The 115,343-nt window shown below is 67.5% G+C and carries 103 protein-coding genes, 3 tRNA genes, 1 other RNA gene, 1 pseudogene and 1 riboswitch (1 of these 109 running past the window's edge); of the genes and pseudogenes, 67 read left to right on the top strand and 41 right to left on the bottom strand.

The genetic code is table 11. The features are described from left to right. The first annotated feature begins 3 nt into the window (after window positions 1-3). The 13 genes from PWF70_RS15975 (at window position 4) to PWF70_RS15915 (ending at window position 13,194) form a co-directional block, all read left to right on the top strand. Window positions 4-957 (top strand): acyl-CoA dehydrogenase family protein, encoded by a 954-nt coding sequence (locus PWF70_RS15975; protein WP_006356742.1) that lies wholly within the window; start codon window positions 4-6, stop codon window positions 955-957. A gap of 67 nt (window positions 958-1,024) precedes the next feature. After that, window positions 1,025-2,242 carry an acetyl-CoA C-acetyltransferase gene (locus PWF70_RS15970; protein WP_006356743.1) on the top strand — a complete coding sequence of 406 codons (1,218 nt, stop codon included), beginning with the start codon at window positions 1,025-1,027 and terminating at the stop codon, window positions 2,240-2,242. Window positions 2,243-2,271: 29 nt separating this feature from the next. After that, window positions 2,272-3,060, top strand: a complete 789-nt coding sequence (locus PWF70_RS15965; RefSeq protein ID WP_006356744.1) for an enoyl-CoA hydratase/isomerase family protein — start codon at window positions 2,272-2,274, stop codon at window positions 3,058-3,060. A gap of 104 nt (window positions 3,061-3,164) precedes the next feature. Next, window positions 3,165-4,760 (top strand): class I adenylate-forming enzyme family protein, encoded by a 1,596-nt coding sequence (locus PWF70_RS15960; protein WP_006356745.1) that lies wholly within the window; start codon window positions 3,165-3,167, stop codon window positions 4,758-4,760. A gap of 3 nt (window positions 4,761-4,763) precedes the next feature. Beyond that, a complete protein-coding gene (locus PWF70_RS15955; protein ID WP_042376331.1) occupies window positions 4,764-5,900 on the top strand; it encodes an Rv3169 family protein in 1,137 nt (378 codons plus the stop codon). Beyond that, window positions 5,897-6,907: a phosphotransferase family protein gene (locus PWF70_RS15950; protein ID WP_006356747.1), complete on the top strand. Its 1,011-nt coding sequence runs from the start codon at window positions 5,897-5,899 to the stop codon at window positions 6,905-6,907. Before PWF70_RS15955 ends, PWF70_RS15950 begins: the two co-directional genes overlap by 4 nt. Then, entirely contained in the window at window positions 6,904-7,290 is a 387-nt protein-coding gene (locus tag PWF70_RS15945; RefSeq protein ID WP_279940695.1) for a hypothetical protein, read from the top strand. Before PWF70_RS15950 ends, PWF70_RS15945 begins: the two co-directional genes overlap by 4 nt. A 115-nt stretch (window positions 7,291-7,405) precedes the next feature. Then, window positions 7,406-8,611 (top strand): acyl-CoA dehydrogenase family protein, encoded by a 1,206-nt coding sequence (locus PWF70_RS15940; RefSeq protein WP_042376327.1) that lies wholly within the window; start codon window positions 7,406-7,408, stop codon window positions 8,609-8,611. 61 nt (window positions 8,612-8,672) lie between these two features. After that, window positions 8,673-9,596, top strand: coding sequence for an SDR family oxidoreductase (locus tag PWF70_RS15935; protein WP_006356750.1), 924 nt, complete (start codon window positions 8,673-8,675; stop codon window positions 9,594-9,596). After that, on the top strand, window positions 9,593-10,849 hold the full coding sequence (locus PWF70_RS15930) for an FAS1-like dehydratase domain-containing protein (RefSeq protein WP_006356751.1): 1,257 nt from the start codon (window positions 9,593-9,595) through the stop codon (window positions 10,847-10,849). Before PWF70_RS15935 ends, PWF70_RS15930 begins: the two co-directional genes overlap by 4 nt. A 9-nt stretch (window positions 10,850-10,858) precedes the next feature. After that, on the top strand, window positions 10,859-11,986 hold the full coding sequence (locus PWF70_RS15925) for an acyl-CoA dehydrogenase family protein (RefSeq protein WP_006356752.1): 1,128 nt from the start codon (window positions 10,859-10,861) through the stop codon (window positions 11,984-11,986). Then, complete coding sequence (locus PWF70_RS15920; RefSeq protein ID WP_006356753.1) at window positions 11,983-12,756, top strand: enoyl-CoA hydratase/isomerase family protein; 774 nt, start codon at window positions 11,983-11,985, stop codon at window positions 12,754-12,756. Before PWF70_RS15925 ends, PWF70_RS15920 begins: the two co-directional genes overlap by 4 nt. A gap of 186 nt (window positions 12,757-12,942) precedes the next feature. Then, window positions 12,943-13,194: a hypothetical protein gene (locus PWF70_RS15915; RefSeq protein ID WP_006356754.1), complete on the top strand. Its 252-nt coding sequence runs from the start codon at window positions 12,943-12,945 to the stop codon at window positions 13,192-13,194. A 15-nt stretch (window positions 13,195-13,209) separates the two neighbouring features. Here the strand turns inward: PWF70_RS15915 and PWF70_RS15910 are convergent, their stop codons facing one another. Further along, complete coding sequence (locus tag PWF70_RS15910; RefSeq protein ID WP_006356755.1) at window positions 13,210-15,483, bottom strand: ATP-binding protein; 2,274 nt, start codon at window positions 15,481-15,483, stop codon at window positions 13,210-13,212. A 418-nt stretch (window positions 15,484-15,901) separates the two neighbouring features. Here PWF70_RS15910 and PWF70_RS15905 point away from each other — a divergent pair, with 418 nt between their 5' ends. From PWF70_RS15905 to PWF70_RS15880, 6 genes are all read left to right on the top strand, one after another. Then, window positions 15,902-17,287 carry a glycine--tRNA ligase gene (locus PWF70_RS15905; protein ID WP_006356756.1) on the top strand — a complete coding sequence of 462 codons (1,386 nt, stop codon included), beginning with the start codon at window positions 15,902-15,904 and terminating at the stop codon, window positions 17,285-17,287. Between the two features lie 148 nt (window positions 17,288-17,435). Further along, window positions 17,436-17,921 (top strand): cold-shock protein, encoded by a 486-nt coding sequence (locus tag PWF70_RS15900; RefSeq protein WP_042376324.1) that lies wholly within the window; start codon window positions 17,436-17,438, stop codon window positions 17,919-17,921. Next, the gene (locus tag PWF70_RS15895) at window positions 17,914-19,230 is read left to right on the top strand and encodes a deoxyguanosinetriphosphate triphosphohydrolase (protein ID WP_042376322.1); all 1,317 of its coding nucleotides are present in this window, start codon (window positions 17,914-17,916) and stop codon (window positions 19,228-19,230) included. Before PWF70_RS15900 ends, PWF70_RS15895 begins: the two co-directional genes overlap by 8 nt. A gap of 77 nt (window positions 19,231-19,307) precedes the next feature. Continuing rightward, window positions 19,308-21,233, top strand: a complete 1,926-nt coding sequence (gene dnaG / locus PWF70_RS15890; protein ID WP_075862993.1) for a DNA primase — start codon at window positions 19,308-19,310, stop codon at window positions 21,231-21,233. 76 nt (window positions 21,234-21,309) lie between these two features. Next, complete coding sequence (locus PWF70_RS15885; protein ID WP_035751317.1) at window positions 21,310-21,855, top strand: dihydrofolate reductase family protein; 546 nt, start codon at window positions 21,310-21,312, stop codon at window positions 21,853-21,855. A gap of 38 nt (window positions 21,856-21,893) precedes the next feature. Then, entirely contained in the window at window positions 21,894-22,694 is an 801-nt protein-coding gene (locus tag PWF70_RS15880; protein ID WP_035751318.1) for an alpha/beta fold hydrolase, read from the top strand. Between the two features lie 97 nt (window positions 22,695-22,791). On the opposite strand, the gene PWF70_RS15875 is transcribed toward PWF70_RS15880, so the two are convergent. The 5 genes from PWF70_RS15875 to PWF70_RS15855 all read right to left on the bottom strand — a co-directional run bounded on the left by PWF70_RS15875 (window position 22,792) and on the right by PWF70_RS15855 (window position 29,473). After that, window positions 22,792-23,937, bottom strand: a complete 1,146-nt coding sequence (locus tag PWF70_RS15875) for an acyl-CoA dehydrogenase family protein (RefSeq protein ID WP_035751319.1) — start codon at window positions 23,935-23,937, stop codon at window positions 22,792-22,794. 48 nt (window positions 23,938-23,985) lie between these two features. Beyond that, complete coding sequence (locus PWF70_RS15870) at window positions 23,986-25,383, bottom strand: MFS transporter (RefSeq protein ID WP_051405851.1); 1,398 nt, start codon at window positions 25,381-25,383, stop codon at window positions 23,986-23,988. Window positions 25,384-25,472: 89 nt separating this feature from the next. Then, entirely contained in the window at window positions 25,473-27,047 is a 1,575-nt protein-coding gene (locus PWF70_RS15865; RefSeq protein ID WP_035751320.1) for an AMP-binding protein, read from the bottom strand. Between the two features lie 272 nt (window positions 27,048-27,319). Further along, entirely contained in the window at window positions 27,320-28,627 is a 1,308-nt protein-coding gene (locus PWF70_RS15860) for an ISL3 family transposase (protein WP_006358292.1), read from the bottom strand. 225 nt (window positions 28,628-28,852) lie between these two features. Continuing rightward, window positions 28,853-29,473, bottom strand: a complete 621-nt coding sequence (locus tag PWF70_RS15855; RefSeq protein ID WP_035756149.1) for a TetR/AcrR family transcriptional regulator — start codon at window positions 29,471-29,473, stop codon at window positions 28,853-28,855. 170 nt (window positions 29,474-29,643) lie between these two features. Here PWF70_RS15855 and PWF70_RS15850 point away from each other — a divergent pair, with 170 nt between their 5' ends. The 5 genes from PWF70_RS15850 (at window position 29,644) to PWF70_RS15830 (ending at window position 34,274) form a co-directional block, all read left to right on the top strand. Further along, entirely contained in the window at window positions 29,644-30,447 is an 804-nt protein-coding gene (locus tag PWF70_RS15850; protein WP_042378798.1) for an alpha/beta fold hydrolase, read from the top strand. Between the two features lie 70 nt (window positions 30,448-30,517). Then, window positions 30,518-31,276, top strand: coding sequence for an SDR family NAD(P)-dependent oxidoreductase (locus PWF70_RS15845; RefSeq protein ID WP_035752757.1), 759 nt, complete (start codon window positions 30,518-30,520; stop codon window positions 31,274-31,276). Then, window positions 31,269-32,654, top strand: coding sequence for an amidase (locus tag PWF70_RS15840; protein ID WP_042378795.1), 1,386 nt, complete (start codon window positions 31,269-31,271; stop codon window positions 32,652-32,654). Before PWF70_RS15845 ends, PWF70_RS15840 begins: the two co-directional genes overlap by 8 nt. 10 nt (window positions 32,655-32,664) lie before the next feature. Continuing rightward, window positions 32,665-33,471 (top strand): enoyl-CoA hydratase/isomerase family protein, encoded by an 807-nt coding sequence (locus PWF70_RS15835; RefSeq protein WP_051405891.1) that lies wholly within the window; start codon window positions 32,665-32,667, stop codon window positions 33,469-33,471. Next, on the top strand, window positions 33,468-34,274 hold the full coding sequence (locus tag PWF70_RS15830; protein WP_286352658.1) for a MaoC/PaaZ C-terminal domain-containing protein: 807 nt from the start codon (window positions 33,468-33,470) through the stop codon (window positions 34,272-34,274). Before PWF70_RS15835 ends, PWF70_RS15830 begins: the two co-directional genes overlap by 4 nt. 83 nt (window positions 34,275-34,357) lie before the next feature. Here PWF70_RS15830 and PWF70_RS15825 read toward each other — a convergent pair. After that, window positions 34,358-34,431: transfer RNA gene (locus PWF70_RS15825), tRNA-Ile, on the bottom strand. 137 nt (window positions 34,432-34,568) lie between these two features. On the opposite strand from PWF70_RS15825, the gene PWF70_RS15820 reads away from it, so the two are divergent. From PWF70_RS15820 to PWF70_RS15785, 8 genes are all read left to right on the top strand, one after another. Next, window positions 34,569-35,264 (top strand): GntR family transcriptional regulator, encoded by a 696-nt coding sequence (locus PWF70_RS15820; protein WP_035752752.1) that lies wholly within the window; start codon window positions 34,569-34,571, stop codon window positions 35,262-35,264. A 64-nt stretch (window positions 35,265-35,328) separates the two neighbouring features. After that, entirely contained in the window at window positions 35,329-36,750 is a 1,422-nt protein-coding gene (locus PWF70_RS15815) for an allophanate hydrolase (protein WP_035752750.1), read from the top strand. 33 nt (window positions 36,751-36,783) lie between these two features. After that, window positions 36,784-37,482 carry a cysteine hydrolase family protein gene (locus PWF70_RS15810; RefSeq protein WP_035752748.1) on the top strand — a complete coding sequence of 233 codons (699 nt, stop codon included), beginning with the start codon at window positions 36,784-36,786 and terminating at the stop codon, window positions 37,480-37,482. A 73-nt stretch (window positions 37,483-37,555) separates the two neighbouring features. Next, the gene (locus tag PWF70_RS15805; protein ID WP_155225394.1) at window positions 37,556-39,154 is read left to right on the top strand and encodes a SulP family inorganic anion transporter; all 1,599 of its coding nucleotides are present in this window, start codon (window positions 37,556-37,558) and stop codon (window positions 39,152-39,154) included. A 217-nt stretch (window positions 39,155-39,371) separates the two neighbouring features. Then, window positions 39,372-40,883, top strand: a complete 1,512-nt coding sequence (gene istA, locus PWF70_RS15800; RefSeq protein WP_075863973.1) for an IS21 family transposase — start codon at window positions 39,372-39,374, stop codon at window positions 40,881-40,883. After that, entirely contained in the window at window positions 40,880-41,665 is a 786-nt protein-coding gene (istB, locus tag PWF70_RS15795) for an IS21-like element helper ATPase IstB (protein ID WP_006361228.1), read from the top strand. Before istA ends, istB begins: the two co-directional genes overlap by 4 nt. 176 nt (window positions 41,666-41,841) lie before the next feature. Further along, window positions 41,842-41,914 (top strand) — tRNA-Asn (locus tag PWF70_RS15790). A gap of 167 nt (window positions 41,915-42,081) precedes the next feature. Next, on the top strand, window positions 42,082-42,354 hold the full coding sequence (locus PWF70_RS15785) for a hypothetical protein (protein WP_127962788.1): 273 nt from the start codon (window positions 42,082-42,084) through the stop codon (window positions 42,352-42,354). A 171-nt stretch (window positions 42,355-42,525) separates the two neighbouring features. Here PWF70_RS15785 and PWF70_RS15780 read toward each other — a convergent pair whose 3' ends face one another. Together PWF70_RS15780 and PWF70_RS15775 are read right to left on the bottom strand one after the other, a co-directional pair. After that, window positions 42,526-42,897 (bottom strand): hypothetical protein, encoded by a 372-nt coding sequence (locus PWF70_RS15780; RefSeq protein WP_006356768.1) that lies wholly within the window; start codon window positions 42,895-42,897, stop codon window positions 42,526-42,528. Window positions 42,898-42,994: 97 nt separating this feature from the next. Next, window positions 42,995-43,384: a winged helix-turn-helix transcriptional regulator gene (locus PWF70_RS15775; protein ID WP_006356769.1), complete on the bottom strand. Its 390-nt coding sequence runs from the start codon at window positions 43,382-43,384 to the stop codon at window positions 42,995-42,997. 106 nt (window positions 43,385-43,490) lie between these two features. On the opposite strand from PWF70_RS15775, the gene PWF70_RS15770 reads away from it, so the two are divergent. The 5 genes from PWF70_RS15770 (at window position 43,491) to PWF70_RS15750 (ending at window position 47,258) form a co-directional block, all read left to right on the top strand. Continuing rightward, window positions 43,491-44,351, top strand: coding sequence for an SDR family oxidoreductase (locus tag PWF70_RS15770; protein WP_006356770.1), 861 nt, complete (start codon window positions 43,491-43,493; stop codon window positions 44,349-44,351). Between the two features lie 81 nt (window positions 44,352-44,432). Then, complete coding sequence (locus PWF70_RS15765; RefSeq protein WP_006356771.1) at window positions 44,433-45,080, top strand: dihydrofolate reductase family protein; 648 nt, start codon at window positions 44,433-44,435, stop codon at window positions 45,078-45,080. A 52-nt stretch (window positions 45,081-45,132) separates the two neighbouring features. Further along, the gene (locus tag PWF70_RS15760; RefSeq protein ID WP_006356772.1) at window positions 45,133-45,885 is read left to right on the top strand and encodes an isocitrate lyase/PEP mutase family protein; all 753 of its coding nucleotides are present in this window, start codon (window positions 45,133-45,135) and stop codon (window positions 45,883-45,885) included. A 56-nt stretch (window positions 45,886-45,941) separates the two neighbouring features. Beyond that, window positions 45,942-46,385: a pyridoxamine 5'-phosphate oxidase family protein gene (locus PWF70_RS15755; RefSeq protein WP_006356773.1), complete on the top strand. Its 444-nt coding sequence runs from the start codon at window positions 45,942-45,944 to the stop codon at window positions 46,383-46,385. Between the two features lie 42 nt (window positions 46,386-46,427). Continuing rightward, window positions 46,428-47,258, top strand: coding sequence for a hypothetical protein (locus PWF70_RS15750; protein WP_006356774.1), 831 nt, complete (start codon window positions 46,428-46,430; stop codon window positions 47,256-47,258). Here PWF70_RS15750 and PWF70_RS15745 read toward each other — a convergent pair. Continuing rightward, the gene (locus tag PWF70_RS15745; RefSeq protein WP_042377154.1) at window positions 47,197-48,471 is read right to left on the bottom strand and encodes a TetR/AcrR family transcriptional regulator; all 1,275 of its coding nucleotides are present in this window, start codon (window positions 48,469-48,471) and stop codon (window positions 47,197-47,199) included. The two genes, PWF70_RS15750 and PWF70_RS15745, sit on opposite strands and share 62 nt — an antisense overlap. A 199-nt stretch (window positions 48,472-48,670) precedes the next feature. Between PWF70_RS15745 and PWF70_RS15740 the strand changes: the two genes are divergently transcribed. The 5 genes from PWF70_RS15740 (at window position 48,671) to PWF70_RS15720 (ending at window position 53,984) form a co-directional block, all read left to right on the top strand. Next, window positions 48,671-49,471, top strand: a complete 801-nt coding sequence (locus tag PWF70_RS15740) for an enoyl-CoA hydratase-related protein (protein ID WP_042377153.1) — start codon at window positions 48,671-48,673, stop codon at window positions 49,469-49,471. A gap of 86 nt (window positions 49,472-49,557) precedes the next feature. After that, window positions 49,558-51,162, top strand: a complete 1,605-nt coding sequence (gene fadD5, locus PWF70_RS15735; protein ID WP_006356777.1) for a fatty-acid--CoA ligase FadD5 — start codon at window positions 49,558-49,560, stop codon at window positions 51,160-51,162. A gap of 178 nt (window positions 51,163-51,340) precedes the next feature. Continuing rightward, a complete protein-coding gene (locus PWF70_RS15730) occupies window positions 51,341-52,471 on the top strand; it encodes an NDMA-dependent alcohol dehydrogenase (RefSeq protein ID WP_006356778.1) in 1,131 nt (376 codons plus the stop codon). A 48-nt stretch (window positions 52,472-52,519) separates the two neighbouring features. Next, window positions 52,520-53,338 (top strand): serine hydrolase domain-containing protein, encoded by an 819-nt coding sequence (locus tag PWF70_RS15725; RefSeq protein WP_006356779.1) that lies wholly within the window; start codon window positions 52,520-52,522, stop codon window positions 53,336-53,338. A gap of 127 nt (window positions 53,339-53,465) precedes the next feature. Then, entirely contained in the window at window positions 53,466-53,984 is a 519-nt protein-coding gene (locus PWF70_RS15720; protein WP_006356780.1) for a DUF3145 domain-containing protein, read from the top strand. Window positions 53,985-54,317: 333 nt separating this feature from the next. Here PWF70_RS15720 and PWF70_RS15715 read toward each other — a convergent pair whose 3' ends face one another. The 6 genes from PWF70_RS15715 to aceE form a co-directional block, all read right to left on the bottom strand. Continuing rightward, window positions 54,318-55,769 carry an acyl-CoA carboxylase subunit beta gene (locus tag PWF70_RS15715; protein ID WP_006356781.1) on the bottom strand — a complete coding sequence of 484 codons (1,452 nt, stop codon included), beginning with the start codon at window positions 55,767-55,769 and terminating at the stop codon, window positions 54,318-54,320. A gap of 70 nt (window positions 55,770-55,839) precedes the next feature. Next, window positions 55,840-57,108 (bottom strand): KasA/KasB family beta-ketoacyl-ACP synthase, encoded by a 1,269-nt coding sequence (locus PWF70_RS15710; protein WP_006356782.1) that lies wholly within the window; start codon window positions 57,106-57,108, stop codon window positions 55,840-55,842. After that, window positions 57,108-57,410 (bottom strand): meromycolate extension acyl carrier protein AcpM, encoded by a 303-nt coding sequence (acpM, locus tag PWF70_RS15705; protein WP_005200177.1) that lies wholly within the window; start codon window positions 57,408-57,410, stop codon window positions 57,108-57,110. Before acpM ends, PWF70_RS15710 begins: the two co-directional genes overlap by 1 nt. 124 nt (window positions 57,411-57,534) lie before the next feature. Further along, a complete protein-coding gene (locus PWF70_RS15700; protein ID WP_006356783.1) occupies window positions 57,535-58,443 on the bottom strand; it encodes an ACP S-malonyltransferase in 909 nt (302 codons plus the stop codon). Between the two features lie 195 nt (window positions 58,444-58,638). Beyond that, window positions 58,639-59,913: a PucR family transcriptional regulator gene (locus tag PWF70_RS15695; protein ID WP_006356784.1), complete on the bottom strand. Its 1,275-nt coding sequence runs from the start codon at window positions 59,911-59,913 to the stop codon at window positions 58,639-58,641. A gap of 74 nt (window positions 59,914-59,987) precedes the next feature. Further along, window positions 59,988-62,882: a pyruvate dehydrogenase (acetyl-transferring), homodimeric type gene (gene aceE / locus PWF70_RS15690; protein ID WP_139319590.1), complete on the bottom strand. Its 2,895-nt coding sequence runs from the start codon at window positions 62,880-62,882 to the stop codon at window positions 59,988-59,990. A 141-nt stretch (window positions 62,883-63,023) separates the two neighbouring features. Between aceE and PWF70_RS15685 the strand changes: the two genes are divergently transcribed. The 3 genes from PWF70_RS15685 to PWF70_RS15675 all read left to right on the top strand — a co-directional run bounded on the left by PWF70_RS15685 (window position 63,024) and on the right by PWF70_RS15675 (window position 64,726). Continuing rightward, window positions 63,024-63,644 (top strand): Rv2240c family protein, encoded by a 621-nt coding sequence (locus tag PWF70_RS15685; RefSeq protein WP_035752744.1) that lies wholly within the window; start codon window positions 63,024-63,026, stop codon window positions 63,642-63,644. 174 nt (window positions 63,645-63,818) lie between these two features. Then, window positions 63,819-64,247, top strand: a complete 429-nt coding sequence (locus tag PWF70_RS15680; RefSeq protein ID WP_005200172.1) for a DUF3052 domain-containing protein — start codon at window positions 63,819-63,821, stop codon at window positions 64,245-64,247. Continuing rightward, the gene (locus PWF70_RS15675; protein WP_035752743.1) at window positions 64,244-64,726 is read left to right on the top strand and encodes a peroxiredoxin; all 483 of its coding nucleotides are present in this window, start codon (window positions 64,244-64,246) and stop codon (window positions 64,724-64,726) included. The genes PWF70_RS15680 and PWF70_RS15675 overlap by 4 nt, the downstream gene beginning before the upstream one ends. Window positions 64,727-64,772: 46 nt before the next feature. On the opposite strand, the gene PWF70_RS15670 is transcribed toward PWF70_RS15675, so the two are convergent. The 4 genes from PWF70_RS15670 to PWF70_RS15655 all read right to left on the bottom strand — a co-directional run bounded on the left by PWF70_RS15670 (window position 64,773) and on the right by PWF70_RS15655 (window position 67,860). Further along, window positions 64,773-64,847: transfer RNA gene (locus PWF70_RS15670), tRNA-Val, on the bottom strand. A gap of 150 nt (window positions 64,848-64,997) precedes the next feature. Next, entirely contained in the window at window positions 64,998-65,705 is a 708-nt protein-coding gene (locus PWF70_RS15665) for a CPBP family intramembrane glutamic endopeptidase (RefSeq protein ID WP_035752741.1), read from the bottom strand. A gap of 39 nt (window positions 65,706-65,744) precedes the next feature. Next, entirely contained in the window at window positions 65,745-66,821 is a 1,077-nt protein-coding gene (locus tag PWF70_RS15660) for an NAD(P)H-binding protein (protein WP_035752739.1), read from the bottom strand. 55 nt (window positions 66,822-66,876) lie between these two features. After that, complete coding sequence (locus tag PWF70_RS15655) at window positions 66,877-67,860, bottom strand: helix-turn-helix transcriptional regulator (protein ID WP_006356790.1); 984 nt, start codon at window positions 67,858-67,860, stop codon at window positions 66,877-66,879. A gap of 157 nt (window positions 67,861-68,017) precedes the next feature. Between PWF70_RS15655 and PWF70_RS15650 the strand changes: the two genes are divergently transcribed. Beyond that, on the top strand, window positions 68,018-68,842 hold the full coding sequence (locus tag PWF70_RS15650) for a maleylpyruvate isomerase family mycothiol-dependent enzyme (RefSeq protein ID WP_006356791.1): 825 nt from the start codon (window positions 68,018-68,020) through the stop codon (window positions 68,840-68,842). A gap of 68 nt (window positions 68,843-68,910) precedes the next feature. On the opposite strand, the gene PWF70_RS15645 is transcribed toward PWF70_RS15650, so the two are convergent. Next, a complete protein-coding gene (locus tag PWF70_RS15645) occupies window positions 68,911-70,935 on the bottom strand; it encodes a protein kinase domain-containing protein (protein ID WP_035752737.1) in 2,025 nt (674 codons plus the stop codon). A gap of 104 nt (window positions 70,936-71,039) precedes the next feature. Next, complete coding sequence (locus PWF70_RS15640) at window positions 71,040-71,867, bottom strand: spermidine synthase (protein WP_035752736.1); 828 nt, start codon at window positions 71,865-71,867, stop codon at window positions 71,040-71,042. A 40-nt stretch (window positions 71,868-71,907) separates the two neighbouring features. Here PWF70_RS15640 and PWF70_RS15635 point away from each other — a divergent pair, with 40 nt between their 5' ends. Then, complete coding sequence (locus PWF70_RS15635; RefSeq protein ID WP_035752734.1) at window positions 71,908-72,885, top strand: cobalamin biosynthesis protein; 978 nt, start codon at window positions 71,908-71,910, stop codon at window positions 72,883-72,885. Here the strand turns inward: PWF70_RS15635 and PWF70_RS15630 are convergent. Further along, complete coding sequence (locus tag PWF70_RS15630; protein WP_230461809.1) at window positions 72,863-73,915, bottom strand: SURF1 family cytochrome oxidase biogenesis protein; 1,053 nt, start codon at window positions 73,913-73,915, stop codon at window positions 72,863-72,865. The genes PWF70_RS15635 and PWF70_RS15630 overlap by 23 nt on opposite strands. A 36-nt stretch (window positions 73,916-73,951) precedes the next feature. On the opposite strand from PWF70_RS15630, the gene PWF70_RS15625 reads away from it, so the two are divergent. Beyond that, window positions 73,952-74,956 (top strand): zinc-binding metallopeptidase family protein, encoded by a 1,005-nt coding sequence (locus tag PWF70_RS15625; protein WP_006356796.1) that lies wholly within the window; start codon window positions 73,952-73,954, stop codon window positions 74,954-74,956. Between the two features lie 23 nt (window positions 74,957-74,979). Here PWF70_RS15625 and PWF70_RS15620 read toward each other — a convergent pair whose 3' ends face one another. After that, window positions 74,980-75,459 carry a low molecular weight protein-tyrosine-phosphatase gene (locus PWF70_RS15620; RefSeq protein ID WP_035752730.1) on the bottom strand — a complete coding sequence of 160 codons (480 nt, stop codon included), beginning with the start codon at window positions 75,457-75,459 and terminating at the stop codon, window positions 74,980-74,982. Between the two features lie 52 nt (window positions 75,460-75,511). Then, entirely contained in the window at window positions 75,512-76,198 is a 687-nt protein-coding gene (locus PWF70_RS15615; protein WP_196222009.1) for an HAD-IA family hydrolase, read from the bottom strand. 30 nt (window positions 76,199-76,228) lie between these two features. Here PWF70_RS15615 and cobC point away from each other — a divergent pair, with 30 nt between their 5' ends. The 6 genes from cobC to PWF70_RS15585 all read left to right on the top strand — a co-directional run bounded on the left by cobC (window position 76,229) and on the right by PWF70_RS15585 (window position 81,890). Next, window positions 76,229-77,323, top strand: coding sequence for an Rv2231c family histidinol phosphate aminotransferase CobC (gene cobC, locus PWF70_RS15610; RefSeq protein ID WP_035752728.1), 1,095 nt, complete (start codon window positions 76,229-76,231; stop codon window positions 77,321-77,323). Further along, window positions 77,301-78,440 carry a Nif3-like dinuclear metal center hexameric protein gene (locus PWF70_RS15605; RefSeq protein ID WP_035752725.1) on the top strand — a complete coding sequence of 380 codons (1,140 nt, stop codon included), beginning with the start codon at window positions 77,301-77,303 and terminating at the stop codon, window positions 78,438-78,440. The genes cobC and PWF70_RS15605 overlap by 23 nt, the downstream gene beginning before the upstream one ends. A gap of 102 nt (window positions 78,441-78,542) precedes the next feature. Beyond that, window positions 78,543-79,280, top strand: a complete 738-nt coding sequence (locus tag PWF70_RS15600) for a zinc ribbon domain-containing protein (protein ID WP_035752722.1) — start codon at window positions 78,543-78,545, stop codon at window positions 79,278-79,280. A gap of 5 nt (window positions 79,281-79,285) precedes the next feature. Beyond that, a complete protein-coding gene (locus PWF70_RS15595) occupies window positions 79,286-79,936 on the top strand; it encodes a histidine phosphatase family protein (RefSeq protein WP_006356802.1) in 651 nt (216 codons plus the stop codon). Between the two features lie 63 nt (window positions 79,937-79,999). Next, window positions 80,000-80,415: RNase P RNA component class A (gene rnpB / locus PWF70_RS15590), an RNA gene on the top strand. A gap of 56 nt (window positions 80,416-80,471) precedes the next feature. After that, entirely contained in the window at window positions 80,472-81,890 is a 1,419-nt protein-coding gene (locus PWF70_RS15585) for an RNB domain-containing ribonuclease (protein WP_035752719.1), read from the top strand. 182 nt (window positions 81,891-82,072) lie between these two features. Here the strand turns inward: PWF70_RS15585 and PWF70_RS15580 are convergent, their stop codons facing one another. The 3 genes from PWF70_RS15580 to panB all read right to left on the bottom strand — a co-directional run bounded on the left by PWF70_RS15580 (window position 82,073) and on the right by panB (window position 85,528). Further along, window positions 82,073-83,566 (bottom strand): CYTH and CHAD domain-containing protein, encoded by a 1,494-nt coding sequence (locus tag PWF70_RS15580; RefSeq protein WP_035752717.1) that lies wholly within the window; start codon window positions 83,564-83,566, stop codon window positions 82,073-82,075. A gap of 69 nt (window positions 83,567-83,635) precedes the next feature. Next, window positions 83,636-84,601 (bottom strand): prolyl aminopeptidase, encoded by a 966-nt coding sequence (gene pip / locus PWF70_RS15575; protein ID WP_286352657.1) that lies wholly within the window; start codon window positions 84,599-84,601, stop codon window positions 83,636-83,638. 78 nt (window positions 84,602-84,679) lie between these two features. Continuing rightward, window positions 84,680-85,528 carry a 3-methyl-2-oxobutanoate hydroxymethyltransferase gene (gene panB, locus PWF70_RS15570; RefSeq protein WP_035752713.1) on the bottom strand — a complete coding sequence of 283 codons (849 nt, stop codon included), beginning with the start codon at window positions 85,526-85,528 and terminating at the stop codon, window positions 84,680-84,682. A gap of 327 nt (window positions 85,529-85,855) precedes the next feature. Between panB and glnA (PWF70_RS15565) the strand changes: the two genes are divergently transcribed. The 4 genes from glnA (PWF70_RS15565) (at window position 85,856) to PWF70_RS15550 (ending at window position 91,908) form a co-directional block, all read left to right on the top strand. Then, window positions 85,856-87,196, top strand: coding sequence for a type I glutamate--ammonia ligase (gene glnA, locus PWF70_RS15565; protein WP_035752790.1), 1,341 nt, complete (start codon window positions 85,856-85,858; stop codon window positions 87,194-87,196). A 66-nt stretch (window positions 87,197-87,262) separates the two neighbouring features. Further along, window positions 87,263-90,274, top strand: coding sequence for a bifunctional [glutamine synthetase] adenylyltransferase/[glutamine synthetase]-adenylyl-L-tyrosine phosphorylase (locus PWF70_RS15560; RefSeq protein ID WP_081724809.1), 3,012 nt, complete (start codon window positions 87,263-87,265; stop codon window positions 90,272-90,274). A gap of 27 nt (window positions 90,275-90,301) precedes the next feature. Next, window positions 90,302-91,252, top strand: coding sequence for an endonuclease/exonuclease/phosphatase family protein (locus tag PWF70_RS15555; protein WP_035752711.1), 951 nt, complete (start codon window positions 90,302-90,304; stop codon window positions 91,250-91,252). Beyond that, entirely contained in the window at window positions 91,249-91,908 is a 660-nt protein-coding gene (locus PWF70_RS15550) for a biliverdin-producing heme oxygenase (protein WP_081474291.1), read from the top strand. The genes PWF70_RS15555 and PWF70_RS15550 overlap by 4 nt, the downstream gene beginning before the upstream one ends. Before the next feature lie 22 nt (window positions 91,909-91,930). Here PWF70_RS15550 and PWF70_RS15545 read toward each other — a convergent pair whose 3' ends face one another. Together PWF70_RS15545 and glnA (PWF70_RS15540) are read right to left on the bottom strand one after the other, a co-directional pair. Beyond that, the gene (locus PWF70_RS15545; protein ID WP_006356812.1) at window positions 91,931-92,116 is read right to left on the bottom strand and encodes a hypothetical protein; all 186 of its coding nucleotides are present in this window, start codon (window positions 92,114-92,116) and stop codon (window positions 91,931-91,933) included. Window positions 92,117-92,390: 274 nt separating this feature from the next. Further along, a complete protein-coding gene (glnA, locus tag PWF70_RS15540) occupies window positions 92,391-93,824 on the bottom strand; it encodes a type I glutamate--ammonia ligase (RefSeq protein WP_006867852.1) in 1,434 nt (477 codons plus the stop codon). Between the two features lie 322 nt (window positions 93,825-94,146). On the opposite strand from glnA (PWF70_RS15540), the gene PWF70_RS15535 reads away from it, so the two are divergent. Further along, window positions 94,147-94,650 carry an RDD family protein gene (locus tag PWF70_RS15535; protein WP_006356815.1) on the top strand — a complete coding sequence of 168 codons (504 nt, stop codon included), beginning with the start codon at window positions 94,147-94,149 and terminating at the stop codon, window positions 94,648-94,650. An 82-nt stretch (window positions 94,651-94,732) separates the two neighbouring features. Here PWF70_RS15535 and PWF70_RS15530 read toward each other — a convergent pair whose 3' ends face one another. The 6 genes from PWF70_RS15530 to PWF70_RS15505 all read right to left on the bottom strand — a co-directional run bounded on the left by PWF70_RS15530 (window position 94,733) and on the right by PWF70_RS15505 (window position 101,810). Then, window positions 94,733-95,476, bottom strand: coding sequence for a DUF4191 domain-containing protein (locus PWF70_RS15530; RefSeq protein WP_006356816.1), 744 nt, complete (start codon window positions 95,474-95,476; stop codon window positions 94,733-94,735). Between the two features lie 66 nt (window positions 95,477-95,542). Next, entirely contained in the window at window positions 95,543-96,640 is a 1,098-nt protein-coding gene (lipA, locus tag PWF70_RS15525; protein WP_006356817.1) for a lipoyl synthase, read from the bottom strand. Next, window positions 96,637-97,353, bottom strand: coding sequence for a lipoyl(octanoyl) transferase LipB (lipB, locus tag PWF70_RS15520; protein WP_006356818.1), 717 nt, complete (start codon window positions 97,351-97,353; stop codon window positions 96,637-96,639). Before lipB ends, lipA begins: the two co-directional genes overlap by 4 nt. Beyond that, window positions 97,350-98,246, bottom strand: coding sequence for a TIGR01777 family oxidoreductase (locus PWF70_RS15515; protein WP_006356819.1), 897 nt, complete (start codon window positions 98,244-98,246; stop codon window positions 97,350-97,352). Before PWF70_RS15515 ends, lipB begins: the two co-directional genes overlap by 4 nt. 25 nt (window positions 98,247-98,271) lie before the next feature. Next, on the bottom strand, window positions 98,272-100,038 hold the full coding sequence (gene sucB, locus PWF70_RS15510) for a 2-oxoglutarate dehydrogenase, E2 component, dihydrolipoamide succinyltransferase (RefSeq protein WP_035752709.1): 1,767 nt from the start codon (window positions 100,036-100,038) through the stop codon (window positions 98,272-98,274). Between the two features lie 218 nt (window positions 100,039-100,256). Beyond that, window positions 100,257-101,810 carry a leucyl aminopeptidase gene (locus PWF70_RS15505; RefSeq protein ID WP_035752706.1) on the bottom strand — a complete coding sequence of 518 codons (1,554 nt, stop codon included), beginning with the start codon at window positions 101,808-101,810 and terminating at the stop codon, window positions 100,257-100,259. Between the two features lie 88 nt (window positions 101,811-101,898). Here PWF70_RS15505 and gcvT point away from each other — a divergent pair, with 88 nt between their 5' ends. Beyond that, window positions 101,899-103,002 (top strand): glycine cleavage system aminomethyltransferase GcvT, encoded by a 1,104-nt coding sequence (gcvT, locus tag PWF70_RS15500; protein ID WP_035752705.1) that lies wholly within the window; start codon window positions 101,899-101,901, stop codon window positions 103,000-103,002. Between the two features lie 88 nt (window positions 103,003-103,090). Beyond that, window positions 103,091-104,197, top strand: a complete 1,107-nt coding sequence (locus PWF70_RS15495) for a branched-chain amino acid aminotransferase (RefSeq protein WP_035752784.1) — start codon at window positions 103,091-103,093, stop codon at window positions 104,195-104,197. Window positions 104,198-104,271: 74 nt separating this feature from the next. Here PWF70_RS15495 and PWF70_RS15490 read toward each other — a convergent pair whose 3' ends face one another. The 3 genes from PWF70_RS15490 to PWF70_RS15480 are packed head-to-tail and all read right to left on the bottom strand — an operon-like array spanning window position 104,272 to window position 107,548. After that, window positions 104,272-105,057, bottom strand: coding sequence for an adenosylcobinamide-GDP ribazoletransferase (locus PWF70_RS15490; protein ID WP_035752782.1), 786 nt, complete (start codon window positions 105,055-105,057; stop codon window positions 104,272-104,274). 25 nt (window positions 105,058-105,082) lie between these two features. Further along, window positions 105,083-106,861, bottom strand: coding sequence for a nicotinate-nucleotide--dimethylbenzimidazole phosphoribosyltransferase (gene cobT / locus PWF70_RS15485; RefSeq protein WP_035752704.1), 1,779 nt, complete (start codon window positions 106,859-106,861; stop codon window positions 105,083-105,085). A 3-nt stretch (window positions 106,862-106,864) separates the two neighbouring features. After that, entirely contained in the window at window positions 106,865-107,548 is a 684-nt protein-coding gene (locus tag PWF70_RS15480) for a DUF3043 domain-containing protein (RefSeq protein ID WP_006356826.1), read from the bottom strand. A gap of 149 nt (window positions 107,549-107,697) precedes the next feature. On the opposite strand from PWF70_RS15480, the gene PWF70_RS15475 reads away from it, so the two are divergent. From PWF70_RS15475 to PWF70_RS15460, 4 genes are all read left to right on the top strand, one after another. Beyond that, entirely contained in the window at window positions 107,698-108,768 is a 1,071-nt protein-coding gene (locus tag PWF70_RS15475; protein ID WP_006356827.1) for a glycerate kinase family protein, read from the top strand. A gap of 220 nt (window positions 108,769-108,988) precedes the next feature. Then, a complete protein-coding gene (locus PWF70_RS15470) occupies window positions 108,989-109,342 on the top strand; it encodes a HesB/IscA family protein (RefSeq protein WP_006356828.1) in 354 nt (117 codons plus the stop codon). A 121-nt stretch (window positions 109,343-109,463) separates the two neighbouring features. Beyond that, window positions 109,464-110,435 (top strand): carbohydrate kinase family protein, encoded by a 972-nt coding sequence (locus PWF70_RS15465; protein ID WP_187346541.1) that lies wholly within the window; start codon window positions 109,464-109,466, stop codon window positions 110,433-110,435. A gap of 117 nt (window positions 110,436-110,552) precedes the next feature. Then, a riboswitch (guanidine-III (ykkC-III) riboswitch) is annotated at window positions 110,553-110,620 on the top strand. A gap of 11 nt (window positions 110,621-110,631) precedes the next feature. Then, on the top strand, window positions 110,632-110,946 hold the full coding sequence (locus PWF70_RS15460) for a DMT family transporter (RefSeq protein ID WP_035752779.1): 315 nt from the start codon (window positions 110,632-110,634) through the stop codon (window positions 110,944-110,946). Between the two features lie 36 nt (window positions 110,947-110,982). Here PWF70_RS15460 and asnB read toward each other — a convergent pair whose 3' ends face one another. Beyond that, entirely contained in the window at window positions 110,983-112,908 is a 1,926-nt protein-coding gene (gene asnB / locus PWF70_RS15455; RefSeq protein WP_006356831.1) for an asparagine synthase (glutamine-hydrolyzing), read from the bottom strand. A gap of 332 nt (window positions 112,909-113,240) precedes the next feature. Between asnB and ctaC the strand changes: the two genes are divergently transcribed. Both ctaC and PWF70_RS15445 read left to right on the top strand, forming a co-directional pair. After that, the gene (ctaC, locus tag PWF70_RS15450; protein ID WP_006356832.1) at window positions 113,241-114,329 is read left to right on the top strand and encodes an aa3-type cytochrome oxidase subunit II; all 1,089 of its coding nucleotides are present in this window, start codon (window positions 113,241-113,243) and stop codon (window positions 114,327-114,329) included. 2 nt (window positions 114,330-114,331) lie between these two features. Next, a complete protein-coding gene (locus tag PWF70_RS15445) occupies window positions 114,332-114,748 on the top strand; it encodes a cytochrome c oxidase subunit 4 (protein ID WP_005200127.1) in 417 nt (138 codons plus the stop codon). Window positions 114,749-114,814: 66 nt separating this feature from the next. On the opposite strand, the pseudogene PWF70_RS15440 reads toward PWF70_RS15445, so the two are convergent. Next, window positions 114,815-115,343: pseudogene (locus tag PWF70_RS15440) on the bottom strand (bifunctional phosphatase PAP2/diacylglycerol kinase family protein) (it continues 936 nt past the right edge of the window).

The raw sequence follows: 115,343 nt of genomic DNA, 5'->3' as shown, positions 1-115,343 counted from the left end.
TCCATGGACGACGACGACATCAGCCAGATCCGAGAAGCGCTGCTGCAGACGGTCGATGCCGACCCCGCCGCAGCACGCGAAGCGGTCACCGAGTTCGGCTGGGACGAACTGCTCGCCGATCAGGAGGACATCGCGGTAGCTACCTTGCTACCGATCTGGGGCCGGTCGCTGGCCCACGGAAGTCTGCTGACCCCGGTGATGCTCTGTGCCGGAGGTGTCGACTCCCCGACCACGACCCGGATCGTGCTGCCGCGCATCAGCTCGTCCGTCGTGCCGGGCCGATACGACGGTGAACGTGTCGTGGTGGATGGTGTGCTCTCCGCCGGAGACGGGCCCATCCTGGTGCCTGCGGCGTCCGACGGCGACATCGTGTTCGCGGTGTGCGAGACACCAGAGCTGCCGACGGGCGATCCCCTCGACCCGACCGCCGGCTGGACCCGCCTCACCGGGACATTCACTGTGACCGAGCAACTTTCGCCGAGTGGGCACACCCCATCGCAGGCGTGGCCGCTCATGGTGGCGGCGGGCCGGCGTGCCCTGACCTACGAGCTGCTCGGAGCAAGCCGCGCGATGCTCGACATGACGGTGGAACACGTCACGTCGCGGCAGCAGTTCGGTCAGGCGCTCGGTTCCTTCCAAGCGGTCAAACACCAACTCGCCGACGTGCACCTCTGGATCGAGGTCGCACAACTGGCCGCCGACGCGGCGTGGGAAGACCGCGGCGAGGCGTCGGCGGCACTGGCCAAGGCGGCCGGCACGCGTGCCTCCGCCACCGCACGCAAGGTCTGTCAGCAGCTCCTCGGCGGCATGGGTTTCACATGGGAACACGATTTCCATCGCTACCTGCGTCGAGCTCTCACGCTCGAACCGCTCCTCGGTGGAAGTGTCGATCTGCACCGTGAACTCGGTGCCGCCCTCCGCGTCGGCTCGGTCAGTCCCGCGCTGGCGCCCCTGTGACCCCTGATCCCCGAAAACTGAAAGCTGGCAACACGATTGCCGGCTTCCCCGATTGTGAGGAGAACCCATGACCGAAGCATGGATCATCGATGGCGTCCGCACGCCGCGCGGTAAGGGCAAGCCGTCGGGCGCGTTGCACGGCGTGCACCCCCAGGAGCTCCTCGGCGGGCTGCTCCGCGCACTGACCGACCGAGGACTGAACGCCGATGACGTCGCCGACGTCATCATGGGCAACGGCGAACATGCCGGAGACCACGCCAACGACGTCGCACGCTCGGCGGTCCTCACCGCCGGTTGGCCGGTGAGTGTGCCGGGCGTGACGATCAACCGGTTCTGCGGTGGTGGGCAGCAGGCGGTGATGGCTGCGGCCACCGGTGTGCTCGCCGGGTGGCAGAACGTTGCCGTCGCCGGCGGCGTCGAGTCCATGTCGCGGCACAGCTACGGTCAGCCGCTCGATGCGAACAACCCGGTTCTCCGCGAGCGCTACCCGCTCGTCCCGCAGGGGATCTCGGCGGACCTCATCGCCACGCTCGAGGGATTCAGCCGCGCCGACGTCGACGCTTTCGCGGCGCGCAGCCAGGAACTCGCGGCGACCGCGATCAAGGAGAACCGCTTCGCTCGGAGTCTGGTGCCCGTGACCGATGCCGCCGGCACCGTGCTGCTCGACGCCGATGAGCATGTCCGTCCGGGCACGACCGCGGAGTCGCTGGCGTCGCTGCCGGCCTCGTTCGCGCGTTCGGGTGCGAAACCCCGCGACGACCGCAGCCGCTCCTTCGACGACATGTGCCGCGAGGTGTACCCGGAAGTCGGCGAGATCCAGCACGTCCACCACGCCGGCAACTCCTCCGGAGTCGTCGACGGTGCTGCGGCAGTGGTGGTGGCCTCCGACGACTACGCCAAGGCACACGGCCTGACCCCGCGGGCCCGCATCGTCACCGGTGCTGTCCTCGGAGCCGAGCCCGTCATCATGCTCACTGCTCCAGGACCGGCGTCGAAGCAGTGCCTCCGCCAGGCCGGGATGAGCGTGGGCGACATCGACCTGTGGGAGATCAACGAGGCGTTCGCCGCCGTTCCTCTCAAGGTCATCAGGGATCTGGCGATCGACCCCGACCGGGTCAATGTCAACGGTGGCGCCATCGCGCTGGGGCACCCGATCGGGGCCACCGGGGCGATGCTCCTCCAGACCGTCGTCGACGAGCTCGAACGACGCGACCTCACAACAGGTTTGGTGACGATGTGCACCGGCGGGGGCATGGCGACCGCGACCATCGTCGAACGAATCTGAGACGTGCCATACCACCCGCGAGGAGAGTCATGAGTTACCGGACAGTCACCGTCGAGCGGCACGGACATGTCGCCGAGCTGCGTCTAGACCGACCCGACCGCCTCAACGCCTTCGACGACGAACTGGTCAACGAGTTGCCCGGTGTGCTGACCGACCTCGCCCGTGACACCGAGGTCCGCGCGGTGGCGTGGACCTCGACCGGACGGCATTTCTCCGCCGGCGGCGACATGGAGACGATTCTGGCCGGATACGCCGATCTGAACGTGCTGCTGCGCGGCGTCGACGACGGGCGACGGCTGTTCCGCGCCTTCGCGGACTTCCCGAAGCCGCTGGTGACGGCCGTGCAGGGCAGCAGCTTCGGGGTCGCGACCAGTCTGGTCTTCACCTCGGACGCCGTGGTCGTCGCGCCGAAGACGAAGCTGTCCGACCCACATGTCCACATGGGGCTGGTGGCCGGTGACGGGGGAGCGGTGACATGGCCGCTGAGTGCGGGCCTGGCCCGGGCGAAGCGGAAGCTGCTCTGGGGCGAGCCCCTCACGGGACCGGAGGCGGTCGAGCTGGGCCTCGCCACCGACCTCGTCGAGTCCGACGAGCAGCTGCGTCCCCGGGCGTTGGAACTGGCCGGTCAGGTCGGGAGTCTGCCGCCGATCGCCACCCAGCTGACCAAGCGGGCGTTGAACAGGGTCCTGTCCCAGCAGACCGATCAGGTGCTGGACGCGGGCTTCTATCTCGAGGCGTTGTCGAACCGCAGCGATGACGTCGTCGAAGCGGTGAACTCCTTCAAGGAGAAGCGCCCCGGGAACTGGTCGGGAACCTGACTCCGGGCAGAAACGGGCGCGCCGAGCCCAATAGATCTAGTAATAAATACTCTAGTAATCTACTATTGAGTTAGCGCCGGAATGGTGCGGGAGAGTGAGGGAGCATGAGCGCCGAGACCGTTCGGGACCTGGTGTGGGGCGAGGAGGTCGTCGAGGCTGCCTACGCCGGTCATCCGGGGCGTATCTATGCGAAGGCTCCCGGTTCTCTGGTGGACCTTCTGCGTACCGCCGGCCCGTGGAATGAACGCGACTTCCTGGTGCAGCGTGACATGCGAATCGGTCACACCGCGTTCCACGCGGCGATCCCGGCGGCGGCCGCATACCTTGCCGCCCTGGGTGTCTCGCGGGGCGACCGGGTGATGCTACACAGCTACAACCGTCCGGAGTTCGCGCTGGCCACCTGCGCGGTGTGGTGGCTCGGCGCGGTGCCGGTGTACGCCAACCGCTGGTGGAGTGCCGATGAGTCCCGGCATGCCATCGAGGTGTCCGCACCGGTCCTCGTGCTCACCGACACTCCTGAGCTCTTCGGCGACGTCGGTATCGTCGTGCGATCCATCGCCGACCTCACCGCCTGCTGGACGAACCCGGTGCCGCACGAGCCCACCGACGGTGTCGACCTCGACGACCCCGCCCTGATCCTGTTCACGTCGGGTAGCTCCGGTGCCCCGAAAGCCGTTGCGCTGTCGTCGCGGTCGGTGATCACCAACCAGCAGAACCTGCTGGTGCGTTCCCGTCGCCTGCCGCACAACCTCGCGCCGGACACACCGCAGCAGGTTGCTCTGGTGTGCACCCCGCTGTTCCACATCGGCGGGGTGTCCAACATCCTGACCAACCTCCTCATCGGCGGCCGAATGGTCATGACGGCCGGCAAGTTCGACGCCGGTGAGATCCTCCGACTCATCGAAGCCGAGCGGGTGCAGACCTGGGGCGGCGTCCCGACCATGGCCATCCGGCTTCTCGAGCATCCCGACTTCGACGCCCACGACCTGTCGAGCCTGCGCTCGTTCCCGCTCGGCGGCGCACCGCTGCCCCCGGCTCTGCTGGACCGGATGACCACCAAGCTGCCGCAGCTCAAGCGGCGTGGTCTGGCCAACACCTGGGGCATGACCGAGACCGGCGGCTTCATGACGGTCGCCGGCAACGCCGACCTCACCGAACGGCCCGGTACGGTCGGCCGACCGTACCCCGTCGTCGAGGTCCGCATCGACGCCCCCGACGATCGGGGCATCGGGGAGGTGCTCGTGCGTGCTCCCACGGTGATGCTCGGCTACGTCGGTCTCGACGACGGCACCGTCGACACCGAGGGTTGGCTGCACACCGGCGATCTCGGTCACCTCGATCCCGACGGCTATCTCTACCTCGACGGCCGCAGCAAGGACATCGTCATCCGGGGCGGCGAGAACATCGCCTGCGCCCACATCGAGAAGGCGATCCTCGGACATCCCTCGATCGTCGAGGCCGCCGTCTTCGGTGTGCCGCACGACGATCTCGGCGAGGAACTGGCCGCGGTGGTGACCCACCGGGCCGCAGAGCCGGTCAGCGTCGACGACCTGGTCGCGCACTGTCGTACCACGCTCGCGTACTTCGAGGTCCCCACCCACTGGCGGATCGACGACACGCCGCTCCCCACCCTCGCCGGGGAGAAGCTGAACAAGAAGGCCATCAAGGCAGACTTCATCGCCGCCGGCCTGGAAGGATGACCGATGTTCCTCAGCCCGGCTGACGAGTACTTCACCCACCAAACCGCACTGACCCACGCCATGGTGGCGACCAGTGACCCGTCGTGGCGCGAGCGCTACTGGGTCAGCTTCCAGGACACCGAATCAGGCGACACGGTCCTCACCCTCGGGCTGGGGCGGTACCCGAACCAGGATGTCATGGAGGCGTTCGCCTGCTTCTCCAGCGGCGAGCGGCAGACCAACCTACGGCTGTCCCGGACCCTGCTGCCCGACAGCCACGGCATGACCGTCGGACCCCTGTCCTGCGAGATCGTCGAACCCCTTGCGCAACTTCGGTTCACCCTGGACGACAATGATTCCGGCTTGCGTTTCGACATCACCTTCGAGGCGACCTTCGAGCCCATGCTCGAGGGAAGGTTCTTCCAGATCAGTCGCGCGCGTGCGACCTACGACGCCATCCGCTACGTCCAGCACGGCCGGGCGCGCGGCTGGATCGTCACCCCCGACGGCCGCCGTATCGAGGTGACGCCCGACCGCTGGTGGGCCGAACGCGACCACTCCTGGGGGACCCGACCGCTGCCTCGTGCCGAAGGGCAACCGCCGGGGGAGCGGCCGGAGTGGAAGATGCTGATGTTCGCACCGCTGCAACTGCCGGACCTCGCCGTGCACATGTACCTGCAGGAGTCGCGTCCGGGGGAACCGGTTCATTTGTCGGCGAGTGCGATTCGCCCACCCGGCGACAACCGGGAACTACCGCCGATCGTCGCCGTCGACCACGACCTCAAGTGGGCGGAAGACGCCGCGGCGCCGACCCTGCTCGGCGGACGCGTTGTCCTGACCCTGCTCGGTGGCGAGACCATCGAGCTCGAGATCACCGCGTGCAAGGGGCGGGCTCACCTGCGCGGCGGCGGCTATGAGGGCTGGAACGGCTGGCGGCAGGGTCAGTGGCGCGGAGAACTCACCGCCGAGCACGACGAGTGGGACCTCACCGACCGCGACAACTTCTACCGTTACGCGAAAGCGGGATCGGATCACCTCGTCGAGGTGCGTCACGGCGACGACGTCGGTTACGGCGTCATCGAATACATGGTGCTGCCCGGGTACGGCCGCTACGAGGAGGCACTGCCTCCGCCGCGCGCATCACGGTCGGATTCGCGATGACCGGACTGCGTCCGGGGCTGCTCGAACTCCTCGACGGCACCGGGTTCACCGACGCCGACGACCCGGTCCGCCTCGGCGGTGGCAGTTCTCAGGAGAACTGGGCCTTCGAGGCGATCGCCGCAGATGGTCGCCGTCGCCCGCTGTTGCTGCGACGTGCGCCGCAGAGCGGAGTCGTCGACACCGAACGCGACGTCGAGTACGACCTGCTCCGCCGACTGGCGGGCACCGGGCTGCCCGTCGCCGCCGTCCACGCGCTCGATCCCGACGGCTCACTGATGGGACGTCCGGCGATGGTCGTGGACCGTCTCGTCGGCCGCGCCGACCGCGCGGTGCTGCGCGACCGTGATCCGTTGCGGCTCGGATCTTCCGGACGACTCGCTCTCGCCGAAGCGCTGGCAGATCTGTTGGGTAGGGTGCACCGGCTGGACCCGGTAGCGCTGGGCATACCCGGCATCCTGGAATCGCCCGACGATCCCGGGCGCACTGAACTCGATCGGTGGGAGGCCGAGCTCGACGGCGTCGAACTCGGACCACACCCGGCACTCCGCGAGACGATCGCCTGGCTGCGCGCACACCTGCCGGCTCCGTCGCCGATTCGACTGGTCCACGGCGACTTCCGGCCCGCCAACGTCCTCATCCACGGGTGCGCCATCAGTGGGCTCCTCGACTGGGAACTGGCCCACCTGGGCGACCCGCACGACGACCTCGGCTGGTACACGTGCTCGGTCTACCGGAACGAGCACTTCGTCGACGACCGCTGGGGACTCGACGATTTCCTACAGCGGTGGTCGCAGACCTCCGGGCTGGAGGTGGACCGCGAACGGCTGCACTTCTGGCAGGTCATGACCGCGCTCCGGTTGGCCGTCATCGCACTGACCGGTGTGAAGGCATTCTGCGACGGTGCGACCGACCGTCCGGCCGGACCCACTCGCCGGATCGAGCTGATCGCGCTGCGCGAGACCGGACTGCTCGACGGTTCCGGACATCGGTCAGGAGGACGGTCATGAGACCGCGACCATCAGAGATCATCGCCGGCATCCGTACGGTTCTGAAAGATACGGTCGCCCCCTCGTGCAGCGGCGAACATGCGCGCGCACGTCTCGACGAGATCCGCGCGGTACTGGCGCAGGTCGACTGGGACAACGCAGGATTCGAGCTCGCCCAGCGAACAGATCGACTCGAGGTCGCGTTGCGAGAGGCACGGCGGTGGCTCGACGACGAGCTGCCGCCGAAACCCGAGCAGCGGGAGTACGCCGCGATCGAGCAGCACTACGAGCGGCTCGCGGCGCTCGCGGCGGCGGCCTTGACCACGCTCCGTGAGGCCAGGGATCGCGGCCCGGAAGCCGACGCCGCGACGGAGGCATATCAGGGGTTGTTGCGTTCCCTGTGAGGACTACGGTCCGCCGCCCGAGGGCGTCGGTGTGGTGTCGTCACATCCATATAGTCTAGAACTAAACTATTCGATGATAGTGTAAATCTGAGGTTTCGGTGAAGGTGGTGAGATCATGACTCCGACCATTGATGAGTTCGTCGGTGAGGCAAGGCAATTCCTCGGGGCGGTGACCAGGAAGCAGGGCGGGTCGACACCCGACGCGGCGGCCAAGTCGCGATATGCACTGTTCTCCGGTTCGACCGACGCCGAGTTGACCGCGGCGGTCGACTATCAGCGAGCGGCGTTCGACGCAGGGTTCGGCTGGATCACCGGTCCGTCGGACCTCGGTGGTTCCGGACTGTCGGGTGCCTACGAGAGGGCCTTCGCGGCCGTCGAACGCGAGTTCCCGATCCCTTCGAAGGGGCCGCTGTCGGTGAGCCTGGGCATGGTTGCCCCGACCCTCGCGCAGTTCGGTTCTCCGGAGGCGACGGTTAAGTGGCTCACAGGGTTACGGCGTGCCGACATCATCGGCTGCCAGCTGTTCAGTGAGCCCGCCGCCGGGTCAGATCTGGCTGCGGTGCGCACCAGGGCGGTGCAGGACGAGGGCAGCGGGGAGTGGACGCTCAACGGGCAGAAGGTCTGGACTTCGGGGGCGCACTACTCCGACATCGGGATCGCGCTCACCTGCACGAGCGACGGTCCACGGCACAAGAACATGACCGCCTTCGTCGTGGACATGCGGACCCCCGGCGTCGACGTGCGACCGCTGCGTCAGATCACCGGTGCGGCCGACTTCAACGAGGTGTTCCTGACCGACGTGACGCTGCCCGACTGGTGCCGTCTCGGCGAGGTCGGACAGGGCTGGTCGGTCGCCATCGCGATGCTCATGCACGAACGGAACGCCATCGGGGGATCGTCGAGCGGCGGCAGCGGCTTGTTCCGGATGGACGACCTCGCGGCCTGGATTCGGGATCTCGGTCGCCACAAGGACCCCGCGGTGATCGAGGCCTTCGCCAGGGTCTACTCGGGCGTCACCTCCGCCAAGGCGATGCGCCGCCGAGCCGACGCCAATCTCAAGGCCAACGGCGTTCCGGGTCCGGAGATGTCGCTCGGCAAGCTCGCGCTGACGGCAAATCTGCAGGCGCTCAGCGACCTCGTGACAACCGTGCTGGGTCCGCGCCTGATCGCGGACATCGGCGTACCGCGCACCTATGCCTGGTCGGAGTTCGTGCTCAGCGTGCCGGGGATGCGCATCGGCGGCGGTACCGATGAGATCCACCGCAATACGGTGGCCGAACGCTTTCTCGGTCTTCCCAAGGACAAACCGGCTCGAACCTAGTTGCCGGCAACCGATTTCGTCGCCCCGCATACGGGCGACGACTCACAAGTAAGGAAATTCGATGGGACACCTCGACGGAAAGACAGTCATCGTCACCGGCGCCGGCCGCGGCATCGGACGTGAGCATGCTCTGCTGTTCGCGGCGGAGGGCGCCAACGTGGTCGTCAACGACCTCGGTGGTTCGCAGGACGGCAGCGGCGCCGCAACCGGTCCGGCCCAGGACGTGGTCGACGAGATCGCCGCGGCGGGCGGTCGCGCCGTCGCCAACGGTGACGACGTCGCCGACTCGGCGGGCGCCAACCGGATCGTGGCCACCGCGATCGACACCTTCGGCGGCGTCGACGGACTGGTGAACAACGCGGGAATCCTGCGGGACCGCGTGCTGGTGAACATCGACGACGATGACTGGGATCTCGTACTGCGGGTGAACCTCCGCGGTACCTTCCTCATGACCCGCGAGGTCTCACGCTTCTGGCGCGAGCGGAGCAAAGCCGGCGAGCAGGTTGCCGGATCGGTGGTCAACACCAGCAGCGAATCGGGCGTCTTCGGCAACCCGGGGCAGACCAACTACTCCGCTGCCAAGGCCGCGGTCGCGAGTCTCACCCAGGTCGCCAGCAAGGAACTGGCACGCTACGGCGTGCGGGTGAATGCGATTCTGCCGCAGGCACGGACGCGGCTCACCGAGGGTGCATTCGGCGACGCTCTGGCCGGCAAGGAAGGCGAGTTCGATCGCTTCGACCCGGCCAACGTGTCACCCTTCGTCGGGTACCTGCTCGCGGCGGAGTGCCCGCTCACCGGCGAGGTCTTCCTGGTCGGCGGTTCGCGCGTGCAGCGGATCAAGCCGTGGGCCAAGGATTCGGAGTGGAAGCTCATGACCGACGGTCGGTGGACTCTCGACGCGCTGGCCAAAGCCGTCGCCGACGCCGGCATCCCCAGCGGCGGCAGCACCTGGACCGCCAACCCGGAAAAGGCGGCTGCGAAATGACCACCACCGAAACAACTCCGGCGACAACTGCGGTGTCGACGACGTCTGATGCGGTGGACAAGACCACCGAGGCCAAGATGCCCGAGGCGGTCATCACCGACGAGATGATCGCGTCGATGGAAGCCCGTGCGGGTGTCGACCTCCGGATCGACCACTCGATCAACAACGAAGAAGCCACCCGCATCGCGGTGATCAAGTTCGCCGGCGGGATCGGTGACATCAACCCGTTGTGGACCGACGCCGAGCACGCCGAACGATCCGATTACGGTGCGCCGGTGGCGCCTCCGTCCTTCGTCATCGGGTGCTTCTCCGGCATCCAGTTCGGCTGGCCCGGACTCGGCGCTTTCCACAACGCCACCCAGGCACGTTTCCACCAGCCGGTCTACTGGGGCGACACGATCACCGCGACCTGCCGATACGATGGCTTCACCGGCCCGCGTCCGAGCAAGTTCGCCGGCCGGATGGTGACCGATCACTTCGTCAACACCTACCGCAACCAGCACGGTGAGCTCGTCGCCGAGATCGACTGGCAGGTGGTTAATTTCGAGCGCGGTTCGGCGAAGTCGCGCTCGAAGTCGGCAGTGAAGGACTCGGGCAGGCCGGAACTGGTCCTACCGCATCCGTGGCAGGAGGAGGAGATCCGCGAGGTCGAGGAGCGGGTTCTCGACGAGCAGCCGCGCGGCGCTGAACCGCGCTACTGGGAGGACGTGCAGGTCGGCGACGCGATCCAGACCCTCACCAAGGGACCGATCGGCCTGACCGACGAGGTCGCCTTCATCGCCGGCGGCGGCACCCCGATCCCGCGACTCAAGGCGCACGCCGCCGCACTGGTCGACTACCAGGCGCACCCGGCGTGGTCGTTCCGCGACCAGGTCATGGGATCCAGCGAGCCGATCTACGCGGTCCACTACAACAAGGCGGCCGCCAATGCGATGGGCGTGGCCTTCCAGTACGACGTCGGCTTCCAGCGGCAGTGCTGGCAGACGCAACTGCTCACCAACTGGTGCGGTGACGACGGCTGGGTGCGCGATTGCAGTTCCGAGTACCGGGGCTTCGTTTACCTGTCCGACGTGGTCACCCTCGGCGGCGAGGTCACCGGCAAGTCGGTGGGCCAGGACGGCGAACATCTGGTGGAACTGCGCACCTTCGCACGCAACCAGCGCGGCGCCGATGTCATGCCCGGAACGGCGACGATCGCGCTGCCGACCCGCGACGCGACGTCGCCGGTCGCGCGTCGAGCCCGAACGGACTAGGGGATCGCGATGGCAATCGATGCACAGGAACGTGCGGCTCTGGCCGAGGCGGTGCGCGACGCCTCCTCGGCCGGGCCGCGCGAGTTCCTCGACGATCACGGCCGACCCCAACGGGACGGGCAACTGTGGAAGGTCCTGACCGAGCAGATGGGACTCGGCGGACTGCTCGTCCCCGAGGCTGACGGGGGCGCGGGTGCAGGGGTCGCGGAGCTGGCAGTCGTTCTCGAAAATCTCGGCGCCACACTGGCCGTGGTGCCGGCGCTGTCATCCATCGGCATCGCCGGAACGCTGCTCCGCGTCGCCGGGACCACGCAGGCCCGCGCGATGTCCGTCCGGCTCTCCGAAGACGGGCTGGCCGCGACCGTCTGCTGGCCGGACCCGGCGTCGATGCCACCCGCCGGTGTCTCGGCGACTGCTTGTCGCGCCACCGACAGTGAATCTGTCATCGTCAGCGGACGCGCCGAGTTCGTCCTCGACGGTGCGGACGCAGACGTTGTGCTGGTGCCGGTCACCATCGACGGAACCGACGCGATCGTGGCCGTCGACACGGCGGCGCCCGGCCTCACCCGAACCGCGATGACAGGTCTCGACCTCACCCGGGGAATGGCTGTCGTGGAATTCCTCGATGCACCGGGAACCCTTGTCGCCGACAATGTCTCCCTGGAGACAGCGGCGGATCTGGCGCTTGTGCTCATCGCCGCCGAACAGGTGGGCATCGCCCAGCAATGTCTCCAGGTGGCGGTCGCGTGGGCCAAGGACCGCGTGCAGTTCGACCGTCCCATCGGTCAGTTCCAGGCGATCAAACATCAGCTCGTGGATCTGCTCATGGCCACCGAACTCGCGCGTTCGGCCCTCGATGTGGCGGTCGCGGCTGCCGACGCCTATCTCGCCGCACCATCGGATGCAGTCGCGCGAGAGCTGTCGGTCGCCGCGAGCGCGGCCAAAGCCCGATGTGGTGACGCGGCGATGGTCGTCGCCGACGAGTGCCTGCACATCCTCGGCGGCATCGGGTTCACCTGGGAACACGACGCACATCTGTACCTACGGCGGGCCAAGGCGCTGGAAGTCCTGATGGGCACGCCCGCCGATCACCGGTCGCGATATGCCGTTCTACTGCTGGAGGATTCCGCCCGATGACTGATCCCACTGTCCTGCTCGAGGTCGATGACGCCGGGGTGGCCACCTTGACCTGGAACCGTCCGGACCGCAAGAACGGTCTCAACAAGGACATGGTTGACGAGGCGATCGTCGCCCTGGAACAGGTGTGGGCCGATGACCGCTGCCGCGTGCTGGTGATCACGGGCGCCGGTTCGGCGTTCTGCTCCGGTATGGATCTCGCCGAGAAGATCCTTCCCGACGAGATGACGTTCATGCGTCGGGTCGGTCACCTGTGCACGCTGATCCACGACCTACCGATCCCGGTGATCGCGAAGGTGCGTGGTGGTGCAGTCGGGTACGGCGCGAACCTCGCTCTGTGCGCGGATCTGGTGGTGGCCGGTGAGGACGCGGTCTTCGGCGAGATCTTCGCCGAGCGCGGCCTGTCGATCGACGGCGGGGGCTCGTGGTCGGTTCCCCGGCTCGTCGGGCTCGGCCGCGCAAAGGAGATCATGTTCCTCGCCTCTCGTGTGACCGGGCCCGAAGCGAGGGAGATGGGGCTGGTGAACCGCTGCGTTCCCAATGCCGACGTCGACGCCGTGGTCGGCGACTGGGCGAGGCGACTGGCCGACGGTCCCCGCCGGGCGCTGTCGGTGATCAAGCAGCAACTCAACGCGTCGTTCGAACGGTCCTTCGCCGACGCGATCGAGTCCGAGGCGGTGGGGCAGGCGTACTCGTTCCGCTCGAAGGAATCACGCGAGGGAGCTCGGGCCTTCTTCGAGAAGCGCATCCCGGACTTCCGTTCTTGCTGACGCACGGGCGACGATCCACCGCTGTGGCCGGCTCCGCAATGGAACGATGTGGGACCGATGTGTCGTGATTCACGTGCGCGCAGCGCGTGTGACCCAGCTCATAGGTAGTGACTTAGGTACTTCTGCGAATGGAAACGAGCGTCTCCCGCGACCAAGCTTGTAGGTGGCAACAAGGAGGCCTCAGGAATGAACGCAACGCAGCTAGACGTACTGGAGCGGGTCGCCATCGACGAGTTGGCGGATCGGGTGTGTGGCTCGAACGGCGCGGTGGCCCCGCCCGCCCGGCGGGAATCCATTGGCACCGACATCGGCACGATGCGCCGGCTCGTCGAACTGGGACTGGTCACCGACACTGCGGACGCTGCCTGCGGACGCCGGCACCGGATGACGCCGGCCGGGGTCGAGGCCCTGGCCTATCTTTCCTCGGTGGCCGAGTGATAAACGGCCCAGCAGTCAACCGTCGACGCCGGCGCTGACCCACCGGGCAATCTGGGTTCGGGACCGAAAACCCAGCTTGGTCAGGATGTGGTCGACGTGGGCATCGACGGTACGGGGCGAGATCGTGAGCTTGGTGGCGATCTCCCTGTTCGTCAAACCCTCCGCCACCAATGCGGCGACCTGGTTCTCGCGGCGGGTCAAGACCGACCGAGACGACGCCGTCGAGCGGGTCACGGGAGCGGCACCGGCTCTGCGGGCCAGTCGCACCGCGTCATCGAGCGGCAGGGCCCGGCCTCGGGCGACGGCAGACTCGAAAGTCTCGTCACCGAGGACCCCGCGTAACCGGTTCTCGATGGTGCTCGTGACCGTGCTGAGCGCTGCCTGCGCCAGCTTCATCTGGCTGTGACGGTGCCACACCGTGCGAGCCGCCCCAAGCAGCGTGGCCGCACGTTCGGGCTCGTCCTCGGCCGCGCAGCAACCGATCACCTCGATGCAGACCGCGACCATGCCGGGATAATCGAATGCCTCGTACAACTCGATCGCCGTGAGCATGAACGATTCTGCGGCGACGATGTCGCCCTGATGCCAGCGGAGAATTCCCAGCGGCCCCAGTGCGAGTGCTTTGACCAGATGCGCACCGTGGCGATCGGCGAACTCCAGGCCCCGGATGGCGTACTGCTCGGCCTCGTCGTCCTCGAGGATGAGCGCGTAAAGCGCCGACAGCGGCATGCAGTCGGCGACCACGCCGTCATCCGCCCGGCCCCCACCCGGTTCGACCGCCCGCTCGGCGAGCTCGAAAGCCCGGACATTGTCGTGACGCAGCGACGCCCCCAGAGCGGCCGCGAAACACGCGATGCCGGCGAACCGGCCTATCCCGAGACTTTCAGTCAGGTCGTGATGCTCGTGAAGGTAGGACTCCGCCAGCTCGACTTCGCCGACCAGGAAGCCCAGGACGCTCCCTACGACGAGCGCCTCGGCCCGCGGCTCGGCGGGCTCCACGACCTCCTCGATCGTCCGGCAGGTCCACTGGAAGCCCTCGAGTAGCGTGCCCGACTGCGACCAGTAGGGACGAAGTGCGCGCACCATCGCGGCGGCCGTCGCGGCTTCGGCTGTCTCGCTGAGGCTGAAGCTCAGGGCCTCCCGGAGATTCGCGTGTTCGGCGCGGGTGCTGCGGAACCACTCGATGTCGTCCGGGCTGCAGTAATCGGTGTACGACCGCTCGGCCAGGCGCAGGAAGTAGTCGCGATGCCGGACCCTGATCGCGGGCGCATCGCCGGAGGACTCCAGCTTGTCGAGCGCGTACTGGCGCATCGGCCCGAGCAGCCGGTAGCGTTCTCGTGTGGCATGGTCGTCGACTCGAACGATCATGGATTTGTCGAGCAACCCGATCAACTCGCGAAGCACCCCGGAGCCGGAGCCGGACGGCAGGCAGACTCCGTCGGCGGTTTCCGCGGTGAAGCCGCCGACGAAAACGGAAAGCTGTTCCCACACCTGGCGTTCTCGCTCGGAGCACAGCTGATAGCTCCAGTCGGCAATGGATTCCACGGTGCGGTGCCGCGGCGTGCGACCCGGTTCGGCCGACGTCAGCAGCGTGCTGTCGCCGAGTCGCGCGGCGATCTCGGCGGGACCGAAGATCCTGATGTTCGCCGCCGCGAGTTCGATGGCCAGCGGCAGTCCCTCGAGCTGGCGGCAGATGTCCTCGATGGCGGCACGGTTGTCGTTCGTGATCCGGAAATCGGGCTGGGCGGCGGAGGCGCGTTCCTCGAAGAGCAACATGGCCTCGCCCAGCCCGCCGGACGATTCGACGGTCAGCGGACTCACCGGAAAGAGTTGTGCGCCTTCGACTCCCAACACGTGCCGACTCGTCGCCAGAATCTTGACGGACGGTGCGGCAGACAGAATCCGACGAACCAGGCCGGAGCAGGCGTCGATGAGGTGCTCACAGTTGTCGAGGACCAGCAGGAGTCTCTTCGTCCGCAGGTGCTCGGCGAGGAGCCCGAAGGCGTCGGCGGAATCGGTGCGAAGCCCGAACATTCCGCAGATGGTCTGGGTCAGCAGGCCGCTGTGGCGGAGGTCGGCCAGCTCGACGACCCAGACGCCGTCCGGGAAATCGCGGCGCACGCTCGCTGCGACTGCCACTCCAAGACGCGACTTGCCGACTCCGCCGACGCCGGTGAGCGTCAACAGGCGTGTGGTTCCGAGGAGCTTCCTCGCTCGGGTCAGATCGTCACGCCGACCGACAAAGCTGGTCAGTTCCACCGGCAGGTTGCCGGTCGGCCGCGAAGTCATCGGCCCAGTATCTCACTTCGCCCGATCGTCCGAGTGGAGCGTCGCGCGCCGAAAACCGGTCCGAGATCCGCGCGCAGCACGGATCGTCCGGGTCGTGGACCCGGTGGGCAGCATGCAGACTTTGTTCGCACGGTGAATAGTTTACAAATCAGATAAATGCGGCCGCGGCGCCGTCGGTCGTCCGGCTGCTGAGCCGACCCGATTCCGGCGGTTGATCGACGCCGTCGACATCGACGTCTACGACCACGGATCGAAGTGTTCTCCGAGGAGGCGTAAACACCACTGCATTCGGGAACAGAGCATGTGCTCGGTAGTCTGTAAGGGTTGCCGTGCGCGCGCCTGACCCCACCCGGTCGCACCGCGCACGAGCAGGACAGTACAAAAGTCGAATACCTCAACCCGTGGAGAGCAGTTAACCGTGGCCGCCCAGTCCAAAGTGGAATCCGTCGTCAACCTCGCCAAGCGCAGGGGTCTGGTCTACCAGTGCGGTGAGATCTACGGCGGCACCAAGTCGGCCTGGGATTACGGCCCGCTCGGCGTCGAACTCAAGGACAACATCAAGCGGCAGTGGTGGCGGAACATGGTCATCAGCCGTGAGGACGTCGTCGGTCTCGACTCGTCGGTCATCCTGCCGCGCCAGGTCTGGGAGGCGTCGGGCCACGTCGAGGTGTTCACCGATCCGCTCGTCGAGTCGCTGCACACCCACAAGCGCTACCGCGCCGATCACCTGATCGAGGCCTACGAGGCCAAGCACGGCCACCCGCCGGAGAACGGCCTGGCCGACATCAACGACCCGGAGACCGGCCAGCCCGGCAACTGGACCGAGCCCAAGGCGTTCAGCGGTCTGATGAAGACCTTCCTCGGCCCCGTCGACGACGAAGAGGGGCTGCATTACCTCCGTCCGGAGACCGCGCAGGGCATCTTCGTGAACTTCAAGAACGTGATGACCACCGCGCGCAAGAAGCCGCCGTTCGGCATCGCGCAGATCGGCAAGAGTTTCCGCAACGAGATCACGCCGGGCAACTTCATCTTCCGCACGCGCGAGTTCGAGCAGATGGAGATGGAGTTCTTCGTCAAGCCGGGCGAAGACGAAGAGTGGCACCAGTACTGGATCGATCAGCGCTTCAACTGGTACACGAACCTGGGTATCGATCCGGAGAACCTGCGACTCTACGACCACCCCAAGGAGAAGCTGTCGCACTACTCCAAGCGGACCGTCGACGTCGAGTACAAGTTCGGTTTCGCCGGCAACCCGTGGGGCGAGCTCGAAGGCGTCGCGAATCGCACCGACTACGACCTCTCGACCCACAGCAAGCACTCCGGTGAGGACCTGTCGTTCTTCGACCAGGCCACCGGCGAGCGCTACACGCCGTACGTCATCGAGCCGGCAGCCGGTCTGACCCGTTCGCTGATGGCGTTCCTGTGCGACGCCTACACCGAGGAGGAGGTGCCGAACGCCAAGGGCGGCACCGACACCCGAACGGTGCTGCGCCTCGACCGTCGCCTCGCCCCGATCAAGGTCGCGGTCCTGCCGCTGTCGCGCAACGAGAAGCTGTCGCCGAAGGCGCGCGATCTCGCCGCCGAACTGCGCAAGCACTGGAACGTCGAGTTCGACGACGCGCAGGGAATCGGCAAGCGTTACCGCCGTCAGGACGAGATCGGCACGCCGTTCTGCGTGACCGTCGACTTCGACACCCTCGACGACCAGGCCGTGACCGTGCGTGAGCGCGACACCATGAGCCAGGAGCGCGTGGCCCTCGACAAGGTCGCCGAATATCTCGGCGGCAAGCTGCTCGGCGCCTGATCGCCCGCCGCCACACCCGGGTACCGGGGTGTGGCGGAACGGTCACGATTCCGCCTGACCTGCTGATGTCTGTCACACTTGATGGCGAGTTGTCGCGCGGAGGAGGGCATGGGGCCGTCATGTGCGCGACGAGAGAGTGAGTGGAGTCGTGTCTGTCAGCGGGAAAGTCGTTCATTACGACGCAAATCGGGGATTCGGGTTCTTGGCGCCGGAGTCGGGCGGTGCCGATGTGTTCCTCCACATCAACGACATCGACATCGACGAGAGCTCGCTGAAGCCGGGTGCCAAGGTGTCGTTCGACATCGAGGAGACCGATCGCGGTTCCAAGGCGATCAACGTCGCCGTGACCGAGGCGGCTCCGGCCGACGATTCGGCAGGTGCGCGTGCGCATCGTCGCGACGAGCACCACGGTCGTGGGGATCGCGGCGATCGGGGCCACCGTCGTGACGATCGTGACGACCGCGGCAGCCGACGCCCGCGCGGCGGCAGCGGTTCGCTCGATGCAGGCGCCTTCACCGAGGAGCTGACCGAGTTGCTCCTCGACGCCGACGACGACCTCACCGCACGCCAGATCGTGGCCATCCGCCAGCGGGTCACCGATTTCGCGGTCGGCCGGGGCTGGGTGCTTGACTAGCACCCAATCCGGTTCCGGCGCCGCCGGCCATGTCCTCCCGGCCGTGGCCGCCTACGGCGACGAGGCCGTCGAACGTTATGTCCCCGAGGGTGCCAAGGTCGCGAGTCTTCCGGGCACCCGAACGGATCATCGCAGCGATTTCGCGCGCGACCGTGCGCGCGTGCTGCACTCTGCCGCGTTGCGTCGGCTGGCCGACAAGACACAGGTCGTCGGACCACGCGAAGGCGACACCCCGCGTACCCGGCTGACCCATTCTCTCGAGGTGGGTCAGATCGGGCGGGGCATCGCCATCGGCCTGGGTGCCGAACCCGACCTCGTCGAACTCGCCGGCCTCGCCCACGACATCGGGCATCCGCCGTACGGGCACAACGGGGAACGGGCGCTCGACGAGGTGGCCGTCGACTGTGGCGGCTTCGAAGGCAACGCGCAGAACCTCCGCATCCTCACGCGGCTGGAACCGAAGCTGCTCGACGCCGACGGCGTCAGTGCGGGCCTCAATCTGACGCGCGCGTCGCTCGACGCGACGCTGAAGTACCCGTGGACGCGGCGTAGTCCCGGCGGAAAGTTCGGCGCCTACGACGACGATGCCGCGACGCTGGACTGGGTTCGCCGGGACGCCCCGGGGGCCCGGAAGTGCATCGAGGCGCAGATCATGGACTGGTCCGACGACGTCGCGTACTCCGTGCACGACCTCGAGGACGGCGTCATCGGCGGTCGTATCGACCTCCGCAGCCTCGGCGACCCGCAGGACCGTCGGGAGATGGCCGAGATCGGCGCCAAGGAATTCCCGGGCCTCGACCCGGAGGCACTCGTCGACGCGGCCCAGCGACTCTACGAGATGGACATCGTGCGGGCGGTCGGCGTCTTCGACGGCACGCTCGACTCCTACGTCGCCCTCAAGCGACTGACCAGTGAGCTCATCGGGCGGTTCGCGTCGGCGGCCATCACCGGCACCCGTGCGGTGGTCGGGGACCGGCCGGTGTCGCGCTACGACGCCGACCTCGAGGTGCCGCCGCTCATCGCCGCCGAGGTCCCGATGCTCAAGACCATGGCGCTGCGGTTCATCTTCTCCAACGAACGCCACAAGTCGACCCAGCAGCGTCAGCGGGAACGCATCCACCGCGTCGCGAACTGGTTCGCCGAAGCCGCTCCCGGCGGACTCGACCCGATCTTCGTGCCCTGGTGGAACGCCGCAACCGACGACGCCGCCCGGATGCGGGTGATCGTCGACCAGATCGCGTCGATGACCGAGGGCCGCCTGGAACGCACCGACAAGCAGAACTCCGGGGCTCAGGCGCACCTGGGGTGAGGTCGGTCGGCCGGGTGCTGTCGGCGTGTGTGAAGCGCCCGGTCATCCCCGCGTCGGGAGGTCACTACACTGGACCCGTGGCAGGCCGAATCCCCGATCGTGACATCACGGCGATCCGTGAGCAGACGAGGATCGAGGACATCGTCGGCGACTACGTCGCACTGCGCCGCGCCGGCGCCGACAGCCTCAAGGGACTGTGCCCGTTCCACGACGAGAAGTCGCCGTCGTTCCACGTCCGTCCCAACCACGGTCACTTCCACTGCTTCGGCTGCGGTGAGGGCGGCGACGTCTACAGCTTCCTGCAGAAGCAGGAGCACGTCAGCTTCGTCGAGGCCGTGGAGCAGCTCGCCGACCGGCTCGGCTACCAGATCAACTACGAGGGTGGCGGCACCGCGATCAAGCGGGACCGTGGCACGCGCGCCCGACTCGTCGCCGCCAACGCCGCTGCTGCGAAGTTCTACCAGGCCGCCTTGCAGACCCCGGAGGCGCAGGCGGCGCGGGACTACCTGTCCGAGCGCGACTTCGACGCCGCGGCCGCCGTCCAGTTCGGCTGCGGATACGCGCCCGCCGGCTGGGACACGATGACCAAGGCCCTGCTGTCGCAGGGTTTCGAGTTCAGTGAGCTCGAGGCGGCCGGCCTGTCCAAGCAGGGCCGCAAGGGCCCCATCGACCGATTCCACCGTCGACTCCTCTGGCCCATCCGCAATCTCGGCGGCGACATCATCGGCTTCGGTGCCCGCAAGCTCTACGACGACGACAACCTCGGAAAGTACATGAACACGCCGGAGACCATGCTGTACAAGAAGTCTCAGGTGTTGTTCGGGCTCGACCACGCGAAGAAGAGTATCGCCAAGGGGCATCAGGTCGTCGTGGTCGAGGGTTACACCGACGTCATGGCCATGCATCTCGCCGGCGTCACCACCGCCGTCGCCTCGTGTGGCACGGCCTTCGGTGAAGACCATCTCGCGCTGATCCGTCGCCTGATGATGGACGACTCGTACTTCCGCGGTGAGGTGATCTACACCTTCGACGGCGACGACGCCGGAAAGGCCGCGGCCCTCAAGGCTTTCGAGGGGGAGCAGTCCATCTCCGGCCAGACGTTCGTGGCCATCGCGCCCGACGGCATGGACCCGTGTGAACTCCGTCAGGCCCGGGGCGACACCGCGGTCCGCGACCTCATCGCTCGCCGGGTGCCGATGTTCGAGTTCGCGATCAAGACACTGCTCACCGAACACGACCTGGACACCGCCGAGGGTCGCGTGCATGCCCTGCGTGACACGGTCCCCGTCGTTGCCCGCATCAAGGACATCGCGCTGCGCGACGAGTACGCCCGACAGCTCGCCGGCTGGGTCGGCTGGGAGGAAGTCAGCCAGGTTCTCGGTCGCGTGCGCGAAGAGGGCGCGAAGATCCGGAAGGCAAAAGGCGGCGGGGATTCCGGGCGCAGTGGCCGGCGCGGTGCTCCGGCACGCAACCGGCCGGAGGCGGAGGCGGCGCCGACGTCCGCACGCCCCCAGCCGAACGACCCGCGGCTGTGGCCGCAGCGTGAAGCCCTCAAGGCTGCGCTGCAGTACCCGGCGATCGCCGGCACCGTCTTCGACTCGCTGCCCGTCGAATGCTTCGACGAACCCGCGTATGCCATTGTGCGGCAAGCGATGATCAGTATCGGCGGCACGTCGTCGGGTCTGGGTGGGGCCGCCTGGGTCGACTCCGTCCGCAACGCCGTCGACGATCCGGTCATCGACCCGCTGGTCACCGAGCTCGCCGTCGAGTCGATGCCCGTCGATGAGGAGAACATCGCGCGCTACATCACCAGCGTCCTCGCCCGGTTGCAGGAGGTGTGGGTCGGTTCGCAGATCGCCGACATCAAGTCCCGTCTACGCCGGATGGCCCCGAGCGACGACCCGGACGGCTACAACGCCGTCTTCGGCGATCTCGTGGCGCTGGAGGCGTATCGCCGCAGCCTGCTGGAGCAGGCACTGGACCCGACGGTCGGCGCCGGCTGAGTCCGACCCTCGACGCGATGAGTTCTCGTCGTTCGCCCGGTCTGTCCATCGACCACGTCTGAACGGAGAACATCACATGGCGACGACGATCTACTCGGCATCAGCATCGCTCGACGGCTTCATCGCCGGTCCCGGCGGCGACATGTCCTGGCTGACCCGATTCTTCGGCGAGGACGCAGCCGAGGGCGGCGACAGCACAGCAGCTCTGCGCCTCCGGGAGGGGACCGGCTCGCTGCTGGTGGGTAATCGGAGCTTCCGGGGCGACGACCCCAACAAGGGCACCGATCGCGAAGGCGCCTTCGAGGGTGAATTCCTGGGGCCGACAGTGGTTCTCACGCACAACCCGCCCGCCGAGCCGGTGGAGGGCGTCACCTTCGTCACCGACCTGGACCGCGCCGTGGAGGAAGCACGGCGCCTGGCGGGCGACGCGTACGTCACCGTCATCGGCGCCGACGTCGCACGCCAGATGATCGACGCCGGACTGCTCGACGAGGTCCTCATCTTCCACGTCCCGGTCTTCCTGGGCGACGGGGTCCGGGTCTTCGATCGACCCGGCGGCGGGGAGGTGCGGCTGACGCGTATCCCCGGCGAGGCCGAGTTCTGGTGCCGCGTCGAGAGGTGAGCGGGGTCGGGTGTCGCGCGGTGTGAGAGGCTGGATTCATGACGACGGTGTCGATCGGCGATCTCACGGTGAGCTACTCGGAACAGGGGGGCGGCGAATCCTCCTCAGCGCCAATTGTTCTGGTGCACGGACTGGGCGAGGACAGCCGTAGCTGGACGCACACGCAGCGCGACCTGGCCGACCTGCACACCTACGCCTACGACCTTCGCGGCTTCGGTTCGACGACGGTCGGGGAGGCCGAGGGGACCCTGGATCAGCTCGGACGGGATCTCGTGGGGTTCCTCGAGACGGTGACCGGTCCCGCGATCGTCGTCGGCTTCTCCGCCGGCGGGACGATCGTGCTCTGGGCCGCTGCCGAACGGCCGGATCTGGTGAGCCGCGCCATCGTCCTCGGTACGTCCTCGGTGGTGGGACGAGCCGCGGCCGAGTTCTACAAGCAGCGCGCCGATCAAGCCGCCGACATCTCGAGCGACGAGTTCCGCACCGCGATGCGCGACGATACCGTCGCCGGTCTGGTGTCCGCTCACGATCGCGTCGACGAGATCACGGCCGGGAGGCTCGAGGCGGTCGGGGACGGTGCCGGCTACGCGAACGCGGCCCGCGCGATGGCGGGAGTGCGCGAGCAGCCCCTGACGCCGAGGCTGTCCGAGATCCGGCAGCATGTCGACGTCATCGCCGCAGACCGAGACGCGCTGTGTCCGGAGAAAGCGGCGAAGATGATCGTCGACGGCCTGTCGGACGTGACCTATCGGGTGATCCCGGATTCCGGGCACCTGATGAACGTCGACAACCCGGACACCGTGACCGCGGCGCTGCGCGAGGCGATCGCCGGCGACTGATCGTCGTCTGGTGGTGGGGAGTGGGGCTCTGACCCGGCAGAGGAGAACGGCGATGCCGTCGAAGCCCGCGACGGATTTCGACGGCATCAGACCGCGGTCACAGACCGAGTGAACGCCCGATGATCTCGCGTTGGATCTCGTTGGTTCCGCCGAAGATGGTGGCACCCAGTGAAACCCGTAGATGCTGGACCATGTCGAACTCGGTCGAGTAGCCGTATCCGCCCATCATCTGCATGCCCTCGATCGACATCGCCTTGGCGACCTCGGTGGCCTTCAGCTTCGCCATCGACGACGCCCGCGACAGGTTGGGGCTACGACCGGGCTCATCGGCTGATTGCGCGACGTCGAACACCATCAGGCGTGCGCACTCGATCTCGGTGGCAAGGTCGGCCAGGCGGTGCTTGATCGTCTGGAACGACCCGACGGCCTGCCCGAACTGACTGCGCTCCCGAACGAAGTTCAGGCAGTCGTCGAACGCGCGCTCGGCGGTTCCGAGAGCCTGCGCGGCGAGGATGAGGCGCTCGGTGTCGAGGCCGGCCATGAGCTGCTTCCAGCCCTGGTCGACCTCGCCGATGACCGCCGAGTCGGGCAGGACGCAGTCGGTGAAGTAGAGGTCGTTGACCTCGGTGCCGTTCATCGTGTCGATCGGCTTGATGTCCAGTCCCTCGGTCCCGGCGGGGACGTGGAACATGGTCAGGCCGTGGTGCTTCTTGTCGCCGCGGGTCGTCCGGGCGACGAGGAGGATGCTGTCGGCGAGGTGGGCGTTGGTGCACCAGGTCTTGGACCCGTTGATGACCCAACCCTGCTCGGTCTTCTCGGCTCGGCAGACGAGTGCCGCCACATCTGATCCCGCACCGGCTTCCGACATCGAGATCGAGAGCGCCACGCCGTCGGCGACCCGACCGAGGACCTGGGTCTTGAGTTCCTCGCTCGCGAACCTGTTGTAGATGCCGGCCGTGATGAGCGTCGTACCGAGCCAGGGGATGGGGGCCATCCCCTTGGCGAGTTCACTCAACAACACGCAGAGATCGACGTGGCTGCCACCAGCGCCGCCGTACTCTTCCGGGACATCGATTGCGGCCCAGCCGAGTTCGGCGACCTTGCGATTCAGTTCCAGGCTGTGGGAGTTCCGGCCGAAGTCGGTGAGCTTGTCGCGCTGCTCCTTCGTTCCGACTTCGCGTCGGCAGAATTCGCGGACCGAGGCTGCCAGGTCTTGCTGCTCGGCGGTGAGAGCGATGGGCATGGGGTCTCCTCGAGATGATCGTGGCGTCGTGGATGATGGCGGGTCGTCTCAGACCCGTTCCGGGGCGGCGGGAGCAGCCGGAACCGTGCGGATCTCGTCCATTTCACCGGAGAGGGGTTCGGGTTCGTTCGCGACCCCGGGCCCGGGCTCCGCGACGGCCTGAGCCCCGCGCCGGGCGGCGGCCGCGGCGACCAGCGAGATCACCGCTGTGACCACCAGGACCGCGGGTAGCGGCCACCAGTGCACCGATCCGTCGGTGGGGACCAGTGCCGCGGCGACGAGCGGTGTCGGAGCGGCCCAAGCGACGCCGGAGAACGCGCTGCACAGTGCGACGCCGCTGTAACGGACCTCGGTGGGGAACAGCTCGGCGGTCATGCTCGAGACGACGGCGTAGGTGGTGGCGTGGCCGAGGACAAGGGCCAGAGTGAAGGCGACCGTCATCAGTGCGACGTTGCCGGTGTCGTAGAGCGCGAAGAGGGGGAAGGCGAACAAGCCGGTGAAGACGACACCTGCGGTGAACATCTTCCAGGCCGAGAACTTGTCGCTGAGCACTCCGACGGCAACCATCGCGAGAAGGTCGACGACCGCGGCGACGAGCAGGATCATCAGTGTGTCGCTACGGGTGAAGCCGTGGGAATCAACCGCCATGGAGAGCATGTAGGTGGTGATCAGGTAGAAGAGCACGATGACACTCGCCTGGAGTCCCACGCCGGCGACAACGCGGCCGGGCATCGTCCGCAACACGTCGAGGACGGGATGTCCCTTGACCTCGCCCTTGTCCTTGACAGCTTCGAACTCCTCCGATTCGGAGACGCCGAGGCGGATGACCATGCCGATCACGACCAGGAGGAATCCGGTGAGGAACGGAATGCGCCAGCCCCAGGACATCAGGTCGTCTTCGGGGAGTTTGGCGACGAAGTACATCACTACGGTCGCGAGGACCAGGGCCAGCGGGCTGGCGATCTGTGGCATGGACCCGTAGAACCGGATTCGCGACTTGGGTGCATTCTCGACGCTCATGAGCACCGCGCCGCCCCACTCGCCGCCGACCGCGACACCTTGCAGGAATCGCAAGGAGGTCAACAGGATCGGGGCCCAGATGCCGATCGCATCCCAGGTGGGCAGCAGGCCGATGAGGCCGGTCGAGCCCCCCATCACGGAGAGCGTGATGATGAGGGTGGTGCGCCGACCGACGCGGTCACCGAGGTGGCCGAAGATGAAGGCGCCGACGGGGCGAGCCAGGAACGCGACGCCGAGGGTGGCGAACGAGGCGAGCAGGCCGACGTTGTCACCCAGGTCGGGGAAGAAGACGGTCGAGAAGACCAGTGACGCCGCGGTTGCGTAGATGAAGAAGTCGAACCATTCGACGGTGGTGCCGACCAGGCTGGCGAGCGCCGCTCGCTTCTGTTGCTTTGTCCCGAAGCTCGGGGAGGTGGTGTCGGTCATCGGTGACCTGCGGTGGACGACGGGGATGAAGGCCGCGCTGCCGGGGGTGCAGCGGTGCCGGGGGTGGGTGGAGCGGGGGTGGAGCGGGGTCAGGAGGTCGGGAAGAGCGACTTCCGAAGGTCGTTCTTCCGGATCTTTCCGGCGGGTGTCTGTGGCATGGCGTCGACGAGGTGGATGGACTCCGGCCAGAGTCGGCGGGGGACTGACTCCGCACGGAGCCAGTCGACGAGGTCGACGAAAGTGAGGTCCGAACCCGGACGGGGCTCGATGACCGCGCAGATGCGCTCGCCGAGTCGATCGTCGGGTCGTCCCACCACCGCGACCTTGGCGATCAGCGGGTGTTGGATGAGGGCGTTCTCGATGTCGACGGGTGAGATGTTCACACCGCCTCGGATGATGAGGTCCTTGAGACGTCCGGTCAGGCGGAGATAGCCGTCGTGATCGACGACGCCCAGATCTCCGGTGCGGAAATAGCCTTCACGCGTGAAGGATTCGCGGTACAGATCCTCCTGGTTGAGGTATCCGAGAAACAGGGACGGCGTGCGCATGACGATCTCGCCCTCGACGCCGCGCGGGTTGACGACGCCCGATTCCGAGATGGTCTCGAGTTCCACGCCGGGCATCACCCGACCGCAGGTCTCGGCGATGAGTTCGGCGGAGTCGCCGGGCAGGCTCGAGGTGGCTCCGCCTTCGCTCATCGCCCAGATCGATGCGATGTGGGTGTCGGGCAACTCGGTGGTCGCCCGCTCGATCAGGCTCGGAGGAATTGGTGCGCCGCCGCAGACAAAGGTCTTGAGTCCGGCGAGTTTTGGTGTGTCGCCGGTCCATTCGGCGTCGGTGAGGTCCTTGAGGAACGGCGTCGCCGCGACGGTGATACTGCAGGGGTGGGCCTCGACGAGACTCAGTGCGGTGTGGACGTCCCAGTGATCCTGGAGTACGAGTGACGCGCCCGTCAGCAACGACATCCGCGCACCGTGCCAGAAGCCTGTGCTGTGGCCGAGTGGGGACGGCATGAAGATGGCCTCCTCACCGGTGATCCCGTAGCGGTCGATGATCCAGTTGTTGTACGCATCCATGCTCGACTCGGAGTGCGCGATGGCCTTCGACTTCCCGGTGGTGCTGGACGAGAAGAGGATGTGGGCGAGGCCGGCCGGGTACGCCGGCGCGGTCTCCGGTGCTCCGTCGGCCAGGGCCCAGGTGGGGGACTCGTCCTGCTCGCAGAACAGGAACCGGATTCGACGTCCGACGGAACGGGAGATGATGTCGGCCTCGGCGGCGAAGTCACGGCCGCGGTGAGCGCGGGGGAGGGCAACGGCCTTGGCTCCCACCATGTTCGCGACATAGGCGATCGATTCCGGATCGGTTGTCACGGGCAGGGTTCCGGGCACGAGTCCGCAACGGAGCGCGGCCACGTAGGTGACCATCCACTCGGTCCAGTTCGGCAGGCAGATGATCATCACGTCGCCGACTCGCAGGCCTTGTTCATGCATCTCGTCGGCGAGTGCCGATGATGCGTCGGCAAGATCCTGTCGGGTCAGCGTCGCGCCGCGGTCGTCGATGACGGCCGTGCGCTGCGGGTCGCTCGCCACGTCTGCGAGGAACGTGGCAAGGGCGGGTGATCCGGTGACGTGGCGGGAAATGAGAGTGGAAGCGTGGGTGTTCACTGTGTCTCCGTACTGATGGGCTGACGGGGTCATCGGCGGATCGAAAGAGGGGGATGTCTCGATCTTCGATTCCCTCCGGCGAAGAATCAAGAGGGTGACGTCGCTTTTTTGTTAAGAAGTCGTTTCGCGACACTCAACTGCGTAAATCGGGGGATGCGAGAGGTTGGCGTCGCGGTTCACCCATCATGTGACGCAAGCCACGGGAAGTCAAGAGAGTGACGTCGCTTTTTTTGAGACAGCTCCCGAAATCGCTCAAACGGGCTCTTCCTGATTCAGAGTGCGTCGAGGTGTTGTGCGAGGCCGCCGGAGTGGATGAGTGACCGCAAGATGTAGTGGTTGAGGTTGCGGAAGCCCAACGCGATCCCGCGGAGGTGTTCCAGGCGGCCGTTGATCGCTTCGACGGGTCCGTTGGAGGCGCCGGTGTCGAAGTAGGCCAAGATCTCGGCACGCCGCGCCCATAATGATCGGCCGAGTTGGGCCAACTCTGCCAGCCCGGACGGAACGCCGGTATGAATCCGTTTGAGCAGCTTGTACATCGCGATCTTGCCGTCACGCTTGTTCTCCTGGCCGTAGGCGTTGATCAGCTCTTGGTAGATCGCGTAGGTGACCGAGACGGCCACGTGCTCCTCGTGAGCCTCCAACCCGCTACGTAGCCGGGCCTTCTGCTTGTCTGTCAGCAACGCGATCCGGGTCAGCAGTGGTCGGCGGATACCGTAGAGCGGATCACCCGTGCGGCCGCGGTGCCCACACGTATCGTGTTGCACGCGTTGACGACACACTGTGAGCTTCTCGGCGGCCAGATGGACCACGTGGAACGGGTCCATCACCGCCCGCGCCTTATCCAATGCCTCGGCGGTCGCGGTGCGATACCCGGTGAATCCGTCCATGGTGACCACCCGGATCCGGTCCCGAAAGGAGTCATCGCGGGCATCGAGCCAGTCCTTCAACGCCGCTTTGGACCGGCCGCCCACCATATCCAGCAAGCGCGCCGACCCGGTCCCATCCACAATCGGTGTGAGGTCGACCAGCACGGTCACGAAACTCGAATCACCATTGCCGCGAACATGTTTCCACTTGTGCTCATCAACACCGAGAACCCTGACACCGTCGAGTCGGCCAGGCGCCGAAGCCACCGTACGCGCCGCCTGCAACGCGAGGGCATTCACGGTGTTCCAGCCCAACCCGACCGACGCGGCGACCGCAGAGACGCTCATCTTGTCCAGAATCATCCGCCGAAGAATCCACGCGATCGTGCGGCGCGTCACCGCCGCGCGCGGCGCGACGATCGCCGAGATGTCGGCGCGAAAGATGCCCTGACCACACGCGCCGTTCTCGCAGGCGTAGCGCGGCACCCTCAGATGCAACCGGGTCGGATGGCCCACGATCGGTAGATCTGCCACCTCACGATCGACATGATCACGCAACCGACCCGCCCGCTCGCACCTCGGGCAGCTACTCTTCGGGGCCAAGACCTCGCAGAACAGGTGTGTGCGATCCTCGCCGTCGAGAGCGGCATCGGTGATCGTCACCCCGAGTTCGATCGTGCGGCAAATCGTGTCGGCAATGGCGCTACGCTGCAACGAGGGTCCTGTCGGTGTGAGTGATGAGGTGTAGGGGCTTTCATCTTCACACCACAGGACCCGCCCGCATCCCCGGCTCGCCGCCGCCGAACCCGACCTACATCTTGTGCCCGGTAGAACCCGTTCTACGCACCGTCAATCAGGAAGAGCCCTCAAACGACGCGCAGAAGCCCCGGCGGCGGGTGTCCAACCCGGCTCCGGGGCTTCGGTGGGTGCGTCGCGCTGTCAGACCTTGGCTTGGTCGAAAATGGTTGCATACCAAGCAGATGCGGTGATCCGCGCGGCGTCGTCGAGGTCCACGGGGCCGCTGTTGAGTGCTTCCTGGGCGAACCAGACATATGCCGATTGTTCGACCATGCATGCCAGGGCCTCGGTGGCGATGCGTGCGGGGGCTCCGTTGATCTCGGTGATGCCGTGATCTCGCTCCAGGCTGGCGACGAACCTGTCGACGTGTCGGGTCCGCATGAGCCACCAGAAGTCCTGGAAGCGCTTCTCGACGTGCGCGGCCTGGATGAACGCGCGCATGACATCCCGGTTCTCGCTGTACAGGCTCAAATACCCGCGATTCGATTCGACGAGCGACTCCAGGGGACTTGTCCGAAAGCTGTGGTTGCGAGACGCGCTGGCCTCGAACAGTTTCTCGTGCAGGTCCTCGATGACCTGGGCGAAGAGATCCTCTTTGTTCTTGAAGTACCGGTAAAGGCCGCCCATGGAGATCTCGGCCTCGTCGGCGACGTCGCTCATCCGGGCTTCGACGTAACCGACGCGCGCAAAGACGTTGCGGCCGGCGTTGACCAGATGGTCGCGCGTCCGGCGCCCCTTGGGTGTCACGGGTTCAGCGGGCACAGGTGATGTCCTTTGCGTTTGTGCAGGCAACTGACTGTTGAGTACGCCCATGATGACCGATTCGCGACCAAATGAGAAGGACTTACTTAAAAAAGCGACGTCACTCTCTTGACTTTGCCGGGGCCCGAGTGGAGACTTCCGATATGACCACGACGCGAGCAGGAGGACTGATGACCACGGTGCAGATCGGTGACATCACGGTGGCTTACGCGGAGGCGGGGTCCGGCGAATCAGACTCCACCCCAATCATTTTGGTACACGGCCTGGCCGAAGACAGCCGGAGCTGGGCGGATACGCAGCAGGAGCTGGCCGAGTTCCATACGTTCGCGTACGACCTCCGCGGCCACGGCTCGACGACGCCGGGCAACGGCGAGGGATCTCTAGAGCAGCTCGGACGGGACCTGATCGGCTTCATCGAGCAGGTCACCGGCCCGGCGATCGTCGTCGGATTCTCTCTCGGCGGCACGATCGCGCTCTGGGCGGCGGCCGAGCGCCCCGACCTGGTGACCCGACCGATCGTCCTCGGGACGTCGTCGGTGGTCGGTCGGAGTGCGACCGAGTTCTACGCGCACCGCATCGGTCAGGCCTCCGACACCTCGACTTCGGAGTTCCGGGAGGCGATCCGGGACGACACTGCGGCCGCGATCGTGGCGGCGCACGACCGGCTCGACGAGATCACCGAGATTCGCCTCGACGCGATCGGTGCCGGCGCGGGCTACATCAACGCGGCACGGGCGATGGCCGCCCTGCGCGAGAATCCCCTGACCCCCCGGCTCGCGGAGGTCCGCCAGCACGTCGAGGTGATCGGTGCCGACGGTGACACCTTCTGTCCCGAGAAGGCGGCCCGAATGATCATCGACGCCCTGGGCGACGTCACCTACCGCGAGGTCCCGAATGCCGGACATCTCATGAACGTCGACAATCCGGCCGCGGTCGCGACCGTACTGCGCGCCGCCATCCGCGGCGACGAGTGACGTCCCCTCAGCTCTCACGCCCGATCGCTTCATCCCTAGACCAAACGCAGACTCTCAGAGGAGACAGGAAATGACCGAATCCAAGGTCGCCATCGTGACCGCAGCCGCCGGAGCCGGAATCGGTGCGGCGATCGCTCAGCGTCTCGCAACCGACGGCTACGACGTCGTGGTCACCGACGCGCATGAGCGTCGCGCCAAGGAGTTCGCCGAGAAGCTCGGTGAGCAGCATGGACGCGAATTCCTCTCGCTCCCCGTCGACGTCACCAGTGAGGAGGCGATCATCGCCGCCGTGGACCGGGTGATGGCCGACCGCGGCCACATCGACGTACTGGTGAACAACGCCGGTTGGTCCAAGATCGAGCCGGTCGCCGAGATGTCACTCGAGACGTGGCAGAAGTGCATCGACGTCGACCTCACCGGCACCTTCCTGACGATGCGGCATGCGTTGCCGCACATGATCGCCGGCGGCGGTGGCTCCATCGTCAACATCAGCTCGATCTCGGCGTACGAGACCTCCACCGAACACGGCGCTGCCTACTCCGCCGCCAAGGCGGGCATCCTGGCCCTGACCCGTGTCGCCGCAGCGGAGAACGGTAAGGCCGGTGTACGCGTCAACGCCGTCACCCCCGGACTGATCTACAACGACTTCCTGCGCAAGATCTACCCCGACGAGTTCTTCGACGGCTACGCCGAGAACCGCTCGCTCGTCGGTCGGGTCGGCCAGCCCGAGGACGTCGCCAACCTGGTGGCCTTCCTGGCCTCCGACCAGGCCGGCTACATCACCGGTGAGGTCTACGGCGTGAGCGGCGGGGTGCATCCGCATGGCTGATCAGATCATCGAACTCGCCGCCGGCGAACTCACCGCCGCCTACCGGGCGCGAACCCTGAGTCCGGTCGAGGTCACCGAGGCATACCTGGACCGCATCGCGGCGGCCGACAGCGACCTGCGTGCCTTCATCACCGTCACCGACGACCTAGCGCGCGAGCAGGCTCGTGCGTCGGAGGCGCGGTACGCGGCGGGTGCACCGATCGGCCCGCTCGACGGTGTCCCCACGTCGGTCAAGGATGCCTTCTATCTGAGCGGCGTGCGAACCACATTGGGCTCCAAGGTGTATGAGGGTCAGGTCGCGAAGGCGGACTCGGGCGTGGTCCGGCGTCTTCGTGCGGCCGGTGCGGTCTTCACCGGTAAGACCAACACGGCCGAGTTCGGGCAATCGGCGACGAGCGAGAACATGCTCGGCCCGGACACCGTCAATCCGTGGGACGTCTCACGTACCCCTGGAGGATCCAGCGGTGGCGCGGCGGCTTCCGTCGCGGCGCGACTGTCGACGGTCGGCGTCGGCTCAGACGGTGGCGGGTCGATTCGAATCCCGGCTGCGTTCTGCGGGGTATACGGACTCAAGCCCTCGCCCGGGCTCTGCCCGGACGAGAAGGGCTTCCGGGGCATGACCGACTTCGTCAGCGCCGGACCGATGACCAACAAGGTCACCGACGCGCGTGTTGTGCTCGGTGTGCTGGCCGATCGAGAGTACACCCGAAACCAGTTGTCGCGCTTGCGCGTCGGGTACTGCCCACGCCCCGAGGGGCGGGCCGTCGATCCCGGTGTGGTTCGCGGCGTCGCTGCCGTTGCCGTTGCGCTCGGCGAGCAGGGGCACGACATCATCGAGACAGACCTCCCGCTCGACGGATGGAATGAGATCTTCGGGCCGCTCGTTCTCGAGGACGAGCACCGGGAACGAGGACATCTGCTGGCGGATCATGCCGATCAGCTGTCGCGGTATGAACGTTCGTCGCTGCGGGCCGCGCTTGCGCTCGACCCCGCAGATGTCGAGCGCGCCAGGGTCCAGCTTCCCGTCTACCGGCGGCGGATCGCCGCGCTCTTCGAGGAGTTCGACGTACTGCTCACCCCCTCGACGGCCATCCCCGCATTCCCGTTGGGGGAGCGGCCGGCGCAGATCGACGGCGCCGATGTCGACGCGCTGTGGGGCGCATTTCCGTTTGCGGTGCCGTTCAACGTCGCCGGCGCGAGCGCGGCGTCGGTGCCCTGCGGTCTCTCCGACGGATTGCCGATCGGGGCGCAGCTCGTCACCCCGGCCGGTGCCGAGGAACTGTTGCTCGATCTCTCCGAGGACGTGGAGATCGCAGTCGGTTTCGACGGTTCCGCGGTCACCCGGCGATGGACGCCGCAGCCCGCGGCGGCCTTGTGAGGAGGCCGGTATGACCAGCGCGGTGTCGGTAGAGCGGGACGGGAACGCCCTGGTGATCACCATCGATGCGATCGAGCGGCGGAACGCCTTGTCGCGTCCCCTCCTCTACGGCTTGGCGGACGCCATCGCGGGCATCGACGATGACATCACCGGGATCGTGATCACCGGCGCGGGAGAAACATTCAGTGCCGGCGCTGATTTCGCGGAACTGACCGGCACCAGCGCGGATGCCGACTACGACGATGTGGTCGGCGCAGTCGCCGCGGCCGTCACCGGGTCCCCGGTGCCGGTCGCGGCGGCCCTCGAGGGGCCCTGTGTAGGGGCTGCGGCGCACCTCGCGCTCGTATGCGATGTGCGAATCGCGGGGAAGGGTAGCTGGATTCAGGTCCCGGCCGTGCGGCTCGGCCTGCTGTACAGCCCGCAGGCGGTGAAGTGGCTCGCGCGACGCTACCCGTCCGACTCGGTCCGCCGCCTACTGCTCCTCGCCGAGCGTTTCGGAGCGGACGAAGCGCGTCGTGCCGGGTTCGTCTCGACGGTGGTTCCCAACGGCACCGCATGCGATCACGCGGTGACGCTCCTCGGCGCCAACGGAATCGAGAGTCGAGGCGCGATCACGCTCACCAGACAACTCCTCAACTCCGTCGAGTTGGGTGACTACGACGACGCGGTGTGGCAGCAGCGTCGGCGTGAACTGCTCGATTCGCCGGAACGACGCCGCGCCGTGGACGACGCGAAGCTTCGCCACGGTGCCACGAGTCCAGACAACAGTTCTTCTGCCCACAGGCAGGTACACCCCGGAAAGGCGGCGCAACGATGACCTCCACTCTGACTCTGGCGGATCTGGCCGGACTCGACCTCGGCGAACACACCGCGACGTACGACGACACCGCGGCGATCCTGTACGCGTTGTCGGTCGGTGCACGATCGTCCCAGCTCGATCTCGTGTATGAGCGTGACCTGCGCGTTCTTCCCACCTACGGCTGTGCGCTCGGGCTCTGGGCCGTGGAGGCCGCCGGGCGTCTCGGTGCGTACGACCCGAAGCGCTCGCTGCATGCGTCGCAACGACTCGTTGTTCACAAGCCGCTGCCTGCGACCGGGTCCATCACCATGACCGGTCGACTCGCCAACGTCTACGACAAGGGCAAGGCGTCCCTCGTCGAGGTCGAGGTGTCTTCGGAGTACTTCGACGCGTTCTATGGGATCTTCCTGCCCGGAACGGGTGGCTGGGGAGGCGATCGAGGACCGTCGTCGGCTGCGGGGGAGACCCCGGAACTGACGACCGTGACCTCGTTCGAGACGTCGCCGGACCATGCCGCGCTGTATCGTCTCACCGGCGATCGCTATCCGATCCACATCGACCCGGAAGTGTCCGGCGCCAACGGTTTCGAGCGTCCGATCCTTCACGGTCTGTGCACGCTGGGGATCGCGACGGTGGAGATCGCCGGGCACGTCGGTGCACATCCCGCGGAGCTGCGCGAGCTGTCGACGCGCCTCGCCGCTCCCGTGCTGCCCGGTGACACCGTCGACGTCGCCTCCGCCGTGAGCGGTCCGACCGTCCATTTCGAGGGACGGGTAGGCGAGACCAAGGTTCTCGCCGGAGGTACCGCGACGTTCGGCTGAGCCGGCTGATCGCCTGGGGATTCTGCGGCGGCCGCGCCGCGTCGACCGATCGAGGTTGATGCGACGCGGCCGTCTCGAGTCTGTGGGGAGTGCGGGACTTGAACCCGCGACCAATCGATTATGAGTCGACGGCTCTAACCAACTGAGCTAACTCCCCGTGCGGGCACCCGGCCCGCGGGAGGAGATTACCGCACCGGGGATGGGGCACTGCAGCCAACTGCGGCGGAAAACGGTCGACAGTCGACGGCGCTACACTGGCCGAAATCGGACACGGCGCGATGGGAGAGTGTGCGGATGACGGTCGGGGAGGGGTCCCACGGTGGCGGCGAGCTGCCGGAGAGCCTTGTCGACGTGGCCGGCCGCCGTATCCGGGACGCCATCCTCAGTGGCGACCTGGCGCCGGGACAGAAGATCGTCGAGGAGACGCTGTGCGCAGACCTCGGGATCAGCCGGGCCCCCGTGCGTGAGGCGTTGCGGCTGCTCGCGCAGCAGGGGCTCGTCGAGCATCAGCCGCGTCGTGGGGTCCGGGTCGCGGAGTGGTCGCGTCGGGACATCCTGCAGCTGTTCGAGCTGCGTCAGGTGCTCGAGCGGTACGCCGTCGAGGCCGCCCTGCCGTTGACCGATCCGGAGTCGCAGCTCGCACCTCTTCGTGCGGCGATCGACGCGATGCGCCGTGCCCCAGACGATCTCGCACGCGACGACGCCCACCGTCGGTTTCACGCAGCGGTCGTCGGACTCGCCGGGAACCGGCAGCTCGACATCACCCTCGAGCCGATCCTGCTGAAGCTCCAGCTGCCGATGGCGGTCAACCTCCGGACCGAGACCGCCGACCACCACGGACCCGACGACGGGTTCAACCGGCACCAGGCAATCCTCGACGCGCTCGAACGCAACGACGCCGCGGCGGCGATCAGCGCCCTCCATGATCACGGCCACCTCCACTATCTGGATTTGGTGTCGGCGACCGCAGAGCACAAGCACCCTCACTGACCTGCTAACACAATCGACACACGCACGTTCCGCAGACGCCATTATTCTGTCGACAATCGACGGTATGACTCTTTCAGGCGGGCCTACCACAGGTCCCACGGTTGCCGAGATCCTCGACTCGCACCTGCACGGCAGCGGGTCTCCGTCCCGCACCGCGCGCGTGGTCCTCGACGCCATCGAGGCGCGGGGTGACGACGGAATCTGGCTGTCGACGGTGCCGCGCGACGAGGTTCTCGCCGCGGCCGCGGAACTCGAGAACCGACCCGGCGCACGCGATCTACCGCTGTACGGAGTCCCGTTCGGCGTCAAGGACTCCATCGACGTGGCCGGCGTCCCGACCACGCTCTCGTGCCCCGGCTACGCGTACACGCCCGACGCCACCGCGCCCGTTGTGCAGCGTCTGCTCGACGCCGGAGCCCTCTACATCGGCAAGACCAACCTCGATCAGTTCGCCACCGGCCTCAACGGCACACGAACCCCGTACACGATGCCGCGCGGGGTCTACGGCCACGAGATGATCTCCGGCGGTTCGAGTTCCGGCTCGGCGCTCGCAGTTGCACTCGGCGACGTGCCCTTCGCGGTCGCCACCGACACCGCCGGCTCGGGACGCGTGCCCGCCGCGCTCAACGGCATCATCGGATACAAACCGTCGCGCGGACTGATCAGCACCGTGGGGCTGGTTCCGGCGTGCAAATCCCTGGACTGCATCACGGCGATGACCGCGACCGTCGACGACATGGACCGCGTCATGAGCGTGATGATGGGCCGCGACGACGCCGATCCGTGGTCGCGCGACCGGGGGCCCGGATTCGACGGGTCGACGATCACGATCGGTCTCCCGCCGGTGGAGGAGTTGGAGTTCTTCGGCGACGACGCCATGCGGGATGCGCATCTGGCGTTCCGAAACCGCCTGAAGCATCTGGGGTTACCGGGCGGGGTCGAGATCGTCGACGTCTCCCTGGCACCGTTCCTGGCAGCAGGGGAGCTCCTGTACTCGGGTCCGTGGGTCGCCGAGCGGCTCGTCGTGTTCGGGGACTTCCTCGCCGCGAAGCCCGACGAGATCCACCCTGTGGTCCGCGACATTCTCCGCAGCGGCGAGAAGTACACGGCCGTTCACGCTTTCGCTGCGCTGCAGAGATTGCGGGAGCTCAAAGCCGAGGTCGGACGCATCTGGTTGGGGACCGACGTCCTCGTGGTGCCGACGATCGGGCGGACCTTCACCGTCGACGAGGTTCTGGCGCAGCCGATCGCGACCAACACCATGCTCGGCCACTACACGCATTTCGGAAACCTCCTCGACCTCACCGGGATCGCGGTTCCCCAGGGCGTGACCTCCGATGGGCGGCCGCACAGCGCGATGCTCCTCGGGGCCGCGCTCACCGACGACACCGTGCTCCACCTGGCGGCCGCACTGCTCGACGAGCCGCGTGACCGGTCCATGTCATCCAGCGCTGCCCGTACCCCGACCACGCTGCCAGCGTCCTGAAACCCGACAACCACCCGCCCGGGAGGCCACCCGATGTCCGAGACCGTCACCCTCGAGGCACTACCCGGTCCGATCGAACTCGATCTGGACCACACCGCACTGATCATCATCGACATGCAGCGAGACTTCCTGTTGCCGGGCGGTTTCGGCGAAGCACTCGGCAACGACGTCGCGCAGTTGCAGCGCGTCGTCGAACCCCTTGCGGCGCTGCTCGATGCGGCGCGGGCAGCCGGGATGCTCGTCATCCACACCAGGGAAGGGCATCTGCCGGACCTGTCGGATTGTCCACCGGCCAAGCTCCACCGCGGTGCGCCGTCGAAGCGGATCGGCGACCCGGGTGCGTTCGGGCGCATCCTGATCCGCGGCGAGTACGGGCACGACATCGTCGACGAACTCGCGCCGCTCGACACCGAGGTTGTCATCGACAAGCCCGGCAAGGGTGCGTTCTATGCGACGGAACTGTCGAAGGTGCTGGCCGACAACCAGATCACCCAGTTGCTCGTGACCGGCGTGACCACCGAGGTGTGCGTCCACACCACCACGCGTGAGGCCAACGACCGCGGCTTCGAATGCGTCGTCGTATCCGATTGCGTCGGTTCGTATTTCCCCGGGTTCCAGCGTGTGGGTCTGGAGATGATCGCCGCGCAGGGCGGCATCTTCGGCTGGACCGCTCCCGGCGCCGCGATCATCCCGCTGCTGAAAGAGCGGGCGCCCGCGGAACCCGCCGTCTGACATCGACCACTCATCCAGTCGAGACATCGGCGTCTCGTTTTCCCCACCAACCCCCAGTAGCCCGGAGGAATTCATGAGCGCCACCACCGATCCAGCTCCGACCACCGACCCGCCGTCACCGACTCCGACGACGAAGGTCGCCTGGTGGACGCGCGGAGACACCAACGCCTTCTTCGGTCTCGGCTTCAACATCCTGGTCAACGTCCTCACGTTGACCGGCTTGATGATCGGCGTGATCGGCCTCAGTCCCGGCAACGTCCTCGGCACGGTTCTGCCCGCGCTGGGCGTCGCCCTGATCCTCGGCAACCTGTACTACACGTTCCTGGCACGAGGCCTCGCCGCGCGGGAGGGACGCGACGATGTGACGGCCCTGCCGTACGGGCCGAGTGTGCCGCACATGTTCATCGTGGTGTTCGTCGTGATGCTGCCCGTGTATCTGAACACCAAGGACGCCATCCAGGCCTGGCAGGCCGGTCTGGCGTGGGCGTTCATGATCGGCGTCATCGTGATGATCGGCGCGTTCGTCGGACCCTATGTCCGCAAGCTGACGCCGCGTGCAGCGATGCTCGGCACCCTGGCCGGTATATCGATCACCTTCATCTCGATGCGTCCGGCAGGGCAGATCTGGGAGGCCGCGTGGATCGGTCTGCCGGTGCTCGCGATCATCCTCATCGGCTTCTTCACCGATGTGAAGCTGCCGGGCAACGTGCCCGTCGGACTTGCCGCGTTGCTCGTCGGTACGGCGATCGGCTGGGCCGGCGGGTTCATGTCGGTGCCGGACCTCACCGCGGCAGTCGAGGACATCGCGGTCGGCATCCCGGATCAGCGCTTCGACCTGCTGTTCAACGGTCTCGGTGATCTCGCGCCACTTCTTGGCACCGCGATACCGCTGGGCGTCTACAACTTCACGGAGGCGATGAGCAACGTGGAGTCCGCTGCGGCGGCGGGGGACAACTACAACCTGCGCAGCGTGCTGCTCGCCGACGGTGCCGGGGCGTGCATCGGTGCGGCGTTCGGTTCGCCGTTCCCGCCGGCCGTGTACATCGGCCATCCCGGCTGGAAGGACGCCGGCGGCCGCGCGAGCTACTCGCTGGCCAGTGGCGTCGCGATCGGTGTGCTGTGTTTCCTCGGTCTGTTCGGGGTGCTGAACTACCTGCTGCCTGTGCCCGCGATCGTGCCGATCCTGCTCTTCATCGGTCTGCTGATAGGCGCGCAGGCCTTTCAGGCCGTGCCGCGTCTGCACGCGGTCGCGGTGGTCGCGGCGCTGCTGCCGAACCTGGCGGAGTGGGGTCGGGGACTCATCGACAACGCGTTGTCGGCAGCGGGTACGACCGTCGACGAGGTGGGCATGGAAGCGATGAACGGCGCCGGCGTGATCTACGAGGGACTCAAGACGCTGGGCGAGGGCGCGGTCCTCGTCGGCCTCATCCTCGGCACGATCGTCACCTTCATCCTGGAGAAGAAGTTCCACTTCGCGGCCATCGCCGCGGCGGTGGGGGCGGTGCTGTCCTTCATCGGGCTCATCCACGCACCCGAGGTGTCGTGGGCGGCCGCGCCGGAGGTGTCGCTCGGCTACCTGTTCTTCGGCGTCGTGTGCCTGGCCTACTGGTTCCTGCCCGGAGCGCGGACGCCGGTGGAGGTCGACGAATCCGACGTCGTGGCCGGTCACTGAGCTCGTAGGATCTGCGGCAGTTGGTTCCGGATATCGGAACCAACTGCCGCAGCTGTCCATGGCCATGAGAAAGTCCCCACTGGTGGCCAGGTCGAGGTCCCCGCTGGTGGCCAGATAAAAGTCCCCACCCTGTGTTCGTCGTGTCGACCCGGAACTGAGGGCCCAGGCGATGACGGTGAAGGTGCCAACCGATCACCATCACCGCCTGGGAGTTCCATTGAAGTCTGCGAAGGACCGTATGGACATCATTTCTGCTTACCGAGAACTCGGAAGCTATCGCGCCGCAGCCGAGGTGTGCGGCACCACCCACAAGACCGTCAAACGTGTGGTCGACCGGTTCGAGGCCGACGATCAACCACCCGATCGCAAGGAACGGGCCCGCAACTACGACACCGTCGCCGAGCTGGTCGCCGAGCGAGTCGAGCGGTCACACGGCCGGATCACCGCCAAACGTCTGCTACCAGTAGCGCGAGCGGCGGGCTATGCAGGCTCGGCCCGCAACTTCCGTCGTCTCGTCGCCCAGGAGAAAACACAGTGGCGCCGTGATCACCATCGTGGGCGTCGCCCGGCAGTGTGGGCTCCGGGTGACTACCTGGTCATCGATTGGGCCGTGATCGGCGGCCTGCACATGTTCTGCGCGGTGTTGGCGTTCTCACGCTGGCGGTTCGTTCGGTTCGCCACCAATGAAACATCCACCACCACACTCGGATTCATCGCTGAAGCCTTTGAGGAGATCGGTGGAGTACCCAACAAGGTACTCGCTGATCGGATGGGCTGCCTCAAAGGTGGAGTCGTCGCCAACGTCGTCGTACCCACCCCCTCGTATGTGCGGTTTGCCACCCACTACGGGTTCGCCCCGGATTTCTGTCACGGCGCCGATCCGGAATCGAAAGGGATCGTGGAGAACCTCTGCGGGTACGCGCAGTCAGATCTGGCGCAACCGTTGTGGACCGAAGCCAAGATCGCCGCTGGTCGTGACGACGTGCAGCTGGATGTGCACGCAGCGAACCGGGCCGCGCGGGACTGGTGTGTCGAGGTCAACACCCGCCGCCACAGCGACACACTGTGCGTGCCTGCTGAGCAACTCGATGTGGAACGAGAAGTGCTGTCGACGTTGCCATCTCTGCGGGCCCAAGTCGGCCCACCGCCGGTCACCCGAAAGGTCGATCGCCTCTCATGTATCCGGTACGCCTCGGCCCGCTACTCGGTACCCAACCGGCTCATCGGCACCACCGTGACCCTCATCCAGGACGGTGAACGGCTCCTGATCGCCGAACCCGCCTCAGGCGAGGTGATCGCCGAACATCTGCTGGCCGCACCCGGAGAGGTCGTCCTCAACGATGACCACTACGGCGGGCCACGCACACCGCCCAGTCGTGCACCACGACCCAAAACCGCAGCAGAGAAGCAGTTCTGCGCTCTCGGTGAGGTTGCTGAGCAGTTCCTGGTCGGTGCCGCCGCGATCGGTAACACCCGCCTAAGCGGTGAACTCGACGACATCCTCGGGCTCGTCACCTCCCACGGCCACGAACAGGTGCTCACCGCCCTGACCAGGGCGGTGGCATTCCGACGGTTCAAGGCCGCCGATGTGCGTTCGATCCTCGATGCCGGAGCCGGCACCCCCAACCCGCGACCGGCCGGCACAGCACTGCTCGGGCACCTGCCTACCGCGCCCACCCGCTCGCTGGATGCCTACAAGCTCGGCGCCGGCGACAAGGAGGTGTCATGACCACCACAACATCGACATCAGTTGCACCAACAGTGCCGCCACTACCGGCCGACCTCGACCAAGCGCTACGCCGATTGAAGCTCGCCTCGATCCGCCGCACCGCACCCGAGGTACTGCTCACCGCGAAAACCCAGCGATGGACACCCGAAGAAGTGCTGCGGACCCTGGTCGAAGCCGAGATCGCCGCTCGTGATGCCTCCAACATCCGCAACCGACTCAAAGCTGCCGGGTTCCCGGTCACCAAAACCCTGGAATCGTTCGACGTGGCCGCATCCTCCATCCCGGCCAACACCTTCGAATACCTATCCTCACTGGAATGGGTTCGAGCCCAACACAATCTGGCCTTGATCGGCCCAGCCGGGACTGGCAAGAGTCACACCCTGATCGGGCTGGGGATCGCCGCAGTACACGCCGGACACAAAGTGCGGTACTTCACCGCCGCCGACCTCGTGGAGACCCTGTATCGCGGACTGGCCGACAACACCGTCGGCAAAACCATCGACACCCTGCTACGCCAAGATCTGCTCATCCTCGACGAGATCGGATTCGCACCACTCGACGACACCGGCACCCAACTACTGTTCCGGCTCGTCGCCGGCGCCTACGAACGCCGCTCTCTCGCGATCGCCAGCCACTGGCCCTTCGAACAATGGGGACGATTCCTGCCCGAACACACCACCGCCGCCAGCATCCTCGACCGGCTCCTACACCACGCCACCATCGTCATCACCGACGGCGACTCCTACCGCATGACACACCGAACGGAGGTACCACCCACCTAGAACATCCCGCACAGGGTGGGGACTTTTACCTGGCCACCAGCGGGGACATCAAACTGGCCGTTGACAGCAGCTGTCTCCTCGTTGACCTGCCGTTTTGTTGTCCGGCGGCGGCATGCGCTAGAGTCTGTCCTCGGTTCAAGTGATGCGCTCACGGCGCTGAACGAGAGCCAGAGCAATCCCCCATAGCTCAATTGGCAGAGCATTCGACTGTTAATCGAACGGTTACTGGTTCGAGTCCAGTTGGGGGAGCAGAACAAGAAGCCCGCCCCTGCGAAAGCAGGCGGCGGGCTTTTTCTGTGGGCTCTCTTGTAGTTTCATGCCGTCGGGTTCCGCACCGCGGTGCAGGTTGCAGGTTGGGTAACTGGTTCGGCTCGCAGTCCAGGTACCCAGTGCGCGATCAGACTAGTCTCAACGGTGTGGCAACGCGTGGGTTCTGGATTGGCGAGATCCGCGCCTCAGATGGTGTCGCTAGAAAGCTACGAACAAAGCACAACCTGTCAGTTGAGGAAGTCCGGGCGGCGTGTGTCCCGAATCAATACGACCGTGCGGGCTGGGAAGTTGACGAGGTGCACGGGGAGAGGCTGCTGGTGGAGACTCATGATGCGGTGGGGTGGATCAGGGTCATACTCCAGCCAATCGATGTCGAAGATGGGATCTGGCAACTACGGACTGCCTGGAGGAGGATGTGAACATGGAGCAGGTAGGCGACGAGTACGACGATGACTTCGAGATGACGGACGAGGAGTTCGACCGTCGGATGGAGGCTGCGGAACCTGTCCGGTTGGTGCCGGGTCCTCGTGAAGTCCGCATCGAGGCTAAATTCCTTGCATCAGGTTGGGGCGGAACGCCGTACCCGCACGCTACCCAAATTGCGGTGCATGAACCTCAATTGGAAGTGACACTGATTCCACAACGATGACGTACTGGCCGGGAACCTTCGCCTCGAAGCCGATCTTGTGAAAGAAGAAACCGGCTCTGGTTCCTGCGGTTGCCACTTCGGGGACGGGGAGCCTGCTAGAGCCGCTCTTTCCGTCAGGTGTGGTGATGGAGACTTCGACGAACTGCGGATTGTGAAGGTCTCCCTCCTCTGCCTGGATAAGCACAATCAGAAGGGTCTCGATTAGATAGCCCCCTGGCGGTTGCCAAAAATCTGTAAGGACGCCCCCGAGTACATATAGCTTGCCGTCAGCGACAGTAGCGGCCTCCGCCAACATCGCACCGGTAACGATCATTCCTCGAGCCTATGGCATATCGGTTGTCCCGGGGTCCATCGCTAGGCATTGTGCCGATAGAACTGCTGCTGCTGCCGGCTCGTTCGCGCTGACCGCCTCAGGCACTCGTCCCGCGCCGCCCGTCGTACTCCGCCTGCGCGTCACGCACCGTCGGCATGTGGCCCTGCAGCAGATCGATCAACCCCTGCAGTTGGTCGGCGACCTGCCTGCCGAGGGGAGTCAGGTCGTATTCGACCTTCGGCGGGATCGCCTCCAGGACCGTCCGCACGATCATGCCGTCGCGTTCGAGGTTCTGAAGCGTCTGCGACAGCATTCGCTCGCTCACACCGTCAACGCGGCGTCGAAGGGCGCTGAATCGATAGTTGCTCTCGCGCAACGCGATCAGGACCAGCGTGCCCCAGCGGCCGGTGACCGTCTGCAGCGTCGACCTCGACGAGCAGTCGCGTGCGAAGACGTCGGCTTCGAGGGTCGGGTCGTGGTCGGACATGACCTCAGGTTAGCGAAGGTCACAGCGATCAGCTAACTGTTCGTATTGCACTTACGAAAAGTAAGTGCGTACAGTCGAGCCCAGTCACGACGAGAGGAAAGACAACATGACCACAGCAGTGACAGGCGCCACCGGACAGCTCGGCGGGCTGGCGATCGGCGAGCTGCTCGCGCGGGGAGTCCCGGCCGCGGACATCGTGGCGATCGTTCGGGACGAGTCGAAGGCTGCCGATCTGGCGTCGAAGGGCCCTCAGATCCGGGTTGCCTCCTATGACGATCCGGAGGCGCTGCGGCGCGCACTCGACGGTGTCGACAAGCTGCTCCTGATCTCGGGTTCGGAGGTCGGACGTCGAGTTCCGCAGCACACCAACGTGATCGAGGCGGCGGAAGCGGCCGGTGTCGGATTGATCGCGTACACGAGCCTCCTCAACGCCGCTACGAGCGGGCTCGGGTTGGCGCCCGAACACGTGGCCACCGAGAAGCGACTCGGCGAGTCGTCGATCCCCGCGGTGTTCCTCCGCAACGGCTGGTACTGGGAGAACTACCTGCAGGCCATCAGCCAGGCGGTCTCGTCCGGCGCATTGTTCGGTGCAGCGGGCGAGGGCAAGGTCGCCGGTGCCGCCCGCGCCGACTACGCGGCTGCGGCTGCCGCAGTCCTCACCTCCGATGCCGATCAGGGTGGCAAGGTCTACGAACTCGGCGGCGATGAGCGACTCACCTACGCCGACCTCGCGAAGGTCATCGGCGAGGTGGCCGGCAAGACCGTTGAGTATCGTGACCTGCCGGAGGCCGACTACGCGAAGGTGCTCGCCGACAACGGCACCCCGGAGCAGTTCGCCGCCGTGCTGGCGGGTTCCGATGCCGGCATCGCCCGCGGCGAACTCGACACCACCTCAGGCGACCTCCAGACGCTGATCGGCCGGTCGTCGACGCCGTTCGCCCAGATCGTGAAGGCCGCCATCGCCTGACGCTGCGCTGCACCGATGAGTTTCGCTGCGGTTTCGAGTCTGTCCTGGTTGGATTGCCCGACGACAACAGGAATGGATGCCATGGCTCAGCTACTCAGGGTGCAGAACTTCGCGGTCTCGCAGGACGGGATCGGTGCCGGTGAAAATCAGACCTTCGAGCGGCCGTTCGGCGACACCGTCGAACCCTGGGAGATGATGTCCTGGGCAGGGGCCACCGCGAGCTGGCCCAACCGCACCGATCCCGGTGGCACCCGCGGACTCGACGACTACTTCACGCGCGACTTCACCCACAACATCGGTGCGGAGATCATGGGCCGCAACAAGTTCGGGCACCAGCGAGGTCCGTGGGTCGACCATGAATGGCAGGGGTGGTGGGGCGACGAGCCGCCGTTCCACACCCCGGTCTTCGTCCTCACCCACCACCTCCGCCCGTCGTTCACGCTGGGTGAGACCACGTTCCACTTCCTCGACGCCACGCCGGCCGAGGCCGCGGCGAAGGCCAAGGCCGCGGCCGACGGCAAGGACGTACGGATCGGCGGGGGAGTCAGCACCGTCCGGGAGTTCCTCGACGCCGATCTCATCGACACGCTGCACGTCGCGGTCGCACCCGTCACCTACGGGAACGGACTGCGACTGTGGGACTCGCCCGCCGAGTTGGAGGACCGGTTCGAGCACGAGGTGATCCCGAGTCCCAGCGGGGTCACCCATCACTTGTTCTGGCGGAAGTAATGTTTCGCCAACCCCCGGAATGTGCGCTTCGACCGGCGTAGTTGTAGAGGTCATGACGGAACTCGCCGACAAGGCCAAGACTCTGCTCGAACTCCACAAGCCCGGAGACCCGGTGATCCTGCCGACGGTGTGGGATGCGTGGTCGGCGAATCTGGCGGTGTCCGCCGGGTTCGCCGCACTCACCGTCGGCAGTCACCCGGTGTCGGACTCGATCGGCAAACCCGACAACGAGGGCATCACCTTTGGAGAGCTCACGACTCGGATCAAACAGATCACCGCCGCGGTCGACGTCCCGATCTCCGTCGACATCGAATCCGGTTACGGCGAGGACCCGAAGACCCTGATCGACGGCCTCATCGACGCCGGCGCCGTCGGTCTCAACATCGAGGACACCGTCCACAGCGAGGGCGGGCGACTCCGCGAGGCGCAGGAGCACGCCGACTTCGTGGGCGGACTGCGTGCGGCGTCGGACGCCACCGATGTCCACGTCGTCGTCAATGCCCGCACCGACCTGTTCCTCAAGCAGGTCGGCGACGAATCCGACCGCGTCGACCGCGCCATCGCGCGGATGAAGCTCTGCGCGGAGGCCGGTGCCGACGTGCTCTATCCCGTCGGTTTCCACGACGACGCCACCCAGAAGCGGCTCGCCGACGAACTTCCGCTGCCGGTCAACGCCATCGGGCACCCGACCAAGAACAACAAGGCGGCACTCGCCGCGCTCGGCGTCGGACGCGTGAGCTTCGGTCCGCTGTTCCAGATGGTGCTCGCCGAACGCGCCGCCGAGGTTCTCGCTCCCTGGAAGTAGGCACGACCGGCGCGAATCGGGCACGAACTGTCGGAGGCCCGGTTTACCGTCGGAATATGGCACTCACCAAGAGCGAACGAGAAGCGTTTCTGGCAGAACCACACGTCGCGGCCCTGTCCGTGGAAGCCGAACCCGAGAGGGCTCCGCTGACGGTGCCGATCTGGTACCACTACGAACCCGGCGGACGACCATGGCTGCTCACCGGCACCGAGTCGCGGAAGCTGAACCTCATCCGGGCGGCGGGGCGGTTCACCCTCATGGTCGACGAGGTGTCGCCGCGCCTCATGTACGTCTCGGTGTCCGGGAATGCCATCGACATGGTCGCCGGAACCCGGGACGACCTGCGCGAGATGGCATCTCGTTACCTTCCGCCGCAGGCCGTCGAACCGTACATCGAGATGGCCGAGAAGGAACACGGTCCGCAGACCAAGGTGTACCTCGACCCTCAGCAGTGGGTGTCGCTGGACCTCGGCAGCCTCGGCGATCTGCCGGCGGTATGACGCCGGACACAGCGCCCACAGCGGCATCGCTACATTGAACCCATGCCGAAGCCCCGTCAGACCTCCGACGCCCCCGACGCCACCACGGTGACGCCCGACGTCGAAGACGGCGTGACCCCGCTCGACGGCGACCACTTCCTGCAGGCCAACCGCACGAACCGGGAGAAGTACCGAGCCGAGGCGGAGGCCAAGGCGGCGAAAGCGGCCCGCAGGGCGGCCCGTCGCGGGGAGGCGGTCGATGCCGACGCCGCGCTCGAGGGCACGATCGACTCCGACGAGACGATCGCGAAGGACCGCTCACCACGCAAGCTCGACCCGGCCGCGGCGTCGGGCAAGAGCGACCGCTGGACCGGTTGGGCGACGAGTCTCGGCAAGAAGACCTGGGCGGTCGTCGCGCTGGTGGCGGTCGCCGTCATCCTCGCGGCGTCGACCGCGGTGTTGGCTGTCGCCTACGTCGATGCCGACCGTCGGGCAGACACTGCGGCCGGGGCGATCGACTCGACGATCCTCGACACCGCACGCAAGTACGCCGCCGAGATCACCACCTACAACTCGGCCGACTACTCCGACCTCGACCGCAGAATCCGCGAGATCTCCACTCCCGCGTTCACCCAGACCTACATCGAGTCCTCGCAGGACGCCCGAAAGGGCTCCACCGAGGCAGCGGCCGTGTCGACCGCGAAGGCCGACAACGCCGGAATCATGTCGCTCGACGACGAGAAAGCCGTCGTGCTCGTGACACTCGACCAGGCCGTCAAGTCGCCGCAGACCGCACAGGAGTTCCCCGACGGGTTCCCGTACCAGACACGCGTCAAGGTGACCCTGGTGCAGCAGGACGGTCGCTGGCTGATGGACGACTTCGCGGTGCTGTAGGGGTTGCGTTCCCGCCCAACAAGATCCGCGCCGACAGCGCCTCGATGCGTTCGGGGGAGGGTTGTGGCCGCAGCCGCGACAGGTCGGTGACGACGTTGAGTGCCGCGTGCACCAGGAATCGCGCGTGGGTGATCGGTAGGTTCGCTCGCTCGCGACTCATCCAGGTCGCCCATTCATCGACGGTGATGCGCTGCTGATGGCGCAGCGCATCCCGGGCCTCGGGGGTGGCGTGTCCGATCTCGGTCTCGTAGACGCTGATCAGATCGGTTGAGCTGCAGGTCAGTCGAACGTATCGGCGCATCATGCCGACGAGTGCCTCGTGCGGCGTCGACGCATCGGCGAGGGCCTCGGCGATGGCGGCCGTGACGCGGTCGGTCGCCCGCCAGAACGCGGCCTCGAGGATCGCGACCTTGCTCGGGAAGTGGCGGTACACGCCGGACGCCGGAAGGCCCGCGGCATGCGCAATGTCCTCGATGGTGACGTCGCGGAAGCCGCGGGCGGCGAACAGGTTGATCGCCTCGGTCAGGATGATCTCGCGCTTCGCCGCCGGTGCGAGGCCGTGAGCGGCGGGAGCCGGCGGTCCCACCGGATCGGGGAGGTCGACGTCGAGCAGGTCGAACGCGGCATCGGAGATGAGGGTGGTGACCTCGCGCGCCGGCAGCGAGGAGTGATGGGTCGTCGGGCTGGCCGCGACGCTGGTCATCGCGGCGACGGTCAGATTGGCGTCGGCATCGCGGAGGTCGGGACGCAGGCGCCGCGCCGCCGCGCGAACACGGCGGTGCTGGTGCACGACGACATCGCGGACGAGGTCCCGGTCGGCCGGTGCGAGGTACCGGGACTCCCACCGGTACAGGCCACCCGTGCGGCGGTTCTCGAAGGAGGCCGCGGTGATCGCCACGAGCAGCTCGCGCAGTTCGTCGTCGCCGCCGGGCTCCACCGCATCGAGCGCCGACCGGAGCGACCGTGCGAGGACAGCGGTGGTCTCGGCGAACAGCGCGTACTTGTTGGGGAAGTGCCGGTAGAGCGCGGGCGCGGAGATCCCGACCGCGTCGGCGATGTCGTCGAGCCGAACCGCGTGATAACCGCCGTCGCTGAAGGCCTTCGCTGCCGCGTCGACGATGAGTCGCCTGCGGTCGGCCGGACGGCGTCGTCGGGCGCCCGGTGCACCTGGCTGGGACGTGTCGGAGGTCGACGTCCCCGGGCGCACGGTCATGGCGTCACACTTTAGCCGGATACGACGTTCACGAGCGATTTTCGAGCCTATAGGTCGAAAAGTCCAGAGAGGGGCGTTGATAGGCGCGTATAAGTTAACCAAGATTCTCGTGATCTGCGTCGCACTGTGGTAGTACTCTAGGCGTTGGCACAGATCCGATGATCTGTGTCTATCTGTCCGGTCACCAGTGGGGAGAACAGTGAGCGACGAGACCAGCCAGGCAATCGTGACCTCGGTCGACGACCGAGGAGTCGCGCGGCTGACGATTTCCCGCCCAGAGAAGATGAATGCTCTCGACACCGAGGCGAATTACGGCATCAAGGCTGCGATGGAGGAGTGGTCGAAGCGCGACGACGTCCGCGTCATCGTCATCGACGGTGCCGGCGGGAGCTTCAGCGCCGGAGCCGACGTGGTCTCCATCAACTCGCAGTCGACCGCGAACGGGTCGTCGGGGCTGGATCCCAACCAGGCCCGCGGGATCATCTCGGCCGGGTCGGAACTTGCACGCGCGGTGCGCTCGGCCCAGGTTCCGGTCATCGCCTCCGTCGACGGACCGGCAGCGGGCATCGGTGCCTCGCTGGCCCTCGCCGCCGACCTCATCTACACGACGAAGCGGTCGTACTTCCTGCTCGCCTTCATCAACATCGGCCTGATGCCCGACGGTGGCGCGTCGATGCTGTTCACCTCCGCGGTGGGTCGGGTTCGGGCCAACGAACTCGCACTCCTCGGCGAGAAGCTCCGCGCCCCTGAGGCTTTCGCGGCGGGACTGGTCAATGGCGTCTACGAAGACCGGCCCGGGCTCGACGAAGCAGTCGACAAGGTCGCCGCGAAACTGGCAGGCAAGAGCCGGTCCGCGCTGCGCCTGACGAAGTCGGCGCTCGACGCCCACACCATGTCCGGCTTCGAAGCCGCCATCGAGCGGGAACTCGAGGGGCAGACCGAACTGCTGCAGTCGCCGGAGTTCCAGGCGGCCATCGCCGCCTTCGCCGGCAAGAAGTGAGCTTCGGCCGACGCCGAACACCCACCACCAGAGACATTTTCACCACCACGTTCGACACGACGACAGACAACAAGGAGACCGATCGTATGACCGCGACCGTCGACACCGTCACCGACCTCGCCACCGAGCCGCTGCGTTCGCGCCGCAACCACTGGAACAACCAGATCAAGCGCCACGCCTTCATGAACCCCGAGGGCCCTGCCCTGAAATTCCAGGGCGAGGTCACCACCTGGAAGGAACTCGACGAGCGGACCCGTGCCTTCGCCGCCGCCCTGACCCGTCGCGGCGTCGAGTTCGGCGACCGCATCCTGGTGGTCCTGCTGAACCGCAGCGAATACGTCGAAGCGGTGTTGGGCGCCAACCTCATCGGCGCCATCCCGGTGCCGGTGAACATCCGCATGAGCCCGGCCGAGATCGCGTTCCTCGTGAACGACAGCGGTGCCAAGGTGATCGTCACCGAGACGATGCTCGCCCCGCTCGCCGACGCCGTCGCCGCGTCGACCAACGCGATCGACCACATCGTCGTCGTCGGCGGATCGGACAACGACAGCCACCTCGACTTCGAGGCGCTGGTCGCCGAGGACTCCTCGGACCTGCCCGAGATCGACGTCCCCGAAGAGACCGTCGCGCTGATCATGTACACCTCGGGTACCACCGGAAAGCCCAAGGGCGCCATGCTCACCCACACCAACATGCAGGCGCAGGCGGTGACCTGTCTGCAGGCACTGCAGACGCGATCCGACGACATCGGATCGTGCGTCGCGCCGATGTTCCACATCGCGGGACTCGGCGCGATGGCGCCGCTGTTCTACATGGGTGCGCTGTCGGTCATCCATCCGCTCGGTGCCTTCGACCCGAACGACATGCTCGACACCATCGAGAAGGAGGGCACCACCTCGATTTTCCTCGTGCCCGCCCAGTGGCAAGCCGTCTGTGCCGCCCAGCAGGCCAAGCCGCGAGACCTGAAGCTGCGCGTCACCAGCTGGGGCGCCGCCCCTGCCTCGGACACCGTGCTGCGGGCGATGAACGAGACCTTCCCCGACGCGCTCAACGTCGCCGTCTTCGGTCAGACCGAGATGTCGCCGATCACCTGCGTGCTCGAGGGAAAGGATGCGATGAACAAGATCGGTTCCATCGGCAAGGTCGTGCCCGCGGTGACCGCGCGCATCATCGACCCCGAGGGCAACGACGTCAAGCAGGGCGAGGTCGGCGAGATCGTCTACCACGGGCCCAACATGATGAAGGGCTACTGGCAGAACGAGCAGGGCACCGCCGACGCGTTCGCCTGCGGCTGGTTCCACTCGGGCGACCTCGTGCGCGAGGACGAGGACGGCTTCCTCTACGTCGTCGACCGCGCCAAGGACATGATCATCTCGGGCGGCGAGAACATCTACTGCGCCGAGGTCGAGAACGTCCTGTTCGGTCACCCGAGCATCAGCGAGGCCGCCATCATCGGCCGCGCGCACGAGAAGTGGGGCGAGGTGCCGGTGGCGGTCGTCGTCCTGGCCGAAGGCGTCACCGACCTGGCCCTGGCCGACCTCGAGCCCTACCTGAACGAGAACCTGGCCCGCTTCAAGCACCCGAAGGGCCTGGTCATCGTCGACGAGCTGCCGCGCAACGCCGGTGGCAAGGTCGTCAAGCCGACCCTGCGGGCGAGCTACGGCTCCAAGGACGCCGGTCTGGCCGACTGACCGTGTCGAGGTGTCCCGGCGCCGGATTCGGTGATCGGGCGGGTGCCGGTGGCGATGGAACACGGACTAGGACACGTTTCAATTTTGTGATTGAGTGACTACAGTCACAAGCGACGGCAACGTCGCTCGACGGACTTCCCGGGGCGAGTTTGTTGCCGGGTTCGAACGGAGGAGACCAGTGAAGACAAAGGGCGCGCTGCTGCGCGAGCACAACAAGCCGTGGGCGATCGAGGATATCGAGATCGGCGATCCCAAGGCCCACGAGATCAAGATCAAGATGGAAGCGGCGGGCATGTGCCACTCCGACCATCACCTGATGACCGGCGGCATCCCGATGGCCGGGTTCCCGATCCTGGGTGGCCACGAGGGTGCGGGCGTCGTCGCCGAGGTAGGCGAGGGTGTCACCGACTTCGAGGTCGGCGACCACGTTGTGCTGTCGTTCATCCCGTCGTGCGGCAAGTGTCCGTCGTGTCAGTCGGGCATGGCCAACCTGTGCGACTTCGGCGCCATGCTGCTGCAGGGCGAAGCGGTGTCGGACAACACGTTCCGAATCCAGACGGCAGCCGGCGAGAACGTCTACCCGATGACCCTGCTGGGCACCTTCGCGCCCTACATGGTGGTCCACGAGGCGTCGGCAGTGAAGATCGACAAGGACATCCCGTTCGAGGTCGCCGCACTGTGTGGCTGCGGTATCCCCACCGGCTACGGCTCGTCGACCCGCAGCGGTGACGTCCGTCCCGGCGAGGACGTGGCGATCGTCGGTGTCGGCGGCGTCGGTACGGCAGCCCTCCAGGGCGCCGTTATCTCGGGTGCCCGCAACGTGTTCGCCATCGACCCGGTCGAGTGGAAGCGTGAGCAGGCGCTGAAGTTCGGTGCCACCGCGGCATTCGCGTCGGTCGAAGAGGCTGCGATGGCGATCGCGGAGACCACCCACGGCGGCATGTGCCAGAAGGTGATCGTCACCGTCGGCGAGGTCCACGGCAAGGACGTCGATCTGTGGATGGGCATCACCGCCAAAGGTGGCACCTGTGTGCTGACTGGCATGGGCAACATGCTCGAAAGCGACGTGACGCTGAACCTCGCGATGCTGACGCTGCTGCAGAAGAACCTGCAGGGCTCCATCTTCGGTGGCGCCAACCCGAAGCTCGACATCCCGCAGCTGCTGTCGATGTACAAGATCGGCAAGCTCAACATCGCCGACATGATCACCCGCCAGTACCGTCTGGACCAGATCAACGAGGGCTACCAGGACATGCTGGACGGCCGCAACATCCGCGGCGTCATCCGCTACACCGAAGAGGATTGGTGAGCCCTGTGCCCACCGGCCGGTACGCGGGCACGGGTAACGTGACCCGATGTGTCGGTCCTTGAATCTCTGACGGAATGGCCTGTCGACAATGTGTCGGCGGCGATCATCACCCGCGACGGGGTCGCCGAGGAATTCGGCGACCCCGTTCGCGTCTACGAACTCGCCTCGGTCACCAAACTCCTGGTCGCCGAGGCGATTCTGGTGGCCGTCGAAGAGGGAGCGGTCGAACTCGACGATCCGGCCGGTCCTCCCGGGGCGACCATCCGGCACCTCCTGGCACACGCGTCGGGACTCGCCTTCGACTCACGGGACCTCGAGGCCGGGGTGGGGGAGAAGCGCATCTATTCGAGCGCAGGCTTCGAGATCCTGGCCGAGACGGTGGAGCAGGCCGCGGGCATCGGCTTCGCGGAGTACCTGGCCGACGCCGTCTGCGCACCGCTTGGCATGAAGTCCACCGAACTGTACGGGCCCGCCGGGCACGGGGCGCGGTCCACCACCACCGATCTCGCGCATTTCGCGCAGGAACTCCTCGCGCCTCGACTGCTGGCACCGGAGACCCTCGCCGACGCGACATCGGTCCAGTTCCCAGGACTCGACGGCTTTGTTCCCGGCTACGGCAGGCACCGCCCGAACGACTGGGGCCTCGGGTTCGAGATCCGATCGGCGAAGTCCCCGCACTGGACCGGGACGGGCAACTCGCCCCGGACCTTCGGGCACTTCGGTCAGGCCGGCACCTACCTCTGGGTCGACCCCGAGTTGCAGGCGGCATGCGTCGTCCTCACCGACCGGGCCTTCGGGCCGTGGGCGAAACCGTTGTGGAGCGAGTTCAACGACCGGGTCGTCAGTGAACTTTCGTCACAGAAATGAACCTTTCTCGCACGAGAAACTAGCGCAACACGCGCATCATGGGGCACAATGAATCCCACGAGTGTGATATCCGAAGTCGCGAGGTGTGTTGGGGAAGACGTTCCTCGTCGACAACGGAGGTGAAAAGGTGCGCAATCTGAACCAGTTTGCGGACATGACAACAGGAGTGGTCTACATCCACTCGGCGCCGGTGGCGCTGTGCCCACACGTGGAGTGGGCTCTGTCGTCGACCCTGAACGCGCGCGCGAACCTTAAATGGTCGGCCCAGGACGCCGAACCGGGTATGCAGCGTGCAACAGTCGACTGGGCAGGGCCGGTCGGGACAGCGGCACGTCTGGTGACCGCTCTGCGCGAATGGTCGGCGCTGCGGTTCGAGGTCACCGAGAACCCGAGCGAGGGTGTCGACGGCGAGCGCTACAGCTACGTGCCGGGTCTGGGGCTCTGGCGCGGATCGACCAGTGCCAACGGCGATGTCATCATCGGCGAGAACCAGCTGCGCTCGATGATCGAATCGCAGCCCGACAGTGCCGGTCTCGCCGGCGAACTCGAAGCCGCTCTCGGTTCGGCCTGGGACGACGCGCTCGAGCAGTACCGCATGGGCGGTGCCGGGGCCGAGGTCACCTGGTTGCAGCAGCGGGTCGGCTGACCCTTCGAGACGCGCCCTCCGCAAGCTCCGGGCGCTCCTCAGGGAGCGAGGGAGACGCTCCGCAAGCTCCGGGCGCTCCTCAGGGAGCGAGGGAGACGCTCCGCAAGCTCCGGGCGCTCCTCAGGGAGCGAGGCGGCGTCCTCGGTTGTGAGGAACGACACGCCCGGCAGGCACGAGACGAGGTTTCGTCGGCGCAAGAAGTGGGAAACTTCCTGACGCTGCGGAGAATACAGACTTCCCAGGGAGCGCGGTGATTCGTCCCGCGAGCTCAGGGACACACGAGAAACGCCACCGGTGAGAACCGGTGGCGTTCTTCGTGTGTCCGTCCGCTGATCAGAGCGGGATGTTCTTGTGACGTCCGCGTCGAGCGGGGGCGGCCGCGAGTGCCTCGGCGATGATGCTGCGTGTGCGGGCCGGGTCGATGATCTCGTCGACGACGCCGATCGACTGTGCGCGTCCCACACCGCCGGCGATGGCCTCGTGTTCGGCGGCCAGTCGGTCGTGGAGGGCTTCACGCTCGTCGTCGGGTGCGGCGGCGAGGGCCTTCTTGTGCAGGATGCCGACGGCGGCCTTGGCTCCCATGACGGCGACTTCGGAACCGGGCCAGGCGAATACGGCCGTGGCACCGAGCGCCCGCGAGTTCATGGCGATGTAGGCGCCGCCGTAGATCTTTCGCGTCACGAGGGTGACGCGGGGGACCGAGCACTCGGCGAAGGCGTGGAGGAGTTTGGCGCCGCGTCGGACGACGCCGTTCCATTCCTGTCCGACGCCCGGCAGGTAGCCGGGGACGTCGGTGAGGACGATGAGCGGGATGCCGAAGGCATCGCAGAGGCGGACGAACCGGGAGGCCTTCTCGGCGCTCTCCGAATTCAGGCAGCCGCCCATGCGCAGCGGGTTGTTGGCGATCACGCCAACGCTGCGGCCGGACAACCGGCCGAACCCGATCACGATGTTCGGCGCCCACTTCGCCTGCAGCTCTTCGAAACTGGAGATCTCGGTCTCGCCGTCGGCGGCGAGTGCCGTGTCCAGCAGCTTCTCGACGACCGGGTGGACGTCGTAAGCGCGGCGGGCGGATTCGGGCAGCAGGGCCTTCAGGTCGGTGTCACCGGCCGCGGCCAGTTCACGGTTGAAGTGGCCCTGCTGACTGAATGTCGAGACGAGACGTCGCGCGCGCCACAGGGCGTCGGACTCGGAGTCGGCCACGATGTGGCAGACGCCGGACTTCTTGCCGTGAGTGGTGGGGCCGCCGAGCGACTCCATGTCGACGTCCTCGCCGGTGACGCTGCGGACCACATCCGGCCCGGTGACGAAGACGCGACCGGCCGGGGCCATGATCACGATGTCGGTGAGGGCGGGTCCGTAGGCCGCGCCGCCGGCCGCGAAGCCGACGACCACGGAGATCTGCGGGATGTATCCGGAGGCCCGGACCATCGCCTCGAAGACCTGACCCACGGCGTGCAACGCCTCGACACCCTCGGCGAGGCGGGCGCCACCCGAGTGCCAGATGCCGATGACCGGCGCCTGCTCGGAGATGGCGGTGTCGATGGCGTTGACGATGTGAGCACACCCGACGACACCCATGGCACCACCCATGACGGTGCCATCGGTGCAGTAGGAGACCGTGCGAACGCCGTTGACCAGGCCGACCGCGGCCTGGACCCCGGACTTGTCGCGAGGATGCAGCAACGACATGGTGCCTTCGTCGAAGAAGTTCGTCAGCCGCAACAGCGGGTCGCGGGGATCGGCGGCTTCTTCGCGGCCGGCCATGGGAGCCAAGGTCGTCATCGCAGTCTCCTCCAAGGGTGTCGGGCGTGGTTCGTCTCAGGCACTACCGAGATCGGCGGGGAGCCGACGTTCAGTAGCGACCGAAGGCGAGCGCCACGTTGTGCCCACCGAAACCGAACGAGTTGTTGATCGCGTAGTCGATCTGTCCGTAACGGGGTTCACCGTGGACGACGTCGATGTCGCATTCCGGGTCCTGGTTCTCGAGGTTGAGGGTCGGCGGGATGACGCCTTCCTCGACACTCTTGATGGTCAGGACCGACTCGAGCGCACCCACCGCACCGATCGAGTGTCCCAGAGCGGACTTCGGCGCGTAGATCGCAGCATGCTGACCGATGGCAGCGGTGATACCGGCGGCCTCGGCGGTGTCGCCGATCGGGGTCGACGTCGCATGCGCGTTGATGTGGGTGATGTCGGACTTCTGGAGACCGGCGGTCTGCAGTGCCCGCGTCATCGCGCGGGCGTTGCCCTGACCACTGGGGTCCGGGGCAACCAGGTGGAAGCCGTCGGAGGTGATGCCGGAACCGAGCAGGCGTGCGTGGATGCGCGCACCGCGGGCCCGAGCGTGCTCCTCGCGTTCGAGGATGAGCATCGCGGCACCTTCGCCGAAGACGAAGCCGTCGCGGTCCTTGTCGAACGGACGAGAGGCGGCAGCGGGGTCCTCGTTGCGGGTGCTCATCGCACGCATCATCGAGAACGCGGCGATCGGCACCGCGTCGATCTGTCCCTCGACGCCACCGGTGACGACCATGTCGGCGTCACCCATGACGATGTGGCGCCATGCGTGTGCGATCGCCTCGGCACCCGACGAGCACGCCGAGACCGGGGTGATCACGCCCGCGCGGGCGCCGATGTTCAGGCCGACGACGGCGGCCGGGCCGTTGGGCATGGCCATCGAGACGGCCAGCGGGGACACCTTGCGGTAGTTGCCGGTGCCTTCCATGGCCTTGACGGCGTCGATCATCGCGTCGCCGCCACCCTGGCCGGTGCCGATGACCACGGCGAGACGGTCGGGATCGACCTCGGGCTCGCCGGCCTGCGTCCAGAGACGCTTGCTCAGCACGTGGGCGATGCGCTCGACGTAGGCCATCCGACGAGATTCGACTCGCGTGACCTCTTCGGACGGATCCTTCAGCAGCCGACCGCCGATGCGCACCGGCAGGTTGTACTTGGTGATGAAGTCGTCGGTCAGCTCGCGGATGCCCGACTCACCCGCCAGCAGGTTTTTCCACGTCGAGTCGAGATCCTCGCCGAGCGAGGTGGTCGCCACCATGGAGGTGACGACCACGCTCGGGAAGTTCCCACCCAGCGTCGAGTAGTCGCGGAGGGAGGGGGAGCTCATCAGTTCTGGTCTGCCTCGACCTGGGCTTTGATGGCAGCCGCAGCCTCGGGGTTCTCGCTCTCGAGCTTCTGGATGTACGAGACGGCGTCGCCGACGGTGCGCAGACCGGCGAGGTCCTCATCGGGGATCTTCACGCCGTACTTGTCCTCGGTCTGCACCGCGATCTCGACCATGGACAGCGAGTCGATGTCCAGATCGTCGACGAACGACTTCTCCATCGTCACCTCGGACGGCTCGATGCCGGTGACTTCCTCGATGATCTCGGCGATGCCGGCAATGAGTTGTTCCTGGGTGGCAGCCACTGTATGGTTCCCTTTCGTGTTCGGGTTGATGATTCCGGAGCGTCTGACGGACGTGTAGTCCGCGCGCTTGGACAGATCGGCGCCGGGCGCCGATCTTCCGGGGGTCGCGGACTAACCGCGACCGCTATCCAAGTTCTGCGATCTTCGCGATGTCGCGGGGCTCCTTGAGAGCCAGCGATGGGGTGCCTTTCAGCTCACGCTTGGCGATCCCCACGAGCGTGCCCGCCGGTGGCAGTTCCACGACGGCGGTGGCCGAGTTGTCCCGCAGGTACGCCGAGCAGAGATCCCAGCGGACCGGCCTGGTGACCTGGCCTACCAGTTTTGTCAGTGCGTCGACGCCATTCGTTACAGGCTGACCGTCCGAGTTGGACAGCAGCGTGCGATTCGGGTCGGCCGGGGTGATCTTCGCCGCCGCGGCGGCGACCGCGTCCTGCGCCGGGGCCATGAAGTGGGTGTGGAACGCGCCGGCGACCGCGAGCTTGCGGATGCGGGCTTTCTCCGGCGGCGAGGCGATGAGCTCGTCGATCTTCTCGACGGCGCCGGCCGCGACGATCTGACCGACCGCGTTGCGGTTGGCCGGGACGAGCTCGAGCTCCTCGAGGCGGGCGAGTACCGCGGCCTCGTCGCCACCGAGAACGGCGGCCATGGTGGTGGGCACCAGGGCACAGGCCTTGGCCATCTCGGCGCCGCGGATCGCGGCGAGGGTGACGGCCTCGTCGGCGGAGATGACGCCGGTGATGGCAGCGGCGGCGAGCTCACCGACCGAGTGGCCGGCGACGGCCGCGTCCGCGGGCAGTTCACCGTTCTTGCGGACCTCGTCGAAGGCGAGGAGGGCGGCGACGACGACCAGCGGCTGGGTCACCGCGGTGTCGGTGATCTCCTCCGCGGTGGCGGTGGTACCGAGTCTTTCCAAGTCCAGTTGAGTGAGCTTGGACCACGTGGCGATCTGATCACGGGTGCCGGGCAGGTCGAGCCACGGCGTGAGCATGCCGGGTGTCTGGGAACCCTGGCCGGGAGCAAGCAACGAAAGCACGTGACCAGAGAACACCCTTTGCCCGCCCCATGTGGGTGTGGAGAAGCATGAACCTTGATGCCGGGTTTTGTGGGGTTCCCACAAACTTGACCTCAGTGTCACCTGCTTCGTCATCAGGCTGAGATTCGTTACCGAAACGTGCTCTTAAGGCTCCTATCAGCATAAATTGTGAATCGGACATGTTGCCAGTGTGACTCATGGTGCAGGAGGGTCCGATTTGTGCCTTAAGTGTGTCAGACGACCGACAGTCGTCGCGATCCGTAGTACATACGCATCTCGTGGGTTTGTCGGATCGCGGCGTGTGATTTCCGCAATTTTTTTCAGTCTGTACCGGACCGTATTTGGATGTATGTACAGAACGCGCGCGCAGGATTCGACCGATCCGCCAGAGTCGAGGTAGGCCTCGAGCGTCGTGGTCAGTGTGGTGCCTCCCGTGGAGAGCGGACTGACCACCGATTCGACCAGGGCGGCGACCGCCGATTCGTCACCGTTGAGAGCTCGCTCGGGGAGCAGTTCGAGACTGTGGACCGGGCGGGGTGCACTCGGCCAGCCCACCACCGCTTCGATCGCCGCCATCGCCTCGGCGGCGCTGGCATGGGCGCTCCCCAGGTTCGGCATGGTCGGTCCGATGACCACCGGGCCGTCGGCGAAGTGGGAGAGAAGAGCCGAGACGAACTTCTCCGTGGGGCGTGCGGGACCGCTGACGATGGCGACGAGCACCGAACCCTGGACCACCGACAGTGCCGACCGGTCGAAGTGTCTTGCAGTGTTGTGGATGGCCAGCGGCACCGACACGTTCTGTTCGGGTGGCGGGGTCCCGACGATGACCGTCGCCGGGGCGTCGGAGTCCCAGTTCAGGGCTGCCGCGCGGGAGAGGAGCTGGGGGCCGGTGTCGCCGCGGACCACGGCGTCGACGACCAGGGCCTCGAGCCGGGAGTCCCACGCGCCGCGCGATTCCGCGGCTGATGCGTAGATCGCGGCGGCGGCGAAGCCGATCTCGCGCCCGTATCTCAGGACCGACTCGGTGAGTGCGCGGAGCTGGGCGTCGTTGCGAGCAAGCAGCGGCAGCCACTTCTCGAAGAACTCCATGGCCACGCGGACCATCTCGACGGTCTGTAGCAGCGTGATACGTCTGGCAAGGTCCTGCGGCACCACCTGGAACGCCTGGACCGTGAACTTGACGTTGCCCTCGGGGTCCTGGATCCACTCGACGAAGTTCACGACCGCCGTCTGCACGACGAGCTGGACACTCGCGCGCTGCGCGGCGTCGAGGTCGCCGAAGTACGGCAGTTGGTCCTGCATGGAGTGGACCGCCTCGGTGGCGAGGCGTCCGCTGTACTGCTTGACCCGCCGAAGAAGCGTGTCCGGCAGCGCGTCGTGCACGGTGGCAGGGGCCGGTACATGGGCACCCCGCTCACCGAACACGTCAGCCGGCGGTGTTGTGGGCTGATTCACTCGCGCGTCGGACACGTTCTCAATCTAGTCCCCGGAAACCGCCGCGCCGGGATCGCTGGTCTGTCCGGGTGCGGCGGTCCGGTGCCGAACTAGGCCACGCCGGGATCGCTGGTCTGCTCCGGAGCGGCCGCGACGTCGTCGATCTGGTACTTGTCCGCGGCCTGCTTGGCCACCGACATGGCGATGTGACCGTCGCGGGCGAGGGCGACCAGTACCGCGACCACGATCGACTCGGCGTCGACGTTGAAGAAGCGTCGTGCCGCCGGCCGGGTGTCGGAGAAACCGAATCCGTCGGTGCCCAGCGTCAGGTACGTGCCGGGCAGGTAGGCGCGGATCTGCTCCTGGACGCCGCGCATGTAGTCGCTGACGCCGACGAACGGGCCGGCCGCGTCGGCCATCAGCTCGGTCAGGTAGGCGGGTGCGGGCTCGCTGCCCGGATCGCGCAGCGCCTGCCGGTCGGCGCGGATACCGTCTCGGGCCAGTTCGCTCCACGACGTCACCGAGTACACGTCGGCGCCGACGTTCCACTCCTCGGCGAGCAGCTCGGAGGCACGCAGCGCGTCGGGCATGGTGATCCCGGAAACCAGGATGTTGGCCGGGTACTCCTTGTTCTCCGGGGCCTTCTGGAACAGGTAGCCGCCCTTGACGATGCCCTCGTGGTCGACGTGCTCGGGCTTCGCCGGCTGGCTGATCGGCTCGTTGTAGACGGTGATGTAGTAGAAGACGTTCTCCGGGTCCTCGCCGTACATGCGCTTGAGACCGTCGTCGACGATGTGGCCGAGTTCGTAGGCGAACGCCGGGTCGTAGGCGACGACGGCCGGGTTGGTCGCGGCGAGCAGCGGCGAGTGGCCGTCGGCATGCTGCAGACCTTCACCGGTGAGCGTCGTACGGCCGGCGGTCGCGCCGATGACGAAGCCGCGCGCCATCTGGTCGGCGGCCGCCCAGAAGCTGTCGCCGGTGCGCTGGAAGCCGAACATCGAATAGAAGATGTACAGCGGGATCATCGGCTCGTCGTGCGTCGCATACGACGTGCCGACGGCGGCGAAGCTGGCCGCCGAACCGGCCTCGTTGATGCCCTCGTGCAGGATCTGGCCCTCGGAGCTCTCCTTGTAGGCGAGCATCAGCTCGGCGTCGACCGAGGTGTAGAGCTGTCCGTTGCGGTTGTAGATCTTCAGGGTCGGGAACCACGAGTCCATACCGAAGGTGCGGGCCTCGTCGGGGATGATCGGCACGATGCGCTTGCCGATCTCCTTGTCGCGCAACAGATCCTTGAAAACGCGGACCAGTGCCATGGTGGTCGCGACCTGCTGCTTGCCCGAGCCCTTCTCGGTGGTCTTGAGCGCCGACGACGTGTCGGCCTCGAGGACCTTGGCCTTGGTGCGGCGGCTCGGCAGGAAGCCGCCGAGGGTCTTGCGGCGATCCAGCATGTACTGGAGTTCCGGCGAATCCTTGCCGGGGTGGTAGTACGGCGGCAGGTACGGATCCTTTTCGAGCTGCTCGTCGCTGATCGGGATGCGCGTGCTGTCGCGGAAGGCCTTGAGGTCGTCGAGCGTCAGCTTCTTCATCTGGTGGGTCGCGTTGCGTCCCTCGAAGTGCTTGCCGAGCGTGTAGCCCTTGATCGTGTGCGCCAGGATCACCGTCGGCTGGCCCTTGTGGGTCATGGCGGCGGCGTAGGCGGCGTGGATCTTGCGGTAATCGTGGCCGCCGCGCTTGAGGTTCCAGATCTCCGCGTCGGAGAGATCCTTGACGAGCTCCTTGGTCCGGGGGTCGCGATTGAAGAAGTGCTCGCGGACGAAGGCGCCGTCGTTGGCCTTGTAGGTCTGGAAATCGCCGTCGGGCGTGGTGTTCATCAGGTTGACCAGGGCACCGTCGCGGTCGGCGTGCAGCAGCGCATCCCACTCGCGGCCCCAGATGACCTTGATGACGTTCCAGCCGGCGCCGCGGAAGAACGACTCCAGCTCCTGGATGATCTTGCCGTTGCCGCGCACCGGGCCGTCGAGCCGCTGCAGGTTGCAGTTGACGACGAAGGTGAGGTTGTCGAGACCCTCGGTGGCCGCGAAACTCGCGAACCCGCGCGACTCCGGCTCGTCCATCTCACCGTCGCCGAGGAACGCCCAGACGTGCTGGTCGGAGGTGTCCTTGATGCCGCGGTCGTGCAGGTAGTGGTTGAAGCGCGCCTGGTAGATCGCGTTCATCGGGCCGAGGCCCATGGAGACGGTCGGGAACTCCCAGAAGTCGGGCATCAGCCGCGGGTGCGGATACGACGGCAGGCCGCCGCCCTCACCGGCGTGGCTGTGTTCCTGCCGGAAGCCGTCCATGCGGGCCTCGCCGATGCGGCCCTCGAGGTAGGCGCGGGCGTAGATGCCGGGCGAGGCGTGGCCCTGGATGAAGATGTGGTCGCCGCCGCCGGAGTGGTTCTTGCCGCGGAAGAAGTGGTTGAAGCCGACCTCGTAGAGCGACGCCGACGACGCGTATGTCGAGATGTGGCCGCCCACACCGACTCCCGGGCGCTGGGCGCGATGCACCATGATCGCGGCGTTCCAGCGGATCATCTGACGGAAACGGCGTTCGACCTCCTCGTCACCGGGGAACCAGGGTTCCGCCTCGGTGGGGATGGTGTTCACGTAGTCGGTGGAGGTGAGTGCGGGGATCGACACCCGCTTCTCGCCGGCACGTTCGAGGAGCCGCAGCATCAGGTAGCGCGCCCGCCCGGGGCCGGCGGCGTCGAGCAGTGCGTCGAACGAATCGAGCCACTCGGTGGTCTCGTCGGGGTCGATGTCGGGCAGATAGGACGCGACTCCCTCGCGGATGACGCGGACTCGTTGTCCGCTTCGTCCGGCAGCACGTCCGTTGGAGCCCGGGCCGGCGTGCTCGCTCGGAATCGTGTCCTGCGTCGCCTGGTCCATCTGGTCGGTCACGGTGATGCCTACTCCCTCTGACAGGCCGGACTCGGGGTGGTGGTCCGGCTGCATGGCGTATGACACCGCAGCTCTTTGTTGTGCGGTGTCACCCCTCATCGTGCCCCATGTGAGTTGGCTTGGCACTGGGTGGATCTGTGTAGGCTGTCGCGATCGCGGGGGTGCTGTAGCGTCCTTGCAGCGTTACTGATGAGTAGGGGGAAAGCGATGCTGGGCACAGGGGAGGCCAGGCCCGGCCGCAGCGGACATCGGGGTGTCCGGGCGAGCATGACGGTCGGCATGGCATTAGGGGGAATCATGTTGTCGGCGTGTACGTCCACGGTCGGAGGTACGGGTGTTGCGGCACCCGGTGAGGTGGCGATCTACCGGTCGGAGGTGTCGGCGTCGGCGGCCGCGCAGGTGCGGACCGAGGGCGTCGAGCTCTGCCGGGAGTCGATGTCGTCGATGGTCGTGATGGTGCGCGGCTACAACACCTTCATCAAGCGGCTCAACACGACGCACTCGTATCCGGAGGTCGGGGACCTCGCCGACAAGGCGCGGGCGAGCCTGATCGCCGGTGCCGATCAGATCCGGCCGAAGATCACCGACACGTCGCCGCCGGAGATCGCGACCCCGGCGCGAACGTTCCTCGACACGACGGCGCGTCTCGAGAACGCGATCCGCAAGGAGCAGCGCACCGAACTCAACCCGGTGTCGGGACAATGGACACGCGACAAGGCGCGCCTCCTCGAGGTGTGCGGCCAGTACACGCCGGTGCCGGCGGCCTCGTCGGCGACGCCCCGTTCATCGGTCACCACCACTCCGGCGCCGACGAGCCCCGGTCGCTGAGCGGGCACGGGTGGTGTGGCCGGCGAAAAAGAAACGCCCGAAATCGAGTGACGTCGGTCGGCTTGCAATGTGAGGCTCTAGGCTGTTGCCTATGCTGACAAGCGAGTTGGCGTACACAGATGTCCATACCGGCGACGGAAAGAACGTCCCATCACCCTCAGGAGGTCACGCGCGGTGGTAGCCGCCACAGACGGTACGGGCAGCAACGCCCAAAAACTGGGCTTGAAGGCCGGCTTGGTCGTGCAGGAAGTCGGCTGGGACGAGGACACGGACGACGAGCTCCGAGCCGACATCGAGGACGCGATCGATGCCGAGATGGTCGATGAGGACGCCGACGACGTCGTCGACGTCGTCGTCCTCTGGTGGCGCGAAGGCGACGGAGACCTCGTCGACGCGCTGATGGACGCCATCGGACCGCTTGCCGAAGACGGATACGTGTGGGTGTTCTCGCCCAAGACCGGTAAACCGGGATACGTGGATCCGAGCGAGATCGCCGAGGCGGCCCCCACCGCGGGCCTGACCCAGACATCGGCGATCAGCCTGGGGGATTGGTCGGCAGCCCGACTCGTTCAGCCCAAGGCCCGCTCGGGCAAGAAAGCATGAGCGATGCTCTGCCCACCGAGCCGCTGAGCGTCGGTGACCAGGCACCTGATTTCGAACTCCGGGATCAGAACAACCAGCTCGTGTCCCTGAGCACGTTGCGCGCCGAGCGCAACGTGCTCGTGGTCTTCTTCCCGCTCGCGTTCACCGGCACCTGCCAGGGCGAACTGGGTTACATCCGCGACCAGCAGCCGCGCTTCGAGAACGACGACGTGACCACCGTGACGATCTCGGTGGGTCCGTCCCCGACGCACAAGGTCTGGTCGGCGGCGCAGGGCTTCCTGTTCCCGCTGCTGTCGGATTTCTGGCCGCACGGTGACGTGGCGAAGGCCTACGGCGTGTTCAACTCCGACCGTGGCTACGCGAACCGCGGCACGTTCCTCGTCAACCGCGAGGGTGTCATCGTCTACGCCGACATGGTCGGGCCGGGCGAGGTGCGGGAGAACAACGTGTGGGACAAAGCCCTGGGCGCTGTTGGCTGATCCATAGCTCCAAGCCGCGCTGGGCGCGGGTTGGAGCTATGAATCGTGGTGCGCGCAAAGGGATTCGAACCCCTGACCGCTGGTGTGTAAGACCAGAGCTCTACCGCTGAGCTATACGCGCGCGGAGTGCCGAGAGTGTCACTCGCGAGAATGAATCTAGCCGGTCGGGACCGATCGCCCAAACCGCGGGGCCGCGACCGGCGAACCTCACTTCGACCTGCAGACTTCGATCGACGTCTGCAGGTCGAGATGAGGTTCGCCGGTCGGCGGCTCAGGCGAAGATCGGCGGAAGGGCAAGTACCATGATCGCGCCCCAGATGACGTGGGTGATCGCGGGCGCGAGGACCCCGGCGGTGCTGCGCCGCAGGATCGCGCAGACGGTACCCAGGACGGCGCCGGCGAAGCCGAGCATCACGTTGCCGCTGGCCATGGTGACGAGCACGTAGATGACCGTCGACACCAGGACCGGGTTGTGGGGGCGCGCCGCCGAGTAGACCGAGCCGCGGAAGAACAGCTCTTCCGCGAGGCCGTTGACCACGGTGATCAAGGTGACGATGGCGAGGCTGCCGTAGTCGGCGAAGGCGAGCACCTTGTTCGCCAGGTCGCTGACCCCGGGGATCATCCGGACGAGCAGGCCGCCGACGACGAAGGCCGCACCGACCGCGAGGCCGACGACGACGCCCAACCCCACCGCCCCGAGACGATCCGGCGGACGGGACGCCGTCGGGCTGTAGGCGCCGAGCCGCAGCGGGCCGGAGACGAATGCGCCGAGGATCCACACGACGGCCAAGCCGACCGTCAGCGGATAGAACGCGGTGTCGCCCGGCTCCACGCGCAACGAGATGCCGAGCATGACCGCCCCGATGACGAGGAAGACACCGACCAGCCAGCGGCGTCGGACGTAGTGGAAACCCGGATCGGGATCACGATCCAGAGCTATCGAGTTGTAGAGGTCGCGAGCCAGTGCAGTCACCAGCAGTCGTCACCACCTTGGTCGGTCGTCAACGGACACACGTCGTCAGGTACGGGCCGGCAGAAGAGCTCCGGCGATCCTCGCCGACACCCTCAGCGTGCCACCGATCGTCCCACCCACGCGGCGTTTGACGCGCAGCCAATCGCCGCCGGCCCACGCGGGGTCGGTGTCGGCGAGGTGGTGCAGGTCGTGCAGATCGCAGACGGAACGTGGATACGGGGACTCGACGGACGCGCGCACGGCGTCGCGCATCGGCGTCAGACCGCCCTCGGGTGGCGGCACCAGCTCGCGGATGCTGTGCTCCGACGCCGTCATCGAATGGTTCAGCGACGTCACGAGTTCCTCGGTGAGCGACGCCGGGACCGGCACGAACATGCCGCCGAGGCGGCCGGCGAGACGGGTGCTCACCCCGAAGACCGGAAGACGCAACCGCGGGAAGCGGACCGCGGAGATGTACTCGTGGAGAATCGAGATGTAGCGCGCGTGGTCGGGCCCGGAGACGTCGTATTCGCCTGGCGGAAGCGATGATTCGCATGCGGCAACGAGGTAGTGGATGGCGTCGCGGATGGAGATCGGGTCCATCTCGTTGGTGATCCAGCCGGGTTCGGGGATGACCGGCAGACGGTCGGCCATGTAGCGGATGATCTCGAACGACGTCGAGCCGGCACCGATGATCACCGCCGCGCGGAGCCAGACGAGTTCCGGACCGTCCTCGACGACGAGCCCCTCGGCGACGTCGGCGCGGCTCTGCAGATGCGACGAGAGCTTGTCGTCGCCGGGCACGAAGCCGCCGAGGTAGATGATCCGGCCGACGCCGGCATCGCGCGCGGCCTCGGCGACGTTGCGTGCCGCATCGCGATCGCCGTTGGCGAAGTCCGCCTGCCCGATCGCGTGGACCAGGTAGTAGATCGCGTCGACCTGCCCGGCGGCGGACATGGCCTTCTTGACCGAGATCGGGTCGTCGGCGTCCATGGCCACCTTGATGACGTCCGACGACCAGCCGAACCGGTCCAGTTTGCGGGTGTCTCTGGACGTGACCACGACCTCGTGACCCTGCCGCAGCAATGCGCATACGAGCCGGGAACCCACGTACCCGGTCGCCCCCGTGATGAGTAGCCTCATGCCTTCGACCGTAGAGAAGAATCCGCGATCCGGTCGGAACAGCAGGTCAACACGGTCAGGGCCGGGCGGACATCGCGCGTCGATAACGTTCGGCGACCTGGTCGTGATACTCCGCGACGGCACCCAGTTCGACGCGCAGCTCGTCGGGTTCGAGGACGGTGAAGTCGGCGTCGAAGGCGTACATCCACCGTGCGATCGCCGTCAGTGAGGTGCTGTAGACGGTCACCTCGCAGCTGTTCTCGTCGCCGGATTCCAGGGCACCCCAGTAGTGGTGGATCATCGGCGCGACCTCGTCGAGCGGAAGGTGGACGCGGATCCGCGCGGTCGCCTGTTGCTGCACGGCACCGAGACCACGGGCGACGAAGGCCGCGGCGCCGCCCTCGGGGGGTTCGCGCGGGGTGAATCGGGGGCCGGTGGGGATCTTCGGGTCCATGCGGTCGACGCGGAACGAACGCCAGTCGTCGCGCGCGAGGTCGAAGCCCACGAGATACCAACGGTTTCCGCTGCGCACCAACCGGAACGGCTCGACCTCGCGTCGACTCTCCTCACCGTCGTTGCGCCGGTAGTCGAAGCGCAGGCGTTCGTGGCGGTGGCAGGCCGTGGCGATGTCGGTGAGGCGCTCGGCGGGGACCACGCTCGACGGCGCTTCCCGCGGGATGGCCTCGATCCGCAGTGCATCGAGGCGGTGCTGGAGCCGTGACGGCATGACCTGGCGCAGTTTCGCGAGCGCCCCGGCCGAGGCCTCGGCCATGTCGGCGACCGCGCCCGTCGTCACCGCGTCGAGTCCCAGCGCGACGGCGAGAACCTCTTGATCGTCGAGGAGCAGGGGCGGCATCTCCGCGCCGGCCCCGAGCCGATACCCGCCGCGCGCACCGACATTCGCGTCGACGGGGTAACCGAGCTCGCGGAGCTTGTCGATGTCGCGTCGCACCGTGCGGGTCGTGATGTCGAGGCGTTCCGCGAGCTCCTTGCCCGACCATTCCCGCCGCGTCTGCAGCAGCGACAGCAGGGCGAGCAACCGGGCCGAGGTTTCCAACATGAAGACATCCTGCCGCACGATGCGGACAGATTCGGTCCTCGTTTGGCAGAACGGGGGCGGCTTGTCGCGGTGCGTCAATGCGGCTGCCCCGCTCACCGACCCCGATAAGGTTGGTGCGGTCCGGGTCCCGCCGGGCGCACGACCGCAAGGAGCATCCATGCCGACGACCATTCTGCCGCTCGCCGAGGTCACCGAAGGCCTGATCGCCCAGTGGGCCGCGATCGCCGACGTCGCCGCCGCACTCACCGACGAGCAGTGGTCGGCGGCATCGGTGCTGCCCGGATGGACCAACGCCGACATCGTCGCGCACATCATCGGCACCGAGAGCATGCTCGACGGCCGCGACGTGGAAGCCACCCGCACGGTGAGTGCACTCGACCACGTGCGCAACCCGATCGGCGAGCTCAACGAGAAGTGGGTCGACCACTACCGGCCGAAGCCGCGCGCCGAGGTGCTCGCCGCGCTCGACGAGATCATCACGGTTCGCACCGCGGCACTGCGGGCGATGACACAGGAGCAGTTCGACGCCCCGTCGATGACGCCGGCCGGCGCCGACACCTACGGACGCTTCATGCGCATCCGCATCTTCGACTGCTGGACGCACGAGATCGACCTGCGTGACGGCACCGACGGTTCCGCCGTCACCGACCCCGTCCCCGCGTCGTTGGCGCTGGACGAGATCGGCGCGTCACTGCCGTTCGTCGTCGGCAAGCGCGCCGACGCGCCCAAGGGCAGCAAGGTGCTCTTCGACATCACCGGGCTGACCGCGCGAACGGTTCGGATCGACGTCGGTGACCGCGCGTCTCTGGTGGAGGAGTTCGACGGCGGCGACGCGTCGGCCGATGTCCGTCTGCGCATCGACGCCGCGAACCTCGCCCGCTGCGCCGGTGGGCGTCGGGACGCCAGCCCGGACGCGGTGGAGATCGATGGCGACGCCGCGCTGGGGAACGCGATCCTGAACCGGATGAACTACGTGATCTGACCCTCAGCAAGGGGAGAGTGCGGGCTGAGTGTCGGGAAACGGTACTCAGGACGCACTCTGCGATTCGGCTACTCGCCGACCGTCGCCTTCTGGATCAGCAGGTTCTGGTTCGGCGGTCCTGACTGGGCGCCGGGTTTGGTCGGTGTGAAGCCGCCCGCGACGATCTTGTCCAGGACCGCCAGCCCGGACGCGTCCATGGTGCCGACGATCGAGTAGGTGAGCGGGAGGTCGGTGTCGTCGGCGAGCATGAAGAACGTCGTCGATCCGGTGGCGCCCTCGTCGTCGGGGAGATCGAGGATGCCGACGGTGCCGCGCGGGTAGGTGACCTGCGGGATGCCGTTGGTGTCCGTGCCGGCCGACGGTAGGCCCTCGGGGAGTTCGTCGGGGCTGGTCCAACCGGGGTTGGTGCCCTCCTTGCCGCCCGAAGACCCGCAGATCAGGTACTTCGCCGATGCGCGATGGCACTTGCTGCCGTCGTAGAACCCGGACTTGATCAGCGCGACCATCGCGCCGACGTTGCACGGTGCCTCGGCCCGGTTGAGGGTCATGGTGATGGTGCCCTGCGCGGCGATCGGGATCTGTGCGTCCACGGTGCCGGTGTTCGGCTGGGTCGACGCCGGTGCAGGTTGGGTGATGCCGCCGACGACCGTGCGCGTCGGGTAGTCGCACGCGACGGTGCCCGCGGGCATCGCCTGCGACGAGGTGCCCGGTTCCGGCGGATCGTCGCCACCGCCCGACAGCGCGACGACGATGCCGGTGACCGCGAGGGCGATCACCACCACGCCGACCCCGATGGCAATGGCGATGTTGCGGCCGGTCTTCGACTTGCGGGGAGGTGGGGTCGGGGTGCCGCCCCACTGGTTGGGTCCGGACAGCGACTGGGGTCCCGAGAACGACTGGGGTCCCGAGAACGACTGGGGACCGGAGTGCGACTGCGGCCCCGAGAACGACTGTGGCCCCGAAGGGGAAGGCTCCGAATGGAATTGGGGACCTGAGAATCCTTGCGGCCCGAAAGGTCCAGGGGGAGGACCATATCCACCGGCCGAACCGGGAGAGTGCTGCGGCCCGTGGACGTTGGGGCCCGAATTCAGACCGCGGACCATCGTCGGGTCGGATGCCATGGAGCCGCCCGGCGTCGGGTGGGCAGCCGGCGGTTGTGACTGCGGCGGACGCGGGGTGTGGGGCCGCGGGGTCGGGCCCGCGGGTGGAATGGGCTGGGGCACGACCGTCGGTGGGGCCTGCTCGGCCGGAGGTGTCTGCGGTCGGGTTGCCGACGCCGACGGACTGCCCGACAGCGCGTCGGAGGCCGCCTGGATGAGTTCGCGCGCGCTCGGAAAACGCTGCGCGGGGTCTTTGGCGAGACCGCGTGCGATCACCGGGTCGAGTGGGCCGCCTGTCTGAGGGGGTGGCTTGGTGATGTGCGCGGTCATGAGTCCCTGGTCGGTTTTCGCCGGGAACGGGGTCTGGCCGGTGACGCACTCGTAGAGCACGCAGGCGAGGGCGTAGTTGTCCGAACCCGGGCCCGCGGGTTCGTCGCCGAACCGCTCCGGCGCCATGTAGGCCAGCGTGCCGAGTGCGGTCCCCACCTGTGTCAGGCGACTGTCGGTGGCGCCCTGCGCGATACCGAAGTCCACGAGGTAGGCGAAGTCGTCGGCGTCGACGAGGATGTTGTCGGGTTTGATGTCGCGGTGGACGAGGCCGTCGCGGTGCGCGGCGTCGAGCGCTGCCGCGACCTGGCCCAGGATGCGAATCGCCCGGTCCGGCGCGAGGGGACCGGAGTCGAGCACCTTGCGGAGATCCTGACCGTCGACGAGGCGCATGTCGATGAACAGGACGCCGTCCTTCTCGCCCCAGTCGTGGATCGGGATGACGTGCGGATCGGACAGTTTCGCCGCGGTCTTCGACTCGCGCTCGAACCGTTCGCGGAAATCGTTGTCGTGGACCAGATGTGGCGGGAGAACCTTCAGGGCGACGCGTCGTTCCTTGCCGGTGTCGTAGGCCTCGTAGACCTCACCCATGCCGCCGCGACCGAGGAGTCTGTCGATGCGGTACGGGCCCAGCGTGGTGCCCGCTCTCGACGATGGATCGGTCACGTCATCCTCGGTTCTGCGATCGTCAGATCTCGGCCGGCGGTCGAAACCACCCTAACGACTGCCGGGCGTGTTCGTACATCGACCGGACGCGGGACCGGCGACGATCACGGCCGGTCCGCCGCGAGGTCGGAGTCGGCCAGGCCCGGGCCGCGCGCGAAGTCGCGGGCCTTGGCGCCGGAGAGGATCTGCGCAGGTAGCGGATCGCTGAGCAGAGTGCGCACCAGCGTCGCCGACGCGTCGAGCGGGGCGTCGCTGCCGACGATCACGATGTTGCCGGTGCGCCGACCATTGAACATCGCGGCGTCGGCGATGAGCAGCAGATGGTCGAAGACCGATACGACGGTGGCGGCCTCGGCGCGCGCGCCCGCCAGATCCCGGCTGTCGCCGCAGTTCGCGAGGTACAGCCCGCCCGGCACGAGCACGTCGTGGACGGCGGAGGTGAACTCACGGGTCGTCAGATGCGCGGGCGTACGGTCGCCGGCGAAGGCGTCGCGCACGATCACCTCGCGCGTGCCCGGCTGCAGTGAGGTGACGACCTCCCGTGCGTCGCCGACCCGGATCCGCAGCTTGGGGGCGCGGGGGAGATCGAACCACTCACGCACCAGGCGGGCCAGCTCGCCGTCGACCTCGACCGCCACCTGTCGGGCATCGGGGTACTGATGGTCGAGGTAACGGGCGAGCGCGCAGGCCGCTCCACCGAGGTGGAGGACGCGCAACCGGTCCGAGGCGGGATGGCGTTCGGCGATGACGGCCGCCATCTGGCGCAGGTACTCGAAGTCGAGCACGGTCGGGTCGTCGGGATCGATGTGCGAACTGTGCGCCCCGTTGACGGTCAGCAGCCAACCGCCGGCGATGGTGTCGCGCGCGAGTTCGGCGACACCGGTGTCGATGACGTGCCGACCCGGGGTCGGTTCCGCGGATGACCTGGCCACGGGTCGAGTCTGGCACGAGCGCAGTCGATACCATCGCGCGGTGCCCCTGACCCGTGAGCAGCGAAACCGACCCGCACGACGAGCCCTGTCGAACACAGCCGGACTCATCGTCGGCTTCCTCCTCGACGAGGCCCTGGGGGACCCGTCGACGGGGCACCCGGTCGCGGGTTTCGGACGGCTCACATCTGTGCTCGAACACCGCATGTACCGCGATTCGCGGGCTGCCGGTGCCGGTCTGGTCGCGGTGGCCGCGGGCGGCGTCGTGGGCGCGGCAGTCGCGGCATCGGCCGGGCGTCGTGCGCCGGCATCGGTGGCGCTGACGGCTGCGTCGACCTGGATCGCGCTGGGCGGGACCTCGTTGTGCCGGGTGGGCGATGCGGTCGCCGACGCCCTCGAGTCCGACGACATCGACGCGGCGCGGGCCCTGATCCCGAGTCTGTGCGGCCGTGATCCGATGTCACTCGACGAGGCCGGGATCTGTCGGGCGGCGCTCGAATCGATCGCGGAGAACACCTCCGACGCGACCGTCGGGCCGTTGTTCTGGGGTGCGGTCGCGGGCGTTCCCGGAATCCTCGGGTACCGCGCGGTCAACACCCTCGACGCGATGGTCGGGTACCGCAACGAGCGCTATCGCGACTTCGGCTGGGCGGCCGCGCGACTCGACGACGTCGCCAACATCCTCCCGGCACGACTCGCAGGCGTATTGATCGTCCTGGTCTCCGGGGCACCCAGGCGTGCCGCCGAAGCGTGGCGTCGTGACAGCCATGCGCATCCCAGTCCGAACGCCGGGGTCGTCGAAGCTGCGTTCGCGGGAGCCCTGGGGGTGCAGCTCGGGGGTCGGACGGTGTACCCGCACGGCGTCGAACAACGGCCGACGCTGGGTTCCGGGCCGGCACCGAAGCCGGCCGATCTACGGGCCGCGGTCACGGTGTCGCGGCGGGTCCAACGGGCGACGGTGGCCGCGTGCGTGGCGGGTTGTCTGCTCCGGGTCGCGGTCAGCCGCCGTAGCGCCGGCTGAGCTTGTCCCGCACGTCGCCGTCCTGACTGCGGGGGTCGGGCGTCGCATCGCGGACGTCGCCGACCGTGTCTTCGGCAACGGGGCCGTGACCGATGCGTCCGACGTTGTGGACCACCGTGGTGCCGCTCGCGGCGCGCAGTTCCTCGCGCATCTGCCGACGACGTTCGGCGCGGGAGGCAGCCGTACTCGGCTGTCCATCGGGTGCGGTGCCCGCGGGACGAGAAGCGGTCTCCGCGTCGGCGACGTCACCGGTCTCGGCGGTGGCCTCCGCCGCGGGAGCTGCCTTCGCGGCGGCGGCGCGTCGGCGTGACCGGATCTCGGCGATCAGGAAGTACAGCACGCCGAGCGGCGCCATGATCCCGAACGCGAGCCACTGCAACCCGTACGAGAGGTAGGGGCCGGTGTCGAGCTGGGGCAGCGGGATCTCACCCAGGGAGCCCGGCTGGTCCGGGGACAGCTGCAGGTAGAAGTCGTCCATCGGAGTGCCGGTCGCGGTCCCGACGAGACCCGGATTGATCGACGGGACCGTCAGCACACCGTTGTCGGCGCGGGAGCCACGGTCGGCGCTGACGCTCTCCGCCGCGCGGATTCTTCCTTCGATGGTCTGTTCACCGGCAGGCGGCGCCGGGATGTCGGGCACACCGCCCTCCACCGGGCGGACGAAACCGCGGTTGATCAGGAGCACGCGATCCGAACCGTCCACCGCGAACGGCGTCAGGACCACCACGGCCGGCCGTTCCTGGATGTTGCGCAGCCGCACCAGGGCCTGCTGGTCCTCCAGGTAGCGTCCGGTCACCTCGACGCCGCGCCACTCGGCCGACGGGTCGAGGGTCGACGAGGGCGCCACCTCGGCCAGCGGCACGGTCTCGAGAGAGGTCGCGGTACGGATCAGATCGTTGCGGCGTTCGGTGTCGGAGTTCTTCCCCAGCTGCCACGGCGCGAGCATGGTGAAGCAGGCCACGGCGAACGCCACGACGACGACGCCGAGGGCAATCCACCCGGGACGCAGGATCGTTCGCAGCACATGCACGATGCCCAGGTTACTCAGCACCTGTAGCGTGATCTAATGCGTGACTTCATCTGTCTGAACTGCGGCCAGCGGCTTTCCTTCGAGAACAGCCTGTGCCTGAACTGCCAGAGCCCACTCGGGTTCTGGCTCGAGTCCCGCTCCATTCAAGTCCTCGACGACAAGGGACGCGCCGAGGTCGACGGCGTCCTCCTCGAGCGATGCGTGAACACCAAGGTCGCGCAATGCAACTGGCTGGTGAAGTGGACCGGCAACCCGGAGCTCTGCCAATCGTGCGAGCTGACGCGCACACGTCCCGGCGACGACGATCCCGAGGCGCTGGTGGTGTTCGGCCAGGCCGAGACCGCGAAGCGGCGTCTCGTCCTCGAACTCACCGAGCTCGGGCTGCCGATCGAGAATCGTGACGAGAATCCCACCACGGGTCTTGCCTTCGACCTGCTCTCCAGCGCGCAACGAAACGTCATCACCGGACACGCCAGCGGCGTCATCACCCTCGACCTCGCCGAGGGCGACGATGTGCACCGCGAGCAGATGCGCGTCGAACTCGACGAGCCGTATCGGACGGTCCTCGGACACTTCCGGCACGAGATCGGTCACTACTACCAGCTGGTCCTGATCACCGACAACCGTCGTCCGCAGTTCGAGGAGCTGTTCGGCAACCCCGACGACGACTATCAGGCCGCGCTCGACCGGCACTACAAGGAGGGTGCGCCCGAGGGGTGGCGGAAGAACTACGTCTCCTCCTATGCCACGATGCACCCCGCCGAGGACTTCGCCGAGACCTTCGCGCACTACCTGCACATCCGGGACACCCTCGACACCGCCGCCGCGTTCGCGATGGCGCCGTCGGGTACGACGCTGGACAGCGTGCCGCCCGGCGACGTGGGATTCGACCGCATCATCGACGAGTGGCTCCCACTGACGTGGGCGCTCAACCAGATCAACCGGTCGATGGGCCACCCGGACCTCTACCCGTTCGTGCTCCCGGCGCCGGTGCTCGAGAAGATCCGCTTCGTGCACAACCTGGTGGCACCGGTCGGCTGAGGCCGGTCCGCAGGGCGTGGTCGTCAGGCCACGCCCAGCTCAATACGCACCCAGTCGATCAGGCCGGGGACGGCGCTCTCGATCTGTTCGCGGGTGGCGACGAAGTCGTCGTTGCCGCCGTAGTAGGGGTCGAGTAGGGCGAGGTCGTCGGCGGGTGCCGACGGATCGAACGACCGCAGCAGTCGTGTCCGGTCGCCGAGCCGCTTGCGCTCGAGTTCCCGCACGTGACCGTCGTCCATCGCCAGGAAGAGATCCGCGTCGAAGTGTTCGGGACCGAGCAGCGCCGCCACGTGGGCGTCGGAGTAACCGTGGGCCAGCAATTCGGTGCGGGCACGGTTGTCGGCCGGTTCGCCGACGTGGAAGCCCGCGATCCCGCAACTGGTGACGCGCACCTTGCCGCCCAGTCCCGCGTCGTCCAGGGCGGTCCGGAAGATGTTCTGCGCCATCGGCGACCGGCAGATGTTGCCCGTGCACACGAAACAGATGTGTAGTTCTTCTGCCACTGGTGTCTACCTCAGCTCGACGTGCCGAACGCTCGGTGGTCCAGGGCGTCGGTCACATACCCAGGACGCCGCGCAATTCGGCTGTGGACTCAACCGCCCAGGCCGCGTCCTGTTCCTCCCCGTGCAGAGAATAACCCCATCTGACCAGGACCGCAGAGATCCCGAAGGCCGCGGCGCCGTGCACATCGTGGCTCCGATCGCCGATCATCACGACCGGCGCGGTGACGTGGCCGGTGTCGGCGTCGACGGGAAGTCCCAGTTCGGCGACCGCATGTGCGACGACGTCGGCCTTGTGGCGACGCGTGCCGTCATCGCTGGCACCGGCGATGTACTCGAAGTGGTCGGCGAGACCGAAGTGTTCGAGGATCCTGCGCGCGGTGGTCTGGTTCTTCGACGTCGCGACCGCCATCGTGCGCCCCGACGCGGAGAGATCGGCCAGGACGTCGGGCATCCCGTCGTAGACCGCGTTCTCCCGCCAGCCGATCTCGGTGTAGCGCTCGCGGTAGGCGCGCATGGCCTCTTCGGCGACCTCGGGAGCGAGTCCCAGTTGGTTGAGGGTGTCGATCATCGGCGGCCCGACGATGCCCGCGACGACCTGCGGATCGGGCTCGGGCGCGTCTACGGCGGCGAGGGCGTGCCGGAAGCTGTTGGCGATACCCGCGAAGCTGTCGGTGATCGTGCCGTCGAGGTCGAAGAGCAGCACGGTGTCGGGATGGCGGGGATCTGGCGGCGTCAACACGCGTCCATCGTGCACGTAAGGTCAACAGACATGACAGCTGGGTATGGCGTCGCATCTTCATCCGACCTGTCCGATCCGGATCGGCACGGCGACCGGGATGCGGCACCCGGGCTCGTGGACTTCGCCGTCAATGTCCGTGGCACGCCACCGCCTTTCGTCCTCGACGCCATCACGCGCGGTCTCGGTGACCTGGCCCGGTATCCCGGCCTCGACGACGAGCGGCGCGCGGTCGACGCCATCGCGGCCACCCACGGTCGCTCGCCCGGCGATGTGCTGCTGCTGTCCGGCGCGGCCGACGGCTTCGAGATGCTGCCGCGACTCGACGTGCGTCATGCCGCGCTCATCCAGCCGTCGTTCACCGAACCGGAGATCGCACTGCGTGCCGCGGGGGTGCCCATCACGCAGGTGACGCTCGACGAGCCGTGGCGGTTGTCCGGGGCGGAGGTGCCCGACACCGCCGACCTGGTGATCCTGGGCAACCCCACCAACCCGACGTCGGTGCTGCACCCGCGGGAGTCGATCGCGGCGTTGCGGCGTCCGGGACGCATCATCGTCGTCGACGAGGCCTTCGCCGATCTCACCCTCGGCGCGGACGGGGAACTCGAACCACAGTCGCTGGCATCGGCCGACTGGCCGGACCTCATCGTGATCCGCAGCGTGACAAAGACTTTCGGCCTGGCAGGGCTGCGCGCCGGATACCTGCTCGCCGCGCCGGAGATCCTCGCGCGGCTGCGGGCGGGGCGGCGGCCCTGGGCGCTGTCCACACCCGCGCTGACCGCGCTGACCGCGTGCCTCGGCGAGGCGGGCTTCCTTCACTGCGCGGAGCAGGCCCGCCGGGTCGCGGCCGAGCGCGCCGAGATGGTCGACGAACTGACCCGGATCGGGCTCGTCGTCGTGGCGGAACCGGCCGCACCATTCGTGCTCGTCGAGGTGCCGCGGGCCACGGAGGTCAAACGGCGTCTCGTCGACCACGGGTTCGCGGTGCGCAGTTGCGCCAACTTCGTCGGACTCGGCGACGACCATCTGCGGCTCGCGGTACGTCCGGTCGAGCAGGTCCGCGCGCTGACCGCGGCGATCGAGCAGGTACGAGAGGAGATGAGGGATGGGAACCGTGTCGACGTCTGAGGGGATCACCGTCGGAGACGTGGTCGACGCCGTCGAACGTGCGTATCCGCCGGCACTCGCCGAGTCCTGGGACGCCGTGGGGCTGGTGTGCGGCGACCGTGCCGAACCGGTGCGTCGGGTCCTGGCGTGCGTCGACGTGACCGACGCCGTCGTCGACGCGGCCGTCGCCGAGAAGGCGGACCTGGTGATCGCCCATCACCCGCTGCTGATGCGCGGGGTCACGTCGGTGGCCGCCGACACCCCCAAGGGCCGCATCGTGCACCGCCTGATCCGCAACGGCATCGCGCTGCTGTCGGCCCACACCAACGCCGACAGTGCACGACCGGGTGTCTCCGACGCACTCGCCGACCTGCTCGGCCTCGTCGACACCGTGCCCATCGAACCGAAATCCGCGGCGCCGCTCGACAAATGGGTGGTGATGGTGCCCGAGGGCAACGTCGAACAGGTCAGTGAGGCGATGTTCGCCGTCGGCGCCGGTGCGATCGGCGACTACCGAGACTGCTCGTGGACGGTCGTGGGCACCGGCCAGTTCGAGGCCCAGGAGGACGCGACGCCGACGATCGGCGAGATCGGCACCCGCACCCACGTCGACGAGGCGCGGGTGGAGATGGTCGCCGACCGGTCCATCCGCGGGTCGGTGCTCCGGGCGCTGCGCAACGCCCACCCGTACGAGGAACCGGCGTTCGACGTCTTCGAGCTCGCCGACCTCGGCAGCGGCCTGGGTCTGGGTCGGGTCGGTTCGCTGCCCGAGCCGATGACGCTGCGTGACTTCACCGCGGTCGTCGCCCGCGCACTGGGTGCGCCGTCGGGAATCCGGGCGGCCGGCGATCCGGATGCACCGGTGCGCACGGTCGCGGTCTGCGGTGGGGCGGGGGATTCGCTGCTCGGGCGCGTGCGCGGGCTCGGCGTCGACGTCTATGTGACCGGCGACCTCCGACACCATCCTGCCGACGAGAGTCTGCGCGACGGTGGGCCGGCCCTCGTCGACGCCGGACACTGGGCCACCGAGTTCCCCTGGTGCGCGCAGGTTGCGGAGCTGGTCCGCAAGGACTGCGACGTGCCCGTGGTGGTGTACGACACGCCGACCGACCCGTTCGGATTGCACAGCTTCGGGTGACGCCCGGAGGGCCGCCTGACCAAAGGCCATCCGCCCGCCGGGACGCCGGGACCAGCCGCGTACGGTAGGGGGACTTCAGAACTTCAGAGAGAGGAGGCCGCAATGAAAGTCGACGCCGGAGTGCAGCGACTGTTGCTCGATCTCGCGGACTCCGATGCCGAGATCAACCGACTCGAGCATCGCCGCAAGAACTTGCCCGAGAACGCCGAGATCGCCGAGCAGGAGAAGGCGATCGACGCTGCCCGTGACGATCTGGTGCGCGCGGAGATCTCCGCCGAGGACCTGAGCCGCGAATACCGCCGCATCGAGTCCGAGGTGACCGGGATGGCCAACCGTGAGGCCAAGGACTCCAAGCAGCTCGCCGCCGGTGGGCTCGCGCCCAAGGCGCTGTCGGAGCTGCAGCACGAACTCGCGGGACTCGGACGCCGTCGTGCGGTCTTCGAGGACGAACTGCTGACGCTCATGGAGCAGCAGGAGGCCGTCGAGGCCGAGCGCGACCGCGCCGCCGCGACGATCTCGCATCTCGAGGAGAAGGTCGCCGACGCTCGGGTTCGCCGCGATGAGTCGCTCGCGACCATCGAAGAGGACATGACGCGCGCCCGCGAGAAGCGGGACACGCTCGCCGGGGAGATCGACGCCGACCTGCTGGCCGTCTACGACAAGCAGCGCGCCAACGGCCGTATCGGCGCGGGACTCCTGCGAGCACGACGCTGCGGTGCCTGCCGGATGGAGCTCGACCGGGGCACGATCGCGTCGATCAGCGCGGCGCTGTCCGACGAGGTCATCCGCTGCGAGGAATGCGGCGCGATCCTCGTGCGGACCGCCGAATCGGGGATCTGACAACTGTGGGCGAGAAGTCGCCGTCCTGGCAGGGGCAGCGGAGTTCGCCGACCCGGTTCATCCTGCTGCGCCACGGCCAGACGGCGTTGTCGGTGGATCGTCGGTACTCCGGACGCGGTAACCCCGAGCTGACCGCGGAAGGTCTGCGCCAGGCCCGCGCGGCAGCCCAGCGGGTCGTCCGCGAGAAGCACATCTCCGCGATCGTGACCTCGCCGCTGAGCCGCGCCCGCGCCACCGCCGACGAGGTCGCCGCGGTGACCGGCGTCGACGTCGTCGAACATCCCGGACTCATCGAGAACGACTTCGGCGAGTGGGAGGGCCTGACGTTCGTCGAAGCGTCGGAACGGCATCCGGAGATCCACCGGGAATGGCTGTCGGACATCACCGTGCCCGCACCCGGTGGCGAGAGCTTCGCGCAGGTCGCCGAGCGGGTCGCGGAGACGAAAGACGATCTGCTGCAGCAGTATCCGGGGCAGACGGTCGTGCTCGTCTCGCACGTCACCCCGATCAAGCTGATGCTGCGTGAAGCGCTGGGCGTCGGGCCGGAGCTGTTGTTCCGCCTCCACCTCGACCTGGCATCGGTCTCGATCGCCGAGTTCTTTCCCGACGGTGGTTCCGTCGTGCGGCTGGTCAACGACGCCGCGCACTGGCACTGACGGCCCTTGACGCCGTGGGATGATCGGCGGTCGCACGGCCTGCCGTACCCTGGGTTCCGCGAACGAGTCGGCCGGGCGGCCGCGGTGAGCGGAACGGGCGGAAGACCGTCACGCCGCGCACCGAGGAAAGTCCGGACTCCACAGAGCAGGGTGGTTGCTAACGGCAACCCGGGGTGACCCGCGGGACAGTGCCACAGAGAACAGACCGCCGGCCGCAAGGTCGGTAAGGGTGAAACGGTGCGGTAAGAGCGCACCAGCGGCGCGGGTGACCGCGTCGGCTCGGTAAACCCCACCCGGAGCAAGGCCGAAGCACGCACCTCACGGTGCGTGTGCGCGGGCGTTACGAGGGCTGCTCGCCCCAGCCCGCGGGTGGGCCGCTCGAGGTACCCGGCGACGGTGTGCCCAGATGGATGGTCGCCGCCCGCGACGGTCGAGAGACCTCGCGGGCACAGGATCCGGCTTACGCGCCGACTCGTTCGCCTTCGGGTATCGCGCTCCCGGATCGGTCGCGTTCACGCGCGCTAGGGTTCGAGACGTGACGCGCTTCCTCTTCGCCCCTGACATCGACTTCGCCGGTATCCGCGATCAGCTCGGGGTGGACGAATCCTACGGCGACGACGCGCTCGCCGAGGCGCGCGACTCCGTCGACCGCTTCGCGGATGCGCGCGAGGACCACACCGGCGTCCCGTTCGTCACCATCGACCCGCCGACGTCGCGCGATCTCGACCAGGCCGTCCATCTCGCCGCCGACGGTGACGGGTTCATCGTCGACTACGCCATCGCCGACGTCGCGGCCCTGGTGATCCCCGAAGGCGCACTCGATCAGGAGAGCCGACGCCGCGGGTCCACCGTGTACTTCCCGGACGGCTCGGTACCGCTGCATCCGCGCGAACTGTCGGAGGGCAGCGGATCACTTCTGCCCGAACGAGTTCGGCCCTGCGTGCTCTGGACGATCCGGGTCTCGGGGGACGGGACGGTCGCCGATGTCCAGGTGCGGCGCTCGCGGATTCGATCCGTCGCCCGCTTCGACTACGCGGGGGTCAGCGCCGACGCCGCGGCCGGCCGACTGCATCCGTCGATCGCGGCGTTGCCGGCGTTCGGTGAGCTGCGGCAGAGCGTCGCGATGGATCGCGGGGCCGTCGAACTCGATCTGCCGGACCAGCAGGTGTCCCGCACCGAGGCGGGCTGGCGGCTGGACCTCGAACCCCATACCCCGGCCGACATGTGGAACTCCCAGCTCTCGCTGCTCGCCGGGATGTGCGCGGGCACGATCATGGCCGAGGCGGGCATCGGACTGCTGCGGACGCTGCCGCCCGCCGATCCCGAAGCGGTCGAGGATCTGCGCGCCGCCGCGAAAGCGCTCGGCGTCGAATGGCCGGACGGCTTGGCGGTGGGTCGATTCCTGGCGGGCCTGCCCGGCGACCGGCCGAGCACGCTCGCCATCCAGTCGGCCGCGAGCGGTCTGATGCGGGGCGCCAACTATCTCGCGCTCGACGGTTCCGACGAGGCGCGTGCCATCCCGGATGACAAGAAGCAGCACGCCGCCATCGCCGGTCTCTACGCCCACGTCACCGCGCCGCTGCGCCGCCTCGGCGACCGGTTCGCGACCGAGGTGTGCCTCGCGGTCACCGCGGGCCGGGAGGTACCCGACTGGGTGATGCGCGCCCTGCCGACCCTGCCCAAGATCCTGCGCTCCGCCGACACCCTCGGCGCGACCGCCGACCGGGCCGGCATCGATCTCGCCGAGGCCGTCATCCTCGCCGACCGCGTCGGCGAACGCTTCGACGCAGTGGTGATGTCGGCGGCCACCGAACGCAAACCCGCACAGGTGTTCATCGCCGACCCGCCGGTCGTCGCGGGCTGCGAGGGTGACCTGCGTCCGGGGACCCGGCTCGAGGTCGAACTGGCGGCCGCGGACGAGGTCACGCGGACGGTGGGGTTCCGACCCGCGTAGCCACACTTCCCGCGGGAGCGTTTACCGCGCGCGTGACCGTTTCCCTCCCGCGGGTGCTAGCCAATAAGCGGGAAGTAATCAGTCCCGCGGGAGAAAAATGCTTGCGCGGGAGGTGATCTCACCAGGCCATCGTGGCTCGTCGCTTGCGCTCCTCGCACCTCAGGCAGCGGGGGCGGGGCGGGTCAGAGGTCCTTGGCGGCCTTGCGGTACTCGGCGACGGCGCGGTAGGCATCGGCTTCGAGGCGGGCGTCGAGCCGACCGACGATGAACATGTCGGCGGCACCGAGCTTCCCGTCGGCGACGATGGTCGCGAGGTGGTCGCGGTTGATGCGGATGTCGTTGAAGTCGCCGAGGGCGGACTGGATCTTCTTGGCGACCGCGCCGACCTCGCGGTACTTCTTCTTGTTGAGCGGCTCCGTCGCATCGATGCTGTAGCGCAACCGCTTTGCGCGTTTGCGGATCTTGTGCAGTTGCTCCTGCCACTCGGCCGAGCCCTCGGTGAGGTCGGCGAGATCGGCCTGTGCCTTGCGGATGTGCTTGCGGCTCTTGGCGACCGCCTTGTCGACGACGACGGTCGCGGGGAGTTCGGCGTCGGGTCCGGGCGGGGGAGAGGCGATGAGGGCGTCGACGGAGTCGAGGAGGGCGAAGTAGCGCTTCGACGACATCGCGGCGTGCGCGGCGCGGATCGCCCGATCATGGATCTGGGTCTCGGCGCCGGCGAGCGCGGCGAGCAGTTCCGCGGAGGCGTTCTCGCCGCGGAGCAGGGACTTGTCGAGTTCGAGCTGCACCTCGGAATCCCGTGCGTCACCGAGAATCCGGGCGAGGAGCTTGAGTTCGGCGCCGACGTGGGCGGTGCGCTCGGCGTCGAGCACCGTGGGGTAGCCGGACAGCACGCTGCGGAGTCGGCGGCAGGACACCCGCATCTGATGCACCGCGTCGTCGGCGTCCTCCCGCACGAGCGGGTCGTAGGCGATCAGGCTGTTGCGGTGCAGGGCGATGTCGGTGATGACGAGCTCGAGCGCGGTGGGGCGCTTCGACAGTCGGGGTTTGTGGACGGTCGGCGTCGAACCGATGGCACGAGCCAACTTCGAAGCACTCGACGCCGGTCGGGCGCCCCCGGCGCGCAGGACCTTGTCGGCGGCCTTGAGCAGCTTGGTGGTGCCGCCGGAGAGGAGTTCGAACTCCCACTCCGCCCACTGCTGGGAATGCCCGCCCGGCAGCAACGACTGCGCGGTCACCAGGTCCTCGGCGAGTTCGGCGAGCGGCTCGTCGTCGACGCCGAGCAGGCGCGTCACCGTGCGCGTGGTGGAGATGACGGCGACGGGGGTGAGCCTGCGGCAGCGGGTCAGTGCGAGGACCGGCGTCACCAGGGCCTCGGGGACGTCACCGTCGGCGGGCGCCTCGTCGAAGCCGATCTGGAGTTCGCGACGCGCGCCGGGGATGTCGGTGGGGCGCTTGAGATGCCAGCCCTGATCGGTGCCGCCGGTGCGGCGTCGCATGGTGATCCTGTTGCCGGCGAGATCGAGGTTCTCGGTGTCGAAATAGGTGGCGTCGAGCGAGAACGTCTCGGGTTCGGTCGCGGACACGACTCCGGGGAGCGCCCGCAGGTCCGGGGCCATGTGGCCGGGGTCCACGTCGAACTTGAGTTCCACCTCGACCTGCTCGGATGCGGCCACCTGATCCTCCTGACGCCGACGACACGGTGCAGCTGACTCGAGTCTAGTGACCCCGGGTCCGGCGACGCCTCATTCGGCGAAGCGGTCGGTCGCCTCCAGCAGGTGGTGCCGGATGCCGGTCTCGAAGGAGGCGTGCCCGGCGTCGTCGACGATGCGCAGATCGGCGGCCGGCCAGGCCCGATGGAGGTCCCAGGCGCTGCGCATCGGGCAGACGACATCGTAGCGTCCCTGGACGATGACGCCGGGGATGTGCGCGATGGCGTCGATGTTGTCGAGCAGCTGGCCGTCGTCGAGGAAGCCGTGGTTGACGAAGTAGTGGTTCTCGATCGACGCGAAGGCGAGATCGAAGCAGTGCGCTTCGTCAGGATTCTGTCCCGACTCCTCCTCGGGACGGGGGAGCAGGTAGCTGGTGGCTTGTTCCCAGCCGGTCCACGCGCGGGCCGCGGCACGGGCGACGTCGCGGTCGTCGGAGGTCAGCAGCCGGTGGTAGGCGGCGACCAGGTCGCCGTCGCGCTCGTTCGCCGGGATCGGCTCGAGGTAGGTCTCCCACACGTCGGGGAAGATGTGCGACGCGCCGCCGTTGTAGTACCAGTCGATCTCGCAGCGACGCAGCAGGAAGATCCCGCGCAGCACCAGTTCGGTGACCCGGTCGGGATGCGCCTGCGCATAGGCGAGACCCAGCGTCGAACCCCAGGAGCCGCCGAAGACCTGCCAGCGGTCGATGCCGAGATGGGTTCGGAGCTTCTCCATGTCGGCGATGAGATGCGGCGTGGTGTTGACACTCAGGTCCGCGCCGTCGGCGATATGCGGCCGGGACTGTCCGCAACCGCGCTGATCGAACAGCACGATCCGGTACTTCGCGGGATCGAAAAAGCGTCGCTGGGCCGGTGACGTGCCACCGCCGGGGCCGCCGTGGACGAAGACCACGGGCTTCCCGTCGGGATTTCCCGACGTCTCCCAGTAGATCTGCTGGCCGTCACCCACATCGAGGTGACCGGAATCGTAGGGCTCGATCTCCGGGTAGAAGTCACGCATGGTCACCGAGCCTAGGCGCAACCGGGATTCCGTAGAAGTTGTGGGGATATGGCGTCCACAACTTCTACGGATCGTCGGTCAGTAGCTGTGCTCGGGGCCGGGGAAGACGCCGCGACGGACCTCGTCGGCGTACTGCTCGGCGGCCGAACGCAATTCGGAGCCCACGTCGGCGAACCGCTTGACGAACTTCGCCGTCTTGCCGTGGGTGAGGCCGGCCATGTCCTGCCAGACGAGCACCTGGGCGTCGGTCTCGTTGCCGGCACCGATGCCGACGGTCGGGATCGTCAGCTTGCGGGTGATCTGACCGGCCAGCTCGGCGGGGACCATCTCCATGACGACCGAGAAGGCGCCGGCCTCCTGGACCGCGATGGCGTCGGCGATGAGCTGGTCGGCGCCGTCTCCACGACCCTGGACGCGGAAGCCGCCGAGGCCGTTGACGCTCTGCGGGGTGAACCCGATGTGCGCCATGACGGGGATACCGGCGGCGGTGAGAGCCGCGATCTGCGGGGCGACGCGCTCGCCACCCTCGAGCTTGACCGCGTGCGCGCCGGTCTCCTTGAAGATCCGGATGGCGTTCTCGAGGGCGTGCTGCGGCCCGATCTCGTAGCTGCCGAAGGGCATGTCGGCGACGACGAGGGCGTGCGGGGCGCCGCGCACGACGGCGCGGATCAGCGGGATCATCTCGTCGACGCTCACCGGGATGGTGGTGTCGTACCCGAGGACGACGTTGGCCGCCGAGTCACCGACGAGCAGCACCGGGATTCCGGCGGCGTCGAAGATGCGTGCGGTCGAGTAGTCGTAGGCGGTGAGCATCGACCACCTTTCGCCCTCGGACTTCATCTGGGCGAGGTGATGGACGCGGGTCACACGGCGCTTGGGAGCGTCGGTGGTGGAGGTGGATGCACCATAGACCGAGGATTCGGACATCGTTGTCTCTTTTCTGCCTCGAGTCCCGGCTGGCCCGGAGGGGCGCGGCGGGTACCCGGGTTGAACACGGACAAGCGCCATTGTGTCACCGCAGATATGTGATGTAACCGTCGCAGGATATGCAATTGATCACATCGAACTGGAGGTGGAGTCTGCCCGATGTGCGGAGGTTGTCGCGGTTCGGAAGCATCCTGGCTGTTCGGAGGCATCCCATCCCGGCTGTCTTGCGTCTCATATGATGGGATGGCCTCGGCAAACGCGCAGGACAGCGAGTTGGTGTTATGCGTGTAACACGGATTTAACAGCCGACTTCTAATGTCGGCGACCATGGATCGCCAAAAGGAATTCGTGCTGCGGACCCTCGAAGAGCGCGACATCCGTTTCGTCCGACTGTGGTTCACCGACGTACTCGGTTATCTGAAGTCCGTGGCGATCGCGCCGGCTGAACTCGAGGGTGCCTTCTCCGAGGGCATCGGCTTCGACGGCTCGGCCATCGAGGGCTTCTCCCGTGTGTCGGAGGCGGACACCGTCGCCAAGCCCGACCCGTCGACCTTCCAGATCCTGCCGTGGACCACCTCGGCCGGCCGTCACCACTCGGCCCGCATGTTCTGCGACATCGCGATGCCCGACGGCACCCCGAGCTGGGCCGACTCGCGCCACGTGCTGCGTCGCCAGCTGAACAAGGCCGCCGATCTCGGCTTCAGCTGCTACGTGCACCCCGAGATCGAGTTCTTCCTCCTCAAGGACTCGCCGCTCGACGGTTCGGTGCCGACCCCGGCCGACACCGGCGGCTACTTCGACCAGGCCGTCCACGACGCCGCACCCAACTTCCGCCGTCACGCCATCGAGGCCCTCGAGTCGATGGGCATCTCGGTCGAGTTCTCCCACCACGAGGGCGCCCCGGGCCAGCAGGAGATCGACCTCCGCTACGCCGACGCGCTGTCGATGGCCGACAACGTGATGACCTTCCGCTACCTCATCAAGGAGGTGGCCATCAACGAGGGCGTGTGGGCCACCTTCATGCCCAAGCCGTTCAGCGAGCATCCCGGTTCGGCGATGCACACGCACATGAGCCTGTTCGAGGGCGACATCAACGCGTTCCACAATCCCGACGACCCGATGCAGTTGTCGGCCACCGGTAAGAAGTTCATCGCCGGCATCCTGCACCACGCGTCGGAGATCAGTGCCGTCACCAACCAGTGGGTCAACAGCTACAAACGCCTCATCCACGGTGGCGAGGCCCCGACCGCCGCGACCTGGGGCGGTGCCAACCGGTCCGCACTCATCCGGTTGCCGCTGTACACGCCGAACAAGGCGTCGTCGCGACGCATCGAGGTGCGCAGCCCGGACTCGGCCTGCAACCCGTACCTGACCTTCGCGGTCCTGCTGGCCGCCGGCCTGAAGGGCATCGAGGAGGGTTACGAACTCCCCGACGAGGCCGAGGACGACGTCTGGGCCCTCACGCCGGCCGAGCGCCGCGCGATGGGGTACCAGGAACTGCCCGGCAGCCTGGCCGAAGCGCTCACCAAGATGGAGAACTCGGAGCTGGTCGCGGAAGCCCTCGGCGAGCACGTCTTCGACTACTTCCTGCGCAACAAGTGGGCCGAGTGGACGGGCTACCGCAGCATGGTCACCCCCTACGAGCTGAAGAACTACCTGCCGCTGTAAGGGCCCGGGCCCTGTCGTTCGGGACCGCGATGTCGTCTTCGGTGGTGAAGCCGCTATTTTTGTGAAGTGACACGACGACCGGGACGCAGCGCGGTACCCAGTGCAGGACGGTTGGGTCTGCTCGACACCACCGCGCCGCAGAATCTCGCCGAACTCGGCTGGAACACGCCCGAGTCCGTCGACGTGCTGTGGGCGTTGTCGCGGGCACCCGACGCCGACCTCGCGCTCCGCACGCTCGTCCGGCTGCGCGGGGTGGTCGAGGACGAGTGGTCGGAGATCGACGCGGCGCTGCGGACCAACCGATCGTTCCGAGGTCGCCTCTTCGGTGTCATCGGGTCTTCCGACGCCCTCGCCGATCATCTCATCGCCGAGCCGTCGACCTGGCGTCTGCTGCTCGCCGACGAACTGCCCGACCGCGACGAGGTCGACCGCCGGATGCTCGACTCCGTCGGCGCCGAGGCCGTGCCGGGTGAGGTCGAGAAGGGCAACCGCGTCTACCGCGCGAAGCTCACCGGACCGAAATCCGTCGTGGCGCTCCGTCTGGCGTACCGCAACCTGATCCTGCAGCTGGCCGCGCACGACGTCGCCTCGACCGTCGAGGACGAACCGGTGATGTGGCTACCGGAGGTCGGCGCCTATCTGTCCGACCTCGCCGACGCGGCGCTGACCGCGGCACTCGCCGTCGCCTTCACCGAGGTGTGCGGCGGCGATCCGATCCCGGTGCGGATCGCCGTCATCGCGATGGGCAAATGCGGTGCGCGCGAGCTGAACTACGTGAGCGACGTGGACGTCATCTTCGTCAGCGACCCGGCCGACGGCGCCTCCTCCCGGATTGCCGGAGAGATGATGCGGATCGGTTCGCTGGCCTTTTTCGAGGTCGACGCCGCATTGCGCCCGGAGGGCAAGTCGGGCACGCTGACCCGCACGCTGGAATCCCATGTCGCGTACTACGAGCGGTGGGCCAAGACCTGGGAGTTCCAGGCGCTGCTGAAGTCTCGCGCGATGACCGGCGACATGGAACTGGCGAACGAGTACATCGCGGCGGTCAAGCCGATGGTGTGGAAGGCCGCCGAGCGTCCCGACTTCGTGCCCGAGGTACAGAAGATGCGACGCCGCGTCGAATCGCTGGTCCCGGAGGGGGAGCGCGAGCGCAATCTCAAACTCGGACAGGGAAGTTTGCGCGACGTCGAGTTCGCGGTGCAGCTGCTGCAGATGGTCCACGGCCGCGTCGACGAGGAACTCCGGGTGATGCCGACGGTCGACGCGCTCGCGGCACTGACCGCGGGCGGTTACGTCGGGCGCGACGACGGCGCCAATCTCAGTGCCTCGTACCAGTTCCTGCGACTGCTCGAACATAGGTTGCAGCTGCAGAAGTTGAAGCGGACCCACCTGCTCCCGAAGCCCGACGACACCGAGGGGCTGCGCTGGCTGGCACGGGCGGCCCACATCCGTCGCGAGGGTGAGCTCGACGCGACCGGCGTGCTGCGCGAACAGATCAAGCACCAGACCCTCCGCGTCCGACGGTTGCACCAGAAGTTGTTCTACCGTCCGCTGCTGGAGGCGGTCACCCGTTTCCGGCCCGACGAGTTGACCCTGAGCGACGAGTCTGCCGAGAGGCGTCTGGCCGCATTGGGTTACGCCATGCCCGACCGCGCGCTCAGTCACATCCGGGCGCTGTCGAACGCACCCGGGCGTCGCGGCCAGATCCAGCTGCTCATCCTGCCGCAGCTGCTCGAACACATCGGTGACACACCGGATCCCGACGCCGGTCTGCTCAACTACCGGCGGCTGTGCGAGGCGCTCGAGGACAAGGACTGGTTCCTGCGTCTGCTCCGCGACGACGGGGTGGTCGCCGAACGGCTGATGAAGGTGCTCGGCACCTCCGAGTTCATCGCGAACATGCTGATGCGCTCGCCCGAGGTGATCCACCAGTATTCCGACGGTCCCGACGGGCCGAAACTGTGCGCCATCCGGCCCGAGGACGTGGCCAAGGGGCTCATCGCCTCGACCGTGCGCCAAGAGGACATGAAACGTGCGGTCGCCGTGGCGCGTTCGCACCGTCGTGCCGAACTCGTCCGGGTCGCGTCGGCCGACGTGCTCGGTCTGATGGACGTGCCGACGGTGTGCAAGGCGCTGTCGAGCGTGTGGTCCGCGGTCCTCAATGCTGCACTCACCGTGGCGATCGACATCTCCGAACGCGATCGCGGGAAGCCCGCACCCGCACGTATCGCCGTGATCGGCATGGGCCGGCTCGGTGGCGGCGAACTCGGGTACGGCTCGGACGCCGACGTGCTGTTCGTGTGCCAGCCCAACCGCGACGCCGACGAATCCGAGGCCGTCCGGTGGTCGCAGACCATTGCCGAAACCGTCCGTTCGGCCCTCGGCAGCCCGAGCGCCGACCCGCCGCTCGAGGTCGACACCGGACTGCGTCCCGAGGGGCGCAACGGCCCGGTCGTGCGAACCCTGGCCGCCTACTCCGCGTACTACGCCCAGTGGGCGCAGCCGTGGGAGGTGCAGGCGCTGCTGCGCGCGCACCAGGTCGCCGGCGACGAGGCGCTGGGCATCGACTTCCTGCACATGATCGATCACGTGCGGTATCCGGCCGGGGGTGTCAGCAACGAGGCCGTCAAGGAGATCCGGCGCATCAAGGCCCGCGTCGACGCCGAACGACTGCCGCGTGGAGCCGATCCGGCGACCCACACGAAGCTGGGCCGTGGCGGTCTCGCCGACATCGAGTGGACCGTGCAGTTGCTGCAGCTGCGCTACGCCCACCGCTACCGCAGTCTCCACAACACCTCGACCCTCGAGTCGCTCGATGCGATCGGTGCCGCGGAGTTGTTGTCGGAGAACGATGTGGCGCTGCTCAAGAATGCGTGGATCACCGCGACCAAGGCGCGCAACGCCCTCGTGCTGGTGCGGGGCAAGCCCGTCGATCAGTTGCCGGGTCCGGGCAAACAGCTGCGTCAGATCGCGTTTGCGGCCGGCTGGCCCCAGGACCAGGCGTCGGAGTTCCTGGAGAATTACCTGCGGGTGACGCGCCGGGCGAAGGCCGTGGTGCTCAAGGTCTTCGGCGCGTAGTCGCGCTTCTGTTGTACGGGGGGACAGGTGAAGAGATTCCTGTGGGTGCCGGCGTACATCGTCGGCTGGGCGATGCTGGCCGGGGTGGTGCTGGCGGTGTGGCTGCACTTCTATCCCTCGCGCGGGAACGTTGCGCTGTATCTGACGAGCGGGGTGGCCTTCGCGCTCGTCCCGGCGCTGGTCGCCATCGCGATCTTCGCGGCGTTGCGCCGCTGGTTCATGCTGGCGATCGCGATCGTCGTATCCGGCGTGCTGGCCTACACCCAGATCCCGCTGGTCGTCCCGGCGAGCGCCCCGCAGGGCGAGGAGTTCACCGTCGTGTCCGCCAATCTGCTCTTCGGCGGCGGTGACATCGGTGCGCTGGAAAAGATCGTGGCCGAGGCCGATCCCGACATGCTTTCGCTGCAGGAGGTGACTCCCGAAGCGCTGCAACGGATTCGCGGCGGCAAGATCGCGCGTCTCCTGCCCAACGAGTTCGCCATCCCGTACTCGTACGCGGCGGGCACCGCGTTGTTCACCAGGGCGACCCTGTCGGATCGGTTCAACATCCCCGACACCATCCTCCACAACCTGCAGGTGCGCACCGACCTGCCCGGCGCACCCGGTACGCACGTGCTGGCCATTCACCCGGCCGCACCGCTGTGGGGGGAGAAGGACGGCTGGTTCCACGACATGGGCATCCTGGCCGACCACTTCGCGAAACTGCCCGCGGGGCGGGTGGTCGCCATCGGCGACTTCAACTCCACCTGGAACCACGCGACCTACCGCAAGCTGCTGACCAACGGGCTCGTCGACGGGACGGACGTGGCAGGCGCGGGCTTCCTGCCGACGTATCCGACGGACACGAGGCTCGGCAACCGTCCGCTCGTCGCCATCGATCGGGTCATCCTGCGCGGATTCGTGGCCACGTCGATGGACAGTCACTACCTGCCAGGTTCCGATCACCGGGCGCTGGTGGTATCACTGATTGCATCATGAGCGCCAGCATCTCCGGTCCCGACACCGCGGGCCCCAGCATTTCCCAACGGCTCCGAGAGGCGACCGCCGTCGCGCACCAGCAGGCCGAGACGGCTCCCTTCATCGACGACCTGATGTCGGGCCGCCTCGACAGCGGCGAGTACCAAAAACTGGCTGTGCAGCTGTACTTCGTCTACGAGGCCCTCGAAGCCGTCGGCGACGACCTGGCCGACGATCCGATCGCCGGAGCCGTGATCGACGACAAGCTGCGTCGGCTCCCGAGGCTCGGTGCCGATCTGGCGTCGTTCGGCGTCGACCCGAGTTCGTTCACCCCGCTGCCGGCCGTCGCCCGGTACGTCGAGGCCATCGAGGCCACGCGAGATGACCCGGCTCGCTATGTGGCACACCACTACACGCGATACCTGGGCGACCTGAGCGGGGGACAGGTCGTGGCCCATCGAATGCGCGAGCACTACGGTGTCGACGCTTCGGCGCTGAGTTTCTACACCTTCGACGAGATCGAGAAACTCAAGCGCTACAAGGATTCCTATCGCGCTCGGCTCGACGCCCTGCCGCTCGACGCCGCTGCCGTGGAACGGCTCGTCGACGAAGCGGTTGCCGCGTTCGGCCACAATCAGGCCGTCTTCGGCGACCTCGACTCGGCCAGCGCCGCCTGACAGCGGAAGTACCTGTTGGGGTTCAGTTCACCTGGAGCTTGACGGTGCGGTCCAGCACGACCTCGTGGAGGTCGTCGTTGCCCTTGACCAATTCGATGCGCAACTGATTGTTGTCGAGTCGGCTGGTGGTGCGAACCACGCGCGGGGTGCCCTCGAGGCTGATGCGATCACCGGGGACAAGGTCTTCGACGTACACGTCTCTGGTCATGCGACCAAACTAAGGCCCTACCTTGTGGTACGGCAGAGCAAGAAGTCACATTTGTGCGGCAGATCACAACACGGTCTGTTCAGGTCCTCGCAATGAGACGTTCGACTCCGTCGAGTATCACCATCATCAGCCCGAGCTCCAGTTCCTCGCCGGAGTCGGAATCCTGCATCGAGGGGTCGGCGAACGCCGCGGCGAGGAAGCGCGCAGGCGCCCCATCGACGACGAACGCCCCGTCCGCGAGAACGCGGACGGGGCGTCGTGACGAGTGCTTGGATCAGCAGTCGTAGTACAGCGAGAACTCGTACGGGTGCGGACGGATCTGCACCGGCTCGATCTCGTTCTCACGCTTCAGCGCGATCCAGGTCTCGATGAGGTCCTCGGTGAACACGCCACCGGCGGTGAGGTACTCGTGATCCTCTTCGAGGCGGTCGATGACAGCGGCGAGCGAGGTCGGCGCCTGCGGGATCGACTTGGCCTCCTCCGGCGGGAGCTCGTAGAGGTCCTTGTCGACCGGCTCGTGCGGCTCGATCTTGTTCTTGATGCCGTCCAGGCCGGCCATCATCATCGCGGCGAACGCCAGGTACGGGTTGCCCGAGCTGTCCGGGCAACGGAACTCGAGGCGCTTGGCCTTCGGGTTGTTGCCGGTGATCGGGATACGCACACAGGCCGAACGGTTGCGCTGGCTGTAGACCAGGTTGATCGGGGCCTCGTAGCCCGGGACCAGACGCTTGTAGGAGTTGACCGTCGGGTTGGTGAACGCCAGCAGCGACGGGGCGTGGTGCAGGATGCCGCCGATGTAGTAGCGAGCCAGATCCGACAGGCCTGCGTAGCCGGCCTCGTCGTGGAACAGGGGCTTGCCGTCCTTCCACAGCGACTGGTGGGCGTGCATGCCCGAGCCGTTGTCACCGAAGAGCGGCTTCGGCATGAAGGTGACCGACTTGCCGTTCTGCCATGCGGTGTTCTTGATGATGTACTTGAACAGCTGCACGTCATCGGCCGCGTGGAGCAGCGTGTTGAACTTGTAGTTGATCTCCGCCTGACCTGCAGTGCCGACCTCGTGGTGGCCGCGCTCGAGCTCGAAGCCCGAGTTCTGCAGGTTGGTCGACATCTCGTCGCGCAGGTCGACGTAGTGGTCGTATGGAGCAACCGGGAAGTAGCCACCCTTGGGGCGGACCTTGTAGCCCAGGTTGGGGCTGCCGTCGGGATCGCTCGGCGAGGCGGTGTTCCACCAGCCCGACTCCGACTCGATCTCGTAGAAGGTGCCGTTCATCTCCGAGCCGAAGGACACCGAGTCGAAGATGTAGAACTCGGCCTCGGCGCCGAAGAAGCAGGTGTCGGCGATGCCGGTCGAGGCCAGGTAGTCCTCGGCCTTGCGCGCGACGTTACGCGGGTCGCGGCTGTAGGCCTCACGGGTGAACGGGTCGTGGACGAAGAAGCTGATGTTCATCGTCTTCGCCTTGCGGAAAGGATCGATCCGCGCGGTGGCCGGGTCGGGCAGCAGCATCATGTCCGACTCGTTGATCGACTGGAAGCCGCGCACCGACGAACCGTCGAATGCCAGACCGTCCTCGAACACGCTCTCGTCGAACGCCGAAGCGGGGATCGAGAAGTGCTGCATGACACCGGGCAGGTCGCAGAATCGGATGTCGACGTACTCGACACCTTCCTTCTTGATGCCCTCGAGTAGTTCTTCTTTACTGCTGTACACCGTGCGGTGACTCCTTCGTGATCGGGTGGTCAGTGGTACTGACACGCCACACACATCCGCCGCCGAGAAACAGCAGCGGATCTCAGCGGCAACCGTATGGAGGCGAAGTTGCCCAGGCGTCAAGTCCGTGTTTCCCCCGTGTTACACACCGGTGTTCTTGGCAACACACGGCTCATACCTCGGTGAACGCACTCGGCGGATCCCACCCTAGCCCGCTGCGGGCACCGGGGCGGGCGGTAGGGGTAACGGCCCCGACTACGATGGACCCAACGAACGCCGTGGTCGTCGACGGCGAGCCACGGTCGCGAGAGGAGTCATCACGATGGGACGAGTAACCGGTTCCTGGCTGTCGGGACCGCAGATCGGTCCCGGCGACGGCGTCGACAACGATTTCCGCGGTCAGGACCTCGGTCTGCCCGCGTCCGGACCCGGCTCGCTGGCCACCGGGTGGCCGCGCGTGGCAGGCCTGCTCGTCGACTGGCTGATCGCCGGTGGGCTCGCGATCCTGTTCGTCGGATTCGAGTCGTCGGTCCTGGGCACCACCCAGCTCGGCATCTGGTTCGTGATGGGAATCTTCGCGGTCTCGCTGTTCGGCTTCACCCCCGGCCAGTTCGTCGTCGGGATGCGCGTGGCCCGTGTCGACTTCGGGCCCGAGCGCAACGCCGCCGAAGCCGCCGGCAAGGAGAGCCCCGCGTCCGTCGGCATCGTGCGGGCCTTCTTCCGCCAGTTGCTGATGGTGTTCCTGGTGCCGGCCCTGATCAACGACTACAACGGCCGCGCCCTGCACGACCGCGCGACGGGCACGGCGATCGTCCGGACGCGCTGAGCGTTCGGTAAACCCACCACGAATCCGTAAAGCCACCGCCCGTGCGGGCGGTGGCTTTACGGAACAAGGGTGGGTTTGCGAATCAGCCGCGACGACGCGCGGTGCGCTGCATGCTCTTCATCTTCGCGTTGCCGGGCAGCGGGCCCTTGGGCATACCGGGACCGGGAGCCTTGCTGCTGAGCGCGGCGAGACGGCCCTCGAGGGTTTCCATGCGCTTGCGGTCGATGTTGCTGGGCAGCTTGTTGATGTGACGCTCGAGCTTGGACAGCGGGACCTGGCCGTCGTCGTTGCCGACCATGATCTCGTAGATCGGGGTGTCGCCGACGACGCGGGCGGCCTTCTTCTTCTCCTGGTTCAGCAGGGACTTCACGCGGGTCGGGGAGCCCTCACCGACGAGGATCACGCCCGGCTTGCCGATGACCCGGTGCACGGCGTCGAGGTGCGAGGTGCCCGAGACGGCCTGCGCGACGCGCCACTGGCCGCGCATGTTGCCCAGCGCCCATCCGGCGGCACCGGGCTGGCCCTCGGCCTTGGTGTAGACGTTCTTCTGCACACGACGGCCGAACAGGATGAACGCACCGAGCACACCCAGCACGAGGCCGAGCGGGATCAGCAGCCATGGCGAGCCCAGCAGGAAGCCGAGCGCGGTGAACACGGCGATGGACAGCACGATCACACCCACCATGTAGGGGATGAGTCGCTTGTCTTCCTTGCGCTGCATCTGGAACGCCTGCCACAACTGCTGGCGCCGTTCCTTCGATGCAGCCTTGCGGGCCTGCTTCTTAGCGGCCTTTGCTTCCTTGCTCACGGACTGCGCCTTTGCCATACGGCCAGTTTACGTCCGGTCGTCAGGTGACCTGCCGCATGGTCGGCAGGCGGGGTGCGGATGCGGTCAGCGCGCGAGGCGAGCCATCAGGCTGGACGCCTCCTGGCTGGCGGAACCCTCGGCAGCGAGGTGTGCCAGGGCGGGCGAGATCTCGCGGCCGTGATGGGCCATGGCCTGCGCGTACAGGCGGCCGGCGCGATAGGACGACCGCACCAGCGGTCCGGCCATGACTCCGGCGAAGCCGATCTCCTGGGCGAACTCGGAGTGGTCGACGAACTCCTCCGGCTTGACCCACCGCTCGACGGGATGGTGCCGCGGCGAGGGACGCAGGTATTGGGTGATCGTCAAGATGTCGCAACCGGCCTCGTGCAGGTCGATGATGGCCGACTGCACCTCTTCGGGGGTCTCGCCCATGCCGAGGATCAGGTTCGACTTCGTCACCAGGCCGAAATCGCGAGCGGCGGTGATGACCTCGAGGGAGCGCTCGTACCGGAACGCCGGACGGATGCGCTTGAAGATGCGGGGCACCGTCTCGAGGTTGTGGGCGAGCACCTCCGGCCGGGCATCGAAGACCTCGGCCAGCAGGTCGGGCTTGGCGTGGAAATCCGGGATCAGGTTCTCGACGCCGGTACCGGGGTTGAGGCGGTGGATGGCGCGGACGGTCTCGGCGTAGAGCCACGCACCCTCGTCGGGCAGGTCGTCGCGGGCGACTCCGGTGATCGTCGAGTAGCGCAGACCCATGGCCTGGACGCTCTCGGCGACGCGCCGCGGCTCGTCACGGTCGAGTGCGGCGGGCTTGCCGGTGTCGATCTGGCAGAAGTCGCAGCGTCGGGTGCACTGCTCGCCGCCGATGAGGAAGGTGGCCTCGCGGTCTTCCCAGCATTCGTAGATGTTGGGGCAGCCCGCCTCCTCGCAGACGGTGTGTAGGCCCTCGCGCTTGACGAGTCCCTTGAGTTCGGTGAACTCCGGGCCCATCGTCGCGCGGGTCTTGATCCAGCTGGGCTTGCGCTCGATCGGGGTCTGCGCGTTACGCACCTCCAGGCGCAGCAGTTTGCGGCCCTCGGGAGCGGGCGAAGCGGGAGCGGTGGTCTTCGGTGCGGTAGCCGAGGCCGGGGGTGTGGCGTCGGGGGCACCGGGTCCGGGGGTGAGGGGGGACGCGGTCACCGAACCGATCCTACGCTCGCCGTCGTGGGCCTCTCGGAGGCCGTCGGAGCGGCCTCCCGCGGGGTGTCCAGGGCGTCGAGCACGGCGGCCGCGACGGTGTCGAGCAGGGAGGCCACCGAGATCGGTTGTGCCAGTTCACGGGACAGCGAGGTGACGCCGGCGTCGGCGATCCCGCACGGCACGATGGCCTCGAAGGCCGACATGTCGGGGTCGATGTTGAGGGCGAACCCGTGCAGCGCGACGCCGCGCGCGACGCGGATGCCGATCTGGCCGAGCTTTCGTTCACCCGCGTCGTCGTCGATCCACACGCCCGAGCGTCCCTCGACGCGACCGGTGGTGACGCCGAGGTCCGCGCACACGGAGATGAGAGCACTTTCGAGGCGTCGCACGTACTCGACGACGTCGAGCGGTTCGGCGAGCTTCACGATCGGGTAGCCGACGAGCTGTCCCGGTCCGTGCCAGGTGATGCGGCCGCCGCGGTCGACGTCGATGACGGGTGCGCCGTTGGTGGGGCGATCGGCGTCCTCGGTGCGTTTGCCCGCGGTGTAGGTCGACGGGTGTTCGAGCAGGAGTAGGACGTCGTGGTCGAGCGTGCCGTCGGCGCGCTCGGTCGCGAGCCGGTGCTGCATGTCGTAGGCGTCGCGGTAGTCGACGGTGCCCAGGCGCCGGACCTCGACAGGTGCCGAGTCGGCGCGGACGGAACGATGGGTCATGATGCCGGCTTCGTCGCGTAGGTCAGGGCCTCGCGGATTTCGGGGTGGTTGAACGTGAATCCGTGGTCGGTGAGCACGCGGGGTTCAACGCGTTGACTGAACAGAATCATTTCCTCGGCCATCTCGCCGCCGACGCGGCGTGCCACGAACTCGGGCACCTGCATCACGGCGGGGCGGTGCACGGCCTTGCCGAGTGCCTTGCAGAACTCGCCGAAGGGCAGCGATCCGGGAGCACTCAGGTTGACCGGGCCGGCGATGTCGGGGGAGTCGAGGAGGAACTCGATCGCCCGCACCTCGTCGATGAGGCTGATCCAGGAGAAGTACTGCTTGCCGTTGCCGATCGGACCGCCGAGCCCGAGCTTGAACAGCGGGCGGAGCTTGCCGAGCAGACCGCCCTGCGAGCTGAGGACCGGCGCGGTCCGGAGCAGGACGACGCGGGTGTCGGGGCCGGCGTTGGTGGTCGCGGCCTTCTCCCAGTCGACGACCAGCTCGGCGAGGAAACCCTTACCGGGACCGTCGGTTTCGACCGCGGCCCGGGTTCCGGTGTCGCCGTAGAAGCCGGTGGCGCTGGCGCTGATGAAGGTCGGGATGCCGAGATCGCGCACGGCCTCGGCGAGCACCTCGGTCGGAGTGATGCGGGAGTCGCGCAGCTCCTGCTTGAATCGGCCGGTCCACCGGCCGTTACCGACGCCGACCCCGCCGAGCGAGACCACCGCATCGACGCCCTCGAGGCTCTCCGGCGGCATCCCGATGGTCTCGGGATCCCAGCTGAACTCGTCGTCGGCGAGCGCCTCGCGGCGGACCAGACGGATGACCGTGTGGCCCGCCGCGCGCAGCGAGTTGACCAGGGCGTTCCCGATGAGGCCCTGTGATCCTGCGACGGCTATACGCATCGAACGCCTCGACGTCGTCGGGTGCCTAGAGGCCCAGGTCCGCGGCGAACGAGGCCTCTTCGAGGCGCTTCTTCACGGTGGTGAGGAAGCGGCCCGCGTCGGCGCCGTCGATGAGGCGGTGATCGTAGGTCAGCGGCAGGTACGACATCGACCGCACCGCGATCGACTCCGAACCGTCCTCGTCGGTGATGACGACCGGACGCTTGACGATCGCACCGGTACCCAGCATCGCCGCCTGCGGCGGGACCAGGATCGGGGTGTCGAACAGGGCGCCCTGGCTACCGATGTTGGTGATGGTGAAGGTGCCGCCGGCGAGCTCGTCGGGCTTGAGGCCGTTGGAGCGTGCACGCGCGGCGATGTCGGCGATGGCGCGGGCGAGGCCGGCCACCGACAGGTCGTCGGCGTTGTGGATGACCGGCGACAGCAGACCCTGTGGGGTGTCGACGGCGATGCCGAGGTGCACCTTGTCGTAGTAGGTGATCTCCTTGGCGTCCTCGTCGATCGACGCGTTGACGTTCGGGTGCGCCTTCAGAGCCTCGACGACCGCCTTGGCGATGAACGGCAGGAAGGTCAGGTTGACACCCTCGGACGCCTTGAAGTTTTCCTTGGCCGCCTTGCGCAGGCTGACGATCTTGCTCATGTCGACCTCGAACACCTGCGTGAGCTGAGCGGACTGCTGCAGCGACTCGCGGGTCTTCTTGGCGGTGATCTGGCGGATCCGGTTGATCTTCTGGGTGGTCCCGCGCAACTCGGCGAGCTCCGGACGGATCTCCGGCGATGCCGACGACGACGAAGAAGATGCGGCGGCGGCCGGCTCTGCCTTCTGCTCCGGGGCGGCGGCCGGCTTCTCGGCGGCCTCGGCCGCGGCCAGCACGTCCTGCTTGCGGATGCGGCCACCGACGCCGGTGCCCTTGATCGAGTTCAGGTCGATGTTGTTCTCCGCGGCCAGCTTGCGCACCAGCGGGGTCACGTACGGCGTCGACTCGACGGTCGGCGGGTTCGACTTCGCCGGGGCCTCGGCCTTCGGCTCTTCCTTGGGCTCGGGCTCCGGTTCCGGCTCGGGCTCTTCCTTCGGTTCTTCCTTGGCCTCCGGCTCGGGCTCGGGCTCCGGCTCGGGCTCGGGCTCCGACTCCTTCTCGGCCGGCGCGGCCGAGGCGTCACCGATGACGGCCAGCTTGCCGCCGACCTCGACGACGTCGTCCTCCTGGGCGAGGATCTCGAGCAGGGTGCCGGCAACCGGCGAGGGGATCTCGGTGTCGACCTTGTCGGTGGAGACCTCGAGCAGCGGTTCGTCCGCGGCGACCTCGTCACCGACGGCCTTGAGCCAGTTGGTCACCGTGCCCTCGGTGACGGACTCGCCGAGCTCCGGCATGAGGACGTCGGTGCCCTCGGCCGAACCGGAACCGGTATCGGCGGTGGGCTTCTCGGCGGGTGCCTCTTCTTCGGTGGACGGCTCCTCGGCCGCCTCCTCGGGCTCGGGCTCCGGAGCGGCCTCGGTGGGCTCGTCGCCCCCGGCCGAATCGTCCGAGCCGGAATCGTCGGAACCGGAATCGTCGGCGTCGCCGATCAGTGCGAGTTCGCCACCGACCTCGACGACGTCGTCCTCCTGGGCGATGATCTTCGTCAGCACGCCCGACGTCGGGGCCGGGATCTCCGTGTCGACCTTGTCGGTCGACACCTCGAGCAAGGGCTCGTCGGCCTCAACGGTGTCGCCCTCCTCCTTCAGCCACCGGGTGACTGTCCCCTCGGTGACACTTTCACCAAGGGCGGGCATCTGGACGGAGAAGGCCATCGTTGTGAACTCCTGAACTCGACGTGGTGGTCTGTAGGGGGTGGCCCGTCGGTGTGTGCTCCGTGGGCACGGGGGTGGGAAGCGGTCAGGGGACCGCCGAGATGGGTGGCGGGTCAGCCACTCATCCCCGCGGATCACCCTACCCGTACGCCGCTCCGCCGACCGGATTCGGCTCGTACTCGCGGGTAACGATTCTCAACCGGCGACGGCATGACATCTCAGCCGTTGGTTGCGATGTCCTCGAGGACTGCCGCGATGGTGCGGACGGGTACGCCCGTGCCGCCCTTGGTGGTGTAGCCCCACGGTCCGCCGGTGTTGAACGCCGGTCCGGCGATGTCGATGTGGGCCCACTGCACGTCCTCCGGGACGAACTCCTTGAGGAAGATGCCCGCGGCGAGCATGCCGCCCCAGCGGTGCGGGGTGACGTTGGCGAGATCTGCGACCCGGGACTTGAGGTCCGCGCGCAGCTCGGCGGGCAGCGGCATCGCCCATGCGTTCTCGCCGACGTCGGCCGACCGGGCGGCGACGCGGTCGCGGAACTCGTCGGTGCCCATGACACCCGGGGTGCGGGTGCCGAGCGCGACCATCTGCGCGCCGGTCAGGGTCGCGGTGTCGATGAGGTAGTCGGGGTCGTCCTCGGCCGCGCGCACGATCGCGTCGGCGAGGATCAGCCGGCCCTCGGCGTCGGTGTTGAGGACCTCGACCGTCCGTCCGCCGTACTGGGTCAGCACGTCGCCGGGACGCTGGGCCGTCGACGACGGCATGTTCTCGGCCATCGGCACGGTCGCGGTGACCGAGACGTCGAGGTCGAGCCGGGCGGCCAGGATGGTCGCGGCGATGACCGCGGCTGCACCGCCCATGTCCGAGGTCATCTGGTCCATGTTCGCGGCCGGCTTGATCGAGATGCCGCCGGTGTCGAAGGTGATGCCCTTGCCGACGAGGGCGACCTTCTTGGTCGCCTTCTTGCCCGTGTGGGTCAGGCGCACCAGGCGGGGGAGACGTGAGGAGCCCTTGCCGACGCCGATGATGCCGCCGTAACCCTGGGCCTCGAGTTCCTTGTCGTCGAGGATCTCGACCTTCAGGCCGGCCTTCGAGCCGAGCGTGCGGGCGCGGGCCGCGAACTCCTCGGGGAACAGGTGGCTCGGCGGGGTGTTGACGAAGTCGCGGGCGATGGCGACGGAGTCCGCGACCGCGATCGCGCGGTCGAGGTCAGCCTTGGCCTCCTTGGACTTCGACTCCACCAGCAGTGTGATGTGTTGCGGCGGTGTCTTCTTCGGCTTCGACGACTCGGAGCGGAACTCGTCGAACCGGTACGCGCCGAGGAACAGGCCCTCGGCGGCGGCGGCGAGGTCGACCGACGAGAGGGTGGTCGCCACCGACTCGAGGCCGTCGAGTTCGCGGGCGACGATGCCGGCAGCCTGACGAACCTGGTCGGCGTCGTCGAGGTTGTCGGCGTCGCCGAGACCGACCGCGACGACGAGGTCGACGGGCAGCGACTCGGGTGCCGCGAGGCGGGTGACCTCGCCGTGCTTACCAGTGGCGCCGAGGGCCGTCAGTGCGGCGGTGATCGCCGCGGCCTGGGCGTCGTCGAGCACGCCGTCGCCGATGGCGAGCGTCGGTTCGGCGGTGGATTCACCCTTGCCGTCGGCCTTCTCGTCGCCGTCCGGCGCACTGATCAGGCCGATGACCAGGGCGGTGTCGCCCTTGCCGATCGAGGTGGACAGGTCGAATTCGGGGCCGCGTACGCGGTCGACGGTGTCGTTCTTGCTCATCCGCTCAACTCTGCCACAGCGCGCCGGATGTCGACGGTGACCGCGGGACCGGCCCGCCCGGCGGGTGCGGCCCGATACCGTATGGGCCATGAGTGAACTCCTCGCGGGACCCATCGCCGACCGTCACGCAGCACTCGGTGCGAGTTTCGCCGAGTTCGGCGGCTGGAACATGCCGGTTGCTTATGCGGGCACCGTCGCCGAGCACACCGCGGTCCGTGAGTCGGTGGCGATCTTCGACGTCAGCCACCTCGGCAAGGCGCTGGTGTCGGGTCCCGGCGCCGCCGCGTTCGTGAACTCGACCCTCACCAACGATCTCGGCAAGATCGGTCCCGGGAAGGCGCAGTACACGCTGTGCTGCAACGAATCCGGTGGTGTCGTCGACGACCTCATCACCTATCTGGTGAGCGATGACGAGGTGTTCCTGGTCCCCAACGCGGCGAACACCGCGGCCGTCGTCGCGCAGATGACGGCCGTGGCGCCGGAGGGGATCTCGATCACCGACCAGCACCGCGACTTCGCGGTCCTCGCCGTGCAGGGGCCGCGCTCGCCGGAGGTCCTCACCGGACTCGGCCTGCCCGCCGACATGGAGTACATGGCATTCGCCGATGCCGAGCTGTCCACCGCCGACGGCGACAAGCCGGTCCGCGTGTGCCGCACCGGATACACCGGCGAACGCGGTTACGAGATCCTGCCCCGCTGGGACGACGCCGGCGCCGTCTTCGACGTGCTGCTCGAGGCGATCACCGCGGCGGGTGGGCAGGCCGCCGGCCTGGGTGCCCGCGACACCCTGCGCACCGAGATGGGTTACGCCCTGCACGGTCACGAACTCAACTCGGAGATCACCCCGGTGCAGGCGCGGTCGAGCTGGGCGGTCGGCTGGGACAAGCCGTCGTTCTTCGGCCGCGACGCCCTGCTCGCCGAGAAGGAGGCGGGCCCGGCGCGTCGTCTCTACGGACTGAAGGCGACCGGCCGTGGTGTGCCGCGCGCCGACTGCGCGGTCAAGCTCGGGGACAGCCGGATCGGGGTGTGCACCTCCGGGACGTTCTCGCCGACCCTCAAGCAGGGAATCGCGCTCGCGCTGCTGGATACCGCCTCGGGCGTCAAGAAGGGCGATCAGGTGGTCGTCGACGTGCGCGGACGGGATCTCGCCTGCGAGGTCGTCATCCCGCCGTTCGTGCCCTCGCACGTGTGACCGCGGTGTGCCGCAGGTCCATGGGCCCGCCTCGCACGCATCGGACGGGCGCGGAAATGCTTTTGCGGCCAGCGGTACCATGGGCCGCATGACCTTGGAGTTCAACCGTACCGAGCATCCCCATCCGGTGTCGGAGAACCGTCGGGCGGAGATTCTCACCGCCCCGGGATTCGGCCGCTACTTCACCGACAACATGGTGATGGTGGACTACGACGCGGACAAGGGTTGGCACAACGCGCAGGTACGGCCGTACGGACCGATCGCCCTCGATCCCTCGGCGATGGTGCTGCACTACGGTCAAGAGGTCTTCGAAGGTCTCAAGGCCTACCGTCAGCCCAACGGGTCGATCGCCGCCTTCCGCCCGGAGGCCAACGCGGAGCGGATGCAGCGCAGCGCCGAGCGTCTCGCCATGCCGGCGCTCCCGGTCGAGGACTTCATCGAGTCGCTCAAGGCGCTGCTCGACGCCGACAACGCGTGGGTTCCGCCGTCAGGCGGTGAGGAGGCGCTGTACCTGCGGCCCTTCATGTTCGCCTCGCAGGCGGGCCTCGGCGTCAATGCGCCGTCGTCGCAGTACATCTACTCCGTCATCGCCTCGCCGGCCGGCGCCTACTTCTCGGGCGGCATCAAGCCCGTCAGCGTGTGGCTGTCCACCGAGTACGTGCGCGCCGCGCCCGGTGGCACCGGCTTCGCCAAGTGCGGCGGCAACTACGCCGCGGCCTTCCTGGCGCAGCGTCAGGCCACCGAGCAGGGTTGCGACCAGGTCGTGTGGCTCGACGCCATCGAACGCCGCTACATCGAGGAGATGGGCGGCATGAACCTGTTCTTCGTGTTCGGCTCCGGCGCCGACGCCCGCCTCGTGACCCCGGAACTCTCGGGTTCGCTTCTCCCCGGCATCACCCGCTCGTCGCTGCTGACGCTGGCCACCGACGCCGGTTTCGCGGTCGAGGAGCGCAAGATCACCACCGAGGAGCTCCGCAAGGGTGTCGCCTCGGGAGACATCACCGAGGTCTTCGCCTGTGGCACCGCCGCGGTGATCACCCCGGTCGGTCACGTCAAGGGTGTGGGCGAGGACTACACGATCAACAACGGTCAGACCGGTGAGGTCACCCAGGCCCTCCGCGACACCCTCACGGGCATCCAGCGCGGCACCTTCGCCGATACCCACGGGTGGATGACGGAGCTGTACCGGGCCTGAGTCCGACCGCAGCACAGACGTTTCTGGCGCCACGATCCGCTGATCGTGGCGCCAGAACCATTCTGGGCGGCGATTCAGATGAGCAGGCCGACGAGGGCGAGGGCGACACCGAGTTCGATGGTCGCCCCCAGCACGTCGCCGTTGAGACCGCCCATGCGTCGCGCGCAGTGCCGCGTGAAGACCCACGCGAACACCACGACCGCGAGAACGACGACGAGCGCCTGTACCACCGCGGCGGCGTCGAATCCATTGTCGCGCAATCCGATCGGGACCGTGGCTACGGCGGCGAGAAGACCCCACACCGGGATCGACAACCGCTGCGTGCCGGCGACAAGGGCACCGAAGCCGTTCGGATGAGCCGGGGAGATCGATCGCCGGGTACCGACCACAGCTCCCAGCCGTCCCAGGGCGATGGCAAAAGCGAGCTCGTACCAACGGGATTCGCCGACGAGGCCGGTCGACCCGGCGGCCTGTACGCCCAGTGTGAGCACCAGGGTCGCGACGCCGAACGGACCGACCGTGCCGCTGCGCATGACCTCGGCGATCCGCTCCGGCGGTCCGTAACAACCGAGTCCGTCGGCGGTGTCGGCCAGGCCGTCGAGATGCATTCCCCGCGTGAGCGCCGCGGTCAGGACGACGACGAGAACGCCGATGAGTGCGGTGGGGAGGTCGGTGAACGACACCCCGAACGCGAGGGCCGCCGCTGCGGCACCCACCACGATGCCGACGACGGGGAGTGCGGACATCACCGCACCGCCCACCGCGCGATCCGGTGTCTCCTCCGCATCGGACCCCGTACCGACGGGGAGGACGGTCATCCAGCTCAACGCGGTCCGGACCGCCCGCAGCGGCGACACCATCGCGCGACCGGACATGTCGTGGGTGTCAGGACGACTCGGCGGCTTCGGGAACGGCCGCGTCGTCGCGGTCGGTCACCCCGGCCTCGGCGAAGGTCGCCATCGAGATGAGGATGTCGGCGGCCGACTGCACGACCGGCAGCGCCAGGACCGCGCCACTGCCCTCGCCGAGGCGCATCGACAGGTCGAGGACCGGTTCGAGATCGAGGTGATCGAGCGCGATCTGATGCGCGGGCTCCACCGAGCGGTGCCCGGCGATCCACCAGCGCATGGCGCCGGGTGCGAGTTCGTTGGCGACCATCGCGGCCGCGGTGATCACGACGCCGTCGAGGATGACGGGCGTGCGCCGGAGCGCGGCCTGCGCGAGGAAACCCGCGGTGGCCGTCAGGTCGGCGCCACCAACGGCGGCGAGGAGGGCGAGCGGGTCGTGCACGACCTTGCGGGCCCGGCGCATGCCGTCGCGGATCGCGGCGGTCTTCCGCATCCAGCCGTGGTCGTCGACACCTGTTCCGCGCCCGACGATCTCGACCGGCTCGCGTCGCGTGAGCGCACCGATCAGGACGGTTGCCGGGGTGGTGTTGCCGATGCCCATCTCGCCGGCGATCAGCAGGTCGCTGCCGGAGTCGATGAGCCGATCGGCGATCGCCCGGCCGGCGGCCAGCGCCGCGCGGGCCTCGGCGAGGGTGATCGAGTCGGTGGTGCGTAGATCCTCGCTGCTGCGGCGGACTTTGAACGTCGAGAGATGGGGAGATGTGTCGGCGTCGACGGACATGTCCACGACCATCACCGTGGCTCCGACACGAGCGGCCATCACGTTGACCGCGGCGCCACCCGAGGAGATGTTGGCGACCATCTGCGCGGTGACCTCGGGCGGGAACGCCGACACACCGCCGCGCGCGACGCCGTGATCGCCGGCGAAGACGGCGACGCTCGGCGAGGTGATCGGCGCGGGCGGGCACTGCCCCTGGCACGCGGAGATCCAGACCCCGATCTCCTCGAGGCGTCCCAGCGAACCCGGCGGCTTGGTCAGCGTCTTCTGGCGCTCGCGGGCCTCGAAGGCGACCGCCTCGCTCGGGGGCGTGATCGGTCCGAAGACCTCGGCGTCGGTGGGATCGGGGACCTCGGCGGCGGTCGTGACGGGTGTGGGCTCGTCGACAGGTCCGGGCGTGACCGGGGCGGGAGTCGCCACCGGTGCCGTCGGGACCGGCGCGACGGCGGGTGCGGGTGCCGCGGAAACCGTTGCGCCGGTGTGGTCTTCGGCAGACGGGTCGGCGGGCAGGTCGAGTACGCGGCCGGCGACCACGAGCGACACCCGGTCGCACGCCTGTGCCACCGCCGAGTTCAGAGTGCCCAGCAGGTCCTGGAACAACCGGCCCGCCGGCGTCGGGGGAACCAGCGAGAGCCCGACCTCGGAACTGATCAGCACCACGTCGGCGTTCATCGCCCGCAGCGAGTCGCAGAGTTCGGTGATGTCGGCGTCGAGGTCGATCCCCGAACCCGATTCCCAGCCGTCGACGGCGTCGATCCGCGCGGTGAGCCAGCTGCCGAGGTCGTCGACCAGGGCCGGGATGTCGGGTGCCGCGCGGAGGGCCTCGGCGAGGTCGGTGGTCTCGATTGTCGTGTAGCGGGCGTCCCGACGCTGCCTGTGCGTGTTGACCCGCGCCGTCCACTCGGCGTCGGACGTGGTCACCGGACCGGTGGCCAGGTACCGGATCTGCTGATGCGCGCGGAGCAGCGACTCGCCGTGGGCGGATTTACCCGAACGCACACCGCCCAGGACGAGTGTGCGCGTAGCGCGATCGGCCATCGATCAGACTTCGTCGCCGCGCGACACCGAGGGCTTGGGCGCACGCATCTTCCGGAGCTGCATCGCACGGGTGAACGCGTACCAGCCGAGCTTGAAACCGCCGTCCTGCGAGTCGGGATAGCGTTCGGCCACACGGCGATTCACCAGACGGCCCAGGATGAAGCCGTCGACGGCCATCAGGACGACGAAGGCGACGAGGATCAGGTTGGTGAGCGCGGCTGCCTGCGGAACCATGAACATCAGCACGATCAGCAGGATCGCGAACGGCATGAACAGGCCTGCGAAGTTGCGGCGCGCGTCGACGATGTCGCGGGTGTAACGACGGACCGGGCCCTTGTCGCGAGGCATGAGGTAGGCCTCGTCGCCCTCCATCATCCGCTCGCGCTGCTCGAGGCGCTTGGCGCGGCGCTCCGCGGCGAGCTGCTTCTTCTCGTCCTTGGAGAGCGTGTTCTTCAGTTCCTTCTTGCGCGCGCGGGCCTCGGACCGGGTGGTCGGCGGCGGCGCGACGGGCCCACGGCGCTTCTCGGCCTCACGACGCTTGGGGGTCGGGCGGCCCTTTCCGGGGGTGGTCTTGCTGCCCTTGGCCGGCGCGGAGTCCTCGGTGGCCGCGTCGTCGGCGGCGTACGTGGTCACCGTGCTCTCGCCGGATTCCTCCGACGTCTCGTCCTTCTTCCATGGCAGCTTCACGCCTACGAGGGTAGGTGATCGTGGTCGCGGTCGAAACGCGCGGTCGTCGCTTTTCGGTGGACCCTCGCGGGCGCCCGAATCGGTCACCCTGCCGGGTGGCCACGGCGCTCCTATACTTCGTGCTCATGACCCGGGACGGAAGTCGGCGTTTGCGCATCCTGATCGCGCCGGACTCCTTCGGCGACACCATGTCCGCCGTCGTGGCCGCGAACGCCATCTCCCGCGGCTGGGCGGCCGCCCGGCCCGACGACTCCCTCGTCCGCGCACCGCAATCCGACGGCGGTCCGGGGTTCGTCGACGTCCTGGCCTCGCGATTCGGCACCCTCGTCACCGAGGACGTGCACGGTCCGCTCGGCGCGGGCGTCACCGCGCGCTGGCTCTTCGACGCCGCGTCGTCGACCGCATACGTCGAATGCGCCCAGGCCTGCGGTCTTCATCAACTGGGCGGCCGGCCGACCCCGCGGACCGCGGTCGCCGCCACCACACACGGTGTCGGCGAACTCGTCGCGGCGGCCCTGGCGCGCGGCGCACGACGCCTCGTCGTCGGACTCGGCGGCAGCTCCACCACCGACGGCGGCGCGGGACTCGTCGACGCCCTCGGCGGCCCGGAAGCGGCGCGCGAGCGACTCACCGGGGTCGAGATCGTCGTGGCCTCGGATGTGGAGAATCCGCTGCTCGGTGCGCTGGGTGCGGCCACGGTGTTCGGGCCGCAGAAGGGCGCCGACCCCGAGACCGTCGAACTCCTCGAGAAGCGGCTCACCGAGTGGTCGGTCACACTGAACGAGCTCGCCGGACGGGACATCACCGCCGACGCCGGTGCGGGTGCCGCGGGCGGGCTCGGCGCCGCGCTTCTCGCCCTGGGCGGTGGTCGCGTGTCCGGGGCGACCGTCGTCGCCGACGCCACCGACCTGACCGACGACGTCGCGGCCGCCGACCTCGTCATCACCGGCGAGGGCAAGTTCGACGCCCAGACACTCCGCGGGAAGGTCGTATCGGCCCTGCACCACGCCGCGTCGACATCGGGCGCAGGGGGTGCCGGCGCGCGGACCCTGGTACTCGCGGGACAGGTCGCGCTGTCCCCGGCCGAGGTCGAGGAGGCCGGGATCGCGGGTGCGCACGCCATCGTCGACGTCGCCGGTTCGGTCGAGGTCGCGATGAGCGACGCCGAGAACCAGCTCGTGAAGCTTGCGGAGGCGGTTGCCGGCTCTTTCGCAAGGTGATTTTCTCCTGCCGGTCGGGCAGGCGACGAGCGTGCGACGAGCCGCATGGAAACCAGGTCCGAATAGGCGGGAATAGTCCTGGAAGGAGTACGGTTGTACGCACGGGCACAACCGGTCGACCTCCCGGCGAGCGGGGTGTTTCCCGATCATGCGCGGGCAGAGGGCTCCGCGACGTGATCGGACCACGTCACACCGGGACCACACCACTACAGGAGCATCAATGACCGTGCAGAACGAAACGAGCACTGCCACCGGCATCATCCTGAGCGACGCAGCCGCCGCCAAGGCCAAGGCACTGCTCGAGCAGGAAGGTCGCGACGACCTCGCGCTGCGCATCGCCGTGCAGCCGGGTGGATGCGCTGGTCTGCGCTACCAGCTCTTCTTCGACGATCGCACCCTCGACGGCGACATCACCTCGGACTTCGGCGGCGTCACGCTGGCCGTCGACCGCATGAGTGCTCCCTACGTCCAGGGCGCCACCATCGACTTCGTCGACACCATCGAGAAGCAGGGCTTCACCATCGACAACCCGAACGCCACCGGCAGCTGCGCCTGCGGTGACTCGTTCAACTGAGTCGAACACGTCTTCCGACACCGGCCGTATCCCGATTCGGGATGCGGCCGGTGTCGTGTGTCGGGGGAGTGGGTAGCGTGGACAGCTGTCCGACCAACCAACCGAAGGGCTGAGAACGCCAGTGGCAATCGTTGTATGCGGCTCCATCGCAACCGACCATCTGATGAAGTTCCCCGGAAAGTTCTCCGAGCAGCTGCTCGGCGATCACCTCGAGCACATCTCTCTCAGCTTCCTCGTGGAGGACCTCGTCGTCCGGCGCGGCGGCGTCGGGGGCAACATCTGCTACGCCATGGGCCAGCTCGGCGGTAACCCCGTGCTCGTCGGCGCGGTCGGCTCGGACTTCCACGACTACCGCAAGTGGCTCGAGTCCAACGGCGTCGACTGCCGTGGCGTCCGGGTCTCCGAGACCCATCACACCGCTCGCTTCATGTGCACCACCGACGAGACGATGGCGCAGCTCGCCACGTTCTACGCGGGCGCCATGAGTGAGAGTCGCGACATCTCGCTGGCCGACGTCATCGCCGAGACCGGGACGCCGGAACTCGTGCTGATCGGCGCCGACGACCCGGCGGGCATGCTCAGCCACACCGAGGCCTGCCGTGCCGCCGGTATCCCGTTCGCCGCCGATCCCAGCCAGCAGCTCGCCCGCCTCGACGGCGAACAGGCCCGGACGCTCATCGAAGGTGCCGACTACCTGTTCACCAACGAGTACGAGTGGGGCCTGCTGCGCCAGAAGACCGGCCTGTCCGAGACGCAGGTCGCCGAGATGGTCGGCGTGCGCGTCACCACCCTCGGCAAGGACGGCGTCGAGATCGTCGAGCGCGACGGTACGAGCATCCACGTCGGGGTGGTCCCGGAGACCGAGAAGGTCGACCCGACGGGCGTCGGCGACGGGTTCCGCGCCGGCTTCCTGTCCGCGCTGTCCAAGGGGCTCGGCTTCGAGCGCGCCGCTCAGGTCGGCTCGATGGTCGCCGTGCTGGTGCTCGAGACGGTGTCGACGCAGGACTGGTCCTGGGACATCGAGTCCGCACTCGCCCGTATCGAGGGTGCATACGGTGCCGAGGCCGCGGCGGAGATCAAAGCCGCCTTCTGAGAACCTCTTTCGGAACGGGTGGCGCGGGCTTCGGCCTGTGCCACCCGTTTTCGTCGTTTCCGCCGGCGGTGACCGGTCTGACATTGCCGTCGTGATCGACGGTGTGCCAACGTGGAGGCAGAGTCCGTTCTACTGGACTCCCGGACGAGGGGTGCTGTACCCGGTGTGCGACAAGACGGCCCGCAGGGAGGCTGTCATGTCATGGTTGATCCTGGTGCTGTCCGGTGTCTTCGAGGCCGTCTGGGCCACCGCGCTCGGCAAGTCCGAGGGATTCACCAAGCTCGCGCCGTCCGTGGTCTTCTTCGTGGCACTCGCCATCAGCATGGCCGGTCTGGCATACGCGATGCGCGACCTGCCGGTGGGTACCGCCTACGCGGTCTGGGTCGGCATCGGCGCGGTGCTGACCGTCGTCTACGCGATGTTGACCGGTGAGCAACCCGTTTCGCTGATTCAGGCGCTGTGCCTGGTGATGATCGTCGGTGGCGTGGTCGGCCTCAAACTGGCCCACTGACGCGTTCTCCGGGGCGCTTCTCGGCGAGGCGCGGTACTAGAGGCGGACCGGGTACGTGTGGTCGACGATGTCCGGCACGATCGTGCCCTCGACGAAGATCCCGTGCCAGATCATGAAGATCAGCACCGTCCACAGACGACGGCTGTTGTCCACCACGCCTTCCCGGTGCTCGTTGAGCATCGCGATGACCGCGTTCTTGTCGAAGATGTGGTCGGTCTGGCTCTTGACGATCGTGTCGTGGGCCCAGTCGTACATCTCGGTGCCGGCGAGCCAATGGCGGATCGGGACCGGGAAGCCGAGCTTCTTGCGGTGCAAGACGTGCGCCGGGACGATCTGCTCGAGCGCCTTGCGCAGGGCGTACTTGGTGGTGCCGTGCGCGATCTTCTCGTCGTGGGGGAGGCGCTCGGCGACCGCGAAGACCTCGGGGTCGAGGAACGGAACGCGGAGCTCGAGGGAGTTGGCCATCGTGATCTTGTCGGCCTTCACCAGGATGTCGCCGCGCAGCCACGTGAAGAGATCGAGGTGCTGCATGCGGGCCACCGGGTCCCAGCCCTCGCTCATCGCGTAGATCGGGGCGGTGACGTCGGTGTGGGTCCAATCGGGGCGGTAGTCGCGCAGCACCGCGCGGAGCCGCGCATCGTCGAAGCTGCGGGCGTTGCCGTAGTAGCGCTCCTCGAGGGTGAGCGAACCGCGGTGCAGCAGGCTCTTGCCGCGGGTGCCCTCCGGGATGCGGTCGGAGATCTTGCCGGCCGCCCGGCGCAGCGGGCGGGGGAGACGGTCGAACGCCGCGAGGGAGAGCGGTTCCTTGTAGATGGTGTAGCCGCCGAACAGTTCGTCGGCGCCCTCACCCGACAGCACGACCTTGACGTGCTTGCGTGCCTCGGCCGCGACGAAGTAGAGCGGGACCAGGGCGGGGTCGGCGACCGGGTCGTCGAGGTACCACACGATCGAGGGCAGCGCCTCGATGAACTCCGACGGTCCGACGACCTTCACCACGTGCTTCGCGCCGATCGCCTCCGCCGACTCGGCGGCGACGTCGACCTCCGAATAGCCCTCGCGCTCGAAGCCGGTGGTGAAGGTGATCAGGTCGGGGTTGTGGCGGATCGCCAGCGCGGCGATGGCCGTCGAGTCGATACCGCCAGACAGAAACGAGCCGACGGTCACATCGGCACGCATGTGCTTGGCGACCGAGTCCGCCAGGACGTCGGCGATCTCGTCGTAGCGCTTCTGACGCGTGGCGTCGGTGAACGGCTTCACGCCGAACTGCGGCGTGAAGTAGCGGCGGATCGACAGCGGGCCGCCGGGGGAGGCGGTCGCGTGGCAACCCGACTCGAGCCGGCGGATCGACGCGTGAATGGTCTCGGGTTCGGGGACGTACTGCAGCACGGTGTAGTGCTCGACGGCCCGCGGGTCCAGGTCCTTCGACAGGCCCACGCGTTCGATGAGCTCGAGGAGTGACTTCTTCTCGCTGCCGAAGACGAGTCCGCCCGGACCCGACGCGACGAACAGCGGCTTGATGCCGAACGGATCACGCGCGAGGAACAGCGAGCGATTCTCGGTATCCCAGATGGCGAACGCGAACATGCCGCGGAGACGGCGCACGGCGTCGGGACCCCAGTGGTGAAAAGCTGCGACGATGGCTTCGCCGTCGCCCTCGGTGCGGAAGATCGCACCCTCGTCCTTGGTGAGCTCGGCGCGGATCTCCAGGTAGTTGTAGATCTCGCCGTTGAAGACCAGGGCGTACCGGTTCGGGTTCTCCGGCGGGCCCCAGCGCAGCGGCTGGTGGGAGTGCTCGATGTCGATGATCGACAGGCGGTTGAAGCCGAAGACGATGTTCTCGTCGTGCCAGGTGCCGGGCTCGTCGGGGCCGCGATGCCGCATGCAGTGCGAGGCCACCGCCACCGCGTCGACGACCTCGGCGGCCGTCCGGTCGGAAGTCAGAAGGCCGAGCAGACCACACACGTTGGCTTCTCCCCAATCTCGTCGCGAGCACAGGTCCCGACGGGCGTCGGGTCGCGTCCGAGTATGCCTGAGCCACCAGCGGGATTCCGACCTGGAGGGCTCGGACACGACCGGATCAAACCCCAATCACGAAAGCTTCTCCCGGTTGGTCTACGCTGCGTAGTACTAGGTGCAAGGCTCTCGTCGTGTGTCCACGGCGGGTACTTGCCCTTGCAGGTCATGTGGCATGCACTCACTGCGGCGCGAGGGCGCCGGTGAGCGAGCAGGAAGGCGTGAAATTGGCACACGGTGGACGGCCCCGAGCGCGGCGTGTCTCATCCGCGTCGCAGACGATGAAGCGACTGGGAATCGTCGTCGCTCTCGGACTCGGCGCACTGCTGATGTCGGGATGTGACGCCAATGAGGCGATGCGTTTCGGTTGGCCCGAGGGCGTCACGCCCCAGGGTAAGAAGATGGTCGATCTCTGGACCTGGTCCGTCATCGCCGCACTCGTGATGGGCATTCTGGTCTGGGCCCTGATCTTCTGGACGATCACGTTCCATCGTGCGAACGACGCCAAGAAGGGCGTCTTCCCGCGTCAGACGGCGTACAACGTCCCGTTGGAGCTCACCTATACGGCCATCCCGTTCGTCATCATCGCGGTGCTGTTCTACTTCACCGTGATCGTGCAGAACGACGTCGAGGGCAAGAACGACGACTCCAAGGTCGTGGTCGATGTCACGGCGTTCCAGTGGAACTGGAAGTTCGGTTACAACAAGGTCATCTTCAGCGACGGATCGACCTACGACGGCTTCGAGGCCGCGGGTAACCCGTTCCAGGTCCAGGAGCAGGCCGGCAAGGCCGTCGCCGAGCCCGAGGTCGAGGGTGAGCACGGTGGCGAGCTGCCCGGCCCCGCCGGCGGCCGTGACGACGACATCCGCGACTACCTGAAGTTCGACAAGATCGAGACCCTCGGATCGTCGACGGAGATCCCCGTCCTGGTGCTTCCGACCGGCAAGCGCATCGAGTTCAACATCGCCTCGGCCGACGTCGTCCACTCGTTCTGGGTACCGGAGTTCCTGTACAAGCGCGACGTGATGCCGTTCCCGAAGGAGAACTCGACCGACCCGATCTTCCAGATCGGCTCGATCGACCGGACCGGAGCATTCGTCGGTCGCTGCGCCGAGATGTGCGGCACCTACCACTCGATGATGAACTTCGAGGTCCGCGCGGTCTCTCCCGAGGACTTCGACAGCTACATCCGTTTCCGTCAGTCGAACCCCGAGGCCACCAACGCCGAGGCGCTCGCGTCGATCTGCCAGGCTCCGGAAGCCGTCACCACGGTTCCCTTCGACAGCCGCCGCAAGTCCGACGGTTCGGTGACCGCATCCGGCAACCCGGATGACCCGACCCTCGCCAACTGCACCAAGAAGGAGAGCTGACGATGAAGATCGAAGCCCGACTCTTCGAGATGTTGACAGCCTTCTTCGCGCTGACCGGTGTCGCGTACACCCTCTTCACCGCGTTCACCAGCAAGGGCATCGAGTGGGTCGGCGTCGTCGGCCTGTTCTTCGCAGCGGGCCTGACGCTCATCGCCGGCACGTTCTTCCGGTTCGTGTCGCGGCGCGTCGAGATCCGCCCCGAGGACTACGAAGATGCCGAGATCGAGGACGGCGCCGGCGAGCTGGGCTTCTTCAGCCCGCATTCCTGGTGGCCCATCCTGATCGCCCTCGGCGCCTCCACCTTCGCCGTCGGCTTCGCCTCCGGCAACTGGTGGCTCGCGATCTTCGCGGCCGTGGCGATCATGGGTGCTGCCGCCGGTCTCGTCTTCGAGTACCACGTCGGTCCCGAGAAGCACTGAGCGCTCGCAAGAACCAGTACAGACGACGCCCCACCTCCAGGGTGGGGCGTCGTCTTTTTGTCTGTGTCAGCGGCTTTGGGGGACCGTCGGATCATCGGCGCACGGGACGTACACCTTGAGTCTGCGGTAGTCCACACGAAAGTGGGCGTCGGTGAAGCTGTCCTCGACCTCACCGTCGTGGGACACGGCCACCGGGCCGCCGACGGCGGTGAACCGGAATTCGGGGACCTGCATCTCGTGGTACAGCCGGGAGCGCTCGAGACGGCCGGCAGCGAGAGATCCCAAGAGCCGCAGAGTCGCCCAGCGGTGACCGGTCTCCAGGATCCGGACGTCGAGCAGGCCGTCGTCGAGCCGTAGGCGCCGCGTGGGGAGGAATCCCGTGGGCTGGTAGATCGAGTTGCCGATCAGGAACAGGGAGACGTCGAGGATCCGTCCGTCGACCTCGATGCAGACGTGGGCGTCCTGGCGGATCACCCGGAAGATCGCGGTGGCGGTGGCGAGCGGACGGCTGATGCGATGCCGGAGACGCTCCCTGATTCGCACGAAATGCGGGTACGCGCCGATGCTCGCCGTGTTCAGGATCAGCCGGGAGTCG

This window comes from Gordonia sp. Swx-4 (assembly GCF_030316175.1).
GTDB classification, from domain to species: domain Bacteria; phylum Actinomycetota; class Actinomycetes; order Mycobacteriales; family Mycobacteriaceae; genus Gordonia; species Gordonia alkanivorans.
Note: the sequence above shows the minus strand (reverse complement) of the source record. Positions and strands in the feature narration are given on the sequence as shown.

What these genes read in the sequence shown, in the direction of transcription:
- cobC (WP_035752728.1), top strand. Translation starts at nt 76,229, where the DNA reads ATGACAGCTGGGTATGGCGTCGCATCTTCATCCGACCTGTCCGATCCG.
- PWF70_RS15925 (WP_006356752.1), top strand. Translation starts at nt 10,859, where the DNA reads ATGGCAATCGATGCACAGGAACGTGCGGCTCTGGCCGAGGCGGTGCGC.
- PWF70_RS15505 (WP_035752706.1), bottom strand. Translation starts at nt 101,810, where the DNA reads ATGAGCAAGAACGACACCGTCGACCGCGTACGCGGCCCCGAATTCGAC.
- PWF70_RS15530 (WP_006356816.1), bottom strand. Translation starts at nt 95,476, where the DNA reads ATGGCAAAGGCGCAGTCCGTGAGCAAGGAAGCAAAGGCCGCTAAGAAG.
- PWF70_RS15920 (WP_006356753.1), top strand. Translation starts at nt 11,983, where the DNA reads ATGACTGATCCCACTGTCCTGCTCGAGGTCGATGACGCCGGGGTGGCC.
- PWF70_RS15660 (WP_035752739.1), bottom strand. Translation starts at nt 66,821, where the DNA reads ATGAGGCTACTCATCACGGGGGCGACCGGGTACGTGGGTTCCCGGCTC.
- PWF70_RS15915 (WP_006356754.1), top strand. Translation starts at nt 12,943, where the DNA reads ATGAACGCAACGCAGCTAGACGTACTGGAGCGGGTCGCCATCGACGAG.
- PWF70_RS15955 (WP_042376331.1), top strand. Translation starts at nt 4,764, where the DNA reads ATGTTCCTCAGCCCGGCTGACGAGTACTTCACCCACCAAACCGCACTG.
- PWF70_RS15625 (WP_006356796.1), top strand. Translation starts at nt 73,952, where the DNA reads ATGCGTGACTTCATCTGTCTGAACTGCGGCCAGCGGCTTTCCTTCGAG.
- PWF70_RS15935 (WP_006356750.1), top strand. Translation starts at nt 8,673, where the DNA reads ATGGGACACCTCGACGGAAAGACAGTCATCGTCACCGGCGCCGGCCGC.
- PWF70_RS15470 (WP_006356828.1), top strand. Translation starts at nt 108,989, where the DNA reads ATGACCGTGCAGAACGAAACGAGCACTGCCACCGGCATCATCCTGAGC.
- PWF70_RS15545 (WP_006356812.1), bottom strand. Translation starts at nt 92,116, where the DNA reads ATGACCAGAGACGTGTACGTCGAAGACCTTGTCCCCGGTGATCGCATC.
- PWF70_RS15515 (WP_006356819.1), bottom strand. Translation starts at nt 98,246, where the DNA reads ATGCGTATAGCCGTCGCAGGATCACAGGGCCTCATCGGGAACGCCCTG.
- PWF70_RS15970 (WP_006356743.1), top strand. Translation starts at nt 1,025, where the DNA reads ATGACCGAAGCATGGATCATCGATGGCGTCCGCACGCCGCGCGGTAAG.
- PWF70_RS15760 (WP_006356772.1), top strand. Translation starts at nt 45,133, where the DNA reads ATGACGGAACTCGCCGACAAGGCCAAGACTCTGCTCGAACTCCACAAG.
- PWF70_RS15845 (WP_035752757.1), top strand. Translation starts at nt 30,518, where the DNA reads ATGACCGAATCCAAGGTCGCCATCGTGACCGCAGCCGCCGGAGCCGGA.
- PWF70_RS15820 (WP_035752752.1), top strand. Translation starts at nt 34,569, where the DNA reads ATGACGGTCGGGGAGGGGTCCCACGGTGGCGGCGAGCTGCCGGAGAGC.
- PWF70_RS15445 (WP_005200127.1), top strand. Translation starts at nt 114,332, where the DNA reads ATGAAGATCGAAGCCCGACTCTTCGAGATGTTGACAGCCTTCTTCGCG.
- PWF70_RS15940 (WP_042376327.1), top strand. Translation starts at nt 7,406, where the DNA reads ATGACTCCGACCATTGATGAGTTCGTCGGTGAGGCAAGGCAATTCCTC.
- PWF70_RS15650 (WP_006356791.1), top strand. Translation starts at nt 68,018, where the DNA reads ATGCCGACGACCATTCTGCCGCTCGCCGAGGTCACCGAAGGCCTGATC.
- PWF70_RS15780 (WP_006356768.1), bottom strand. Translation starts at nt 42,897, where the DNA reads ATGATCGTTACCGGTGCGATGTTGGCGGAGGCCGCTACTGTCGCTGAC.
- PWF70_RS15490 (WP_035752782.1), bottom strand. Translation starts at nt 105,057, where the DNA reads ATGGTGTCGCCGCTGCGGGCGGTCCGGACCGCGTTGAGCTGGATGACC.
- gcvT (WP_035752705.1), top strand. Translation starts at nt 101,899, where the DNA reads ATGAGTGAACTCCTCGCGGGACCCATCGCCGACCGTCACGCAGCACTC.
- PWF70_RS15460 (WP_035752779.1), top strand. Translation starts at nt 110,632, where the DNA reads ATGTCATGGTTGATCCTGGTGCTGTCCGGTGTCTTCGAGGCCGTCTGG.
- PWF70_RS15840 (WP_042378795.1), top strand. Translation starts at nt 31,269, where the DNA reads ATGGCTGATCAGATCATCGAACTCGCCGCCGGCGAACTCACCGCCGCC.
- PWF70_RS15715 (WP_006356781.1), bottom strand. Translation starts at nt 55,769, where the DNA reads ATGACGACCTTGGCTCCCATGGCCGGCCGCGAAGAAGCCGCCGATCCC.
- PWF70_RS15870 (WP_051405851.1), bottom strand. Translation starts at nt 25,383, where the DNA reads ATGACCGACACCACCTCCCCGAGCTTCGGGACAAAGCAACAGAAGCGA.
- fadD5 (WP_006356777.1), top strand. Translation starts at nt 49,558, where the DNA reads ATGACCGCGACCGTCGACACCGTCACCGACCTCGCCACCGAGCCGCTG.
- sucB (WP_035752709.1), bottom strand. Translation starts at nt 100,038, where the DNA reads ATGGCCTTCTCCGTCCAGATGCCCGCCCTTGGTGAAAGTGTCACCGAG.
- PWF70_RS15950 (WP_006356747.1), top strand. Translation starts at nt 5,897, where the DNA reads ATGACCGGACTGCGTCCGGGGCTGCTCGAACTCCTCGACGGCACCGGG.
- PWF70_RS15655 (WP_006356790.1), bottom strand. Translation starts at nt 67,860, where the DNA reads ATGTTGGAAACCTCGGCCCGGTTGCTCGCCCTGCTGTCGCTGCTGCAG.
- PWF70_RS15770 (WP_006356770.1), top strand. Translation starts at nt 43,491, where the DNA reads ATGACCACAGCAGTGACAGGCGCCACCGGACAGCTCGGCGGGCTGGCG.
- PWF70_RS15810 (WP_035752748.1), top strand. Translation starts at nt 36,784, where the DNA reads ATGTCCGAGACCGTCACCCTCGAGGCACTACCCGGTCCGATCGAACTC.
- PWF70_RS15835 (WP_051405891.1), top strand. Translation starts at nt 32,665, where the DNA reads ATGACCAGCGCGGTGTCGGTAGAGCGGGACGGGAACGCCCTGGTGATC.
- PWF70_RS15710 (WP_006356782.1), bottom strand. Translation starts at nt 57,108, where the DNA reads ATGAGCTCCCCCTCCCTCCGCGACTACTCGACGCTGGGTGGGAACTTC.
- PWF70_RS15910 (WP_006356755.1), bottom strand. Translation starts at nt 15,483, where the DNA reads ATGACTTCGCGGCCGACCGGCAACCTGCCGGTGGAACTGACCAGCTTT.
- PWF70_RS15885 (WP_035751317.1), top strand. Translation starts at nt 21,310, where the DNA reads ATGGCGACGACGATCTACTCGGCATCAGCATCGCTCGACGGCTTCATC.
- PWF70_RS15965 (WP_006356744.1), top strand. Translation starts at nt 2,272, where the DNA reads ATGAGTTACCGGACAGTCACCGTCGAGCGGCACGGACATGTCGCCGAG.
- PWF70_RS15960 (WP_006356745.1), top strand. Translation starts at nt 3,165, where the DNA reads ATGAGCGCCGAGACCGTTCGGGACCTGGTGTGGGGCGAGGAGGTCGTC.
- panB (WP_035752713.1), bottom strand. Translation starts at nt 85,528, where the DNA reads ATGTCCGAATCCTCGGTCTATGGTGCATCCACCTCCACCACCGACGCT.
- PWF70_RS15685 (WP_035752744.1), top strand. Translation starts at nt 63,024, where the DNA reads ATGCTGGGCACAGGGGAGGCCAGGCCCGGCCGCAGCGGACATCGGGGT.
- PWF70_RS15775 (WP_006356769.1), bottom strand. Translation starts at nt 43,384, where the DNA reads ATGTCCGACCACGACCCGACCCTCGAAGCCGACGTCTTCGCACGCGAC.
- glnA (WP_035752790.1), top strand. Translation starts at nt 85,856, where the DNA reads ATGGATCGCCAAAAGGAATTCGTGCTGCGGACCCTCGAAGAGCGCGAC.
- PWF70_RS15675 (WP_035752743.1), top strand. Translation starts at nt 64,244, where the DNA reads ATGAGCGATGCTCTGCCCACCGAGCCGCTGAGCGTCGGTGACCAGGCA.
- PWF70_RS15605 (WP_035752725.1), top strand. Translation starts at nt 77,301, where the DNA reads ATGGGAACCGTGTCGACGTCTGAGGGGATCACCGTCGGAGACGTGGTC.
- PWF70_RS15830 (WP_286352658.1), top strand. Translation starts at nt 33,468, where the DNA reads ATGACCTCCACTCTGACTCTGGCGGATCTGGCCGGACTCGACCTCGGC.
- PWF70_RS15850 (WP_042378798.1), top strand. Translation starts at nt 29,644, where the DNA reads ATGACCACGGTGCAGATCGGTGACATCACGGTGGCTTACGCGGAGGCG.
- PWF70_RS15535 (WP_006356815.1), top strand. Translation starts at nt 94,147, where the DNA reads ATGGGACGAGTAACCGGTTCCTGGCTGTCGGGACCGCAGATCGGTCCC.
- PWF70_RS15765 (WP_006356771.1), top strand. Translation starts at nt 44,433, where the DNA reads ATGGCTCAGCTACTCAGGGTGCAGAACTTCGCGGTCTCGCAGGACGGG.
- PWF70_RS15755 (WP_006356773.1), top strand. Translation starts at nt 45,942, where the DNA reads ATGGCACTCACCAAGAGCGAACGAGAAGCGTTTCTGGCAGAACCACAC.
- PWF70_RS15750 (WP_006356774.1), top strand. Translation starts at nt 46,428, where the DNA reads ATGCCGAAGCCCCGTCAGACCTCCGACGCCCCCGACGCCACCACGGTG.
- PWF70_RS15815 (WP_035752750.1), top strand. Translation starts at nt 35,329, where the DNA reads ATGACTCTTTCAGGCGGGCCTACCACAGGTCCCACGGTTGCCGAGATC.
- ctaC (WP_006356832.1), top strand. Translation starts at nt 113,241, where the DNA reads ATGAAGCGACTGGGAATCGTCGTCGCTCTCGGACTCGGCGCACTGCTG.
- lipB (WP_006356818.1), bottom strand. Translation starts at nt 97,353, where the DNA reads ATGACCCATCGTTCCGTCCGCGCCGACTCGGCACCTGTCGAGGTCCGG.
- PWF70_RS15495 (WP_035752784.1), top strand. Translation starts at nt 103,091, where the DNA reads ATGACCTTGGAGTTCAACCGTACCGAGCATCCCCATCCGGTGTCGGAG.
- PWF70_RS15975 (WP_006356742.1), top strand. Translation starts at nt 4, where the DNA reads ATGGACGACGACGACATCAGCCAGATCCGAGAAGCGCTGCTGCAGACG.
- PWF70_RS15550 (WP_081474291.1), top strand. Translation starts at nt 91,249, where the DNA reads ATGAGCGCCAGCATCTCCGGTCCCGACACCGCGGGCCCCAGCATTTCC.
- PWF70_RS15880 (WP_035751318.1), top strand. Translation starts at nt 21,894, where the DNA reads ATGACGACGGTGTCGATCGGCGATCTCACGGTGAGCTACTCGGAACAG.
- cobT (WP_035752704.1), bottom strand. Translation starts at nt 106,861, where the DNA reads ATGGCCGATCGCGCTACGCGCACACTCGTCCTGGGCGGTGTGCGTTCG.
- PWF70_RS15745 (WP_042377154.1), bottom strand. Translation starts at nt 48,471, where the DNA reads ATGACCGTGCGCCCGGGGACGTCGACCTCCGACACGTCCCAGCCAGGT.
- istB (WP_006361228.1), top strand. Translation starts at nt 40,880, where the DNA reads ATGACCACCACAACATCGACATCAGTTGCACCAACAGTGCCGCCACTA.
- PWF70_RS15945 (WP_279940695.1), top strand. Translation starts at nt 6,904, where the DNA reads ATGAGACCGCGACCATCAGAGATCATCGCCGGCATCCGTACGGTTCTG.
- PWF70_RS15930 (WP_006356751.1), top strand. Translation starts at nt 9,593, where the DNA reads ATGACCACCACCGAAACAACTCCGGCGACAACTGCGGTGTCGACGACG.
- PWF70_RS15805 (WP_155225394.1), top strand. Translation starts at nt 37,556, where the DNA reads ATGAGCGCCACCACCGATCCAGCTCCGACCACCGACCCGCCGTCACCG.
- PWF70_RS15875 (WP_035751319.1), bottom strand. Translation starts at nt 23,937, where the DNA reads ATGCCCATCGCTCTCACCGCCGAGCAGCAAGACCTGGCAGCCTCGGTC.
- pip (WP_286352657.1), bottom strand. Translation starts at nt 84,601, where the DNA reads ATGCGTGACTTCTACCCGGAGATCGAGCCCTACGATTCCGGTCACCTC.
- PWF70_RS15600 (WP_035752722.1), top strand. Translation starts at nt 78,543, where the DNA reads ATGAAAGTCGACGCCGGAGTGCAGCGACTGTTGCTCGATCTCGCGGAC.